This window comes from Rouxiella sp. T17, from assembly GCF_036663475.1.
GTDB lineage: Bacteria > Pseudomonadota > Gammaproteobacteria > Enterobacterales > Enterobacteriaceae > Rouxiella.
This window is the reverse complement of the sequence record NZ_JAWUEA010000042.1, coordinates 1-115343: the sequence shown is the minus strand read 5'-3', so window position 1 is coordinate 115343 and position 115343 is coordinate 1. Positions and strand designations below refer to the sequence as shown.

General features: G+C 51.9%; 100 protein-coding genes and 1 tRNA gene (1 of these 101 running past the window's edge). 36 read left to right on the top strand and 65 right to left on the bottom strand.

The genetic code is table 11. The annotated features are described in order from the left end of the window. The 15 genes from SC206_RS21145 to ltnD all read right to left on the bottom strand — a co-directional run. Nucleotides 1-751: the 5' portion of a DUF3500 domain-containing protein gene (locus tag SC206_RS21145; protein ID WP_332740546.1), read on the bottom strand. 479 nt of this gene lie to the left of the window's left edge; 751 of the gene's 1230 nt are visible here — the first part of the coding sequence; the start codon lies at nt 749-751; the stop codon falls past the left edge of the window. A 24-nt stretch (nt 752-775) separates the two neighbouring features. Then, on the bottom strand, nt 776-1636 hold the full coding sequence (locus SC206_RS21140; RefSeq protein ID WP_332740544.1) for a fumarylacetoacetate hydrolase family protein: 861 nt from the start codon (nt 1634-1636) through the stop codon (nt 776-778). A gap of 30 nt (nt 1637-1666) precedes the next feature. After that, entirely contained in the window at nt 1667-2074 is a 408-nt protein-coding gene (locus SC206_RS21135) for a nuclear transport factor 2 family protein (RefSeq protein ID WP_332740542.1), read from the bottom strand. Beyond that, on the bottom strand, nt 2058-2840 hold the full coding sequence (locus SC206_RS21130; RefSeq protein ID WP_332740540.1) for an SDR family oxidoreductase: 783 nt from the start codon (nt 2838-2840) through the stop codon (nt 2058-2060). Before SC206_RS21130 ends, SC206_RS21135 begins: the two co-directional genes overlap by 17 nt. A gap of 367 nt (nt 2841-3207) precedes the next feature. Further along, nucleotides 3208-3825 (bottom strand): TetR/AcrR family transcriptional regulator, encoded by a 618-nt coding sequence (locus tag SC206_RS21125; RefSeq protein ID WP_332740538.1) that lies wholly within the window; start codon nt 3823-3825, stop codon nt 3208-3210. A 92-nt stretch (nt 3826-3917) separates the two neighbouring features. Next, a complete protein-coding gene (locus SC206_RS21120; protein WP_332740536.1) occupies nt 3918-5075 on the bottom strand; it encodes a pyridoxal phosphate-dependent aminotransferase in 1158 nt (385 codons plus the stop codon). Between the two features lie 59 nt (nt 5076-5134). Continuing rightward, nucleotides 5135-5935, bottom strand: coding sequence for an SDR family oxidoreductase (locus SC206_RS21115; protein WP_332740534.1), 801 nt, complete (start codon nt 5933-5935; stop codon nt 5135-5137). Next, the gene (locus tag SC206_RS21110) at nt 5932-7617 is read right to left on the bottom strand and encodes a hydantoinase B/oxoprolinase family protein (protein WP_332740532.1); all 1686 of its coding nucleotides are present in this window, start codon (nt 7615-7617) and stop codon (nt 5932-5934) included. The genes SC206_RS21115 and SC206_RS21110 overlap by 4 nt, the downstream gene beginning before the upstream one ends. Next, complete coding sequence (locus tag SC206_RS21105; RefSeq protein WP_332740531.1) at nt 7617-9707, bottom strand: hydantoinase/oxoprolinase family protein; 2091 nt, start codon at nt 9705-9707, stop codon at nt 7617-7619. Before SC206_RS21105 ends, SC206_RS21110 begins: the two co-directional genes overlap by 1 nt. 45 nt (nt 9708-9752) lie before the next feature. Further along, on the bottom strand, nt 9753-11093 hold the full coding sequence (locus tag SC206_RS21100) for an MFS transporter (RefSeq protein WP_332740530.1): 1341 nt from the start codon (nt 11091-11093) through the stop codon (nt 9753-9755). A gap of 68 nt (nt 11094-11161) precedes the next feature. Then, nucleotides 11162-11794 carry an RraA family protein gene (locus SC206_RS21095; RefSeq protein WP_332740529.1) on the bottom strand — a complete coding sequence of 211 codons (633 nt, stop codon included), beginning with the start codon at nt 11792-11794 and terminating at the stop codon, nt 11162-11164. Between the two features lie 579 nt (nt 11795-12373). Next, a complete protein-coding gene (locus SC206_RS21090; RefSeq protein ID WP_332740527.1) occupies nt 12374-13729 on the bottom strand; it encodes a GntP family transporter in 1356 nt (451 codons plus the stop codon). A 145-nt stretch (nt 13730-13874) separates the two neighbouring features. Continuing rightward, a complete protein-coding gene (locus tag SC206_RS21085; RefSeq protein ID WP_332740526.1) occupies nt 13875-14651 on the bottom strand; it encodes an HPr family phosphocarrier protein in 777 nt (258 codons plus the stop codon). Nucleotides 14652-14729: 78 nt separating this feature from the next. Beyond that, entirely contained in the window at nt 14730-16022 is a 1293-nt protein-coding gene (gene otnK / locus SC206_RS21080) for a 3-oxo-tetronate kinase (RefSeq protein WP_332740524.1), read from the bottom strand. After that, nucleotides 16022-16936 (bottom strand): L-threonate dehydrogenase, encoded by a 915-nt coding sequence (ltnD, locus tag SC206_RS21075; RefSeq protein WP_332740522.1) that lies wholly within the window; start codon nt 16934-16936, stop codon nt 16022-16024. The genes otnK and ltnD overlap by 1 nt, the downstream gene beginning before the upstream one ends. Nucleotides 16937-17263: 327 nt before the next feature. On the opposite strand from ltnD, the gene SC206_RS21070 reads away from it, so the two are divergent. Then, nucleotides 17264-18040: a DeoR/GlpR family DNA-binding transcription regulator gene (locus SC206_RS21070; RefSeq protein WP_332740520.1), complete on the top strand. Its 777-nt coding sequence runs from the start codon at nt 17264-17266 to the stop codon at nt 18038-18040. Between the two features lie 349 nt (nt 18041-18389). Here the strand turns inward: SC206_RS21070 and SC206_RS21065 are convergent, their stop codons facing one another. Further along, a complete protein-coding gene (locus SC206_RS21065; RefSeq protein ID WP_332740518.1) occupies nt 18390-18596 on the bottom strand; it encodes a hypothetical protein in 207 nt (68 codons plus the stop codon). 132 nt (nt 18597-18728) lie between these two features. Here SC206_RS21065 and SC206_RS21060 point away from each other — a divergent pair, with 132 nt between their 5' ends. After that, nucleotides 18729-19529 carry an SDR family oxidoreductase gene (locus tag SC206_RS21060; RefSeq protein WP_332740516.1) on the top strand — a complete coding sequence of 267 codons (801 nt, stop codon included), beginning with the start codon at nt 18729-18731 and terminating at the stop codon, nt 19527-19529. A gap of 82 nt (nt 19530-19611) precedes the next feature. Here SC206_RS21060 and SC206_RS21055 read toward each other — a convergent pair whose 3' ends face one another. From SC206_RS21055 to SC206_RS21025, 7 genes are read right to left on the bottom strand one after another with little or no spacing between them, the layout of a single operon-like run. Beyond that, entirely contained in the window at nt 19612-20964 is a 1353-nt protein-coding gene (locus SC206_RS21055; RefSeq protein WP_332740514.1) for an MSMEG_0569 family flavin-dependent oxidoreductase, read from the bottom strand. Beyond that, complete coding sequence (locus SC206_RS21050; protein WP_332740512.1) at nt 20961-21272, bottom strand: MSMEG_0570 family nitrogen starvation response protein; 312 nt, start codon at nt 21270-21272, stop codon at nt 20961-20963. Before SC206_RS21050 ends, SC206_RS21055 begins: the two co-directional genes overlap by 4 nt. 37 nt (nt 21273-21309) lie before the next feature. Further along, nucleotides 21310-22293, bottom strand: coding sequence for a sll0787 family AIR synthase-like protein (locus SC206_RS21045; RefSeq protein WP_332740510.1), 984 nt, complete (start codon nt 22291-22293; stop codon nt 21310-21312). Continuing rightward, the gene (locus SC206_RS21040; protein WP_332740508.1) at nt 22280-22906 is read right to left on the bottom strand and encodes an MSMEG_0567/Sll0786 family nitrogen starvation N-acetyltransferase; all 627 of its coding nucleotides are present in this window, start codon (nt 22904-22906) and stop codon (nt 22280-22282) included. The genes SC206_RS21045 and SC206_RS21040 overlap by 14 nt, the downstream gene beginning before the upstream one ends. A 13-nt stretch (nt 22907-22919) precedes the next feature. Beyond that, nucleotides 22920-24023, bottom strand: coding sequence for an MSMEG_0568 family radical SAM protein (locus SC206_RS21035; RefSeq protein ID WP_332740506.1), 1104 nt, complete (start codon nt 24021-24023; stop codon nt 22920-22922). Further along, entirely contained in the window at nt 23983-25017 is a 1035-nt protein-coding gene (locus SC206_RS21030) for a Nit6803 family nitrilase (RefSeq protein ID WP_332740504.1), read from the bottom strand. Before SC206_RS21030 ends, SC206_RS21035 begins: the two co-directional genes overlap by 41 nt. 13 nt (nt 25018-25030) lie before the next feature. Continuing rightward, a complete protein-coding gene (locus SC206_RS21025; protein WP_332740502.1) occupies nt 25031-25513 on the bottom strand; it encodes an MSMEG_0572/Sll0783 family nitrogen starvation response protein in 483 nt (160 codons plus the stop codon). 404 nt (nt 25514-25917) lie between these two features. Here SC206_RS21025 and SC206_RS21020 point away from each other — a divergent pair, with 404 nt between their 5' ends. Then, complete coding sequence (locus SC206_RS21020) at nt 25918-27336, top strand: aminotransferase-like domain-containing protein (RefSeq protein ID WP_332740499.1); 1419 nt, start codon at nt 25918-25920, stop codon at nt 27334-27336. 63 nt (nt 27337-27399) lie between these two features. On the opposite strand, the gene rnd is transcribed toward SC206_RS21020, so the two are convergent. Next, entirely contained in the window at nt 27400-28521 is a 1122-nt protein-coding gene (gene rnd, locus SC206_RS21015) for a ribonuclease D (protein ID WP_332740497.1), read from the bottom strand. A gap of 320 nt (nt 28522-28841) precedes the next feature. Then, nucleotides 28842-30539, bottom strand: coding sequence for a long-chain-fatty-acid--CoA ligase FadD (gene fadD, locus SC206_RS21010; protein ID WP_332740496.1), 1698 nt, complete (start codon nt 30537-30539; stop codon nt 28842-28844). Nucleotides 30540-31246: 707 nt separating this feature from the next. Here fadD and SC206_RS21005 point away from each other — a divergent pair. Further along, nucleotides 31247-31525 carry a Hok/Gef family protein gene (locus SC206_RS21005; RefSeq protein ID WP_332740495.1) on the top strand — a complete coding sequence of 93 codons (279 nt, stop codon included), beginning with the start codon at nt 31247-31249 and terminating at the stop codon, nt 31523-31525. Nucleotides 31526-31825: 300 nt separating this feature from the next. On the opposite strand, the gene SC206_RS21000 is transcribed toward SC206_RS21005, so the two are convergent. From SC206_RS21000 to SC206_RS20985, 4 genes are all read right to left on the bottom strand, one after another. Next, the gene (locus SC206_RS21000; RefSeq protein WP_332740494.1) at nt 31826-32095 is read right to left on the bottom strand and encodes a hypothetical protein; all 270 of its coding nucleotides are present in this window, start codon (nt 32093-32095) and stop codon (nt 31826-31828) included. Between the two features lie 326 nt (nt 32096-32421). After that, complete coding sequence (locus tag SC206_RS20995; protein ID WP_332740493.1) at nt 32422-33084, bottom strand: Slp family lipoprotein; 663 nt, start codon at nt 33082-33084, stop codon at nt 32422-32424. Nucleotides 33085-33161: 77 nt separating this feature from the next. Next, nucleotides 33162-33878, bottom strand: a complete 717-nt coding sequence (gene tsaB / locus SC206_RS20990) for a tRNA (adenosine(37)-N6)-threonylcarbamoyltransferase complex dimerization subunit type 1 TsaB (protein ID WP_332740492.1) — start codon at nt 33876-33878, stop codon at nt 33162-33164. Nucleotides 33879-33929: 51 nt separating this feature from the next. Continuing rightward, complete coding sequence (locus SC206_RS20985) at nt 33930-35831, bottom strand: ATP-dependent DNA helicase (protein ID WP_332740491.1); 1902 nt, start codon at nt 35829-35831, stop codon at nt 33930-33932. Between the two features lie 143 nt (nt 35832-35974). On the opposite strand from SC206_RS20985, the gene SC206_RS20980 reads away from it, so the two are divergent. After that, nucleotides 35975-36319, top strand: a complete 345-nt coding sequence (locus tag SC206_RS20980; RefSeq protein WP_332740490.1) for a RidA family protein — start codon at nt 35975-35977, stop codon at nt 36317-36319. Nucleotides 36320-36647: 328 nt separating this feature from the next. Here the strand turns inward: SC206_RS20980 and SC206_RS20975 are convergent, their stop codons facing one another. The 4 genes from SC206_RS20975 to zwf all read right to left on the bottom strand — a co-directional run bounded on the left by SC206_RS20975 (nt 36648) and on the right by zwf (nt 40695). Then, nucleotides 36648-37451 (bottom strand): hypothetical protein, encoded by an 804-nt coding sequence (locus SC206_RS20975; RefSeq protein WP_332740489.1) that lies wholly within the window; start codon nt 37449-37451, stop codon nt 36648-36650. A gap of 366 nt (nt 37452-37817) precedes the next feature. Beyond that, entirely contained in the window at nt 37818-38459 is a 642-nt protein-coding gene (locus tag SC206_RS20970; protein ID WP_332740488.1) for a bifunctional 4-hydroxy-2-oxoglutarate aldolase/2-dehydro-3-deoxy-phosphogluconate aldolase, read from the bottom strand. A 21-nt stretch (nt 38460-38480) separates the two neighbouring features. Next, a complete protein-coding gene (gene pgl, locus SC206_RS20965) occupies nt 38481-39176 on the bottom strand; it encodes a 6-phosphogluconolactonase (RefSeq protein ID WP_332740487.1) in 696 nt (231 codons plus the stop codon). Between the two features lie 43 nt (nt 39177-39219). Then, complete coding sequence (gene zwf, locus SC206_RS20960) at nt 39220-40695, bottom strand: glucose-6-phosphate dehydrogenase (RefSeq protein WP_332740485.1); 1476 nt, start codon at nt 40693-40695, stop codon at nt 39220-39222. Between the two features lie 459 nt (nt 40696-41154). On the opposite strand from zwf, the gene SC206_RS20955 reads away from it, so the two are divergent. Next, nucleotides 41155-42024, top strand: a complete 870-nt coding sequence (locus tag SC206_RS20955; RefSeq protein ID WP_332740483.1) for a MurR/RpiR family transcriptional regulator — start codon at nt 41155-41157, stop codon at nt 42022-42024. Nucleotides 42025-42121: 97 nt separating this feature from the next. Continuing rightward, nucleotides 42122-43564 (top strand): pyruvate kinase, encoded by a 1443-nt coding sequence (gene pyk / locus SC206_RS20950; RefSeq protein ID WP_332740481.1) that lies wholly within the window; start codon nt 42122-42124, stop codon nt 43562-43564. 103 nt (nt 43565-43667) lie between these two features. Here pyk and lpxM read toward each other — a convergent pair whose 3' ends face one another. From lpxM to znuA, 3 genes are all read right to left on the bottom strand, one after another. Beyond that, nucleotides 43668-44645 carry a lauroyl-Kdo(2)-lipid IV(A) myristoyltransferase gene (gene lpxM / locus SC206_RS20945; protein ID WP_332740479.1) on the bottom strand — a complete coding sequence of 326 codons (978 nt, stop codon included), beginning with the start codon at nt 44643-44645 and terminating at the stop codon, nt 43668-43670. Nucleotides 44646-44829: 184 nt separating this feature from the next. Further along, on the bottom strand, nt 44830-46161 hold the full coding sequence (mepM, locus tag SC206_RS20940; RefSeq protein WP_332740477.1) for a murein DD-endopeptidase MepM: 1332 nt from the start codon (nt 46159-46161) through the stop codon (nt 44830-44832). Between the two features lie 19 nt (nt 46162-46180). Next, the gene (gene znuA / locus SC206_RS20935) at nt 46181-47101 is read right to left on the bottom strand and encodes a zinc ABC transporter substrate-binding protein ZnuA (protein WP_332740475.1); all 921 of its coding nucleotides are present in this window, start codon (nt 47099-47101) and stop codon (nt 46181-46183) included. Between the two features lie 152 nt (nt 47102-47253). On the opposite strand from znuA, the gene znuC reads away from it, so the two are divergent. Both znuC and znuB read left to right on the top strand, forming a co-directional pair. Further along, nucleotides 47254-48012: a zinc ABC transporter ATP-binding protein ZnuC gene (gene znuC, locus SC206_RS20930; RefSeq protein WP_332740473.1), complete on the top strand. Its 759-nt coding sequence runs from the start codon at nt 47254-47256 to the stop codon at nt 48010-48012. After that, entirely contained in the window at nt 48009-48794 is a 786-nt protein-coding gene (gene znuB, locus SC206_RS20925) for a zinc ABC transporter permease subunit ZnuB (RefSeq protein WP_332740471.1), read from the top strand. Before znuC ends, znuB begins: the two co-directional genes overlap by 4 nt. Nucleotides 48795-49661: 867 nt before the next feature. On the opposite strand, the gene ruvB is transcribed toward znuB, so the two are convergent. From ruvB to aspS, 6 genes are all read right to left on the bottom strand, one after another. Further along, nucleotides 49662-50666: a Holliday junction branch migration DNA helicase RuvB gene (gene ruvB, locus SC206_RS20920; protein ID WP_332740469.1), complete on the bottom strand. Its 1005-nt coding sequence runs from the start codon at nt 50664-50666 to the stop codon at nt 49662-49664. 8 nt (nt 50667-50674) lie between these two features. Then, nucleotides 50675-51289 carry a Holliday junction branch migration protein RuvA gene (gene ruvA, locus SC206_RS20915; protein ID WP_332740467.1) on the bottom strand — a complete coding sequence of 205 codons (615 nt, stop codon included), beginning with the start codon at nt 51287-51289 and terminating at the stop codon, nt 50675-50677. A gap of 104 nt (nt 51290-51393) precedes the next feature. Continuing rightward, the gene (ruvC, locus tag SC206_RS20910) at nt 51394-51915 is read right to left on the bottom strand and encodes a crossover junction endodeoxyribonuclease RuvC (RefSeq protein ID WP_332740465.1); all 522 of its coding nucleotides are present in this window, start codon (nt 51913-51915) and stop codon (nt 51394-51396) included. Between the two features lie 177 nt (nt 51916-52092). Further along, nucleotides 52093-52836 carry a YebC/PmpR family DNA-binding transcriptional regulator gene (locus SC206_RS20905; RefSeq protein WP_332740463.1) on the bottom strand — a complete coding sequence of 248 codons (744 nt, stop codon included), beginning with the start codon at nt 52834-52836 and terminating at the stop codon, nt 52093-52095. Between the two features lie 92 nt (nt 52837-52928). Then, entirely contained in the window at nt 52929-53366 is a 438-nt protein-coding gene (gene nudB / locus SC206_RS20900; RefSeq protein WP_332740461.1) for a dihydroneopterin triphosphate diphosphatase, read from the bottom strand. Further along, nucleotides 53366-55159 carry an aspartate--tRNA ligase gene (aspS, locus tag SC206_RS20895; RefSeq protein WP_332740458.1) on the bottom strand — a complete coding sequence of 598 codons (1794 nt, stop codon included), beginning with the start codon at nt 55157-55159 and terminating at the stop codon, nt 53366-53368. The genes nudB and aspS overlap by 1 nt, the downstream gene beginning before the upstream one ends. Nucleotides 55160-55569: 410 nt before the next feature. Here aspS and SC206_RS20890 point away from each other — a divergent pair, with 410 nt between their 5' ends. The 6 genes from SC206_RS20890 to SC206_RS20865 all read left to right on the top strand — a co-directional run bounded on the left by SC206_RS20890 (nt 55570) and on the right by SC206_RS20865 (nt 61370). Next, entirely contained in the window at nt 55570-56160 is a 591-nt protein-coding gene (locus tag SC206_RS20890) for a hydrolase (RefSeq protein ID WP_332740456.1), read from the top strand. 128 nt (nt 56161-56288) lie between these two features. After that, nucleotides 56289-57113, top strand: coding sequence for a DUF72 domain-containing protein (locus SC206_RS20885; protein WP_332740454.1), 825 nt, complete (start codon nt 56289-56291; stop codon nt 57111-57113). Nucleotides 57114-57241: 128 nt separating this feature from the next. Further along, nucleotides 57242-57985 carry a carboxy-S-adenosyl-L-methionine synthase CmoA gene (gene cmoA / locus SC206_RS20880; RefSeq protein WP_332740452.1) on the top strand — a complete coding sequence of 248 codons (744 nt, stop codon included), beginning with the start codon at nt 57242-57244 and terminating at the stop codon, nt 57983-57985. Continuing rightward, nucleotides 57982-58953, top strand: coding sequence for a tRNA 5-methoxyuridine(34)/uridine 5-oxyacetic acid(34) synthase CmoB (gene cmoB, locus SC206_RS20875; RefSeq protein WP_332740450.1), 972 nt, complete (start codon nt 57982-57984; stop codon nt 58951-58953). The genes cmoA and cmoB overlap by 4 nt, the downstream gene beginning before the upstream one ends. A 635-nt stretch (nt 58954-59588) precedes the next feature. Then, nucleotides 59589-61028 (top strand): PhoPQ-activated pathogenicity-related family protein, encoded by a 1440-nt coding sequence (locus SC206_RS20870; RefSeq protein ID WP_332740448.1) that lies wholly within the window; start codon nt 59589-59591, stop codon nt 61026-61028. A gap of 93 nt (nt 61029-61121) precedes the next feature. Continuing rightward, nucleotides 61122-61370: a CsbD family protein gene (locus SC206_RS20865; protein WP_332740446.1), complete on the top strand. Its 249-nt coding sequence runs from the start codon at nt 61122-61124 to the stop codon at nt 61368-61370. Nucleotides 61371-61537: 167 nt separating this feature from the next. Here SC206_RS20865 and SC206_RS20860 read toward each other — a convergent pair whose 3' ends face one another. Next, nucleotides 61538-62644: a LacI family DNA-binding transcriptional regulator gene (locus SC206_RS20860; RefSeq protein WP_332740444.1), complete on the bottom strand. Its 1107-nt coding sequence runs from the start codon at nt 62642-62644 to the stop codon at nt 61538-61540. Nucleotides 62645-63026: 382 nt separating this feature from the next. Here SC206_RS20860 and SC206_RS20855 point away from each other — a divergent pair, with 382 nt between their 5' ends. From SC206_RS20855 to SC206_RS20845, 3 genes are all read left to right on the top strand, one after another. Next, the gene (locus tag SC206_RS20855; protein ID WP_332740442.1) at nt 63027-63575 is read left to right on the top strand and encodes a sugar dehydrogenase complex small subunit; all 549 of its coding nucleotides are present in this window, start codon (nt 63027-63029) and stop codon (nt 63573-63575) included. Between the two features lie 188 nt (nt 63576-63763). Beyond that, nucleotides 63764-65356: a GMC family oxidoreductase gene (locus SC206_RS20850; RefSeq protein WP_332740440.1), complete on the top strand. Its 1593-nt coding sequence runs from the start codon at nt 63764-63766 to the stop codon at nt 65354-65356. Nucleotide 65357: 1 nt separating this feature from the next. Continuing rightward, nucleotides 65358-66803, top strand: a complete 1446-nt coding sequence (locus tag SC206_RS20845) for a cytochrome c (RefSeq protein WP_332740439.1) — start codon at nt 65358-65360, stop codon at nt 66801-66803. A 370-nt stretch (nt 66804-67173) separates the two neighbouring features. On the opposite strand, the gene treY is transcribed toward SC206_RS20845, so the two are convergent. The 4 genes from treY to SC206_RS20825 form a co-directional block, all read right to left on the bottom strand. Continuing rightward, the gene (treY, locus tag SC206_RS20840; protein ID WP_332740437.1) at nt 67174-69708 is read right to left on the bottom strand and encodes a malto-oligosyltrehalose synthase; all 2535 of its coding nucleotides are present in this window, start codon (nt 69706-69708) and stop codon (nt 67174-67176) included. Beyond that, nucleotides 69705-71522 (bottom strand): malto-oligosyltrehalose trehalohydrolase, encoded by a 1818-nt coding sequence (gene treZ / locus SC206_RS20835; protein WP_332740434.1) that lies wholly within the window; start codon nt 71520-71522, stop codon nt 69705-69707. The genes treY and treZ overlap by 4 nt, the downstream gene beginning before the upstream one ends. A 233-nt stretch (nt 71523-71755) precedes the next feature. After that, nucleotides 71756-72619: a glucose 1-dehydrogenase gene (locus tag SC206_RS20830; RefSeq protein WP_332740432.1), complete on the bottom strand. Its 864-nt coding sequence runs from the start codon at nt 72617-72619 to the stop codon at nt 71756-71758. Nucleotides 72620-72871: 252 nt separating this feature from the next. Then, nucleotides 72872-74095 carry an oxalate decarboxylase family bicupin gene (locus SC206_RS20825; RefSeq protein ID WP_332740430.1) on the bottom strand — a complete coding sequence of 408 codons (1224 nt, stop codon included), beginning with the start codon at nt 74093-74095 and terminating at the stop codon, nt 72872-72874. 610 nt (nt 74096-74705) lie between these two features. On the opposite strand from SC206_RS20825, the gene SC206_RS20820 reads away from it, so the two are divergent. Then, nucleotides 74706-74960, top strand: coding sequence for a hypothetical protein (locus SC206_RS20820; RefSeq protein WP_332740428.1), 255 nt, complete (start codon nt 74706-74708; stop codon nt 74958-74960). A 211-nt stretch (nt 74961-75171) separates the two neighbouring features. Here SC206_RS20820 and SC206_RS20815 read toward each other — a convergent pair whose 3' ends face one another. Together SC206_RS20815 and SC206_RS20810 are read right to left on the bottom strand one after the other, a co-directional pair. Continuing rightward, complete coding sequence (locus tag SC206_RS20815; RefSeq protein WP_332740426.1) at nt 75172-75507, bottom strand: hypothetical protein; 336 nt, start codon at nt 75505-75507, stop codon at nt 75172-75174. Between the two features lie 203 nt (nt 75508-75710). Next, the gene (locus SC206_RS20810; RefSeq protein WP_332740424.1) at nt 75711-76253 is read right to left on the bottom strand and encodes a dihydrofolate reductase; all 543 of its coding nucleotides are present in this window, start codon (nt 76251-76253) and stop codon (nt 75711-75713) included. A gap of 413 nt (nt 76254-76666) precedes the next feature. Here SC206_RS20810 and yddG point away from each other — a divergent pair, with 413 nt between their 5' ends. Next, the gene (gene yddG / locus SC206_RS20805; protein ID WP_332740422.1) at nt 76667-77560 is read left to right on the top strand and encodes an aromatic amino acid DMT transporter YddG; all 894 of its coding nucleotides are present in this window, start codon (nt 76667-76669) and stop codon (nt 77558-77560) included. A gap of 985 nt (nt 77561-78545) precedes the next feature. Here the strand turns inward: yddG and katG are convergent. Beyond that, nucleotides 78546-80726: a catalase/peroxidase HPI gene (katG, locus tag SC206_RS20800; protein ID WP_332740420.1), complete on the bottom strand. Its 2181-nt coding sequence runs from the start codon at nt 80724-80726 to the stop codon at nt 78546-78548. A 399-nt stretch (nt 80727-81125) separates the two neighbouring features. Here katG and SC206_RS20795 point away from each other — a divergent pair, with 399 nt between their 5' ends. Then, complete coding sequence (locus SC206_RS20795) at nt 81126-83564, top strand: membrane-bound PQQ-dependent dehydrogenase, glucose/quinate/shikimate family (RefSeq protein ID WP_332740418.1); 2439 nt, start codon at nt 81126-81128, stop codon at nt 83562-83564. Nucleotides 83565-83669: 105 nt separating this feature from the next. On the opposite strand, the gene SC206_RS20790 is transcribed toward SC206_RS20795, so the two are convergent. Beyond that, on the bottom strand, nt 83670-84149 hold the full coding sequence (locus SC206_RS20790; protein ID WP_332740416.1) for a MarR family winged helix-turn-helix transcriptional regulator: 480 nt from the start codon (nt 84147-84149) through the stop codon (nt 83670-83672). A gap of 71 nt (nt 84150-84220) precedes the next feature. Between SC206_RS20790 and SC206_RS20785 the strand changes: the two genes are divergently transcribed. Beyond that, the gene (locus tag SC206_RS20785) at nt 84221-85156 is read left to right on the top strand and encodes a quinone oxidoreductase family protein (RefSeq protein WP_332740414.1); all 936 of its coding nucleotides are present in this window, start codon (nt 84221-84223) and stop codon (nt 85154-85156) included. A 51-nt stretch (nt 85157-85207) separates the two neighbouring features. On the opposite strand, the gene SC206_RS20780 is transcribed toward SC206_RS20785, so the two are convergent. Next, entirely contained in the window at nt 85208-85879 is a 672-nt protein-coding gene (locus SC206_RS20780) for an aspartate/glutamate racemase family protein (RefSeq protein WP_332740412.1), read from the bottom strand. A gap of 321 nt (nt 85880-86200) precedes the next feature. Between SC206_RS20780 and SC206_RS20775 the strand changes: the two genes are divergently transcribed. Together SC206_RS20775 and SC206_RS20770 are read left to right on the top strand one after the other, a co-directional pair. After that, on the top strand, nt 86201-87493 hold the full coding sequence (locus SC206_RS20775; RefSeq protein ID WP_332740876.1) for an alpha-hydroxy acid oxidase: 1293 nt from the start codon (nt 86201-86203) through the stop codon (nt 87491-87493). Next, a complete protein-coding gene (locus tag SC206_RS20770) occupies nt 87480-88184 on the top strand; it encodes a molybdate ABC transporter substrate-binding protein (protein WP_332740410.1) in 705 nt (234 codons plus the stop codon). The genes SC206_RS20775 and SC206_RS20770 overlap by 14 nt, the downstream gene beginning before the upstream one ends. Here SC206_RS20770 and SC206_RS20765 read toward each other — a convergent pair. Beyond that, the gene (locus SC206_RS20765) at nt 88181-89215 is read right to left on the bottom strand and encodes a LacI family DNA-binding transcriptional regulator (protein ID WP_332740408.1); all 1035 of its coding nucleotides are present in this window, start codon (nt 89213-89215) and stop codon (nt 88181-88183) included. The genes SC206_RS20770 and SC206_RS20765 overlap by 4 nt on opposite strands. A gap of 331 nt (nt 89216-89546) precedes the next feature. Here SC206_RS20765 and SC206_RS20760 point away from each other — a divergent pair, with 331 nt between their 5' ends. The 6 genes from SC206_RS20760 to SC206_RS20735 are packed head-to-tail and all read left to right on the top strand — an operon-like array spanning nt 89547 to nt 96462. Continuing rightward, nucleotides 89547-90869, top strand: a complete 1323-nt coding sequence (locus tag SC206_RS20760) for an MFS transporter (RefSeq protein ID WP_332740406.1) — start codon at nt 89547-89549, stop codon at nt 90867-90869. A gap of 26 nt (nt 90870-90895) precedes the next feature. Beyond that, nucleotides 90896-92050 (top strand): lactonase family protein, encoded by a 1155-nt coding sequence (locus SC206_RS20755; RefSeq protein ID WP_332740404.1) that lies wholly within the window; start codon nt 90896-90898, stop codon nt 92048-92050. A gap of 38 nt (nt 92051-92088) precedes the next feature. Then, complete coding sequence (locus SC206_RS20750) at nt 92089-92808, top strand: hypothetical protein (protein WP_332740402.1); 720 nt, start codon at nt 92089-92091, stop codon at nt 92806-92808. 60 nt (nt 92809-92868) lie between these two features. After that, nucleotides 92869-94290: a c-type cytochrome gene (locus tag SC206_RS20745; protein ID WP_332740400.1), complete on the top strand. Its 1422-nt coding sequence runs from the start codon at nt 92869-92871 to the stop codon at nt 94288-94290. After that, a complete protein-coding gene (locus tag SC206_RS20740) occupies nt 94274-94825 on the top strand; it encodes a sugar dehydrogenase complex small subunit (protein ID WP_332740398.1) in 552 nt (183 codons plus the stop codon). Before SC206_RS20745 ends, SC206_RS20740 begins: the two co-directional genes overlap by 17 nt. Further along, nucleotides 94822-96462, top strand: coding sequence for a GMC family oxidoreductase (locus SC206_RS20735; protein ID WP_332740396.1), 1641 nt, complete (start codon nt 94822-94824; stop codon nt 96460-96462). Before SC206_RS20740 ends, SC206_RS20735 begins: the two co-directional genes overlap by 4 nt. Before the next feature lie 85 nt (nt 96463-96547). On the opposite strand, the gene SC206_RS20730 is transcribed toward SC206_RS20735, so the two are convergent. Continuing rightward, nucleotides 96548-97690, bottom strand: a complete 1143-nt coding sequence (locus tag SC206_RS20730; protein WP_332740874.1) for an acyltransferase family protein — start codon at nt 97688-97690, stop codon at nt 96548-96550. A gap of 626 nt (nt 97691-98316) precedes the next feature. Beyond that, a complete protein-coding gene (gene cutC / locus SC206_RS20725) occupies nt 98317-99075 on the bottom strand; it encodes a copper homeostasis protein CutC (protein WP_332740394.1) in 759 nt (252 codons plus the stop codon). 109 nt (nt 99076-99184) lie between these two features. Between cutC and SC206_RS20720 the strand changes: the two genes are divergently transcribed. Beyond that, nucleotides 99185-100327, top strand: coding sequence for a MalY/PatB family protein (locus SC206_RS20720; protein ID WP_332740392.1), 1143 nt, complete (start codon nt 99185-99187; stop codon nt 100325-100327). Here the strand turns inward: SC206_RS20720 and SC206_RS20715 are convergent. After that, on the bottom strand, nt 100324-100884 hold the full coding sequence (locus SC206_RS20715; protein WP_332740872.1) for a VOC family protein: 561 nt from the start codon (nt 100882-100884) through the stop codon (nt 100324-100326). The genes SC206_RS20720 and SC206_RS20715 overlap by 4 nt on opposite strands. A 308-nt stretch (nt 100885-101192) precedes the next feature. On the opposite strand from SC206_RS20715, the gene argS reads away from it, so the two are divergent. Beyond that, the gene (argS, locus tag SC206_RS20710; RefSeq protein ID WP_332740390.1) at nt 101193-102923 is read left to right on the top strand and encodes an arginine--tRNA ligase; all 1731 of its coding nucleotides are present in this window, start codon (nt 101193-101195) and stop codon (nt 102921-102923) included. A 164-nt stretch (nt 102924-103087) separates the two neighbouring features. Here the strand turns inward: argS and murJ are convergent, their stop codons facing one another. The 4 genes from murJ to rimJ all read right to left on the bottom strand — a co-directional run bounded on the left by murJ (nt 103088) and on the right by rimJ (nt 106950). Next, nucleotides 103088-104617, bottom strand: a complete 1530-nt coding sequence (gene murJ, locus SC206_RS20705; protein WP_332740388.1) for a murein biosynthesis integral membrane protein MurJ — start codon at nt 104615-104617, stop codon at nt 103088-103090. 136 nt (nt 104618-104753) lie between these two features. Further along, complete coding sequence (locus tag SC206_RS20700; RefSeq protein ID WP_332740386.1) at nt 104754-105680, bottom strand: Gfo/Idh/MocA family protein; 927 nt, start codon at nt 105678-105680, stop codon at nt 104754-104756. Between the two features lie 9 nt (nt 105681-105689). After that, on the bottom strand, nt 105690-106352 hold the full coding sequence (locus tag SC206_RS20695) for a DUF480 domain-containing protein (protein ID WP_332740384.1): 663 nt from the start codon (nt 106350-106352) through the stop codon (nt 105690-105692). Between the two features lie 13 nt (nt 106353-106365). Continuing rightward, on the bottom strand, nt 106366-106950 hold the full coding sequence (gene rimJ, locus SC206_RS20690; protein WP_332740382.1) for a ribosomal protein S5-alanine N-acetyltransferase: 585 nt from the start codon (nt 106948-106950) through the stop codon (nt 106366-106368). 368 nt (nt 106951-107318) lie between these two features. Between rimJ and mdtH the strand changes: the two genes are divergently transcribed. From mdtH to SC206_RS20675, 3 genes are all read left to right on the top strand, one after another. After that, nucleotides 107319-108524, top strand: coding sequence for a multidrug efflux MFS transporter MdtH (gene mdtH, locus SC206_RS20685; protein ID WP_332740380.1), 1206 nt, complete (start codon nt 107319-107321; stop codon nt 108522-108524). 151 nt (nt 108525-108675) lie between these two features. Then, nucleotides 108676-109323, top strand: a complete 648-nt coding sequence (gene grxB, locus SC206_RS20680) for a glutaredoxin 2 (RefSeq protein ID WP_332740378.1) — start codon at nt 108676-108678, stop codon at nt 109321-109323. Between the two features lie 119 nt (nt 109324-109442). Further along, complete coding sequence (locus SC206_RS20675; RefSeq protein ID WP_332740375.1) at nt 109443-110006, top strand: lipoprotein; 564 nt, start codon at nt 109443-109445, stop codon at nt 110004-110006. Nucleotides 110007-110211: 205 nt separating this feature from the next. On the opposite strand, the gene SC206_RS20670 is transcribed toward SC206_RS20675, so the two are convergent. From SC206_RS20670 to SC206_RS20650, 5 genes are all read right to left on the bottom strand, one after another. Then, nucleotides 110212-110805: a TorD/DmsD family molecular chaperone gene (locus tag SC206_RS20670; protein ID WP_332740373.1), complete on the bottom strand. Its 594-nt coding sequence runs from the start codon at nt 110803-110805 to the stop codon at nt 110212-110214. Between the two features lie 127 nt (nt 110806-110932). Continuing rightward, nucleotides 110933-111253: an MFS transporter gene (locus tag SC206_RS20665; protein ID WP_332740371.1), complete on the bottom strand. Its 321-nt coding sequence runs from the start codon at nt 111251-111253 to the stop codon at nt 110933-110935. A 468-nt stretch (nt 111254-111721) separates the two neighbouring features. Beyond that, the gene (locus tag SC206_RS20660; protein ID WP_332740369.1) at nt 111722-112012 is read right to left on the bottom strand and encodes a putative quinol monooxygenase; all 291 of its coding nucleotides are present in this window, start codon (nt 112010-112012) and stop codon (nt 111722-111724) included. Nucleotides 112013-112016: 4 nt separating this feature from the next. Next, nucleotides 112017-112958 carry a glyoxylate/hydroxypyruvate reductase GhrA gene (gene ghrA / locus SC206_RS20655; RefSeq protein WP_332740367.1) on the bottom strand — a complete coding sequence of 314 codons (942 nt, stop codon included), beginning with the start codon at nt 112956-112958 and terminating at the stop codon, nt 112017-112019. A gap of 143 nt (nt 112959-113101) precedes the next feature. Next, nucleotides 113102-114571: a peptide MFS transporter gene (locus SC206_RS20650; protein ID WP_332740365.1), complete on the bottom strand. Its 1470-nt coding sequence runs from the start codon at nt 114569-114571 to the stop codon at nt 113102-113104. Nucleotides 114572-114949: 378 nt separating this feature from the next. Between SC206_RS20650 and SC206_RS20645 the strand changes: the two genes are divergently transcribed. Beyond that, nucleotides 114950-115039: transfer RNA gene (locus tag SC206_RS20645), tRNA-Ser, on the top strand. Nucleotides 115040-115343 lie beyond the last annotated feature (304 nt).

Below are 115343 nucleotides of genomic sequence, written 5' to 3'. Positions count from 1 at the left end.
CCAGCGACTGCATCAACGCCAGCCCCAAACGCTCCTCTTCGGTAAACAGCGTGCAGTCCGTTTCATCGCCACGCGCAATCACGTTCGGTTCGACGCCCATAAAGGTCGGCGCTATCACCAGCTGGCGGCCCAAAATAAAGCAGCAGAACGCCACGTGATGGCCGTAAATATTCCAGCCCCACGGTTTGCCGGTGGACGGCTCGCCGAAGATCATGAAGTGAAAGCTCCAGCGATTCATGATGTTAGTCAGGTCATACAGCTCGCCGAGAAAATGGTTGGCGTCCATCAGGCGCTGCACTTTTGTAAAACCTTCGGCGCTGGTGCAGCTCTGTAATAGCCGCCAAAATGCCTGTTGCGTTGAGGCGCCAGTATCTTCGAGCCGAATGCCGTAATCGTTGAACGGAATTTCGGGGTTGTACCACGCGCGCCACTGTTTGGCGTCGATGGCGTGAGAGACGCGGTCGCGCTGCGACTCGGTGAGCGTCTCCAGCAACGCGTTGGCCGCCTCGACCGCCTCCTCCACCTCAAATCCTTCGTCGCGTAACGGATAAAGCCCCTGCTCTACCACACCGTCGGCAGTAATGCCGCGAAAAGTTTCGTCGAGCATCGCCTGCCAGTGCGCCTTGAGGTGATGCGCTTTTTCAGTGGCGAGCATCCGCGCGGCGTAGGTGCCGACATCCACGCCTTTTGCCAGAGCAATGCGGGGCGCGTCGGCGGGCATCAGGTAATCACGAAAATTATGGCTTGCCATAACAGCACTCCTGCCAGGTAGGATTCAGGCTTGATGGGCAGACTCGGCCACCACGCGATTTTCGATCTGTCCGAGACCTTCGATTTCAAGCCTCATCACGTCGCCGGGCTTGAGAAACGTGCCGCTCGGCGCGCCGATGCCCGAAGGCGTGCCGGTAGCGAGAATGTCACCGGGCTCCAGCGTCATCACGGAGGAGAGATATTCGATTTGCGCATAAATGTCGTAAATCATGTCGCCGGTTAACGAATGCTGGCGCAGCTCGCCGTTAATGCTCAGCCGCATTTCCAGCGCCAGCGGGTCGCCTATCTCATCGGCGGTGGTCAGCCAGGGCCCGATTGGGCCGTAAGTATCGAACGATTTGCCGAGAGTAAAGGTCGGTGATTTTTGCAGCCAGTCGCGGGACGAGACGTCGTTAACAATCAAATATCCACCAATCACCGACGCGGCGTCGCGGGCGCTCACGTGACGACAGCGGGTGCCAATCACCACGCCCAGCTCGATTTCGTAATCCATCTTGTCGCTGATATCGGGTTTAACCACCTCGGCAAAGGGTCCGGTAATACAGGAGACCTGCTTGTTAAACCACAGCTGGCTCGTTGGAATAGGAATGCCCGCCAGACGAGCTTCGTCGGCGTGTTTTTGGTAGTTCATGCCGATGCCCAAAAACTTCTGCGGATCGTGGATGGGCGCTTCAAGCGTGACGTCAGCCAGAGCAAAAGCAGGCCATTTCGCGCCCTGTAACGCCGAACGTAACGCGGGCAAATCGGTCATGACCTGACGCATCGACGCACTGACGCCTTTGATTGCTGACAGGTCTACTACCTGATCGCCTTCCACTTTGCCGATACGAGTCCGGCCCTGTTCTGTAAAACGTACGAGTTTCATTGCGACTCCTTTTTGTTGAATAACATCCGTTCAGGACTGATGCGGCGTGAGCTGCGACAGCAGAATTTGCCAGCCCTCAGGCCCGCGCCGCAGCACCAGCGTCGAAAATCCGCGACGGCTCATGACTTCGCCCGTCTCGAGTTTTCGCACCCGGTTATGCGTTTCTCCGGTCAACAGGGCGAAATCTCCCTGCACTAGAATGTGCGGATCGGGGCGCTCAATGGCGACAAATCCGCCCATCCGCTGCACGTGCGCCAGAAACTGCGCCTTGTTATGCACCATCCCCGTGCTGTGAATATGAATCAGGTCGTCGGCGAGCATCGGCGTGAGCGCGGCAATATCCGCGGCGATCAGCGCCTTTTGCCGATGGCGTTCAAAAGCCAGCAACTCGTTGTTAATAAGCAATAAATCTGGGTGAGGATCAGACCAGTCCGTCATAGGAGCCGCCGTCAAGTTGCAGGTTTTGACCAGAAATAAACGACGCCTGCTGGCTGCACAGGAAGGCGCAGGCGTCGCCGAACTCTTCAGGTTTGCCATAGCGCTTGGCGGCGATCGACTGCACGTTGCGCGCCCTTGCCTGTTCGCGGTCCAGCCCCTCTTTGTTCATCAGCCGTTGCAGCATGAATTCCTGACGCGGGGTATCGACTCTTTCGGGTAACAGGTTGTTAATCGTGACGTTATCGGCGGCGACGTCGCGGCTAATCGCCTTGCAGATGGCGGTTAACGCGGTGCGCGCCGAGGTCGAAAGCCCCATCATGTAGTGCGGCGATTTGACCATCGCGGAGGTGATATTGATGACCCGCCCGAACCCGCGCTGCTGCATGCCCGGCAGATACGCGCGAATGAGCTGCACGGCGGGAATAAAATTGGCCTCCATCGCGGCGCGTAACGCCTCTTCGTGCCAATCCTTGAGCTCGCCCGGCTGCGGCCCGGCATTGTTGGTGACCAAAATATCGACATCCGGCAGCGTCGCCAAAATGTGTGCGCGCCCTTCGGCGGTGGTTAAGTCGGCGGCAATCGCGCTGACTTGAATACCTGCAAACGCCTCCCGTAATGACTGGGCAACTTCCACCAGCTTGTTTTCATCGCGCCCGTTAAGCGTGATATCCACCCCTTCCGCCGCCAGCGAACGCGCACAGGCCAGCCCAAGTCCTTGAGAAGAAGCACAAATAAAGGCCTTTTTGTTGCGGATCCCCAAATCCATCTTTCACACTCCCGTCATAAACATCGTTATCGGTTACGATTACAGATATATCGTGATTTAAGATATGTCTGGATAATGAACGATTCAGACGATTAAAAATTGGAGGCGAATCACGAATCCGAAGGTTGAAAAAGCAAAAGGTGTGAGGTCGTGCAAAGGTTGGAACAGAAAAATAAAAACAGACGCAGCGCCTGAGTAAGGTCAGGCTGTTAGAAAATTGATTTAACGAGAGGGTTAAGGCTTTTTGCTGAGGTGATGTTAAGGGTGCTTGTTAAGGCTGATTGTTAATGGCTATGAAGAGGGAAAAGCAGGTCAACCGTCCGCCCCATTCCAGAAACAGCAAGATGAAAAGGAATAAGGCAGCCGATTAGATTTCGCGAAATTTTTCTACCGAGAAGGCGTTGGCGTGGGCGAAGCCTTGCAGGCCGCCGAGCAGCACTGACATCAGCTGAGTGCTGACCTGATTTTCACTCAGCCCAACGGTGTCGATGAGGTCAAAGATTTCGCGCGGATCGAAAAGGATGTTCCACAGAAAAACGGCCTTATCACCAATGTCGGGCAGCCCCATCTCCTGCATGGCGTCGCGCAGTGCAGGACGAACGGCATTGGCTTGCACCAGCAAATACTCCGCGCCTTCCCACAAACGCTCGAGATAACCACGGCGATTTCGCATCGGCACCATCGCCGCCCCGCGCTGGCGCACCAGTTTTACCCAGTAACGGCTGACCTTTTCGAGCCGCTCCAGCCCGCTTCCCGACAGCTTTTGACTGTACTCCAGCAGCAGCTGGCCCACCTCTTGCCGATAGGTATTTAACACCTCTTCGACCGAGGTGAACTGCCGATAGGCGGTCGCCACGGAAACCCCGGCTTCGTTAGCGATTTCCGTCATGCTGATCGGCCCTTCCGACACTTCAAACAGCCGCGCGCCAGCCTGAATCAGGTTTCTTCGGTTCCGTTCGGTATCACTGCGTAGGGTTTTTGCCATCTTTCTCTGCCTTGGTTGCTCTTTTGCTGTCCAGAATGGGCTTACCCAACGGCAAGCCTTTTCGTGGTTTCATTCTTCAGTCAATTAATAGGTCAATTCAGTGATGCCAGCCCGCGCTTGAGCCTGTTAACCCCTTCAATAATCGCCTCTTTGCTGGCCGCGTAGGAGAGCCGTAAATGCCCTTCTCCCGCCGCGCCAAATTCGCTGCCCGGCCGAACGGCAATGCCCTGTTCGCGCAGCAGCGCCACCATGTCGATAGCCGGGATCGGCAGCGAATAGGAAGGAAAACAGTAAAATGCGCCTTCGGGTTCGTTCAACGTCAGCCCCGGAATCGACATCAGCCCTTCCATCATAATCATCCGCCGCTCGCGATAGACATCATACATTCGTTTGACGTCATCCTTACACTCCTTCAACGCGACTACGGCGGCGCGCTGCACGGCGGTATTGACCGATCCGTTAACCGTATTATGCACCCGCGCCGCCGCCGCAATCATCGCAGCGGGTCCGGCCAGATAGCCAACGCGCCAGCCGGTCATGGCATAACTTTTGGAGAAGGTCTGGCAAAACAGCGTGCGTCCACGGAAAGCGGCGACCTGAAGCACCGAGGTAAACGGCTTGCCGGTAAACACCAAATCGCTGTAGGCCTCGTCGGCAATCACCAGCACGTCATGCTGGTTGACCAGTCGGCCCAGCATCTCGATTTCATGCTGGGTATGCACGATGCCCGTCGGGTTGCCCGGATTGCAAAATACAAACAATTTTGCGCCTTCGAGGCAGCTGGCGAGCAACTCCAAATCCCAGTGCAGATCGGCTCGGCACGGCATCGGCACGCAAATTCCGCCCGCCATGTTAACCAGATCGGCATAAAGAGAATAGGTCGGATCGGGAATGACCACGCGATCGCCCGGATTAACAATCGATAAAATCGCCGCTGCCAGCCCCGCCGTGCCGCCGTGAGTGACTAAAACTTCGCCCTGCTTCACCGCCACGCCGGACTGCGCCGACACTTCTTCGGCCAGCGCCTCGCACAGCAGCTTGTCACCGAGCAGCGGCGCATAGTGGGTAAAACCGTTTTTCAGGGCATCGACGGCCGCCTGCACAATGCGCGGCGGGGTATCAAAATCGGGTTCGCCCATCGCCAGCGAGACCATGTCGCCGCTGGAAGCCGGCTGTTGCACGCGCATCGAGGTGCGTTCAATACGCTGTACGGCTTCCGCCGCGCTAAATTTTTGTGTTAAAGAAGACATAATTCACCTTTATCCGTTTGTGGTTCAGCACAGAGTGGTTTAGCCAAAAGACGGCGCGATTATTGGTACTCGGCAGAGAGGCCATCCGGCGCGCCTTTCCAGCGGCTCAGTTCGAGGTCACCCGAAATATCACGCAACCGCGTCGGCGCCACGATCAGCTCTTCAATAACCGTGCGCTGCGGCAGGCCCGCGCAGAGCAGTACCGCCTCGGCGACATCGTCGGGCTGCACCATGTTGTCGCGGATCTCCTGCGACGGCGGATTAGCGCGGTTATCCATAATCGGCGTGTTCACCTCGCCCGGCAGAATGCACGTCGCACGGATGCCGTCATTGCGAAAAGTGTTGTGCAGATAGGTCATAAAGTTGCGCACGCCCGCCTTGGCCGCACCGTAAGCCGCGCCGCCGAGCAGGTTCGGACGCAGCGCCGCCAGCGACGAAACGGTAATAATCGTGCCCTGCTTTTTCGCCAGCATGTCGGGCAACACGGCCTGCGTCAGCAGGAATACCGCTTTGAGATTAACGTCTTGCACCTGCTGCCACTCTTCTTCTTCAATCCAGCGCGCGTTCAAGGTTTTGCTGGCGCTGCCTGCATTGTTAACCAGAATATCGACCGGCCCGACTTCGTCATGCACCCAGCGAATCAGCGCCTCGACTTCGCGCTTGTTTTCGATGTGCGTCGGGCAGCTCCAGGCTTCTCCGCCCTGCTCGCGAATGCTGTCGACCACTTCGTCAAGCACCGCCTTGCGACGGCCAATCAGCACTACTTTTGCGCCTTTCGCCGCCAGCAGCTGGGCCGAACTCTTGCCGATCCCACTGCCCGCGCCGGTCACCAGCGTGACTTTTCCCTGTAGTGAACTCATGCCTTGCTCCTTAATTGTTCGAGAGAAACACCGTAATCGCGCAGTGCGCCGGCTTCGGTGATGTAGCCTTCCTGCAAATCAAATAAAATGGCCGCCTTGCTGCGTTCGCTCACCGGACTTTTGCCGCCGCCGCCGGGCATTTGAATAGTCACTTTATCGCCGGGCAACACGTCATGACGGCCAACCGGTTTTTCCAGCGATTGGCCGTTGATGGCGATAAAGTTGGGCGCGCCCGCTTCGCCACCCAGCACGCCGAGCGCCGGATGTTTTTGTCGCGAGTAAAACATGCTATGCGAGAGCGGATAGTTGCTGGTGTTGCGAATCACCATTCTTTGCGCCACGCCGCCGCGATAACGCCCCGCGCCGCCGGAATCAGGCACGATGGCTTTTTCGAGAAATAACAAGGGGGTAGATGATTCGATAAGCTCTACCGGCGTCGAGGACATGTTGCCCGGAAAGCCGGTGACGATGCCGTCGGCGGCAGGTCGCGCGCCCGTGCCACCATTGACGCACAGGCTTTCGACAAAGCGTCGGCCATCGTCGAACTGTCCGGCGAAGACGTCGCAGGTTACCGGCGCGCTGCCGGAATGGCCCATGACGCGCTCGGGCATGATCTCTGCCAACGAGGTAAAGATTGCCGCGTGCGCCATGTGTCCTACGCGGTTACGCATTTCAACCGCGCAAGGCGGCCGCGCGTTGGCAATCGAGCCGACCGGCGCGGTCACGGTAATCGACTTGAAACAGCCTTCGTTGTTGGGTAAATGCGGCTCGAGCAGGCATTTGAGCGGGTAAACGCTATAGGCGTAGGTAAATGACATCGGACAGTTGCTGCCAAACATCGATTCGGCGGAGGAGCCTGCGTAATCGATGGTAATGTTGCTGCCCTCGACGATTACCGCCACGTTGAGATGAATGTCGCCCTCGTAATCGCCGATATCCACGGCGGCTTCGTAACGTCCGTCCGGCACGGCTTCAATCGCCTTGCGCATCGCATTTTCGGTCAGCGAATGAATTTTATCGGCCAGCGGCTCGACCGATTCCAGCTTCAGGTCATCCATTAATCCAAGCAGGCCGTTGGCGCCAATCTGGTTGGCAGCCAGCATTGCGTGCAGGTCGCCTTCGACCTGATCCGGCGATCGCACGTTGGCGAGCAGCAGGTCGACAAGCTGCTGGTTTACTTCGCCTTCGAGCATCAGCTTGCTCGGCGGGATCAAAAAACCTTCTTCAAACATGTCGCGCGAGGAGCCCATATTCAGCGAGCCACCGATGTCGGACATGTGCGCCGCCGAGCCGGTAAAGGCCACCAGCTTGCCGTCGCGAAATACCGGCGTCACAATCGTCACGTCATTCAAATGGCCGGTGCCCAGCCACGGATCGTTGGTGATCAGGCTGTCGCCGGGTTTGAGCGTCTCGGCCGGGAATTTTGCCAGCAGGTGGCGAACCGTCGCGGGCAAGGTGCCGATAAACACCGGCACGCTGGTTTTTGGCTGCGCCAGCGAGTTGCCGCGGGCATCCATCAGCAGGCAGGAATAGTCGCCGACCTCGCGAATTATGCTCGAAAACGCCATGTTAACCAGCGTGGCGGCGGCCTCTTCGGAGATGCTGACCAGCCGATCCCACGTGATGCGCAGGCTGATGGGATCGTTGAGAAAACGCAGAGTATCAGGGGTTGAGGGGGTCATTATTTCAGCTCCATCAGAATATTGCCTTGTTCGTCGAGCGCGGCAGCGGCGCCGGGTCCGACATAAATTGCGCACTCTTTTTCCTGTAGCAGCGCCGGTCCGGCTATCCATTCCCCGGTCACCATCAGGCTGCGCGGCACCACGCGGCAGTCGCTGAATCCGCTGTCTCGTCCCAAATAGACCGCGAGCGTTTTCTCACGCGCCTCAGGCTCGGGCTGGCTTTGCTTGTCGCTGGTGTTCATCAGCGGCGGCGTGGTTTGCACGCGGCCACGCCAGTTGACCACCTCGACGCCCTGTCCTTTCAGCGTGCGGCCAAAACGGGCAAGGTGCGCGGCCTCGAAGGCGCTGATTAATGCTGCGACGTCGCCTTGCTCGATAAAGGATGCTGGCAAATTGACGGTCAGCTCGGAGCCTTGCCCCACGTAGCGCACGTCGGCCAACTTTTGGGTAGTGGCGGTCGCCGGATCGACATTGGCCGCCGACAGCGTGGTAAACGCCTCGTCAAAACCTTCGGCGAAAATGCGGCTAACGGCCTTGAGGTCGAGACCGGTCTGCAAACGGCAGCGATCGCTGCGCACAAAATCGGCGCTCGGCGGCGCGGTGAGCAGGCCAAAGGCGGAGTAAACGCCCGCGCCATTAGGGAAGTAAACTTTCTTGACGTTGAGAATTTTGGCTAAAGACCAGGCGTGGCTTGGCCCCGCGCCGCCAAACGCCAGCATGGTCATCTGGTGCGGGCTGACGTTTTTTTCGACCGCGTGGGTGCGCAGCGCTTCGGCCATTTTGCTGTTGGCGACCTCGTGAATACCCCACGCGGCGTCTTCGATGCTTAAGCCCAAAGGCTCGGCGATGCGCGAAATAGCCTGGCGTGCGGCGCTGACGTCGAGGCTCATTCTTCCACCGAGGAAGGCGTCGGGGTCAAGCAGGCCGAGCACCAGATTGGCGTCGGTCACGGTCGGCAGCTCGCCGCCGCGCCCGTAGCAGGCGGGTCCCGGATAGGCGCTGGCACTTTCGGGGCCAATTTCCAGCAGGCCGAGCGAATCGACCCGCGCGATACTGCCGCCGCCCGCGCCGATTTCAATCATGTCGACCACCGGCAGCTTTACCGGCAATCCGCTGCCTTTCAGCAGGCGATCGGCGCGTCCGACTTCATAATCGGTAGTAATCGAAGGCTCGCCGTTGCGCACCACGCAGGCTTTCGCCGTGGTGCCGCCCATGTCAAATGCCAGCACCTGAGCGTGACCATTTTTGCGCGCGAAAGCGGCGGTGGCGACAATGCCGCCCGCCGGGCCTGATTCGATAATGCGCGTCGGGTAATCGGCAGCCACCTGCGGCGCCATTAATCCGCCGTTGGACCCCATCACCAACCAATCGCAAACGAATCCGCCGTCGCGCAGTTTCTGTTCCAGTCGCGCCATATAGTGCCGCGCTTTAGGCTGCACAAAGGCGTTCATGGCGGTTAACACGCCGCGATCGTATTCGCGAATCTCGCGGGAAACCTTGTGTGATACCGAAATCGACACGCCCGGCAATTCGCGGCTTAAAATCGCTTCGATACGATTTTCATGTTCCGGCCAGGCGTAGGCGTGCATACAAAGCACAGCGACCGCCTCATAGCCTTCTTCGCGCAGTTCCGCGGCCAGCGTTACGACCTCGTTTTCATCTAATGCAGTAATCACCTCGCCACGGCTGGTCAGGCGCTCGTTGATTTCATAGGCCTGAGAACGCGGGATCAAAGGTGCAGCGGGCGCGCCGTTGAGGTCATAAATGTCGTAGCGATATTCACGGCCCAGCACCAGCACATCGCGAAAACCTTTAGTCACGACCAAAGCCGTTTTCGCACCGCGCCTTTCGAGCAGTGCATTGATAGCCAATGTGGTGCCGTGGGTTATCGTATGAATCTCACTGGCTTTCAAACCTGCCATTTCCACCAGCTGCGTCAGGCCGGTATACGCCCCTTCTGACGGATCGTGCGGCGTGGTCAACGTCTTGTGGCGCAACGCCATGCCCGTTTCATCGTTTAGCAGCACCAAATCGGTAAAGGTGCCGCCGATATCAAATCCCATTCGCCATGTTGACGTGTGTTTCATCATTACCTCGACAGATGTTCAATTCTTCTTAACGCAATCGGATGTCCGTTACTCCGCGCGCAGCGGCTTACCGGCAGTTTCTTTAAGATATAAGGTACTGATAAGAGTGAGCATGGCGGTCAGCATCACCATGTAGCTCGGGATGCTGGCGATGCCGGTCAGGCCGATAAGCCAGGTCATCAGCAGCGGCGCGGAGCCACCAAAAATCACGGTAGAAAGATTAAAACCGATGCTGTAGGCGCTGTAGCGCACGTTGGTCGGGAACATTTCGGCCAGCGTGGCTTGAATCACCGCCGCGTGACCCGCGAAGGCGAAGGCCAGTAAAATGGCGGCCATGCAGGCCAGCGGCATCATGCCCAATGTCAGCAGCCAGAAGCACGGATACGCCAGCACCGCCATCGCGATAGCGGAGGCAATCAGCAGCGGTTTACGACCAAGGCGGTCAGAGAGCCACGCCATCATCGGAATGGCGCCGATAATGGTCAGCAGGCCGCAGGCAGTCACCATCAGGCTCTGTACCTGCGCAAAGTGCATGATTTTATTGAGGTAGGTCGGCATGTAGACAAACAGCACGTAATAACCCGGACCATTAACCGCAGGCAAGGTGATGGCCAAACCGATGGCTTTCAAATGACGCCTGGAGGTTAAGACTTCGCGAATCGGATTACGCACCACGGCTTTGTTCTGCTTCACCATTTGAAAATGAGGCGTGTCCTGAATGCGAGTTCGAATATAGACGCCAATCAGGGCCATCGGAATCGCCAGCAGGAACGGCACGCGCCACACCCAGGCACGCATCGCGTCGGCACCATAAATATTGATCAGGCTGCTAATCAGCAAACTGCCGAACAACAGCGCGATGAAAGAACCCATCACCAGCGGCGACATCACCACTGCGCGGCGATGGTCTTCGGCATATTCCGCCACAAAAGAACCGGCACCCGAGACTTCGCCACCGGCAGAAAATCCCTGCACGATGCGCAGCAAAATCAGCAAGGCAGGCGCGGCCCAGCCGATACTTTCATAACTTGGCAGCAGGCCGATGGCGGCGGTCGCCAGTGAAATCATCAATAGCAGGATGGCGAGTAATTTCTGGCGGCCCATTTTGTCGCCAAGGTAGCCACAAATTACGCCACCGAACGGACGGACCAAAAAGCTGACCGTGAAGCCCACGTACGTCAGCATTAACCCGGCGTCGGTGGTATTCATGCTGCTGGCGGAGAACACCAACACCAGCGTACTGACCAACAAACCGTAAATGCCATAGTCATACCACTCGACAAAAGAGCCCACGCCGCCCGCCAGAGAGGCGCGCTTGACCACGTTGTTTTTTGTCGAAGCTTTTGCCGGCAATGCGTAATCCATGGATGCAACGGGAGATTTATTCATTGTTCTGCCCTGCTAAAAGAGTGATGAAATCCGGCCCGATTATGGCTGAGCCGGTCTTGGAGTGTGATTTAGCTGTACTTGCCGGTGACTTCTGCGGTCATCTCGGCTTCACGTCGTGCGACCTCTTTTACCTTTTCCAAAACGTCTGCCGCTCGCCAGAACGGGATGATAATGATGCCGTCGCTGTCGGCGACCACGATGTCACCGGCGCTGCACACTACGCCGCCGATCGCCACCGGCTCGCCAATGACGCCGGGACCATTTTTGTATGGACCGGCCGGACTGGTGCCACGCGAAAAGGTCGGGAAGGCGGTGGATTCAATGATTTTTTTGTCTCGCACCGCGCCGTCGATTACCTGTCCACGCGCGCCAGCATGCTGAAAACGTTGGGTAAGTTGCTCACCCACCAGCGCGCGGTCAATGTGTCCCATGCCGTTTATCATCATCACGTCGCCTTCTTCGATGTGATCGAGCGCGATAATGACCGCCGCGTTATCGCCCGCGGTGACCTGCACCGGAAAGGCGAATCCAATAAATGCGCTGTCGGCGGTAAGCGGAATAATGCCCGCATCACACATGCTTAAGCGTTCCATGGCGTCGCCGATATTCGCCACGGGAAAAGGCGCAAAGGCGTCGAGCCAATCTTTTGAAGGGCGTTTCCAGCGAGGAGCGATACGAACTTCTGCAGTTTCCAGTGCCATTTTTTTCAGACCTTATAGTAGGGAATAAAATGCAAAACAATTATCGAATGAGAATGTTTTATCATTTTAAAAATTGAATATTCAACCTTTATTTTTACGGGAAATTGGCAATCCGAGGGAATTAACGGCAGGTGAAAGGTAGAGTAAACTGATCGTTATTATATTTTTAAATCATTAATTTTCAGCAGGTTAACCACATCTCACCTTTAATAAATTGTGACAAAGTTAACATTATTTGCCGGAATTTCGGTAGCCATTCAATTTACTTATGGCTTGGGTGTTTTTATATTAAAAATTAGCTTTACGATGGTGCAAAATAACCAGCAAATACCGCACTTCGCACCCGTAAAGTGCAAAAATTCACAGGGCGTATTATTAGACCTTTAATAGCAGGGATGATGGATTCTATATTTTGTGGCGCAGTGCACAAATTTGGTGCTTATGAGAAAGCGTTGAATGAGGAGAGCAAAGCTTTTATTTACGAGCTTCGGCAAGTTTTTGCCATGCGACAAACAAAAAAGCCGCCTCTCTACTCGAAGATTATTCGGCAAAGAGACGGCCAGGCGGCACAACAGATTTCTAAATCACAAAGGAGAGACCCCAGATGATAACGAAGCCCGTAACGCCCATTGCGGTGGTTAATACGGTCCAGGTTTTGAGGCCATCGGCTACTGATAATCCTAAGTAGCGAGTCACTACCCAAAAGCCGGCGTCGTTCACGTGGGATAAGCCCAAGCCGCCGAAACAGGCAGAGAGCGTAACTAGCACCAGCTGCATTTCGCTGATTCCGGCGGCGGCCTGCGTTAATAAGCCGCTGGTGGTCAAAATGGCGACCGTCGCAGAACCTTGTGAAGCGCGCAAAGCCAGCGAGAGAATAAAGGCGGCCGGAATTAACGGTAAATGAATAGTCTCCAGCGATAATGCCAGCGCTTTGCCGACGCCTGATTCCACCAATACTTTACCAAACGCGCCACCCGCTCCGGCGACCAGAATAACGCCCGCCGAGCTGGGAATCGCTCTATCTAATATCTCTCCGAGCTTGTCTTTGCTAACGCCACGGCGAATCGCTAATAGCCAGGCAGAAAGCGCCAAGGCAATCAGCAGGGCAATGGCAGGAGTACCAATCAGCGACAACAGCTGACGAATGACGTTACCTTCCGGCAAGAAAGTATGTGCCAATGTGCCCACGACAATTAATACGATCGGCACCACGATAAGCGAAGAAATTAATGACGCGCTGGGTGGTTGAACCTGCGTTTTACGCGGGCTGTTTTCCGGTTTGGCGAGCTGCAATTGTTCGAGCACGTTCAGCGATAACTGGTAGTTGTTCTTGTTCATCGCCTTCGCCACAAAATAGCCCACAATACCGACCGGCACGGAGATAATAATTCCGAGCAGCATTAGCCAGCCCATATCCGCATTCAAAATTCCGGCAGCGGCGGCCGGACCCGGATGCGTCGGTAGCGCGACGTGTACGGTTAACATCACGCCCGCCATCGGCAAACCGTATTTAATCGGCGAGACTTTTGCGACTTTGGCAAAACCATAGATCAGCGGGATAACGATAATAAAGCCGACCTCGAAAAATACCGGAATACCGAGAATAAACGCCGCCATAGTCAACGCGGCAATGGTTCTCTTAATGCCTAACGTACCGGTAAATTTATGCGCCAAGGCTTCAGCGCCACCCGAAGACTCAATAATTGCGCCAAGCATCGCGCCTAGCACAATAATGATGGTGATCGAGCCTAATAAGCCGCCCATGCCCGAGACAATCACTTTCATGATATTATCGGCCGGAATTCCGGTACAGATAGCCACTAATAAACTGACCACCAATAAGGCGACAAAAGGATGGATTTTTATTTTAATAACCAGCAGCAACAGAATAAGCACACTGGCTATTGCAATGGTTAACAGTAATGCCGTAGACATAGTTATAGCCTCTGGTGTTTAAAGCGTGTCAATGAGCAGGTGAAGAAATTGGCCATAAGGGTAATCCCTGCGCCGAAAAGCAGCACAGGTTTCCCTTTTATCATTTACGTTTCAATAATTTATATGTAACTGTTATTCGTGACAGTTACTTATACTGCTGGAACCAGCCTAAGCCATCCAGAGTCGTGGTGCGAGGCAGATATTCACAGCCAATCCAGCCGCTATAACCCCTTTTATCGAGGAGATCAAAAATCCACGGATAATTGATTTCACCTTCATCAGGCTCGTGCCTGTCGGGCGCAGAGGCAATCTGAATATGTTTATATTGACCGGAATATTCGGTAATCAGATGACTTAAATTGCCATCGACTAATTGCGCATGAAAAAGATCGAGCTGAGTAAAGATATTCTCTTTACCCACCTTTTTAACTAATTCCAGCGTTTCATACTGGCTGGAATAGAGATAGTTTGGCTTGGTTTTAGGGTTTAATGCTTCAAGCAGAACAGTAATGCCGTGCGGCGCAAAACGGTCGGCGGCATAGCGTAAATTATCGATAAAGGTCGCGTAATAGTCTTGACGATTTGCACCTTCAGGAACCACGGCCGCCATAATATGAATCTGCTTACAGCCCAGCGCCACCGCGTATTCCAACGCTAAATCAATATGCTTTCTGGCTTCCTGTTCACGTCCGGGAATAGCCGAAACGCCCCACTCGCCCGCGGCGGTATCACCGGGCGAGGTATTAAACAGCACCATTTCAAGCTGATTATCGGTTAACGCCTGCTTTAAATCTGCAATCGGATAATCATACGGGAATAAAAACTCAACCCCTTTAAAGCCGGCCTTCGCGGCAGCGGCAAAACGCTCGAGGAACGGATATTCCGTGAACATGGTCGATAAATTGGCAGCAAACTTTGGCATCGTAAATCCTTACCTTACATTTTTGGCGCTGTTAATGGCTTTATTGCTAAACGGTTAAAGCTATACAGTAAAAACAGGTCATAGCGGAAATTCAGTTTGCGCGCGGGCAAAGAAGTTTTCATCGCCAAAGTTACCTGATTTAAGGGCCAGCGAAATAGGCTGGTTTACGGCTTTGACCCACGGAACGCCCGGAGAAATAACCGGTCCGATGTGGAACACATCAATGCCCAGCGTCTGCGCCACTACGCCAGAGGTTTCTCCGCCTGCAACGATAAAACGCTGCCAGCCGCGATTTTTTAATTCGCTCACAATCAGCGAGAACAGATGCTCAATGGCCTCGCTACTTTTTTGCGCGCCGTATTGCTGTTGAATCTTTTTGAGCGCCTCATTATCGGCAGTCGCGTAGAGCAGCGGCGCGAGGGATTGAGCAGAGTTTTGCGCTATCCAGTCACATAATTGCGTGGCGTAACCCTGCACATTTTCCAGCACGGCGGCTATTTCAATCGCCTTCGACGGTGCCTGCTGGCGGTATTTAGCGACCTGCGCATTGGTCATGGTCGAGCAGGATCCCGATAATACTACGGCGCGTTCGCCGCCTGGATAACCGGCCGCCTGCGCCTGTTGCTGCTCTTCGCCTTGCTCTTGCGCTGTCTCTTTGTTTTGCCTTGCTTTTACCGCGGCTCGCGCCACACCAATCGCGAGTCCCGAGCCGCCGGTCACTAATTTCATCGCGCTTAGCGCCTCGCCCTGAATAACCAAATGCTCCTCGTTAAGGGCATCCAGCACCACGTAGCGGACATTTTCCTGCGCTAATTTGGCCAGCTTTTGCTGCACCTTTTCGACCCCGGATTCCAGCGTCTGGGCATCGATCAGCCCGGCTTTTCCCTCGGCCTGACTTTCAATAAGTCTCAACAGATTGCTGTCTGTCATCGGCGTGACGGGATGATTACGCATGCCGGAATCGGAAAGCAGCTGGTCCATGACAAACAGATGTCCCTTGTAAACGGTGCGTCCGTTCACGGGCAGCGCGGGCGACATGACAGTTTGCGTTTCGCCAAGCGCGTGGAGCAATGCATCGGTCACAGGGCCAATATTGCCTTTCGCGGTGCTGTCGAAAGTTGAACAATATTTGAAATAAAAGCGTTCCGCGCCCTGCTGTTGCAGCCATTTCAAGGCTTGCAGCGAGTCATGGACGGCCTGATCCGCCGGACAGGAGCGCGATTTCAGGCTAATGACGATCGCATCGGCGTCAGTATCAAGCTTGCCAGAAGGCACGCCATTAATTTGCACCGTAGAAAGGCCGTTTTGCACCAGAAAACTGGCGATATCCGTCGCCCCGGTAAAATCGTCCGCAATAACCCCGAGAACCATTATTTCCCCTCCTGTTTAGTCGGTAAGGTAATGCCGCTGAAGATTTTGATCACGGCGCTGTCGTCTTCCAAACCAAAGCCCGCGTTGCTGGCCGAAGTAAACATATTCAGCGCGGTTGAGGCTAATGGCAGCGGGAAATGCAGTGATTGCGCGGTGTCGGCAACTAAATTGAGATCTTTGACGAAAATATCGACCGCAGACTTTGGCGTGTAATCGCCGTCAACCACGTGGCGCATACGGTTTTCAAACATCCACGAATTCCCGGCCGCGTTGGTGACGACGTCATACATAGTGTCCAGCGGAATGCCGGCTCGCGCGGCCAGCGCCATCGCTTCGGCACCCGCCGCAATGTGCACGCCTGCCAGCAGCTGGTGAATAATTTTCACCGTCGAACCTAAGCCGATTTCGCTGCCAATGCGGTAAACCTTCGCCGCCACGGCGTTTAACACCGGATTCAGCAGCTCGAAAACTGCGTCGCTGCCGGAAGCCATGACGGTCATGTCGCCCGTTGCCGCTTTAGCTGCGCCACCGGAAACAGGCGCGTCGAGCATCAACAGTTGGTGTTCGGCCAGCAGCGCGGCAATTTCCTGCGCGTCTTGGGCTGAAATGGTCGACGAGATCATTACCGGCGTGCCAGGATTCAATTTCGCTGCCAGGCCATTTTCCCCAAACAGGATCTGTTTTACCTGTTTCGCATTTACCACTAGCAGCAGTACGGCATCAAGCTGCGAAGCAAAAGCCGAGGCGTTGTTTTCCGCCGCTTTTGCGCCACTGTCACGTAATGTCTGCAACGCGGCTGGATTCAGGTCGACACCGTAAGTTTGCAGGCCCGCTTTAATGCACGACTGCGCGGCCCCCATTCCCATAGATCCCAGACCGACGACACAAACAGACATCTGCGCTGCATTTGACATACTGACCTCGTGTTAAATTTCGTTAAATTTTGATTTCATGGGCAAACTATAGGCATTTTAACGACCACAAAGGGTGATCACTCTCACATTTGCAAACATTACATCTCATCTAATTCCCAAATTTTAACATCGCATCAATGTTTACTCTTATCAGTTAACCTTTGTAAATCAGTGAACTAACATGAAAATTAACGTTGTTTAACGATGTTATTTTTTTATCGATGATGAAAAAAGAGTTGGTGCGTCGCTCGCCGGTTGTTTTACACTTCATCCTTAAATAGGTATGTCATCGTTATTGGTTGATAGTTAACAGTGAAAGGATAATTAATGATCCCGATGGAAAGACACCAGCAAATCGTCGCCTTATTAAAGGAGCGCGGTGTAATTAGTATCGCTGAACTTTCAGATACGCTGTTAGTTTCTCAAATGACGATTCGCAGAGACCTGCAAAAATTAGAGGAACAGGGCGCGGTTTTATTAGTGACCGGTGGCGTGCAATCGACGGAACGTATTTCCAGAGAGCCTTCTCATCACGATAAAAGCACCATGTTCAGTCTTGAGAAGCAGGCTATTGGTAAAGCGGCAGCGCAGACTATTCCATTAAATAGCTGCATCTATCTTGATGCGGGGACGACTACGCTGATGCTGGCGCGGGAATTAGCCTTGCGAAATGACTTATTGGTGGTCACCAATGATTTTGCGATAGCCAACTTTTTAATTGATAACAGCGAGTGTCGGATGATTCATACGGGTGGCACGTTAACGCGTGAAAACCGCTCGTCGGTAGGTGAAGCGGCGGCGCGAACGCTGCGCGGATTATCGTTGGATATCGCTTTTATATCAGCCTCTTGCTGGGGAAGTCGCGGGATTTTTACCCCTGAAGAAGAGAAAATTGCCGTGAAACGCGCCGCCAGCGAAAGCAGCAGAAAGCGGGTATTGCTGGCTGACAGCTCAAAATATAATAAAATCGCCACCTTTCTCGCGCTGACATTATCGCAGTTTGACAGCATCATTACCGATGCTAATTTAACCGGCCTTGCCAGAAAAGAGCTGCGTAATGTTGAAGTAGAATTGATGCTCGCCGAGATAAATAAAGCAGAATAATGCCTGATTGATTTATACCCTGCTTGTGAGTCAAGACGTGATGTTTGCCGAAACGGTAAAATTAAAAACGGCGAATAAAAAAGGGACGAAAATTTCCGTCCCTTTGGATTACTTTAGCTACTCGTGAAGCTAATATTTTTATTTTAAGATATCGTTTTTCAGATATCATTTTAACAATTGCTGTGAAAGTCTTGCCTACTCTCTATGACCTTTCTAGTACTGCTTACTGCTTACTGCTTACTGCTTACTGCTTATTACTACTGTAAAGCTATCAACGTAAAAGCATTGCTGTGAAAATCGTACAAATATTAAAATAAAGCGCCCGTCCAACAACTATACACAACAGATCTTATGCATAGTTGTTGAGCATCTTGACCGCCAATTCAATCGCCCGAGCTCGCCCCGAGTCAATAATCTGCTGGTCTTCTAATAATTCATCCAAGGTGTCGATTATCGTTTCCGCCGTGATTGGCTGACTTTCGTGGAGCATGGCTCTCACGACTGCGCCAATCTCGAAGTAAATCGCCTTACCTTCTACAAAACCACTCTGTGACATTCGCGTTCCGTTTAGATGACTCATTTTTCTATCATTTACTTTATATACGGACGACACGCCGATTTGGATGCAAGAAATTTAAATCATTCCATAATTGATAGGCGTATAAAATTTCACCCTTGAGGTATTAGCATGATTTTGTCTTTAGAGAACCAGGTTGCATTAGTGACGGGCGCCAGCTCGGGTTTAGGTTATGCCTGCGCCGACGGGCTGGCCGCGGCGGGTGCCAGCGTCGTGGTCAATTACAATAGTCATGCCGAACCGGCCGAAGCGCTGGCGGAAAAAATTCGCCAACGCGGCGGAAAGGCGATCGCGCTTGGCGCTGATGTGTCGAATGAAGAAGAGGTTGAAAAACTGTTTGCGCAAACGATAGAAAAATTCGGTGCGCTGGATATTTTGGTGGCTAACTCTGGATTACAAAAAGATGCGCCGATCGGCGAAATGAGTTTAGCGGACTGGAACAAAGTGCTCGAAGTGAATCTTACGGGGCAATTTCTCTGCGCGCGGGCGGCAATCAAGCAGTTTCGCCAGCAGGGAGCACAGCGTAACGTCAGCCGCGCGGCCGGAAAAATCATTCACATGAGTTCGGTTCATCAGGTGATTCCGTGGGCCGGACACGTCAACTATGCTGCGTCGAAAGGCGGCGTCGACTTATTAATGCGCAGCCTCGCACAGGAGATTGGCGAAGAGCGAATTCGCGTCAACTCCATTGCTCCCGGCGCTATCGCCACCGCGATTAACGCCAAAAGTCGCGACGGCGAAGCGGGAAAAAATCTGCTGAAACTGATCCCCTACGGACGAATCGGCGAGCCGGAAGATGTCGCTAACGCCGTAGTGTGGCTCGCCAGCGACCTCTCTGATTACGTCCACGGCACCACGCTGTTTGTCGACGGCGGCATGACGCTGTACCCGGGTTTTCGCGATAACGGCTAATTAGCTTTCTGATTAGCTTTCTGATTAGCCTTTGAAACAATGCAATAAAACATTGCCATAACCCCCTGTAAAGTAAGGGTTGCTATGAAACCCTTACTCCTTCACGCTGTGGTTTTTGCCCATATTCTCTCACCCGCATGTTTTCGCCCACGTACTGAGCATCTTGGCCGACGCCTTCGAAGCGGCCAGATCCCCACGTCCAGAGCCATGGCAGGCCGAGGAAATAAAGTCCGTCGATTTCCGATACGCCGCGCCGATGAATCGGATAGCCGCGCGCGTTAAAGGCCGGTAGATCAATCCAGCTAAAATCGGTGTGAAATCCGACGGCCCAAATGATGACCGCAATCGACGACAAATCGAGGCGATTATCACTCTCTTCAGGCTGCCAAACCGGCACGTAGCGCGCTTCGGTCGGCGCCTCGATCCCCTGATCGGCTATCCATCCATCAATGCTATCTTTGATTTTTTCCGAGGTCGCATCGGCCGCGTTTAAATATTGCGCCAGCCGATCGTCCATTTGCAGATAGCCGTCGCCATGGTTCGATAAATGATTAGCTTCTTGAGGGTTCTGCGGATGATAAGAGTGCAAACGTCCGTGCAGCTTCATGCCGTCGCGGGCAAAGGCGCGCAGGTCGATGTCTCGGCCACCGTCACGTCCGGTCACGTAATGATTAGTTTTCTGCCGTGCCTCTTCGCCGAGCGGATGATTATCGACATTCAGCTGATAATGCCCCATGTCGTCGAGCCAGGCGACCACGTCACGGCCACGATAAAAGCGCGCCACGCGCGGCGCATTGCCCACGCAGAGGTGAACCTTGCGGCCTGATAAATGCAAATCTTCGGCGATCTGCGCGCCCGACTGCGCTGAACCGACCACCAGCACCTCGCCTTCTGGCAGGCTTTGGGCATTGCGATACTGCGCCGAGTGAAGCTGATGAATGCGCGACGGCAGCTGTTCCGACAGCGCGGGAAAGCGTTCGCGATGATAATTGCCGACGGCGATCACCACCTGCTCGGCGGTAAATTCGCCTTCGCTGGTGGTCACGCAGAAACGGCCGGGCTGATTGTCCGCGCTGCGTTTAACGCCGGTCACGTTGATGCCCTCGCGAATCGGCGGCGAAAAGTGCGCCGCGTAGCTCTCGAGGTAATTAATAATCTGATCTTTGACCATAAAACCGTCGGGGTCGGGACCTTGATTGTCACAATATGAAAAGCCCGGCAGGCGGCACTGCCAGTTCGGCGTGACTAAACAAAAGTTATCCCAGCGCTGCTCGCGCCACGCCCAGCCAAGTCGATGACGTTCAAGGATTAGATGGTCGACGCCCTGCTGTTTCAGCACGTAACTCATCGACAGCCCCGCCTGACCGCCGCCTATAATTAACGTATGTACGTGCTGATGCGGTGCGTGGGAAGTCGTAGATGAAAATGGGTTCATAGCGGCAGCCCCTGCGCACCCACTGGTGCTATCGACGCCACGCTCACTTCTGCATTCTCAACTGACTGAAACTGCGTGGCTTTTTCATTAATTCGCGTCAGCTGGTCCATCGCGCTGGAACAGGCAAATCCGTATTTACTCTCGACGCGCTGGCTGGCTTCGTTCAATGCCGTATTACAACGACCCACAAACTCGGTCAGGCTGTAAGTTTCACCGGCGGTCAGATACTGGCTAATCACCGTCGAGGGTGAATAGCAGGCTTCCGTCTTGCCGTCAGGCCAGCAGACGTGGAAATGCATGGCAGGCATGATTTTTATCCTCATTATGAGTTGACGTTTAGGCAGGCTAAATTGCCGCACCCAGTCCGGTAAGGGGAAATTGGGCGAGATCCCAGAAACAGTGCTGCTGCGCCTCGGCAGTCACATCAAGCCGTTTGCTGTCGGTAATTTCACCAATCTGCGCGGCGGCAATACCACAGGCATGAAATCGCGCCAGCAATTCGGGCAGCTTTTTAGGCTCGGCGGTAAGCAGATAACCAAAGCTCGGAAAGGCGCACAGCCACGCTTGCCAGCTCTCTGCCTCAGGTTTAGGGATCTGTTCGAGAGTGATCCGCGCCCCAACTTGCGAACTCTCAAGCAGCATGGTCAAGGTGCCAAGCAGCCCGGCCTGACTGATATCTTTCGCCGCAATCGCCAAGCCGCTTTCGGCAATTTCGGGCAGCAGCGCAATGTAACGTCGCAGACTTTCGGGATTTGTGGTGGTCGCGGCATTCCAGTTGAGATGCGGCGCGCGCCAGGCTCCCCGCAGATCGATAGCCGCAACGATGACGTGACCCGGACGCGCGGCAAAGCTGCTTAACAGCGCGCTGGCCTGCCCGAGAATCGACACCGAAAGCTGCGTTTGCTGGCTGCGCAGGTTGGTATGTCCGCCCACAATCGGCACGCCAAAAGCTGCCGATGCGGCCGCCATGCCCGCTAAAACCTGCGCCGCTTTATCTTCTCCGGCGCTCCATAATGCATTGACGACGGCCTGCGGACGACCGCCCATCGCGGCGATGTCGCTGACATTGACCATCACGCCGCACCAGCCGGCGAACCAGGGATCCTCCTCGACGAAGCGATTTATAAAGCCTTCAATTGCCAACAGGCTGTAGCCGTCGCCGTTGGCGAGCACCGCACAGTCGTCGCCATTTGGGTAAAAATCGTAGGCGCAGGCGTTTTTCAGCTGCGTCGGGATCAGCTGGATATCGCGCTTTTGGGCGATGCCGCTGTAATCCCGCACGCGGGTGAGCAGCTCGCCAAGATTAATCGCCGCCTCAAGCGAAAGCATGTTTCACCTCCCGCGCGGTCGCCTCATCAACAGGTGCGGCAGCCATAATTTCCTGAAGCCACGCAGGTGCCAGCTCTGACGCGCTGCGGGCCAGACGGCCGCGCACCACAAAGCCGCTAAAAGGATCATGACACGGCGGATAATGCTCAAGCTCGGCGCGCATAAAGACGTGCGCCCGCTCGCGCAGCACTTCTTGCTGCAACGTTTGCCAGTGCAAGCGCTGGAAAAGCCCCTCATTTTGCTGCTGCACGTGCGCATAGAAACGCTGGCAACCCAGCGCACAGGCGCTCGACACGGCAAGACGAATCAGCGTGGCGCCGAGCTGACCCTGACGCCGAAACTCGGGGTCAACCGCCAGCCGCGAACCACACCATTCGCCGGGCTGATCCTGATGAATACGCACCGTGCCGACCACCTGCTCGTGCCAGCCGCCATAGCTGCCAACCACCACCAGCAGCTGCGCGTGGTCATCGATGGCATCCAGATCGTCGCCGGTAAACAGCCCCTGCTCGTCGCAAAAAACCCGTTGGCGCAGCGCGTAAGCCTGCTCTCGCTCCCACGGCAGCGTGACCCATTTGACGGTGTAATCGGAATATTGTGGTTGCGTGGTCATGATCTGCTCCCCGTTATTCGCTCTCGTAAGTGGCTAAGGAGGAACAAGCACCGCAGCGCCCGCATCCGGCCTTGATATCGCGTGAATGCAGCGTATTTTCACGCAGCATGTCCGCCAGCGGACGCAGAATGCCTTCCATGAAATTGGCGTCGGGCGCGGGATGATCCTCAAGCGGCGTGCCGCGAATCGGCACAAATGGCACCACAAACGGATAGACGCCGATCGCTACCAGCCGCTGGCAGATGTCGAGAATCGCCTGTAGGGTATCGCCTAATCCGGCCAGAATGTAGGTGCTGACCTGCCCTTTGCCGAACACTTTTACCGCCTCGACGAAGGCCAGCATGTACTGCTCGACGGTGACCTGCGCCTTGCCCGGCATAATCTGTTCACGCACGCTTTCGGTTACCACTTCGAGATGCATGCCAAGCGCGTCGATGCCTGCATCTTTCATGCGCTGATACCAAATCGGATCGGCGGGTGGTTCGCACTGGCCCTGAATCGGAATATTGACTGCCGCCTTGATGGCGAGCGCGCTTTCGCACAACACTTTAGCGCCGCGATCGCTGCCGGACGGCGTGCCCGTGGTCATCACCATGTGTTTGACGCCATCAAGCTCCACCGCCGCTTTCGCAACTTCGGCCAACTGGGCGGGCGTTTTGTGCGCGACGGTGCGCCCCGCGGCCAATGATTGGCCTATCGAGCAAAACTTGCAGGCTTTACGGCGATTTTCGTACCGAATACAGGTCTGTAGCACGGTCGTCGCCAGCACGTCGGTGCTGTGCAGCGTAGCAATATAGGAGTAAGGCACGCCGTCGGCAGTCTGCCTTTCATAAAACCGCGGCTTGCTGGCAAAGGTGATATCGCGCAGCGGAATGCTGTCACGCATCAGCCGCGCAATGCCGTCGGGCGTGTGCTGAACGCTAAACGGCGAATACTGCGCCGAATTGCTGTAGACCGGCACCATGACCGTCGAGCCTTCGATAATCATCGCTTGATGATCCGACGGACCCGCGCCGCCCTTGCGCGAAACGTGATCGGTTTGCGGATTGAGTACGCGTATCCCCTGCGACTGTAATTCAGTAATCAGACGCTGCTTTGATAGTGTCTGGGTCGTCATATTCACCCCCTGAATTCTGGCTGTCTGCGAGTTCAAAATGTGTTGGCTCGGTTGCCTTGGCGTTCATGCGCTGGCGATAAACCGCGGGCTGGTCGTTAATCAATAAACTCAGCAATTCCGGACGTGCGTAGTGCCCGACCGAATCCATCATGCGTTTTCGTTTGATAATCAGATTCATCTCCATGTCGGCAATCAGAATGCCTTCACCTTCCGTCAACGGCGGCACCAAATGACGGCCTTCGGGTGAAACAATTGCCGTGTTACAGCCTCCGCGCAGCCCTTTTTGCAGCGCGGGATCGGAGGTGAGCTGCTCGATTTGCGCGTCGGTCAGCCAACCGGTGGAATTAATCACAAAGCAGCCAGACTCCAGCGCGTGATGACGAATGGTGACGTCCATCTGCTCGGCGAAAATCGGCCCGACCAAAGAGCCCGGGAACTGTGAGCAGTGAATCTCTTCGTGCTGGGTCATTAACGCGTAACGCGCCAACGGGTTGTAATGTTCCCAGCAGGCCAGCGCACCCACGCGGCCAACTTTCGTTTCTACCACCTGTAAACCGCTGGCATCACCCTGACCCCAAATCATCCGCTCATGATAAGTCGGGGTGATTTTTCGCCGTTTAAGCGCCAGTTTCCCGCTGGCATCAAAAACCAGCTGGGTGTTGTAGAGCGTGCCGTGATCGCGTTCGTTCACACCCAATACCACCACAATTTCGCGTAATCGCGCCCTTTCCGCCACGGCGTGAGTGATAGGTCCGGGCACCTGCACTGCCTGTTCGTAAAGTTTTAAATGCGCCGCACCGGCGGTCATTGCGGGCGTGATAAACGAAAAATAGGGGTAATAAGGCACAAAGGTTTCTGGAAAAACGATAATCTCTGCGCCTTTGCTCGCGGCTTCGTCAATGGCGTCCAGAACCTTGGCCAGCGTCTTGCTGGCCTCGAACAGGTCTGGCGCGATTTGTACGGCAGCGGCACGTACTGTGCGGGGTTGTGCCATCTCGCGCCCTCCGTTACATGGTCCAGGTATCGATGATCACCGCGCCTTCACGGGTGTGAATCAGCTTGAGATCCAGCACGTCCAGCGGATTAATGGCGCGGATGCCTTCAATCAGCGAAGGTTCGCCGTGGCCGTAAAGGGCCTGTAAGGCAAAGCGACAGGCGTAGACTTTGCCGCCCTCGGCCATAAATTTCGCTAGCTGTTTGTTGTAGTTTTGATGACCCGGAAATGCCTCGTCGCCGAGGGTTGGAAAGCCGCGTTGCACGCCAAGCGTAACGCCCGGACCATAGAGCAGAATCGAGGTTTCAAACCCTTTACGCTGTAAACGTGTGGCTTGCAGCATGTTAACGAAACCAATCGAACCTTCGAATGCAACGGTATGGAAAGTGACCAGCGCCTTTTGGCCCGGCTCCGCTTTAACATCTTCGAAAACTTTCTCTTCGTAATCGACCAGGAAATCACCGGTTTTATGGGCAGGCAGTGTGACTTTAGGCATGGTTGGCTCCAGTTTTCTCAAGTTGTCGTATTCAGGGCAATGCGGCCCCTGATAAGTTGGCTGCACCACGCAACGTGCATGGGCTAGGGTTCACAAGAGAAGGTGCAAAGCCTGTGCCAGTCAAAAAATAGCCGATGCAATCATTGCTAAATCAACTGCTGCATTTCTGCGCAAAAATAATTTTTTAACCACTAAATCGCCCCTTTATCCTTAGTTCAACCAAGGGTTTTGCACGTTAACTGCACTAAACCGATGCTTAAATGCACTAAAAATGCACACATCAATAATCAACATGCAATCATTGATGCAATCAATAGCGCCAGTGATTGCAATTTCGGCAAATGCTCGGGTATAGTGTTTTTTTTGTACAGCGAGAGAGAGTCGGCAAACGCCGTTAACTGCCTATGGTGCAACGAATTTATGAACGCTGGTTGCAGAGTTTGCGCCAGCATCCGCAGCGTCCGGCCTATTTGATGATTGCCGACCTGATTGGTGATGGGATTAATTCAGGCGAGTTTCAGGCACGAGATCGCCTGCCGCCGCTGCGTGATTTAGCGGTGGCGCTAGAGTTGAATTACACCACGGTGACGCGCGGTTATGCCGAAGCGAAAAAGCGCGGCCTGATTGATTCTCGCCCCGGTATGGGCAGCTTTATTCGCGGCAAAGTGCCAGCGATGTCGCTAAGCAGCGGCAGCAGTTACGAGATGACCATGAATTCGCCGATTGAGCCGGAGAGCACGGAAATCGCCGAGCTGATCCGTCAGGGCGCGCTGAATCTGTTCAGTCAAAACGACCTTTTCCCGCTGCTGCGTTATCAGGATTTTGGTGGGCTGGCTAACGATAAAGAAGCCGCGATGCTCTGGCTGGGTAAACGTCTGCCGCCCGTCGTTGCCGAAGAGGTGCTGGTTTGTCCGGGTATTCACAGTGCGCTGGTCGGATTATTGACGCTTTTGGGGCGAAAAGGCGGCACGGTTTGCGTAGGTAATCTGGTTTATCCGGGCTTGAAAGCGATTGCGACTCAGCTGAACGTGCCGCTGCACGCGCTGGATTGCGATAACGACGGCCCGACGCCGCGTTCGTTCGAAAATCAGTGTCAGGTTGGCACGGTCAGCGCGCTGTATTTGAATCCGACGATTCACAACCCGACGACGCTCACCATGCCGCTGCGTCGACGCGAGTCGCTGGCTGATATCGCGCTGCGTTACAGCGTGCCGATTATTGAAGATGATGCCTACGCCGCCCTTGCGCAGCCTGGATCGGCGCACCATAAAATTCCGACCTTTGCCGAGCTGGTGCCCGAATTAACCTGGTATCTGACGGGGTTGTCGAAGTGTTTTGGCGCGGGAATGCGTATTGGCTTTGTGAAAGGTCCGGGGAAGCGTTCTACTCAGCTGTTGGCTGGCGCGTTACGGGCGCTGACGGTAATGTCGAGCCCGATAACCAATGCGCTGGCAACTCAATGGATTACCGACGGCACCGCCGATCGTGTGCTGATGGCGATTCGCCACGAGGCGCAGGTGCGTCAGCAGTTGGCCGCCAAACATCTGCATAAGTTTCATTATCGAACCGATACGGATGGCTTTCATTTGTGGTTGATGCTGCCGAAACAGCAAGGTTGGAATCCCTCTGACGTGGCGGTAAAACTGCGTGAACAAGGGGTCAGTGCAGTGTCGAGCGCGGCGTTTAGCACCGATAACAATCCGCCTGACGCGTTGCGATTGTGTCTGGGAGGCGCGAATACGCGGGCGATTTGTGAAGAGAATTTAGTGGTGGTCGCCGACATGCTGGAGTATCCGGGGCATTTTGCCAGCGTGGCATTATAGAAATGACAATCATCCCCCTGCCTTGCACAGGGGGTTTTACCAAGGGAATTACTGCGGCGAAAGTTACGCCTGTTCGAGCACCACCGCCAGCCTTTCAGCCAACAGTTTGCCACGCCAGCCGCTCACCAGCTCGGGCGCATGCTCTTTGGTCTTGAGTTTCCAATGCCAGTTCAACAGCTGATTTATCTGTCGACGCGAGGCAAGCAGCTCAACGCTCAGTCCCGTTTCTTCGCTCACGGTTTGAATCAGAGCTTTAATCTCTTTAAAGATTTTCTTGTAACCCGGCTGATCGATGAGATTTGGAATTGGCGCAGGCAACGCGTCGTCTTCAACCGCTTCGCCTTCCACCACCAGCGCCAATAATGTGCGGCCATGATAGCGAATTTCAGGACCGCTCAAACCCAGCGCTTCAAGCTCGCCGAGGGAATGCGGCTGATAACGCGCCACCTGCCACAGGTTCTCTTCGCGCACCACAAAGTTGACCGCCAAATCACGCTGACGCGCCTGAATCAAACGCCACGACGCCAACTTTTGCAGCACGGCCAGCTGACGCGGGCGCAGCTGCCACGCGTTGCCAATTTCGAGATAGGCCAACTCGGGTTGCAGCACTTCCTGACGACGGCGGCACAGCGCCAAACACTCGTCGAGCGCAGCGTCCATCCAGCCAGCGGCGAGGGTTTCCTGCTCCAATTGACGGGCAAGCGGCAACAGGTAAAGCACGTCGGCAGCTGCGTAATCGCACTGTTTTTGCGTGAGCGGACGCGCCATCCAGTCGGTACGAGATTCGCTTTTATCTAATTCAATCTGAGTGGTTTCGGCGACCAATCGGGCAAAGCCGCAGGAAAGCGGACGACCACTAAAGGCGGCCAAAATTTGGCTATCGATAAACGGCGTAGGCAACACGCCAAAAGCATTCAGGAACACTTCGAGGTCTTCGCTGCCCGCATGCAGGAATTTCACCACGTTTTGATTAGTCAGCAGATCGATGAAAGGCTGCCACGCAGTAATGGGCAAAGGGTCAATCAGCGTCAGGTTTTCGCCATCGAAAAGCTGGATCAGGCCCAGCTGCGGATAGTAAGTACGGGTTCTGACAAATTCGGTATCAAGCGCAATCTGGCTGAACTGTTGTGCTTGCTGACAAACCTGCGCCAACTCTTCATTGCTAACAATTAACTGATAATTCAAAGCTTTTTCTCTTTTCGCTGTTAGAAACCGGTTCGGCTTGGATGCTGCCGCCGGGCGTGAAAATGGTCGTTAGTGATTCGCGTTACCTGCATTATAACGCGAAAACGCCGGACTTAATCCGGCGTTGAGTGAAGGCGGCCTTCAGTTGATGCTATTTACAGCGATACTATCTGTTTAAACCCGAAAAACCTTCTGTTTAAACCCGAAAAACCTTGTTGCAGCGAAGCGCAATTCTCTGTTCTAGCGAAGCGAAATACTTTGATGCAGTGAAGCGAAACAGTTATTGCAGCGAAGCGAAATATTTTATTGCAGCAAAAACGTTAGGCCGCATTTTTTTGATCAGATGACGCGCTATTTTTTACTTCGTCTCGCAGTTCACGACGCAGAATTTTGCCGACGTTAGATTTTGGTAGCTCATCGCGGAACTCGACAATTTTTGGCACTTTATAGGCAGTCAAGTTTTGGCGGCAATGTTCGAGCAGCTCTTCGGCGGTTAGCGATGGGTCGCGCCTGACGACACAAACTTTGACCTTTTCGCCCGTCGACTGACTTGGTACGCCTATGGCCGCCACTTCCAGCACTTTCGGATGCTGCGACACGACCTCTTCGATTTCGTTAGGATAAACATTGAATCCGGACACCAAAATCATATCTTTTTTGCGATCGACGATGCGTATAAAACCTTGTTCGTCCACTGTAGCGATATCTCCGGTGGAGAGCCAGCCCTCTTTTAACACTTCATCGGTCGCTTCTGCACGTTGCCAATAACCGAGCATCACCTGCGGGCCTTTCACTAGAAGCTCTCCGGCCTCGCCTGGCGCGACATCCTGCCCGTTTTCATCGACTAAACGAACGTCCGTGGAAGGCACTGGCAAGCCGATGCTGCCGCTATAACGTTTGAGATCGTAGGGATTGCCTGTCACCAACGGCGCGCATTCGGTTAATCCATAGCCTTCAAGCAGGTGTAAACCGGTAAGCTCCTGCCAACGTTCGGCGACACATTTTTGCACCGCCGCCCCGCCGCCGACAGAAAGTCTAAGGTTGGAGAAATCGAGCTTTTTAAATTCATCATTATTAAGCAGCGCATTGAATAATGTATTCACGCCGCTGATGGCAGTAAAAGGATAGCGCGACATCTCTTTCACCATGCCCGGAATGTCGCGGGGATTGGTGATAAGCAGGCTGCGCCCGCCCAGCTCCATGAAAAACATGCAGTTAATTGTAAGAGCAAATATATGATACAGCGGCAGCGCCGTGACGACCGTTTCGTGGCCGGGTTTAAGCATCGGGCCATACGCGGCCTTACACTGTTCGAGATTGGCCTGCATATTACGATGGGTCAGCATCGCCCCTTTTGCCAGTCCGGTGGTGCCGCCGGTATATTGCAGAAACGCAATATCATCATTAATCACGTTGGGCTTGCTGTAATTCAGGCGCAGGCCTTTTTTTATCGCCTGATGAAAAGAAATCGCGTCAGGCAGATGATATTTAGGCACCAACTTTTTGACATATTTCACCACGAAATTCACTAGCGCGCCTTTCGCAGGAGAGAGTTCGTCGCCCATCTGGGTGATAATAGTGTACTGAATCTGCGTGTTGGCGATGGTTTTTTGCAGCGTGTTGGCAAAGTTGGACACGATGACAATCGCGCTGGCGCCGCTATCTTTAAGCTGGTGTTCGAGTTCGCGAGGGGTGTAAAGCGGGTTTACGTTGACAACAATCATGCCTGCTCGCAGTACGCCAAACAGGGCAATCGGATATTGCAGCAAATTGGGCATCATCAGGGCCACACGATCGCCCTTCTGCAGACCTAATCCGTGTTGCAAATAGGCGGCGAAGGCGCGGCTGCGTTCATCTAGTTTCCGATAGGTCATGACTTCGCCCATATTGATGAACGCCGGACTGTCGGCATATTTCAACGCGGCGTTTTCGAACATCTCGATTAATGAGCTGTAACGGTCGGGGTCGATGTTCTCAGGAACATCCGCAGGGTAACGTTTTAGCCAGACTTTTTCCAAGGGATAGCTCCTGATCTCTTTTTTCAATGCGCTCTCAATGGCACACTTTTACCATGCAATTAACAATATTTTAACTCATCTTACCAGCGCGTTTTCAAACAATCTGCAGGTTGAGAGCCGCGTCACTAAATTTAGCTTGAACACTGAATGCATGGAGGAAAGTTACAAGGCTTAGCACGGCTTCCCTGCTTTGCCATATAACGATGTAAAGTATAGCGGTTGAGGCTAATGGATGCGAATTTTGGGAATAATGCTTATGAACTTTGTGGCTATTAACGCTTTGTCGTTATTGAAGCTTATAGTTATTAAATCGTGTCGTTATTAAATCCTTTTGGACATTAAATCTTTTGGATGTTAAATGTTTTTGTTGTTAAATATAGCTTACCGTGCAAATTTAAAATACTCACCTATAAAACGTGTAAAATAACTTACTGCTTCCAGTTAATTAATCCGATAACGTGAATATATAACGCACTTTCAATTAACTCAACCCTTTTATTACTCTCATTATTAATGCCTTGCGTTTAATTTGAATATTTTTAAACAAAACATAATTCTTAAGACTTTACTATAAAACTCCGATATAGTCTTTGCGGGTGCTCGGATCGTTCTATTCCGAGCAATTTTTATTTACTACGATAGTTAACTATTTATTAAATGATTACTGTTTATTAGATGTTTAATAATTCATAATAGATAAATGTATTATGCTAGGGATAGAGAGAGAAAAGCCCCGAATCGTTTTTATAAAACAATCCGGGGGCGCTACTCTTAATACCCGAAACATTAAGGTAGCGCCTCACTTGCTTAATTGCAAGATAAAAGGTGCAAAAATGCCATACAAATTGATATTCGCTGTTTCATTACTTATCTGTTTAACTCTGTCTCTTATTGTCTTAATAACACAAAATACGCTTTGTGAATTGCAGTTTAAGAACGAGAGCACGGAGGTGGCGGCCTATCTGGCCTGTGAAGCTGTGAGGTAACACTGAAAGCGGGCGGTGTACGCTGCCGCCCGTGTTCTTGGGTAACGATCATAAAGCACCCGTTTACATACATTGGCCAGCTTTCGGGCTGGCCTTTTTATTTCTTGATCAATATATATATTTTTATGATAGATCTTTATTTGTTATTCGCCGCACTAATAGATTTGTTCAACCCGATAAAAAGGCGGCAAGAAGCCGCCAGTTAGGTAAACGCATATAAATAGCTGCATTTTATGTAGGTGTGTATGTAAATCCTGTAAAAATGACTGTTTTATTACCAACAATATTAAGATGAATAGATTAGTGGCTCATTAGACCATAAGGTATAGATGTACCGCTTTGTATATGACTTACCCATGACTGAAGGTTCTCGATCATAATTCTCGCGGTGTTGATATCCAGGGTTACGATTATATCCTCGGCTGATGGCAATATTTCTCCTTCATCAAGTCGATATTCAAAATGAAGACCAAAGAAGAAGTCCGTTGAGTTTTGCGTATCTTCCGGAGAAATGCTTACCGTGCTCCATGAAACAGGTAGCATCATATCTTTATATGGGTTTTTATTCATTTCACGTTCCTGTGATAGTGGATATTAGCCTGCGTGGTTTGTAAAAAGTATGCAGGTTCACTCACAGTATTACAGAAAATCGCTTTGAAACGTGATGAGGTCGCCAGTAGTTAATTAAAGCTTGATAAAGGTCAACATTATTTGGCGGGATAATAGGCGGGAACGAGATCCCGCCTAGAGACTATTTACCCTATTAATGATACGCATTTCTAGGGTGTAATAGAGAAAGTATTTTAACTGCCGGTAACGTCGCTTTTCAATGGTAGCCGCTTGGAATAAAACGGCGTTGTGAAGGAGCATTCACCAGCGGTTTATGGATCGATCGGTTATTCGGTTACGAAGGTTTCAACCCTTGCCGGCGTGTTGTCATACCAACCGCCCCATGTCGGGCCAAATCCTCGCCCCCAACGTGGATCGTAAGGTCCGCCCCATCCCCACGGCCCTATCGGCTGAGGAGGTGAGACCACTTCTTTAACTTCACGCCAGCGTTTGAGGCTGTTTATATTTACCGTAACGAAACGGTAAGACGCCTGACCGATCATGCCATTTTCGGAGCCGGTAATTGGCCCCACCACTGTCACCAGCTGATTTTTATAATTCACCGGATCAAGGAAGCCGTTGTAATAGGCATACAGCCGACCCACCGAAGGATAGGCCAGCAGCGGTCGCGCGGCAGAGTCGAGCGGCTGCGTGGCGATTTCAAGACGGGTGGTGTTTTTATCATTGGTGACCGAAATAACTCGGCCACCGAATCGCGCTTCCTGATGCACATAAATTTGCGGCGCGCTTTGCACCGCAACCAAGTCCATTTGGGGCGTCGCCGTGGTACCACGAATGGCGTCAGGAACCGTAACACAGCCGGAAAGCAGTAATACGCTCAGGCCAACGGTAAGCGCGACGTATGTTTTACGGTTGAATGCCTTACTTATTGCTTGAGAGCTTATTGGTTGAGAGCTTGTTGATTGAGAACTTGTGATTTTCTTATTCATGAAGACTGCACGCATGAGAACAACCCCTAGGGACATTATCTACTTCGACAACGAATACAAACACAAGTTGCCGCTGCTTATCGGCCAGGCAGCTTTTTCCAGGTGACTTCATTACGTAAATAGGTCGGTTCAGCCTGGTCGGCACTCACTCTGACGCCGCGATGCCACGCCGCCAGCGCGAGAGGTAACATATCTTCCGCTTCTGGCAGTAAGATATTACCTTCGTTAAGTTCAACGGCAGTTGAATCGATAAGCTGCGGATAGGTCTGCCAGCCGGTACCGACGGTCGCCCAACGGCCACTGAGCGCAAAAGATTGCTCGCTCAGCTGTTCAGGTTTAATCACCACTTCGGAAGCTTCGCCATGCCACGCGCCGTCGGCGTCGCGAACATATTCACCCCAATAAACTTCACCCATTCGCGCATCGATAGCCGCCAACACGCGCTCGGCACCCGTTTTGCGATAAGCACCTTGCGCCATGGTTTGCAGCGTAGAGATAGGCAAGACGGGCAATTCTGCGCCAAACGCCAACCCTTGTGCCACGCTGATGCCAATTCGCACGCCGGTAAAACTGCCCGGACCGCGGCCAAAAGCCAATGCGTCGAGTTGGTTTAAACTCAACCCTGCTTCGGCAAGGATCTGTTGCACCATCGGCAAAATACGTTGAGTGTGTTCGCGAGCGCAAAGCTCGAAATGAGCCAGCGTTTCGCCGTTTTCAGCGGCGGTAGCCGAGTTATATAACGCAACGGAGCAGGCTTCGGTCGCCGTATCAATTGCTAAAATTCGCGTGGACATGCCAAACCTCAGGCGGGAAATATTAATAATTATGCGCCGTATAATAACATATTAGCGCTGCTGCAAAAACCTGATTGCCTCGTCGATTGAGCGCGTACGCGGCGTTGGCGGCAAACTGTTGAGAAATACTTCGCCGTACGGGCGCATGACTAATCGATTGTCGCAAATGACCATCACGCCGCGATCGTCGGTATCGCGAATGAGTCGCCCTACGCCCTGCTTCAGAGTGATCACCGCGTCCGGCAGTTGAACCTCATTGAACGGATCACCGCCGCGTAAACGGCAATCTTCGATACGCGCCTTAAGCAAGGGATCGTCGGGGGAGGTAAACGGCAGTTTATCGATGATCACCAGCGACAGCGTTTCGCCGCGCACGTCAACGCCCTCCCAAAAACTGCTGGTCGCTACTAATAACGCGTTACCGGCTTCGACAAACTGCGCTAACAGCTGTCCCTTGCTGGTTTCACCCTGCACCAGCACGGGCAAAGTCATGCTGGCGCGAAACTCTTCGGCCAACTCGCGCATCATCTGATGCGAGGTGCAGAGGAAAAAACAGCGCCCCTTATTGGCTTCGATAACGGGTCGCAGCATGCGCGCCAGCTGACGCGATCCGCCGCGTTCGTTAGGTGAAGGCAAATAGCGCGGCACGCAAAGCAGCGCCTGATTGGCGTAATCGAAAGGGCTCGCCAGCAGCAGCGTTTCGGCTGCGTCAAGACCAAGTCGCGCGGTGAAATGCTCGAGCTTTTCATTCACTGACAGCGTCGCAGAGGTAAATACCCACGCGCCCGGCTTGTCGTTCATTAATTCACGAAACTTGTCGGTAACCGAAAGCGGAGTCAGCGCCAGCACAAAGTGGCGGGAATTACACTCGTACCAATAGCTGAAGCCGGGCACGTTGACATCTTTAAGGCGTTTTAGACGATTACGATACAGCGTGGCGCGCTCAAACGCAGCGTCGAGCAACGCAGAGCGCCCGAGCGACAGTTTCATTACGTCATAACAAAGCTCGAGCGCATCGTCTAAAAGCACCAGCGCGCGTTGAATAGAATTATCGCTTAATACATCGCGCAGATTACCGCGAAAACCGGGCTCGCCGAGCGCGAGACGAAAATCCATCGCGCTTTGGCCTAGGCGATCGGCACTTTTTTGCAGCTGCGCCGAATCACGCACTTCGGTGCGATAGGCGATGGTAATATCTTTAGACAAATCAATGAGCTGACGGCTGGTCAGTTGCTGACCGAAATACTGACTGGCAATGTCCGGGATTTGGTGCGCTTCGTCGAAAATCATCACGTCGGCGGTCGGGATCAGTTCGCCAAATCCGCTCTCTTTGACCACCATGTCGGCCATAAAAAGGTGGTGATTGACTACAACGACGTCGGCGTCCATCGCCTTGCGGCGCGCCTTGACCACGAAACACTCTTTATACATCGGGCAATCGCTGCCGAGGCAATTATCATTGGTGCTGGTTACCAGCGGCCAGACGTAGCTATCTTCAGCCACCACGTTACAGGTGCTGATATCGCCCTCTTCCGTCTTGGCCGACCAACTGCGCAGGTGCGCTAAATCGCTCAACGACTGACTTGCCAGTTCGCCGCCCGTCATCGACTGTTGATCGAGACGTTCGAGGCAAAGGTAATTGGAACGCCCTTTTAACAGCGCCAATTTTCCCTTGAATTTCAGGGCGCTGGCCACTTTTGGTAAATCGCGGGAATAGAGCTGATCCTGTAGGGCCTTGGATCCGGTCGAAATAATGACTTTCTTGCCCGAACGCAGCGCGGGCGCAAGATAGGCGTAAGTTTTACCGGTTCCCGTTCCGGCTTCGACGACCAGCCCCTGCTTGTTTTGTATCGCCAAAGCAACGGCATTCGCCATCAGACGCTGTGGTTCACGGGGTTTGAAGCCCTCAATTTTCTGCGCCAATGCGCCGTCTGTTGCGAAATCGTCTATCACGCTAAACCCAGTATTATAAATTCAGCGCTGATTATGCCAATCCTTGCCCTGTCGTACCACCATCATCTGTAGGTCCATTGTCGTTGAATGATGTGCTACCCTGTCTGCCATCATTAAAACAGCGACTTTCAGGAGCACTCTTTATGTCAATTCAACGTATTAGACCCGAACACCGCATGTCAGATATCGTGGTTCACAACCAGACCGTTTATTACACCAGCGTCCCCGAAAATCTGGATGCCAACGCCAAAGATCAAACTGCCGAGACGTTAGCGATTATTGATGCCGCGCTGCGTGAAGTCGGTTCGGACAAGAGCAAAATTCTGGATGCGACTATTTTTCTGGTCGACGGCAATGATTTCGCCGCCATGAATGAAGCGTGGGACGCGTGGGTTTCACCGGGCAATGCGCCCGTACGTTGCACCGTTCAAGCCAAGCTGATGAATCCGAAATATAAAGTCGAAATTAAGGTTGTAGCTGCGCTTTAATTTATGCCGATTCAGTAAAATAGAGGCACAGGGCAATAAGCTTTGTGCCTCAAATTTACACACCAATTTAAGTGCGTTATTTAAAAAACAACAAATCAATTATTGATCTAAGCCCAGCGAGCTTTATAAATTCTACTTTCCATCTTGAAAACGTATTTCCGACCTCCAAAAACAATACAGAAAGAGTCAGTATCTGAGCTTTCACCCATTGTTTGAGTGTAAAGAATAAAGTCGCGCTTACAATTTAAGCTTTTTAGATTAGTCGCTGAAGGATGTTTTTCAAGGGTGTCACTCTTTTCTCTATCCGCTAAAATTAAAGAGTTTGATATCAGGAAAGTTTTTTTGTTAAAAAGTTATAAGCAACGACCCTGGATTCGGTTGATATCCAGAGCGTATTTATATCGCGACGAGTAATATCATGTGGACTCTCATACCAACCTTTTTGATTCATATAGGTAAGTTCTTCGGGCGAGTCAACTAAAATGATATCGTCAGTATTACGCGGGCGAGGATTAATATCTCCATCTTCCGAAGGATAATATCCCCTCAGAATACATTTACCTTGCTTAGCATTTTTCGCGTTTTGCGGAGTATCGCGTCCTACGGCCCAAAGGATACCGCCCCCGAGACCATCACCTTTATCAATCCATAATGATGCATGATTATCTTGGAAATCACATTCAATTGCCCTTTTATCTTTGATATTGATATACATCATATTGGTAAACTTCCCCTTAGCTTCTACAGTATCTTTGGAAAAAGGGATACCAACCGCGATGCTTCCATGGCCAACAGGACTATCTACATACGTGGCCGTATGTACCCCTCCTTGCAACTTTGATAAATCATTCCCTTTCTCACTCCAATATGTTGAACGAGTATGGTAATTTATTGCCATTACATGAGGCTGCTTTTTGGTGCGCGTAACCAATACTGAATCGATGCCGTTTATAGTCACTCTTTTCACATCGGTATAGCTACTCTTAAGGCTTTCGTCCCCTTCTTTAGGCTCCCAAATAATTTCTACGCTTGTTACTCCATTGTCGTCAACAGAGGGCCTGAGAATACGAGGAGCTATTTTATCGACACCGATAATAACATCAGGAAAAGTTGTTTTATGGGATGCGGTCATTTTGTTCTCACTTTAGTTATAAATATTAAGCTCAAGCTTGAATAGCAGCTTAAGCACGCCGCTAATATCAATTTTAATGATTAATAATCTAATTCTAGTCGTGAGCGAAAGCCTGCCTCTATAAACGCATGCATTCCAATATTGGAATTAATTCATTAATTTGCTTTTTATCTCAATGATGTTTAACCAAACATTACAACTTTAATAAAAATAAAATGTTCTAGCGAGAGAATCTGTCCCACATTTAGCCACTTTGAAAAGATATTCTGACTCGATGTTTTGAAAAAATAGTCATAAAAAAGCCTCCGCAATATCGCTATTGGGAGGCTTTATATCTGACTATTTACTCGCTAACGCCCTACACAATCAGCCTTTGGCACCCGCCACGGCTTCCCGAGCTAAATCGGTAATACGCGCGTAATCGCCGCTTTCGAGCGCATCACCAGGCACCAGCCACGAACCGCCGATGCACAGCACGCTTTTCAGCGCCAGATAATCGCGATAGTTACCCGCTGTAATGCCGCCCGTTGGGCAGAAACGCACCTGCGGGAACGGACCCGCAATTGCCTGAAGGGCTTTCACGCCTCCGTTGGCTTCCGCAGGGAAGAACTTGAACTCACGCAGACCCGCATCAAGCCCCAGCATCAGCTCCGAAACGGTGCTAATACCCGGAATGAGCGGGATAGATCCCCTGTTGGCGGCGTCGAGCAGCGCGTCGGTTAAACCCGGACTGATCGCAAACTGTGCGCCCGCGGCCGTAACCTCCGCTAGCTGCTCAGGATTCAGCACAGTGCCCGCGCCAATAATCGCCTCTGGCACTTCACGCGCGATAGCCTTGATAGCCTCGAGCGCACACTCGGTACGCAGCGTGACTTCCAGCACTCGCACACCGCCAGCCACCAGCGCTTTCGCCAGCGGAACCGCATGTTCCAGCTTGTTAATTACTATGACCGGAACCACCGGACCCGAGGTCAGGATCTGTTCTGCGCTTGTTTTCCAGTTCTTCATCTTTGTCTCCATTTATGCCCGCTAGGCGGTCCAGTAAACCTCTACCGGTGTCTGTTGCTGATTCAAGAGTGCCCTTACGGGCATGTCATTTTGATCGGTGCCTTTTTCCGCCCGCTCGTAAGCTTCGCGTTTGGATTCACCGGCCAACAGTAAATAGATCCGCCGACTGTCGAGAATAACCGGCAACGTCAGCGTCATGCGTTCAAGGGGCGCGGTGATAGGCGTTATAGCCACGCAGCGCCGCGTCGTTTGCAGGTCCAATGCCTGAGGCAATGTTGCACTGCCCGGAAACAGCGAGGCGATATGACCGTCATCGCCCATTCCCATCACGGTGACATCGGCAGGCAGCGGCAAAGCGGCCAGCGCCTCTTCCGTGCGTGCCTGACCTTCTGTCGCCGTTTCAGCCTCATTTTTCAGCGCAATAAAGGTGGCTTTCGCCACCTCGCCCTGCAACAGACTGTTGCGCACCATTTTTTCATTGCTTGATCCGTGGTCACGATTCACCCAGCGCTCATCGGCGAGAGTAATGGTGACGCGCTGCCAGTCCAGCTCTTGTCGTGAAAGCTGCCTGAACAGCTCGAGCGGCGTTCTGCCCCCCGAGACAATCAGCGTGGCCTGACCTCGTTCCGCAATGCCCTGGCGCAATGCGTCAGCCATTTTTCCGGCCAGATTTTGGTTTAGCGCCGCTGCACCGGGAAATTCGACGAAATTGGCCATGGTAGTGCCCCTTAGTCCTGACGAGCCTGTAAAAGACGGTGGATTAGCCGAACTCGTTCCATGAACGGCCATCACGGGTAATCATTGCCACCGAGGCAACAGGTCCCCACGTGCCCGCCTGATAAGGCTTAGGCGCTTCGTTTTCGGCAGACCAGGCATTCATTATGCCATCGACCCATTTCCACGCTTCTTCAACTTCGTCACGACGAACAAACAGCGCCTGAATCCCACGCATGGTTTCAAGCAGCAGACGCTCGTAGGCATCGGCAATGTGCTGTTCGTTGAAAGTTTCGGAGAAGCTCAGATCAAGCTTGGTCGTTTGCAGACGGTGCTTGTGCTCGAGGCCCGGCACTTTGTTCAGAACTTCGATTTCAATCCCTTCGTCTGGCTGCAAGCGAATGGTCAGTTTGTTCTGCGGCAGCTGCTGGTAAGAGTCGCTAAACAGATTCAGCGCTGGGGTTTTAAAGTAAACCACTACTTCTGAGCATTTAGTTGGCAGACGCTTGCCGGTACGCAGGTAGAAAGGCACGCCCGCCCACTGCCAGTTGTCGATATCTACGCGAATAGAGACGAAGCTTTCAGTATTACTGTTCTTGTTCGCGCCCTCTTCTTCAAGGTAGCCCGGCACTTTTTTGCCCTGCACAAAGCCAGAAGTATATTGGCCGCGCACGGTGGTTTCACGCACGTTGGACTGATCAATACGACGCAGTGACTTGAGGACTTTGACTTTTTCGTTACGAATGCTGTCGGTGGAGAGATCCGCCGGTGGCGACATCGCAATCATGGTCAGGATTTGCAGCAGGTGGTTCTGGATCATGTCGCGCATCTGACCCGCCTGATCGAAGTAACCCCAACGGCCTTCGATACCGACCTCTTCCGCCACGGTAATCTGCACGTGATCGATGGTGCGATTGTCCCAGTTGGAAACAAACAGGTTGTTGGCGAAACGCAGCGCCAGCAGGTTCAGAACGGTCTCTTTACCCAAATAGTGGTCGATACGGTAAACCTGAGTCTCGTTGAAATACTCGGCCACGCCGTCGTTGATTTCCTGAGAGGATTTCAGGTCGGTACCCAGCGGTTTTTCCATCACGACGCGCGCAGGCTCTTTATTCAGGCCAGCTTCGCCCAACCCCTTACAGATAGCGGCAAAAGTGCTTGGCGGCATCGCAAAGTAGTTGATGGTGGTACGCGTTTCGGTGTTGAGCATTTTGCCCAGACGATCGAAATGCTTGAGGTCGTTGACGTCAAGATTACAGAATTCCAGACGGCCGCTCAGCTTTTCCCACAGTGTCGGGTCCAGCTTCTCTTTCATAAAGGTGGTCAGCGCTTCTTTCACCACCTCGGTGTACGCCGCTTTGTCCCACTCGGCGCGGCCTACGCCGATAATTTTGGTATCGTCGTGTATATGTCCAGCTTTTTCCAGCTGATACAGGGAAGGTAACAGCTTACGGCGTGCGAGGTCGCCTTTAGCACCGAAAATAACCAGGTCGCACGCCTGGGCTGGTTGGTTTACCGCCATGTTCTTCTCCTTAGAGCAGGAATACCCTTTTTTATCGTGAAACTGAGCGGGAAGCTCTCGCGCCACGAAGGTGTTGGGTAAATTGTAATTTTATTTCAACAGAATTCGAATTTCAGCAACAATGTACTCTGATCGGGCAGAGGCAGTAAACCAAGATCTAAGGCATTAATAAATGAATAAAAAACCACAAGCTTTGTCATAGATAGTCACAGAGGCTTGATGATTGTGCCAAGTTCGCCAAATCGGCTAACCTATAATCAGCATCTGATGTAATTTTATGACAAATTTGAGCATTAATTACCATATTGAAACTTAGACCTGTGTCATGTTCTGGGAAAAAAAGCTTGGATTTCACCAGATTGTCTCTGCCACCGCGTTCAGCGCCGTAGTATATTTTCATCAAACTGACATGATTTCTCCTTTTCGTTGAAATCGATGAAACCTATTGAGTGATCGCCCATGAATACGCTGGAAAAAATTCTCGGCTTTTTGGATATCCTCAGCAAGTCTGAAAGAAAAGTTGCTGAAGTCATCCTTGCCGATCCCCAAACTGCCATCCACTCCAGTATCGCGACGTTGGCCAAGATGGCTAACGTGAGTGAGCCAACCGTTAATCGTTTTTGCCGCCGCCTCGAGACCAAGGGTTTTCCTGACTTTAAGCTGCAACTGGCGCAAAGTCTGGCTAACGGCACCCCTTACGTAAACCGCAACGTTGAAGAAACCGATAGCGTTGAGGCCTACAGCACAAAAATTTTTGAATCGACGATGGCCAGCCTCGAGCAGGTAAAAAACACGCTCGATATCGCCGCCGTCAATCGCGCGGTCGATCTGCTCACGCAGGCCAAAAAAATCTCTTTCTTCGGCCTTGGCGCGTCGGCCGCGGTCGCTCATGATGCGATGAACAAGTTTTTCCGCTTCAATATTCCGGTTATCTATTTTGATGATATCGTAATGCAGCGTATGAGCTGTATGAATTCGGGCGAAGGTGACGTGGTTGTGTTGATTTCTCACACGGGCCGCACAAAAAACTTAGTCGAGCTTGCACATCTTGCACGCGAAAACGATGCCACGGTAATTGCCATCACCTCGCGCAACACGCCGTTGGCTCAAGAAGCCACGCTTTCGCTGCTGCTCGACGTGCCCGAAGATACCGACGTTTATATGCCGATGATCTCGCGTCTGGCCCAGCTCACGCTGATTGACGTGCTGGCGACCGGCTTTACCCTGCGTCGCGGCGCCAAGTTTCGGGACAACCTGAAACGGGTCAAAGAGTCGCTGCGAGATTCGCGCTTTGATAAAGGTGTATCAGCTCCTAGACGATTTGAATAACGCGAACCTGTAAACGGATGTTTTATATTTTCTAATTTGTTACAATGTTGTTAAACACCTCGGCAACACTCTGCTTCACAAGTCAACGGAGAAAGGCATGTCCAGACGGCTCAGAAGAACTAAAATCGTCACCACCCTCGGCCCCGCAACGGACCGTGATAATAATCTCGAAAAAGTGATTGCTGCCGGTGCCAACGTCGTGCGCCTTAACTTCTCCCACGGCACTGCCGAAGATCACCAGCTTCGCGCCGATAAAGTGCGCGAAATCGCGGCTAAACTGGGTCGTCACGTGGCTATCCTCGGCGATCTGCAAGGTCCAAAAATCCGCGTGTCGACCTTTAAGGAAGGCAAAGTTTTCCTTAATATCGGCGATAAATTCCTGCTTGATGCCACCATGGGCAAAGGCGAAGGCGATAAGGAAAAGGTCGGCATCGACTATAAAGGCCTGCCTGACGACGTGGTGCCCGGCGATATTTTGCTGCTCGACGATGGTCGCGTACAGCTTAAAGTGCTCGAGGTGACGGGTTCCAAAGTGTTTACCGAAGTCACCGTAGGCGGCCCGCTTTCCAATAATAAAGGCATTAACAAGCTCGGCGGCGGACTTTCTGCCGAAGCGCTGACCGAAAAAGACAAAGCCGATATTATTACCGCCGCGAAAATTGGCGTTGATTTTCTGGCCGTTTCTTTCCCACGCACCGGCGAAGACCTTAATTATGCTCGTCGACTGGCACGCGATGCCGGTTGCCATGCAAAAATTGTTTCCAAGGTGGAACGCGCCGAAGCCGTCGCCTCTGACGCCGCCATGGACGACATCATTTTGGCCTCCGACGTCGTGATGGTCGCGCGTGGCGATTTGGGCGTCGAAATCGGCGATCCGGAATTAGTCGGCATTCAAAAGAAATTGATTCGTCGCGCACGTACCTTAAATCGCGCGGTGATTACGGCGACGCAAATGATGGAATCGATGATTACCAATCCGATGCCGACCCGTGCCGAAGTCATGGACGTGGCAAACGCCGTGCTCGACGGCACCGACGCCGTGATGCTTTCTGCCGAAACGGCGGCCGGACAATATCCTGCCGAAACCGTGGCCGCGATGGCGCGCGTTTGTATCGGCGCGGAAAAAATCCCGAGCATCAACGTCTCCAAGCACCGTTTAGAGGTTGAATTCGATAATATCGAAGAAACGATCGCGATGTCGTCGATGTACGCCGCCAACCACCTGAAAGGCGTGAGCGCGATTATCTCGCTGACTGAATCAGGCCGCACGCCGCTGATTATGTCGCGTATCAGCTCGGGACTGCCGATTTTTGCCATGTCGCGTCATGAACACACATTAAATCTTACCGCGTTATATCGGGGCGTGACGCCGGTGTTCTTTGACAGCAACAACGACGGCGTAGTGGCCGCCGTTGACGCCGTAAATCTGCTGCGCGACAAGGGTTATCTGCTTTCTGGCGACTTGGTTATCGTGACGCAGGGCGACGTGATGAGCACCACCGGCACCACCAATACCACGCGCGTGCTGACGGTTGAATAGTTAAAAGCGCTTTGCCGTGGAAAACAAAAAAACCGGCCTAGGCCGGTTTTTCTTTTATAGGCTCAAACCTATAGGGTCAAACTTAAGAGTCAAAAGAATCAGGTTATTTGCGTGGATAGAGCTCGTCACGCGAGTAAGGCTCTTTTTCGCCGGGCTTGCGGGTTTTGAGCAACTTAAGGATCCAGGTATATTGCTCCGGATTCGGCCCAACCAGTACCTCGACCTCTTCGTTCATGCGGCGTGCAATCGCGGCGTCATCGGCGGCGGCTAAATCGTACATTGGCGGACGAACGTAGATATCCAGACGATGCTCGCTGCCATTATAAGACGGAAAAAGCGGCACGATTTCAGCACGGCAGACTTTCATCAATCGCCCTACTGCGGGCAGCGTGGCTTTGTAAGTCGCGAAGAAATCAACAAATTCGCTATGTTCTGCGCCGTGATCCTGATCGGGCAGATAGTAACCCCAATATCCCTGACGCACGGAACTGATAAACGGTTTGATGCCATCGTTGCGCGCGTGCATGCGGCCACCAAAACGACGACGTACGGCGTTCCAGAGATAATCAGTCAGCGGGTTCTTTTGATTGTGGAACATGGCCGCCATTGGCTGGCCTTCTGCCGCCAGTAACATTGCCGGAATATCCACCGCCCAGCCGTGTGGCACCAGAAAAATAATGTTTCTGCCCTGCGCTTTTAAATCGTCAATAATCTGGCGATCGTGCCATTGCACGCGGCTCAGCAGCTTCTGCGGATTACCGCGACAGGCCAGCTCGGCCATCATCACCATTGACTGCGGCGCGGCGGCAAACATGTCGTCAATTATCTCTTCTCGACGCGCTTCAGAAAGTTCGGGCAGGCAGTAAAGCAGATTAATTTGCGCACGACGTCGAGCGCCCTTGGCGAATTTACCCGCCAGACGGCCAATTCCGCCCAAAATGGGGTCGCGAATTTTTGCAGGAACGTACGCCATGGCCGCCATTGCACCGACGCCCAACCACACGCCCCAGTAACGCGGGTGGTAAAAGGCTTTCTGGAACTGCGGAATAAACTCGACGGTCGATTTTTTTTCTGATGGCATGCGTTAACTCATAACTTTTCATAGTAAATGTTTCACCGGCATTTTTCGTAATACCTGTGAAACCAATCTGCTAATGATAAGTGCAGTGAATAATTTTGCAATGAATGATCTCGGCAACGCAAATTATCGCCTACCGTTAAGTAGGCGATAATTTTGACGTTTTAGGCGTTCAGCGACAGCAAAACTAGATTTTAAGCTGCGGCATAACCTCGCGCACCGTGGCCAAGTAATCTTTGAGATCTTTACCGCTCAGGCCTTCGGAACGCGGCAGTTTGGCGGTCAGCGGGTTGACGGCAATATTGTTGATCCACACTTCAAAATGCAGGTGTGGACCCGTCGAACGACCCGTGTTACCCGACATCGCGATGCGATCGCCGCGCTTGATTTTCTGCCCCGGCTTAACCAGCGCTTTACGCAGGTGCATATAGCGAGTCATATACTGGCGACCGTGGCGAATAGCGACATAGTTGCCTGCCGCCCCGCCATTTTTCACTACGACCACTTCACCGTCACCGACGGCCAAAACCGGCGTATTCACAGGCACGGCAAAATCAACGCCGCGGTGCGGAGCGATGCGACCAGTGACCGGATTAAGGCGACGCGGATTGAAATTGGAGGAGACGCGATACTGTTTGAGGGTCGGGAAACGCAGGAATCCGCGCGCTAATCCGCTACCGGAACGGTCATAGAATTTGCCGTCTTCCGCGCGAATCGCGTAATAATCTTTGCCGCCGCTGCGCATATGCACGCCACTCAGCTCGCTTTGCTGGCTTTTACCGTCGAGCATTTCACGCGACATGACAACCGAAAACTGGTCGCCCTTGCGCAGCTTTTTGAAGTCCATCTGCCATTGCAACGCCTTGATTACCGCACCAATTTCAGCGCTGGTCAGCCCTGCGTCTTTGGCGCTACTGACGAAACTGCCGTCGAGCGTGCCTTTCAGGATTTGGTCCTGCCACTCGCCTTTCAGCATTTCGGTCGACGCTTTGAAGCTGTTGCCGCTGCGGTCATAGGTGACCGTTTCGCGGCGGGATTTTTCCCAAGTCACGCGCTGCAGTTCGCCGTCGTCATTCACGGTCCACGAAAGTTGCTGGCCAATCTTCAAATTACGTAGATCGGTATCTTGAGTAGCCAACGCGGAGATGTCCGACATATCGATGCCGTACTGATTTAAAATACTGCTTAACGTATCGCCGGTGGAGACCACATATTCGTGGACGCCCTTCTCATTTTCGGTTTTATCATCAAGCTCATCTTGAGGTAAATCGGCCGTGGGAGGCGTGTCTTCATCGATGGGTTCACTGGCTTCCGGCAGCAGGGTTCGCGCCTGCTGGGCATCGAGAATAATCTGTTTGGCGATAGGTTTTGGCTGGTAACCGTCTTGATCAGTTTGATATACAAAGGGTTTCCAAACAGCAACGGCGAGAGTAACAACGGTTAACGACCCCAGCATGACGCGGTGAGGTCGAGGAAGATTGTTGAACGCCAGAGCTATTGATCGAGCGAGTAGCTGCACTTGTAACTGTCCTTATGGCTTACTTCAGGCAGCTCACGTACTGTGCGGTCAGATGTGACAGGAAGTTCACATAGCTGTCCCGGGACAGTGCGATGGCGCTCCCCAGCGGATCCAATGTGCCCATACGCACTGTTGTTCCCTGGGCAACGGCATTAATTACGGCCGGCCTGAACTGTGGCTCAGCAAAAACGCATTCCGCTTTTTGCTCAACCAGCTGTGTTCGAATTTGATGTAGTCGCTGTGCTCCAGGTTGGATTTCAGGATTTACAGTGAAGTGGCCCAATGGCGACAACCCGTAATGTTTTTCGAAGTAGCCGTAGGCATCATGAAAAACAAAATATCCCTTCCCCTGAACAGGTTGCAGCATCTTACCAAGCTTTGTGTCAGTTTGTGTCAATTCCTCTTCAAATTGACGCAGGTTGGCGTCTAGTTGGTCTTTCTTCTGCGGCATTAGTTCCAATAATTTTGCATGAATTGCGATCGCCGCCAGTTTCGCAATCTCAGGCGACAGCCACAGGTGCATATTGTACTGGCCGTGATGATGCTCGCTGGCGCCTTCGTGCGCGTGGTCGTCATCGTCGTTACCTGTTAACAACAGCGGCGCAACGCCCGGCAGCGCAGAAATATTGACTACTCGATTTGGCGGCAGCTGCGCCACCGACTTAGCCATGAAAGCTTCCATATCCGGCCCGACCCACACCAGCAAATCGGCGCTGCGCATCTTTTGTAAATCAGACGGACGCAGCGCGTAATCGTGCGGCGATGCGCCGTCGGGTAACAGGACGTCGGTCGGCGTGACGTTATCGGCGATGGCGGCGGCAATAAAGCCCAACGGACGCAAAGAAGCGAGCACGGCAGCCTGTGCCGAGGAGAACATGCTGGCGGTTAATAGCGTGGCGGCCGCAACATTGCGCAGCAGAATCGTTTTATTCTTTTTCATAAATGGCTTAATCATTTTTATCGTTCTCGAGCCTGGCGTTAAATTGACGAATTAAACACACACTAAAAGAAAGTTTTTAGCGCTGATTCATGGTTATTTGAACCAAAACGCAATATTATAACATTCGAATTGTTCTGCAAGACGTAACTGCCATGTCCACTCTCGCTACACTGAAAAATATTTCTGTCACTTATGGCTCGCGCCGCGTGCTGTCTGACGTTTCGCTTTCGCTGCAAGCCGGTAAAATTCTGACTTTGCTGGGGCCGAACGGCGCCGGAAAATCTACGCTGGTGCGCGTTGTTTTAGGCTTGATTGCGCCCAGCAGCGGATCGCTGTCTAAAATTCCTGACCTCAAAATCGGTTATGTTCCCCAGAAACTGCATCTGGATACCACGCTGCCGCTGACGGTTTCTCGTTTTATGCGCCTTAAACCTGGCGTTAAACGTGGTGACATCTTACCTGCGCTGAAACGCGTGCAGGCGGCGCACCTTATCGATCAGCCGATGCAAAAATTGTCTGGCGGCGAGAATCAGCGCGTGCTGCTTGCCCGCGCGTTGTTAAATTCGCCGCAACTGCTTGTACTCGATGAACCCACTCAAGGGGTTGATGTTAACGGGCAGGTCGCGCTTTATGATCTCATCGACAAACTCCGCTGCGAGCTGGGCTGCGCGGTGATGATGGTGTCGCACGATTTACATTTAGTGATGGCAAAAACTGACGAGGTGCTGTGTCTAAACCAGCATATTTGCTGTTCCGGCTCGCCAGAAGTGGTGTCGACGCATCCGGAGTTCATCGCCATGTTTGGCAATCGCGGTGCCGAACAGTTGGCGATTTATCGTCACCATCATAATCATCGTCATGATTTACAAGGAAGAATCGTTTTGCGTAATACCGGAGGTCGCGACGCATGATTGAGCTGTTATTACCCGGCTGGCTAGCTGGAATTCTACTGGCTGGCGCGGCGGGTCCGCTTGGCTCGTTTGTCGTTTGGCGACGGATGTCCTATTTTGGCGACACGCTCGCCCACGCCTCTTTACTCGGCGTGGCCTTTGGTTTACTGCTAAACGTTAACCCGTTTTATGCCGTCATCGCCGTAACCTTGCTACTCGCGCTGCTTTTAGTGGTTCTGGAGCGCAAACCGCATCTTGCCGTGGATACTTTGCTTGGCATTATGGCGCACAGCGCGCTGTCGCTGGGTCTTGTCGTCGTGAGTTTGATGTCTGGCGTACGGGTCGATTTAATGGCCTATCTGTTCGGCGATTTGCTGTCGGTGACCTTGAGCGACATCTGGATGATTGGTTCTGGTGTAGCGATTGTGATTGGCGTGTTGTGTTGGCAGTGGCGTAATTTGCTGTCGATGACAGTAAGCCCCGAGCTGGCGCACGTTGACGGCGTCAACCTCGAGCGCTCACGGATTGTTTTGATGCTGGTTACGGCTTTGACCATTGGCTTGGCGATGAAATTTGTTGGCGCGCTGATCATCACCTCTTTACTGATCATTCCCGCCGCTACCGCCCGTCGATTCGCCAAAACCCCCGAGCAGATGGCAGCAATCGCCGTGTTGATCGGCATGATAGCGGTGAGTGGCGGCCTGTGCTTGTCAGCGTTTTACGACACGCCAGCAGGTCCATCAGTTGTGCTGTGTGCGGCGGCGCTTTTTGTTTTAAGTACTTTTAAAAAACAAATTTCTTAACTTTAACTTTAAAGTTCAACAGCATGCGCTTCGCTTACTGGGCTCGCTGAGGCTAAACCGAGCCTTAGCGGTTTTTTAAATTCAAGTTCATTCGCTTCGCTCAATGGGCGGCGGCCCATACCGCTCAAAGGGCCGCAGTCGCTCGGCCCTTTGAAATCCCAAGCTTTTTTTCCACAGCTGCAACTTGAGAACTGAAAAAGGGAGATCTTTCCAGTGACTCCAATGTATGGCGTAGGTCGTGCCGCTCTGCGGTTCCTTCACTCCGGTCGGGAGCCAAAAACGTCTCCCTCCACTCCGCTCAGCACTGCCCTGATCCCGCCAATCACAGCTTAAAAAGAAAAACCGATAACTCTTAGGCGGTCAAAATCCGATCACTCAACCATTTAAATTATTTTGTAAAAAAGATCGGTTCTTGACCGCAGAAAAGTATCCGCCTTTTTCAACTTCTTGATTTTTATGTCTGAGTGATCGGCCCTTGACCGCCCAAGAGTATCCGCCCTTTCTTTAAGGGCTGTAATTGGCGGGATCGGGGCGGCGCTGAATGGAGTGATTTGAGACGTGTTTGGCTCAAATCCGTAATGAGGGAACGGCGAAGCTGCGCGACCTACGCCACGCGCGGAGGCTTCTGGAAAGATCTACGAATTTAGTCCTCAAGTTGCAACTTTGGAAAAAAAGCGCGGGATTCTCAAGGGTGTTCGCTTAGGAACATCCTTGAGGCGGTCTGCGCCGCCGCGCAGTAAGCGGAGCGCATGCAGTCGAACTTGAACTTGAACTTAAAGGCTAGATCCTAATCCCTTAGAAAATTGCCCTTAGATTCCAAATCTAATTAAAACGCTTTTGACCTAAGCCGAACGCCAGTTCAGAAACCTATTCAGGTTTGACTAGGCCAAAGTGCTTATACGCATGGTTTGTCGCCATACGACCCCTCGGCGTTCGCTGAATGAACCCCTGCTGGATCAGGAAAGGCTCTATCACATCTTCGATAGTTTCGCGCTCTTCACCAATCGCGGCAGCGAGGTTATCAAGACCTACTGGCCCGCCGGTGAATTTATCGATGATCGCCAGCAGCAGCTTGCGGTCCATGTAGTCAAAACCTTCGGCGTCGACGTCAAGCATGTCCAGCGCGCCGTTAGCCACGTCGCCGTTGATCGTGCCGTCACCTTTAACTTCGGCGAAGTCACGCACGCGGCGAAGAAGACGGTTGGCGATTCGCGGCGTACCGCGCGAACGACGGGCGATTTGGTGCGCGCCCTCCTCCGACAACTCAAGGCCAAGGCAGTTGGCGCTGCGACCCACGATGTGCTGCAAATCGGCAACCTGATAAAATTCCAGACGCTGCACAATGCCAAAACGGTCACGTAGCGGCGACGTTAACGAGCCTGCACGCGTGGTCGCGCCTACCAGCGTAAAAGGAGGCAGATCGATTTTAATTGAACGCGCGGCAGGACCTTCGCCAATCATGATATCCAGCTGATAATCTTCCATCGCGGGATACAATACCTCTTCCACTACGGGCGAAAGACGGTGGATTTCATCGATAAACAGCACGTCGTGAGGTTCGAGGTTAGTCAGCATCGCCGCCAAATCACCGGCTTTTTCAAGCACGGGGCCGGACGTAGTGCGCAGATTCACGCCCATCTCGTTGGCGACAATGTTCGCCAGCGTGGTTTTACCGAGGCCGGGCGGGCCGAAAATCAGCAGGTGATCCAGCGCGTCGCCACGCTGCTTGGCCGCCTGAATAAAGATTTCCATCTGCGAGCGCACGTGCGGCTGACCGACATACTCGGACAGCATTTTCGGGCGGATCGCTCTGTCGATAATCTCTTCTTCGTTCACCACGCCAGCGGAAATAAGACGGTCAGCTTCTATCATCTATAACCTCACAGAGCCGCGCGCAGCGCTTCTCTAATCAATGTTTCGCACTCTGCGCCCGGTTTGGCAATCTTGCTTATCATGCGGCTCGCCTCAGGCGGTTTGTAGCCGAGAGAGATAAGCGCCGCCACAGCTTCGGCTTCAGCGTCGGACTCTTTAGCTTTCGACGCGGAAGCAGGCAGTGAAATATCGGTAGGATTATTAAACAGATCGCCGTTCAGCCCTTTAAAGCGGTCTTTCATTTCGACCACCAACCGCTCGGCCGTTTTCTTGCCGACACCCGGCAGCTTGATAAGCGTAGTGACTTCTTCTTTTTCGACTGCGCTGACAAACTGCTGCGCCGACATGCCCGAAAGGATCGCCAGCGCCAGCTTTGGACCGACGCCGTTAACTTTAATCAGCTCGCGAAACAGCGCGCGCTCCTGCTTGTCGTTGAAGCCGTACAGCAGCTGCGCATCTTCACGAACAATAAACTGTGTGAAAACAACCGCTTCCTGACCAAGCTCAGGCAGTTCATAGAAACAGGTCATCGGCATATGTACTTCATAGCCTACGCCGTTGGTTTCAAGCAGCACTAACGGGGGCTGTTTTTCGAGAATAACGCCTCTGAGACGACCTATCACATTTACCTTCCTTTGCGGATTGACCCCGTAAGCCGCGCTGACGAGGTCGCTAAAATTTTATCGTTTATATCATAAAAAAGAGCTGGATAGATATCCAGCCTTAATTATCGCATGCGCCCACGCGTTAACTGCAACTTATCGGTGCTTAAACGGATCGCATTTTGGCTGACGTGGCAGTGCGTAATCGCGATAGCCAGGGCGTCGGCGGCGTCGGCCTGCGGATTGGCAGGCAGTTTGAGTAACGTGCGCACCATGTGCTGCACCTGACTTTTCTCGGCCGCGCCGGTGCCGACCACCGTTTGTTTAACCTGTCGCGCCGCGTATTCAAATACCGGCAAATCCTGATTCACCGCCGCCACAATCGCCGCGCCGCGTGCCTGTCCGAGCTTCAGCGCGGAGTCAGGGTTTTTCGCCATGAACACGGATTCGATAGCAAAAAAATCGGGCTGAAATTGGGTGATGATTTCGGTAACGCCCGCATAAATTAGCTTAAGACGGCCAGGCATGTCTGTGACTACCGTGCGAATACAGCCGCTGCCGAGATACGTGAGTTGTCTACCCTGCTGACGAATAATGCCATAGCCGGTAATGCGTGAACCGGGGTCGATCCCCAGAATGATAGCCATAGCGTGTTGCACCTTTTCTTTGTCAGGCTGACTTGATAAAAAACCGTTTCATAAAATGAAGTGCCGAACATGCTGGCAAGTTTGTCCTGATTAGCGCGAAAAGACAAACCGGACTGAGGGAGTCCGTAAAGCCAGCCGGAAAACGCGAGCGCGTCGCGCCTCCGGCTGAGAGGAGAATTACAGCGTTTCTGCAATCTCATCGGAGATTTCACCGTTGTGGTAAACCTCCTGCACGTCATCACAGTCTTCCAGCATGTCGATCAAACGCAGCAGCTTAGGCGCGGTGTCGGCATCCATGTCGGCCTTGGTTGACGGGATCATGGTGACTTCAGCCTGATCGGCCTTGAAACCGGCCGCTTCGAGCGCGTCTTTAACATCGCCCAGACTTTCCCACGCGGTGTAAACGTCAATTGCGCCGTCGTCGTAGGTTTGTACGTCGTCGGCACCGGCTTCAAGCGCGGCTTCCATGATGACGTCTTCGTCCTGACCCGGTGCAAAGGTGATCACGCCGGTTTTGGTAAACAGGTAGGCAACGGAGCCGTCAGTCCCCAGATTACCGCCTGTTTTGGTGAAGGCGTGACGCACTTCTGCAACGGTACGGTTACGGTTGTCGCTCAGACATTCAACCATGACCGCCGTGCCGCCCGGGCCGTAACCTTCATAGATGATGGTTTCCATGTTGGTATCATCATCGCCGCCCACGCCGCGCGCGATCGCACGGTTCAGCGTGTCGCGGGTCATGTTGTTGCTCAGAGCCTTGTCGATAGCCGCACGCAGACGCGGGTTGGCACCCGGATCGCCGCCGCCCAGCTTCGCCGCCGTTACCAGCTCGCGAATAATTTTGGTGAAAATTTTACCGCGTTTAGAGTCTTGTGCTGCTTTGCGGTGTTTGGTATTGGCCCACTTACTGTGACCTGCCATAAAAAATCTCCATAAGCCTTAATCAGGCTGAATGCATTTTTAGATAATCAACGGTCTGGCCCTGACCTTACTGCAAAGGCGCCGATGCCGACCTAATAAATAACAAACTCTTCTATCGCCTGCTGATTGCTCGGGGACTTGGTAAACGCGGCGGCTGCCGGTTTGTCGAGCCACTGATACGCCAGATGTTCAGTCAGGATAATCTCTCGCTCCTCCGGCAGCGCCAGGCAGAACCAGTGCTCTTTATTCCACGAGACACCGGGGGCATAGCGATAGCGCAGGTGCGCAAACAGTTCAAACTCGACGCAGCGCTGGCAGTCCTGTAAATGCAGGTTTTCGCCGGCAATATCAATGCCGACCTCTTCCATGACTTCGCGCTGCGCGGTTTGCGCGGGTGACTCACCGTCTTCCAGACTGCCGGTTACGGACTGCCAGAATTCCGTGTCGTCACGCCGCTGGAGCATCAGCACCCTGCCGCTGTTTCTGGCGTAGATGACAACCAGTATCGACTCGGGACGCTTATAGCTCATTAGTTATTCTCTGCGTCTGCATCAGGCGTCGCTTTTTTGGCGATCACGCTGATACCCAGCTCCACCAGCGAGGCCGGATTGGCGAAGTTTGGCGCTTCGGTCATCAGACAGGCGGCAGCGGTGGTTTTCGGGAACGCGATAACGTCACGGATGTTATCGGTGCCGGTCAACAGCATCACCAGACGATCGAGACCAAACGCCAGACCCGCGTGCGGTGGCGCACCGTATTTCAGCGCGTCGAGCAGGAAGCCGAATTTCTCGCGCTGCTCGTGCTCGGTAATGCCCAGAATGCTGAATACCGCCTGCTGCATTTCGCCACGGTGAATACGCACGGAACCGCCGCCCACTTCGTAACCGTTGATCACCATGTCATAGGCATTGGCGATAGCGGAAGTCGGATTCGACGCCAGCTCTTGCGCAGTCATCTCTTTCGGCGCAGTAAACGGGTGGTGCATCGCGGTCAGGCCGCCTTCGTCGGTGTCTTCAAACATTGGGAAGTCGATAACCCACAGCGGCGCCCACGCTTTTTCGTCGGTGATTTTCAGGTCGCGACCCAGCTTCAGACGCAGCGCGCCAATCGCATCGGTCACAATCTTGGCACTCGCCGCGCCGAAGAAAATCATGTCGCCGTCTTGCGCCTGTACGCGTTCAATCAGCGCGCTCAGCAGCTCGGCATTCAGGAATTTAGCGACCGGGCTCTGGATGCCTTCCAGACCTTTAGCCACTTCATTGACCTTGATGTAAGCCAGACCTTTAGCGCCATAAATTTCGATGAACTTGGCGTATTCGTCAATCTGCTTGCGGCTCAGCTGAGCTCCGCCCGGCACGCGCAGGGCAGCAACGCGACCTTTAGGGTCATTGGCCGGATCGGCGAAGACTTTGAATTCGATATTTTTGAACAGGTCAGCCACGTCGACCAGCTCCATCGGGTTACGCAAGTCAGGCTTGTCGGAACCAAAACGGCGCATCGCGTCGGCATAGGTCATGCTCGGGAACGTGCCGAGATCGACACCTTTAATGTCGAGCCACAGGTCGCGCGCCAGCTTCTCCATGATTTCACGCACTTGCTCGGCGGTCATGAAAGAAGTTTCAACGTCGATCTGGGTAAATTCAGGCTGACGGTCGGCACGCAAATCTTCATCACGGAAGCATTTAACAATCTGATAGTAACGATCGAAGCCAGACATCATCAGCAGCTGCTTGAAGAGCTGTGGAGACTGCGGCAGCGCGTAGAACTTGCCTTTGTGCACGCGGCTTGGCACCAGATAGTCACGCGCGCCTTCCGGCGTGGCCTTGGTGAGCATCGGCGTTTCGATGTCCAGGAATTCGTTGCTGTCCATGAAACGACGCACGAAGCTGGTGATGCGTGCGCGGGTTTTCAGGCGATTCGCCATGTCCGGACGACGCAGGTCAAGATAGCGGTATTTCAGACGCGCTTCTTCAGAGTTGACCTGATTGGAGTCCAGCGGCAACGGCTCTGAACGGTTGATAATGTTCAACGAGCTGGCAAACACTTCCACTTCGCCGGTGGCCATCTCTTTGTTGAACTGGCTTTCAGGACGTGCGCGAACGGTACCGGTCAACTGCACGCAAAACTCATTACGCAGTTCTGATGCCAATTCGTACGCCGCGCTTTGATCCGGATCGAAAAACACCTGCACGATACCTTCGCGGTCACGCAGATCGATGAAAATCAAACCACCCAGATCGCGACGGCGGTTAATCCAACCACACAGAGTCACTTCCTGGCCAACGTTGGACGAATTTAGCTTGCCACAATATTCAGTACGCATAACGGTATCCCTTTGATCTCACTGCCTGTGAGCATCGGATTAATATGGGTCGAAAAAAGGCGGTCATTATAAAGGAATTTCTCGCACAGGATAAGTGCGAACGCACAGTTGATACGCCTGAAATTCGTCTTGCGCGCTTCTCACACATAATTTAACAAATTTCTCCCCGCCTGCGACGGCGGCTTGGCATAAACTGCATCGATGCTTTTTAGTTAGTCTCCATGCAATTAGCAAAACATTAATTAGCAACGTATTCATTAGCCCTAAGTTAGTAGCCATAAGTTAGTAGCCATAAGTTAGTAGCCATAATTCAGTAGCAATAAAGTAAGTAGCGACCTAAGTAATTGCCATTGAAGGGACGCAGCGCAAGTACGAGGTTAAATTCTCTTCTATTTGATAGGTCTATCACCATGTCTCAGAACAATACATCTCTGCAAATTGATCCTGCAACGACCGCGCTGGTGTTAATCGATCTGCAAAAAGGCATTTTGCCGTTTGCCGGTGGCCCACACACGGCGCAGCAGGTGCTGGATAAAGCCACCGAGCTGAAAACCCGTTTTAGCGCGCTGAATGCGCCCGTATTTATGGTGCGCGTGGGCTGGTCTGCCACCTTCGACGACGCGCTGAAACAGCCTACCGATATTTCCATGGGTGGGGCTAGCCTGCCTGAAGATTGGTGGGAATTCCCGGAGCAGCTTAACGTTACCGACAAAGATTTGCTGGTCATCAAACGCCAGTGGGGCGCGTTCTACGGCACCGACCTCGAGCTGCAGCTGCGTCGTCGCGGCATTAAAACCATCGTGCTGGCCGGTATTTCGACCAACATCGGTGTAGAATCCACGGCCCGTAACGCCTGGGAACTGGGCTTCGAGCTGGTTGTGGCCGAGGATGCATGCAGCGCGCACAACGCCGAGCATCATGGTTCAAGCATCAACTTTATCTTCCCGCGCATTGGCCGCGTTCGTTCAACGGAAGAAGTGCTGGCCGCTCTGCCGCAATAATAAGTTGAAGAAAAGAATTCATTACACTGTCACGCCGCCTTCGGGCGGCGTTTTTATTGGAAAATGCTATACTTTTTAATAGGCTATTAGGCGTAACCGTTTTAAACAGATTGAGAAAAAGAGGCGTCATGTATATCGGACTTCCCCAGTGGCATCACAGCGCGTGGAACAGCATAGGTCTGCACGATCTGGCTGATTACGCACGTTATTTTAACTGCGTCGAGGGAAATACCACCTTTTACGCCTTGCCGAAAGCCGAGGTCGTGCAGCGCTGGCGCGACATGACCCACGACGATTTCCGTTTCTGCTTTAAATTCCCCTCTGCCATCAGCCACAAGGCCGCGCTCCAAAATTGCCAGCACGAGATTGACGCCTTTTATCAATGCCTCGCGCCGCTGGAAAATAGACTCGGACAGCTGTGGTTGCAGCTTCCGGCGACGTTTTCTCCCAATCATCTCGACCGGCTGTGGCATTTTTTAGATGGCCTGCCGAAAGGCTTCGATTACGGCGTAGAAGTCAGACATCAGCTGTTCTTCGAGAAAGGCGAAGAGGAGCGCGCGTTGAATCGTGGCTTGCACGAACGCCAAATTAATAGGGTTCTGCTCGACAGTAGACCCGTGCATCACGCCACCAGCGATACCGTCGCCGTGCTCGACGCCAAACGCAAGAAACCGCAGCTGCCGGTTCACGCGATTACCACCGCCGAACGGCCCATCGTGCGCTTTATCGGCGGCGACGACATAACAGCCAATCAGAAATGGTTTGCGCAGTGGATTAACAAGCTGACCGCCTGGCAGCAGCAGGAAATTTCGCCCTATCTCTTTATTCATTCGCCCGACTGTAGCGACGCGCCGCAGCAGGCGCAGGCGCAGGTGCTGTGGCATATGCTGCGCGATCATCTCACCGACCTGCCGCCGGAACCGGACTGGCCGCAGCAAAATTCACTGTTTTAAATCCCCTCGCCTCGCTGCGCATTTTTTTCGGGTCAGGGGTGGGCGTAATCTGCTAAACTCCGGCCCCATAATGGCAAATCCGCTTTATTTTGCTCCCCTATTTACTCTTTTTGGTCTCATTCAGCACTATGACTAACCAGGATAAACTCTTTTCCGCGCCGATCGACAAGCTTGGCGACTGGACGTTTGATGAACGCGTCGCCGAAGTCTTTCCAGACATGATCCAGCGCTCGATCCCCGGCTATTCCAATATTATTTCAATGATTGGCATGCTGGCGGAACGCTTCGTTAAACCCGACAGCACCGTCTACGACCTTGGCTGTTCGCTGGGTGCCGCCACCCTTTCCATGCGCCGCAACATTAACGTTGCGGGCTGTGAAATCATTGCCGTAGACAACTCGCCCGCCATGGTCGAACGCTGCCGTCGCCACATTGACGCCTTCCGCGCCGATACGCCGGTGACGGTCATCGAAGCCGATATTCTGGACGTCGAGCTGAAAAACGCCTCGATGGTGGTACTGAATTTCACCCTGCAATTTTTAGCGCCTGCCGATCGCCAGCGTTTGTTGAATCAGGTTTATCAGGGCATGCGTCCGGGCGCGGCGCTGGTGTTATCCGAAAAATTCAGCTTCAACGATGCCGACGTAGGCGAATTGCTGTTCAGCATGCATCACGATTTTAAACGCGCCAACGGCTATTCCGAGCTCGAAATCAGCCAGAAACGTTCAATGCTGGAAAACGTCATGCTGACCGATTCGGTCGAAACCCATAAAGCGCGCCTACATGCAGCCGGTTTCGAACATGCAGAAGTCTGGTTCCAATGCTTTAACTTTGGCTCGCTGATTGCCATTAAATCCGGAGATGCGGTGTGATTGAGTTTAGTGATTTTTACCGCGCGATTGCCAAAGGCCCGCTGAGCCTGTGGCTGAATACCCTGCCCTCACAGCTTACGGCGTGGCAGAAAGAGTCGCTGCACGGCAAGTTCAAGATGTGGTTTAACGCCGTCGATCGTCTGCCGTTGCTGCAACCCGAAAAGCTTGATTTGCTGCACGGCGTGACGGCCAATACGCTGTCGCCGCTGCCGAAAGGCCAGCGCGAAGGAATGGAAAATCTGCTGCGCAACCTGATGCCGTGGCGTAAAGGTCCTTTCTCTTTATATGACATCGAGATTGAAACCGAATGGCGTTCGGATTGGAAATGGGACCGAGTCCTGCCGCACATCTCTTCGCTGGCGGGCCGCACCATTCTCGACGTCGGCTGCGGCAGTGGTTATCACATGTGGCGAATGATTGGCGCAGGCGCGCATTTTGCGGTCGGCATCGACCCCATGCAGCTGTTCCTGTGTCAGTTTGAAGCCGTGCGTAAACTGCTCGGTGGCGATCAACGCGCGCACCTGCTGCCTTTAGGCATCGAGCAACTGCCTGAATTAAACGCGTTCGATACTGTATTCTCGATGGGCGTGCTTTATCACCGTCGTTCACCTCTCGACCACCTGTTGCAGCTGAAAAACCAGCTGGTCAGCGGCGGTGAGCTGGTGCTTGAAACCATCGTAATTGAAGGCGATAGCCAGCAGGTACTGGTTCCAGGCGATCGTTATGCGCAGATGAATAATATCTATTTCATCCCGTCCGCCGAGGCGTTAAAAGGTTGGCTGATTAAATGCGGTTTTGTGAATGTGCGTATTGCCGACGTGAGTTTAACCACCACCGATGAACAGCATCGCACTTCATGGATGACCAGCGAATCATTGGCCGAGTTTTTGGACCCTAATGACAGCAGCAAAACGGTGGAAGGTTATCCCGCCCCGCGACGCGCCCTGTTAATTGCCAATAAGCCATAACATTAACCTGTCGCTATTTAAAGCCATTATTTTCCACTATTAGTGTAAATATAACCGATGGCTTTAATAGCTGAAACTAATTAAACCTTGGCAATAAACATTCCTGTCACAACTCTGTAATATTAATTTGCTCCCTAATAGTGATATAGGGAGCAATTAAAATATTGCTAGCCATTATTCTGCTCATTCCTGCTATACCTCAGTTTACAATTTCATCATTGCCTGTTGTAACCTTAGCGTATATCTTACGCCCGATTAAAAACCGCCTGGAAACGTGCGTTTTATCCACGCAATGTTTCATATACCGGCCATATACTTGGCAACGCAAAGGAAGAAAGCAAAAAAGTAGAACAAAATAATTATTCGAAACGTCATTTCATTATCAGCGAATGGCGTTTGATTGTTTGCGAACAAAGAAAAAAGATTTTTTCCCAATGAAATCAAGATTTATCTAATTCGCATAATTCTTATTTTGCACTATCGTAATAATCTGATTCTCCAGAGGCCGACGTAGATCGACCCAAAGATCAGTTAATATAACCACACCAGAGAGAAGATTGACGTCATGCAGGTCAGTAATGCGAGCATCAAGCGTTAACTCTAAAAATAAAAACCCATTCATTAAACAAGGGTGAATGATGAAAAAGCTTAACTTAGTGATCTTGTCACTAATTTTTATTTCCAGCGATTTATTTGCACAGACAGCACCAATTGATAACGTATGTAAAGATGAGAGCGCTATCAAATCCTCAGACGTTATTTCCTGCTATCGCCAACAGTTGGCCGCTCAGCCATTAAAATACTGGTTTATGAGCAATGAAATGTATGGCGATGTCGAAGTTAACCGCTATCAGATGATCTCTCAGAACTGGTCTCCAGCAGGCTTGGTAACGCCTTCCCAGTGGACAGAGAATGTCGCGATCGCTATTCCGCCGCATCCAAAATCGACCCGCGCGCTGATTGCCGTCGACACCAGCGACGCCATTTTGCTTGAAGTTGCCAAAGCCACAAATACCATCGTTATTTCACTGCAAACTATTCCTAGCCGTGATTTGATTTATCAGGACGACGGAAAACCGCGCGTTGAAGATGACAGTATTGCTCGTACCTGGAGATTATTTATGGACGAGCCGGTACAGCGTCAGCAATTACCGTTGCACGTGCCAATGGCGGCGACTATTTCCCAAAGCATTCGTCTTGCTAAGAAAGAGCTTAAGAAATATGACATCAATAAATTTATTGTAACAGGTGCCTCTAAACGTGGCTGGGCAACCTGGCTTGCAGGAATATCCGACCCTAGCGTAGAAGCGATTGTGCCTTTCGTTATTGACGTGCTCGATACGCGTCAGGTCATGCAGAATATGTATCGCTCTTACGGCGGTAATTGGCCGGTGGCTTTTGCGCCGTATTACAATCAGGATATCGATCAGCAGACCAAAAAAGCTGACTTTACCAAATTAATGCAAATCGAAGATCCGTTGTCATATATGGGCACCTCGAGAGAATCTCGATTGGCCATCCCGAAATACATTATTAATGCCAGTGGTGATGATTTCTTCGTACCTGATAACACCCGTTATTATTATGACAAACTGCCGGGTATTAAATCGCTGCGTATTGCGCCAAATACGGGTCACATAGGCATCATCGATTTTACCCAACAGTCGCTGATTAGCTTTATCAATCGCATTCAGGATAATAAGCCTTTACCTCAGGTTACGGCGGCGCCTTATCCTCAGCTTGATAATGGCAAACTCGACGTTAAATTCTCCGAGAAACCGGCGAAAGTGGTGCGTTGGACGGCGACGAATCCGGCGGCACGTGATTTCCGTTTTGCCTGCGGCATTAAATATGAGCCTACCGAATTGACCGTGTCGGCCAACAATGATGTCGATGTGCCATTGGATTACACCGGCCCGGGCTGGCAGGCGAGCTTCGTTGAAGCAACCTTCAGCGACGGCTATGTCGCGACCTCGCAGGTTTACATCACGCCTGATGCTAAATACCCGACCACTGCCCCTGCGGCGATGGCTGACAACGCGGCGTGCACGACTTTACCAGGACGCGGTTTATAGGATCTGTCTGATAAGCCGTATGTTTTCGCGGCTGGGCAAGCAAAGCTTTTTTTCTCTGCTAGGCTTATAAAACTATCAACAAGGAGAGCGCATATGTTTAACCAAGCACAAGACAAAGTAAAAGAAGCCGCCGGTGCCGCACAAGAAGCATTTGGCGATGCAACTAACTCGCCAGATCATTCTGCCAAGGGTGCTGCGAAAAAATATGCTTCTCAGGCTAGCTATGCAGCTAAAGATGCCGTAGCGACCGTGGGCGACCAGGTAAAAGACAATCCGTATGCAGGCGTTGCCGTAGCCGGTGCCGTAGGTATCTTGATTGGCTACCTTATCGGTAGAAAGTAAGCGTTTAAAATTCTCGATTAATGAGAATTGTCGATGAGTGAAAATCGTCGACCCTAGCAAGCCCAAATAAGCCATCGATGAGAATCGGTGGCTTTTTTTTGCTCTCATTCATCTTAAATCGACCGTCTTGAACCGATTGTCTTAAATCGATGGTCTTTAAGGTCGCGCTAAATATTTTCTCTAAATTTTATCTGAAACGAGATAGGTAAAAAACGCACCTCATTACGCACAATATCGAGTTCACGCAAACGCCGATCTTCCAGCGGGTGATCGCTTAACAATGCCACTACCGCCTCACTCAACTCCTTCATATCCTGATAGATAATCACGTCTACCGACTCGTCAATCAGCGCCTGTTCCCAGCCCGGGAAAGGCCCGTGGCAGATAATAGCAATCTGCTCTTTACGTTTACTGTCCGTGACGGCCTGAATAATCCCTTTCACCCCTCCGCACGGCGCATAAATGAGTCCTATATCGCTATTCTCGGCCAGCATGGTGTGAGTCTGATGCTCGGCATGTTGCGCATCTTCTTTAGTATTAAGCGGGCCAATATAGTCGACTGCAACGTTGCGCTCCCTAAAATAGGAACGGAAACTTATCTCGCAACTCTCCTGACACAGAAAACGACTGTTGCCCTGAAAAATAGCCAGTTTTGAGGTTGCGGGCATCAGCCTTTGTGCCACCCACGCGGCACTGCGCCCCGCTTTTCGGTCATCAAGCCCGATATGCGCCCTCTGTCCATTGTTAGATAACGGCGAGAAAAGGGTAAAGATTTTTACCCCTCGTTGCGCAGCGGCCTGTATCGCGAGCCCGATAGTCGGGTCATCGAGAGCCACAATACCCAGAAATTCTACTTCCGAGCTCAAGGTTTCAATCGCAGCGCTCACTTCAGCGAAATCCTGAATATCACATTCAATGATGCGCGGCGCGAAAACCGTTGAAAACTGCCCGGCAAGCAGCTCGGCCAACGGATCGATCAATAGCTGATAAATACTGTTATTGACCGGAGGGAAAATAAAACCGAGGCGCGGCATAGGCGTTAATTCAGCCGCAGGCGGTTTTGTCGCGGTAGACATAGAAGACGAGAGTTTATCAATTTGCGCCGCGCGATAGCCTAATTTGTCTACCGCCGCACGAATCTTCTCTGCCGTTTTTGCTTTTACCGTAGTACGGCCATTCAAAAAACGATCGACGGTTGCCTGCCCCACACCCGCCTCTTTTGCCACATCAATCAGGGTAACGCGGCCTTTCTCATTTTGATGTTTTTTTATCATTTAATATTTATCAGCTCTATTTTTGATGATCTAAAGACATCAAACACTCACTTTAAATGTAAATAAATGTTTATTATTAAAATAACATGTTGATAAATAACACTTTGATTAATTGTTAATGCACTGATTTTATGTGGATATTTTTGATGTGCATCAATAAAATCCAATCATAGTTATTTAACTAATTATTAACTAATCATCAAAAGTGTTAACCAAGCTTTCAATTTTAATGATGTTTTAACATTGACCGTATGCGTCCTCGCAAGCCGTGTACAAAACATTGTTAAGGATTAAAGGCACACACGTGTTTAGCTTTCTCCATTTGAGTTAAGTGAGCATAGCGGTAATCAAATGGAGTAACCACTTGTAAAGGTAAGAAAAAATGAAATTCCCTATTGATCGGGACGCTGAATTCGGGACGCTTTCAACCTCTCGTCGCAGTTTTATTTTACACTCCGTGGCCCTGATCGGCACTTTCTCGGTGATGCCGATCTCCTCCGTCTTCGCTGAAGAAAGTCCAGTAAAAGCCTTAAGCGGCATGCAGCAGCTGGCGCAGTTTCTTACGGCTAAACCTATCGACGCCGCGCTGGCGCAGCGTGCAGGTTCGGCACTGACCATTACGGATGCCAATTTCCCTGCCAACCTTTTAAAGCTGTCTGATTTTATCGCAAAAAACAGCCTCGCCAGCGTAGAGAATTTAAAAACTGCGCCCGGTTTTGAGGGCGACCTCAAAACGACGGCACAGCAAATTATTTCTGCGCTTTATCTGGGCTATGCCGGCGACCCCGTTCAGCTTTCTGCCAAAGATAACGTTCAATTCGTTTCATATACTCAGGCCCTCACCTACCAGCTGACAAAAGCCTACACCCCTATTCCAAGCTATTCGCGATGGGGCACGGGATATTGGGAAAAACTCCCCGCCACGACCTAAGGCTTACGCGTTAACAGATCGCGTTTTTTTACCGCGTTATTTGAGCTCTTTATTTGAGCGGTTCATTTGACCAAATAAGGAGATCTCGTAAAGAGATAAAGCGTCTGCGCCCATAGTTAGGCCAATAACTAAGCCAATAATTAGGCTAATAAGCAAATAATAACTCACTTAAATGTAAGGGATAAACTTTGTCCAAAGAATATGATGCAGATGTCATTGTCGTCGGTTCAGGTGCGTGCGGTTCGAATATGGCCAACGAATTGGCGCTTAAAGGCAAGTCGGTGATTATGCTGGAAGCGGGGCCGAATGTTCCCCGCTCGAAGATTGTCGAGAATTACCGTAATTCAGGCCGTCATTACGATCGTAATAACGCTTATCCTAATAATCCGTGGGCACCCACCAGCAATGAACCCGGTTATATTCAGAACACCGGCGAATTCCGCGAACAACCCGGCATGCTGAAATTGGTTGGCGGCACCACGTGGCACTGGGGCGGCGCAACCTGGCGTTATATTCCCAATGACTTCAAAATGAAATCGTTATACGGCGTTGGTCGCGACTGGCCGATGAGTTATAACGAGCTGGAGCCTTACTATGTCAGAGCGGAATATGCGATAGGCGTATCGGGTTCCGATACCGAAGACCAGTCTGGGCAGAATCCGGGCATGGCCTTTCCGCCGCGCTCCAAACACTATCCGATTGACCCGGAAGCCCCGCTTTATACCACCACTAAATTAAAAGAAGCGCTCATTCCTCATGGGCACAGCGTCGTTCACGAACCTACCGTGCGTATTCATCGCCCTTATGACGGTCGTCCGGGTTGTCAGGGTAATAACAACTGCGATCAGGTTTGCCCTATCGGTACGTTATATAACGGTTCTATTACCGCCGACCGCGCCGTGCGCAACGGGGCCAAGCTGATTAGCGAAGCCGTGGTGCATAAAATAACCAAGGGCGAAGGCGGGAAAATAGAATCGATTAGCTACCTGACACCCGAAGGCAAAGAACATACGTTAACGGCGAAATATTTTGTTCTCGCGGCACACAGTTTTGAAACCGCCAAACTGATGATCATGAACGACATCGGTAATTCCTCAGACATGGTAGGCCGTAATTTAATGGACCATATCGGGCTCAGCGTCGCCTTTTTAGCCGACCAGCCGATGTGGGCCGGTCGCGGTCCGGTTCAGCAAGCCACAATAATGACTTATCGCGACGGCGACTTCCGCTCGAAATATTCCGCCAACAAACACTCGCTCGCCAATAATAACCAGCAGATTGATATTGCCAATCGTGCCATTAAAGAAGGTCTGATGGGCAAAGAGCTCGACGATCGTATTCTTGATTGGTCGTCGCGCTGGATGTTTATCTACAGTTTTCTCGAGCCTTTACCCGATCCGGTCAACCGTATTCAGCCTAATCCCGCGTGGAAAGATAGCCTTGGGCTGCCGGGTATCAAGGTGCATTTTAAAGTCGATGATTATGTCAAAGTCGGCGCTGAACATATGCGCGAGCAGTATCGCGATATCGCGCGCCTGATGAACGGCAAGATTGTCGATATGAGCACCGATTACGAGAATCACGATCACCTGATGGGCACCATGATCATGGGCGAAAACGCCGCTGATTCCGTCGTTAATCACGAGTGCCGCAGTTTTGATCATCCTAATTTATTTATTTCCTCCGTCGGCGTGATCCCGGCCGCAGGCGTTATCAACCCAACGCTGACGGGCATTGCTCTCGCCATCCGCAGCGCCGATATCATTGCGAAGGAGGTGTAAGATGAAAAAGATTACGACGCTTCTTTCACTGTTTATCACCTGCGCCCTGAGTCAGTCCGCACTGGCCGACACCTCGCCAAATGACCTGATCAAAAAGGGTGAATATCTGGCGCAGGCTGGCGACTGCACCGCCTGTCACACGGCGGAAGGAGGCAACGCTTTTGCGGGCGGCTACGTCTTTAAAATGCCGATGGGGTCGATTGTGTCGAGCAATATTACCTCGTCGAAAAAGTACGGGATTGGCAATTGGACGGAGGCGGAATTCGCCAAAGCGGTGCGCCAAGGCGTGCGCCCGGACGGTTCTCAACTCTATCCGGCGATGCCTTACACCTCCTACTCGACAGTCACCGATGAGGATATGCACGCGCTTTACGCCTATTTCCAATCGGTTCCGGCCGTTGAAGATACGCCGCCCGACGAGGGTAAACCGGCGGCCAAAACGCGGCTGCTGTTCCCGTTTAATCTGCCGGGGCTAATGCGGGTGTGGAACTTTATGTTCGTCAGCGACAAGCCTTTTACCCCTTCTCCCGACCTCACGCCCGAGCAGAATCGTGGCAAATATCTGGCCGAAGGTTTGGGACACTGCTCAACCTGCCATACGCCGCGTAACCAGCTGATGGCCGAAGAGAGCAGCCAATTTTTGGCGGGTGCGCCCGTTGATGGCTGGTTGGCGCCAAACATTACCTCTGACAAGATCAGTGGCATTGGTGGCTGGAGTAACGCCGAGCTGGTTTCGTATTTGAAAAATGGCCATGCCGAGGGCAAAGGTCAGGCGGGTGGACCGATGGCCGATGCCGTCGAGCACAGCTTCAGTCATCTTACCGACAGTGATCTCGCCGACATCGCAGCGTATCTGAAAACCGTGCCAGCAAAACAGACGACGGGTGTCACGCAGACGTCATGGTCGGCCAGCCGTGCAGAACCGATCAACTGGACCACCTATGAGCCCGGCACCGGTGCCAATAACGCGGCGGGTTATCGCGAATCGAGCCAGACCGACGGCGCGCTGCTTTATGATTCCAGCTGTGCCGCCTGTCACGGGGCGAACGGTCAGGGTACGGACGACCATACCTTCCCGTCGTTAACCCATAATAGTGCCGTCGGCTCTCACGACCCGGCGAATTTGGTGATGGCGATTGTGGCCGGAATTCATCGCAAAGGCGCGGACGGTGAAGTGTTGATGCCAGCGTTTGGTGAGCAGCAGCAGGACATTCACTCGTGGCTGACTCCAGCGCAAATCGCCGTGGTGGCAAATTACGTGACGCAGGAGTTTGGCCACGGCAACGCCCATCTCACCGAGGCGCAGGTGAATAAAATCACCTCCGGCGAACCCGATTCGCCGTTCCTGATTCGTTACGCCAAGGCATTGGCAATCGTCGGCTTTAGCGTTGCCGCGCTGGTGATTGTGTTGCTGATGGCCTTTTGGATAAGAAAACGACGCCACTAAAAGCCTAAATTTATTCTGAAAAACGCTTTACTTTTGGAGATGTTATTTCGGCTGTGGAATTGGGTGGGATGAAGTAAATCCGCTTCTTTTTTGTAGCCGGTTTTTTATGATTAAAATGCCTGATTGGCTATTTATTGTTCAATCTTGCTTAAGCACCGCGCAGCACCTCTTGGGAGGGTGACCACCCAAGTTATCCCCTGATTTGTCCACAGATAACTTGGATAAGCCTGAAAATCCTTTGTCGAATCTGCCTTGAAGTGAGAAAAGTTTTTTAATAGAGTCAACAGTTAAAACGAAAAAATCCACGGAGCCTGTGCTGCTCTCCGTGGATTTCAGGGCTTTTGTTCCGATGGAAAAATGCAAGAAATAATCAGTCGGTAATCAAAATGAGCGGCTGATGGGCGGCAAGTTCCTCAAGAGTAATACTTTCAGAAAATTTAAGTTTCTCACCCGTTAAAATGTTGCGATAACCTCGGTTGGCAAGCGAATCGGGTAGCGCGATCTCTGTCTGTTGCCAGCCTGCGTGGCGAGTTTCCGCGTCGTTTCCTTCAAACGCTTCAAAGGAAAGACGAGGTAAAATAACCACCAGCGCCTCTGACTTATCCACACGGGAAAACGCCACCGTCTGCTGTTCAAGACTTCCCGTGGCGGCCAACGGCAGATAATCGCCTCTACGGAACAGCGCCGGTTTTAGCTTGCGCAGATGCAGCAGTTTGGCGACCACACTTTGCTTCAGCCTGCCACTCAGCCAACTTTCGGAATCAAATGACACCGCGTCATCATCTTTATTCAGCCACTGTTGCAGCACGTCAAAATCAGGTTCACGGCGATTATCGGGGTCTACAAGACTGAAGTTCAGCCCTTCGCTTCCCTGATAAATATCCGGCACGCCCGGCGCGGTGAGCTTGATAACCGTTTGGGTCAAACTGTTGACTAATCCCGCATGAATAAAGGGTTGCAACGCCTGCGAGAAATCTTCGAGAAACGCCTGATTATCCGGCGACAGTAAGTGACGGGTGTAATCGAACACCGCCTCTTCAAAAGTATCGTTGGTGTCGGCCCAGTCGGTGCGCAGCTTGGCCTCACGCAACGCTTTTTCCACAAAGGCCAAAAACCTTTCTTCAAGTTCCTTAAGCCCGTGAGCATCTTTAATGTCCAGCGTAGTCGGCCACGCGCCCGCCAAGGCCTGATAAATCATCCATTCACCCGCCGGTTTTGGCGCGGGTCCATCCTCGAGCAGGGCGACTTTCTCGTGATTCATCTTGCGCCAGCGGGCGATACATTCCGCCCACCGCTCTGGTGCTTCGGTGAGCGTATAAAGTCTGGCGCGCGCGTCTTCCCCACGTTTGGTGTCGTGGGTCGAGGTGCTTGAAATGCCGTCGGGCTGACGTTCGAGCCGCGTTTGCATCTCCTCATGAAAACGTTGCAGCGAGAAGGCGCGCGGCAGTGGCTCGGCTCCCACTTCGTTCAACGCCAGCTCCATGTTTTGACGGAAAAACAGCGTATCTTCCACCGATTTCGCCATCAGCGGGCCGGTTAGCTGTTGGAAACGAGTGCGGAATGTCGCCGTGTCCGCTTCCACCTGTTTAGAAACATCCCCCGTGAGAATATCAACGATGAACGCCAGCGCGGCAGGATCGGGCGCGTACTGCCCCGCTTTCACCTGTTCAGCCACGTTTTGCAGCAGCTCGACGCCCTCCGGCGGCAGAGCGTTTTCCGTGCCGTAGGTTCGATAAACCGGAAACGCAATCAGCAGCTCGCGTAAGGCCGAGTGGAGTTGCTGCGGGTCCAGCGTTTTATTTTCTTTAGCGGCAATTTCTACGGCGATGCTTAACAAGCGGCTAAATTCGCCTTCAAAATTGCGATCGACCATCAATTTTTTGGCGGCGCGCAGCTCGGCCTGCATATCGACCTTTTTGCCGATCACCTCGTGATACGCCCTGCGCAGGCTGCTGATTTTTGTGCCATCCACCAGCGCATCGGAAAGCGCGGCGATGAATTCATAACCCGTGGTGCCGGAAATAGGCCAATCTTCTGGAATTTGCTCATCTTCGCCCAGAATTTTTTCTACGGTGAGGTAACACGCCTCGCCCGCTTCCTGACGTAGCCGCTCAAGGTAACCTTTCGGATCGGCGAGACCATCGACGTGATCGACCCGCAGCCCTTGCACCGCGCCGGAACGTACCAGCTCGAGGATTAAACGATGGGTATCGTCGAACACCTCTTTATCTTCTACTCTCACGCCCGCAAGGCCGGTGATTTCAAAAAAGCGTCGATAAGACAAGTCACGCGGCGCATCGCGCCATGACATCAATCGCCAAGGTTGACAGGCATGCAGCGCCAAAATGGCGGTTTTATCCGTAAGTTTCAGCACCTCTTCTTCACGGCCTTGCCAGCTTTCGGCAGCCAGCGGATAAAAATTATCGAAATAGGCGAACGCGGGCTTTCCGGTTTCCGGGTCGCGCTTAATGCTAATTTCGTTATTATCTAACGCCGCCTCGAAGGTATCGCCCAAAAAAGGCAGAGTCAGCGGACGAGACCAGTCGATGTCAAAATGACGGGCGTACGGACTCTTTTCACCCTTTTCAATCACATCGCGCCACCAGTCGTTTTCAAGCGAAGCGGCCATATGATTGGGAACGATATCAAGGATTAACCCCAGCCCCGCCTGTTTCAATGCCGCGACCAACCGATCAAATCCTTCGCGTCCGCCCAGCGAAGGCTCAATTTCGTTGGCGTTAGTGACGTCATAACCGTGGGTGGATTCCGCCGTGGCGGTGAAAATAGGTGACGCATAAAGATGACTAATGCCGAGGCGCTGAAGGTAAGGCACCAGCCCGGCGGCGCGGTCAAAAGTCATGCCGTTTCGGAACTGAATTCGGTACGTTGCGGTTGGAATGCTCATTCTGCGTCTCTCGGATCAAGGCGAACAATTATTGAATTCTGCGGCAGCGTATTGCCCGCATTTGGCCAGGCAAAAATCGTTGCACCGGGCTGCTCGGGCAGTGGCTGAGGTTTTTCGGCAATATTAAACGCCATCGACAGCACGCCTTTCGGAAAATGCCAGTTTACGGCAACGTAGCCTTCGGCAGTTTCCAAAACCTTGCCACTGTTGCCACCCGCGTCTTTAAGCAGCGGAACAATATATTGCTGTCTCAAAGCCAGCAGTTGGCGACTCAAGGTCAGCCAGTTTTCGCCCTCTTTACGAGTAATTTTGGACCAATCCAGCTTCGACATCTCGAACGTTTTTTCGGCATTCGGGTCGGGAACTTCTTCCCCGTCATAACCTGAATGGCCTTCAAACTCCTTGGCACGCCCTTCTCTCACGGCTTTCGCAAGGTCACCGTGGAAATCTGTAAAGAATAGGAAAGGATGAGTTTCACCATACTCTTCGCCCATAAACAGCAGCGGAATATGCGGAGAAAGCAGTAAGGAGGCGAGCAGCACCTTTGTGCGATCGGCACCGGCCAGCTCGAGTAAACGTTCACCGTGCGCGCGATTACCGACCTGATCGTGGTTCTGAATAAAATCGACAAAGGCGACCGGCGGTTGGCCGCGACTGTCTACCCCGCGCGTCTCTCCTGTCTGTGATGAGACCTCGCCCTGATAGGCAAACCCCTCGGCCAACACGCGGGCGACGAGTTTTTCGGGCTGCTTGGCGAAGTCCTGATAGTAGGCGTGCGTTTCCCCCGTAGCGAAAACGTGAACGGCGTTATGGAAATCGTCGTTCCATTCACCGGTAAACAATGGCGCGCTGCCGTCGGCTTCCCGCGGATGCAAGAAGATTACGTTGCGGGAGTCTTCGGTGGTCAAATGAATCGGACGGGAAGTTATTTCTTGGCGAATTCGCTCGGCGATTTCTATTAATACGTGTTTTTTGGAACCGTCTTCAATTTGGTCGATAGCGTCAAATCGCAGGCCATCGAGATTAAACTCTTTTAACCAGTAAAGCGGCGCGTCGATAATATAACGACGGGCCGCGTCGACATCATAGGCAATGCCTGCGCCCCAAGGCGTGAGTCGCTCCTTGTGGAAAAAGTCTGGCGACAGCAGCGGCAAATAGTTACCTTCCGGACCAAAATGGTTGAGCACAATATCGAGCACTACAGAAAGACCGTGGCCGTGCGCGGCGTCGATAAAGGCTTTGAAATCGTCGGGCGTGCCGTAGGCGGAATGCGGCGCGTAGAGCAGCACGCCGTCGTAACCCCAGCCGCGATTGCCACCAAATTGCGAAACGGGCAGCACTTCGAGCATGGTTATTCCGAGCTCGGCAAGATAAGGGAGTTTCTCAATCGCGGCGGCAAAGGTGCCTTCAGGCGTAAAAGTGCCGATGTGCAGCTCGTAAACCACGGTTTCGTCCCACGGACGGCCCTGCCAGTCACCGTTTTGCCAACGATAACTTTCTGGATCGATCACTAATGAAGGGCCGTTTACCTCGCCTTTTTGCGCGCGCGAGGCGGGGTCAGGCACGACGGTGCCATCGGCCAGCACATAATTGTATTCAGCACCGGGCGAGACGTTATTTTGCGTCAGTTCAAACCAGCCGTCGCCGCTTGGGCGCATCTCAGTCTCTTCGCCGTCGAGCCTTAAGCTGACTTTTTGCTGACCGGTTGCCCACAAACGAAAGCGCACCGCGCCGTTATCTTGGCCTCCGCCGCTGCTCTGGCATTCACCAAGGTAGTTCGCACCCCAACTTTTAAGAAATGATTTGGATTCCATTCAATTCCCTCGTTTACGTCAAAGTAAGCAAAAGTCGACCTTACGCGGTTCTTTTTTCGACCACAGGCAGTCTCTGAAAATCAAGCATAGCCCAGGATTTCAGCAATGATCTCAAACAGGTTATTTTGTGAACGGTTAACCAATAATTCAGCGTAGAAGATGAGTAGAGCAGAAGAAAAGAAGAGCAGAAAATTGCCTGCGCCAGCAGGGGCGCAGGCGTGAAGCAGCGACAATTAAATAATGGCCTTGCCGCCGGTGACGGCAATGGTTGCGCCAGAAATATAGCTCGCCTCGTCGCTAGCCAGCATCACGTAAGGCGCGGCTAATTCGGCTGGCTGGCCGGGGCGTTGCAGGGGAACATCGCTGCCGAAATCTTTCACCTTATCGGCTGACATGGTGGCGACAATCAGCGGCGTCCAGATAGGTCCCGGCGCGACGGCGTTGCAACGAATGCCTTTCTCGGCCAGCAAAGCGGCCGTGCTGCCGGTAAAGTTGACGATCCCCGATTTAGTGATTGAATAGGCCACCAAAATCGGCTTGGGTTGGTCGGCATTTATCGACGCGGTATTGATTATCGAACCGCCCGGCGGCATGTGCGGTACTGCCGTTTTTGTGATACGAAACATGCCATAAAGATTGGTTTTCATCGTTCGATCAAACTCGTCGTCACTGATTTCATCCAGCGACGTGCGGGTCTGTTGAAACGCCGCGTTGTTGACCAGGATGTTGATTTCCCCAAAAGCCTCGACCGCTTTATCTACGATCGCATGACAGTGCTCGAGCTCCGTAATATCACCCGGCACCAATACCGCTTTTTGACCCGCTTGTTCAATCAGTCGCGCGGTTTCTTGGGCATCTTCGTGTTCATCAAGATAAGAGATCAGCACATCGGCACCTTCGCGGGCATAGGCGATTGCCACAGCGCGGCCAATACCCGAGTCGCCACCCGTAATAATGGCTTTTTTACCTTTTAGACGGCCAGAACCTTGATAACTGTTTTCGCCGTGATCGGGCTGAGGATCCATCTTGGCCGAACTGCCGGGCCAAGTCTGTTGCTGCTCTTCGAACGGGGGCTGTGGACGTTGAGAATCAGACATATCTTCTCCTTTTAAACAGAGGTTAATTGACGCTTCGCTCTTTGCTGAACGGCGTAGCAACTCATAAAAAGGGTAGAAGCCAGAGAGGAGATGTGCAATTCCCAACGTTTTTTTATGACGCCTAATAGAACAGTTGATGGCTAAGGTTGCTAGGTAATGGGTAATGCGTAATGGATACTGCGGAATAAATTGGCCGGAAACCGGCCAAGAATAATGAATATCTAAAAAATCGTCTCATTAACGATAAGTTGATTATTTAACCACCGGATTCTTTTGCAAAGAGAGCGCGTTCATGAATTCGTCGTCTAATTGCAGATGCTGTTTCACCAACTCTGGCGGCGTGCTGGCAAGCCACTGATTCAAGGAAATATCGGCGTAATAATCACTTTTGAATAGCTCAAGGAAACGCAGCGGACCCGTTCCGGTATTCTCGATGTAATGGCCCATGGCAAAAGGCACGTAACCGACATCACCCGCGCGATAATCAAAGGTGCGCGCCTGACCTGATGACGCAAATACCCCCATCCGGCCTTCGCCCTCGAGATAATATTGCCATTCGTCGTTATTTGGATGCCAATGCAGCTCGCGCAGGCCGCCCGGTTCAATTTCCACCAGCGCTGCTGCGATGGTTTTTGAAATAGGGAAATTAGAGGAGTCGGTAATTCTCACCGTGCCGCCCGGCGCTTTTATAGGGTCCTGAGCCAACATTTTATGGGTAAATTGCAGCTTGGATTTTGGCGCGTTTTTCGTCGCGTCATCAGCCAGACTGCCCGGCACCGTGCCGGCAAATATATATTCGTCATTCGGCGAAGGAAGTTTGGAAAACGTTGAAACCGGAACGCTGAAATTCTTGGCGAGGATTTCTGGCGGAATATGTTTAAACCAGTCGGAAAGCAAAAAGGTGCTGTCTTCATCAAAATTGCCGTCATCAAAGGCCAGTAAAAACTCGCAGCCATCGGCACCAATGCCCTGAATAGAGTGCGGCATGCCCGGCGGGAAATACCATAGGTCACCGACGCCAATATCATCGACAAACCAGCCGCCATGGGTGTCGAAAGCCGTTACCCGCGCCTTGCCGTAGGTCATGTAGGCCCATTCGCCCTCTTTATGCCAGTGTAATTCGCGAATGCCACCGGCGTTAAGGCGCATATCCACGCCCGCGATGGTGGTCGAAATGCCGAGTTCACGTTGGGTAACCTGACGCGTCCAGCCGCCACTGCCTTTACGAACGTGTGAATCACTGAACGAGTAACGCAGATTGGCGACGGTTCCGCTGTCAGTCGCAGGCGGATTTACGATATCCGGGTTTTCAGCCTCACGAATGGGGTCGTGAGGACCCGGATCACGACCGCCAGTAGGGGTGCCAGCCGGATAAGCTTTGACATTGTTATCATGGGCATAGGCTTGTCCTGCCGCGAGCGCCACCGTTCCACCCGCCGCAAACGCCATAAATTTTCTTCTTGAGATTTTTTCCATTAATCAAATCCTTCATTATTTTAGACAGAAGTTAATGCTCCTCAGCAGTAGGGTTATAGACGGATTTGAGATCGGGCGTGTAACAATTTTGCAACGTTATCACTACGACAAAGCTCAAGAGAAATGAAAAGCATTATTACTAAGTAACTAATTAATTTAACTTGTTTAAAGTCTATTTAGGATGAAACCCTCTGTAACATTAGAAACGGCACAAAGTGGTAAACCGCATACGCCTGTTTATTTTTTGTTTAGATTAAAAAGCGCGCTTAAAAAGAAATAAAATATTACGCTTAGTCGAATAATTTAACCTTTTATCTTCAAAAATCTCTCTTGTCCGATTGTAAACGCGGGCTGCTTTCCCTGTTTATCATTCTGTTTTAACAACAAATATAAGCTTTAGGCTTTAACGTTGATTATTTGTTATCGGTAAATTTCAGTTAAGTTAATTGAGCGTTTTTTATAATTTCAGAAGTATTAAATTAGAGTCGCAAGTGATAGTATTTTGCGGTCTAGTTTTTATATAAAATAATATAGCGAGTTGATAACTATGGCTGATAATGAACTTTTAAAATTTGCAGGCATTGCCTTTACACACAAAAGCAAAAACCTCATGGGTAATGGCTGGGATCCGTTAAATAATCAATCTGAGGCGATGAAACTGAAAGAATCGCTGAATATTGGTTTGCGAGAATACGAAGAAGAGTTGACCGCGCCGCGCTTTGCCAGCGCCTGTTATGAAGATGAAGACGGTTATTTACACTGGTTCCATGAGCAGAATCCTAATATCGACGGGCAAATAGAAGGCGTTGTGCGTCGCGTTATTGTTAAAGCCGCCGCAGATATGGGTAAGAAACTCACTGCCTGAGGTTATTAGTGAAGAGTTATTAGCGAAGAGTTATTAGTAAATAGCTTATTCTCCAATCAAAATGTGCAATAAATAGGCGCAGATAATGCGCCTTTATTTTTTACTCTACAATTTATAAACAATCGATTCATAAATAATCGATTCACAGACAAGCGATTAATACTTAACAGGTTAATAAGCAGACTCTTTATGTGTAAAAACTAACCTCACATTATTTAAGCTGAGCACCCATCACCTTTCGGCACGCTTCGTTATTGCTAAAAACAGACTGTTGTTGATCCGCAGGTAGCTGTTGCCACGCCTTAAACACTTTCTCACCCAGCGCAGGCTGATAATTAATTTTCTGCAAGGCGTAATCAGAGTTGCCGCCATCAATCACGGTTTGCATATCCTTCAGGAACTGGCTGCTGTCATCATGATGAATCGCGCAGAAAACCGAGACATAATAGGCTTTATCTTCTTGAGAAAAGTGAGGCTCCATCCACCAGCCGAGCACGCCGGCACAAATAGCCAGAGGAATAATGATGCGGGGTTTAAAAATAGACATGGTTTTTCCAGCTTGAGGGGATTGATTTGATTAAAATAACAACCGCCGTATGGCGTGTTTCATGACGGGCAGGATAAAGTAAGCCGTCGAAGGGTTCAAGCAACGAAAGATTAACAACTTTTGCTTAATGCTAAAAGGCACAGCGTCCAGCGCCATTAAAACAATAAAACTCAGAACAAATAAAGAGCAGCGCATTCAAATTGCTATTTTGAGCCTACTTTAGCCAGTAATAAGCCAAAATCAGCGCTCAGCTTTTTCCCTTCCCACTCTTTTACCAGAAATGTTTGATAAGAATAAGCCGTATTTCCTTTAATATTTTTAACCCAAACCAGCTTGAAACGCTCCGCTGGAATGATGGGCGCATAAACATTGCCTTTAACATCAATAAGAAGCGTAGATTTATATATTACGTGACACACCAGCATCGCTTCTTGAAACAGTCTGGCTCCGCCTATGATAATAGCCTCTTTCTTGTTATTTTTTGTCGCTATTGCCAAGGCGGCATTAAGTGAACTGACCACGGGCACTTTACTGTCCGGCAGTGGCGTCGAACTTATTACAATAATATCGCGTGGTTCTAATTGAACCGGCAGCGACAACCAGGTATTACGCCCCATGATCAACAGCTTATTTTTAGTTGCCCCCTCATAGCGGGCTAACTCAAGATTGGCTTTCCAGGGAATAGAATTATTATGACCAATGACGCCATCCTGTGATGAGGTATATATCATTGATATGACAAGCATATAGCACCACGGCGGGGTTGAAATATTTAGTTACCACTCTAGTCCATTTGGCCAATTTGTAAAAGTATTGTTAAGTAAAGTTAGAAATTCGCTTTAAGCGGGCCTTTAATTGGACTTAAGCTATAGAATCGAACCTATTTTACTTAAATAGCAGACTAATGTTTTGCTAAACGAAAATATAGCCGAGGCTTCAACTCTATAAAGCTCTTTATCTTTTACAAACTCTATGAATGGCGACATGCTTCGTCATCCAGCACCTTGAATAAAGGATATCCCCCCTAGCTCTTTTTTTGACGCAGAAGTATAGATAAACTCCAGCATCTATCTGAGGTTAGTATCGGCACTTTTGAATAATTCTTAACTCCTTTACCAGCGGATCGCTGCCTCCTTCTTGTCTGAAAAAGAGAAATTTAATGCCGCACCAGAAAGCTACACTCATCGGACTCACGGCCATTGTGCTCTGGAGCGCTATTGTTGGATTAATAAGAGTCGTGAGTGAAGGATTAGGCGCCGTGGGTGGAGCCGCCATGATTTACACCTTTGGTTCTTTGCTATTGGTATTTACAGTAGGTTTTCCTGATATCAGAAAATTTCCACGCCCATATCTGATCATCGGTAGCATCCTGTTTGTTTGCTATGAATTGTGCCTGTCATTATCGTTGGGTTATGCCCAAACCGGCACGCAGGCCATTGAAGTTGGCATGGTTAACTATCTCTGGCCGAGTATGACCATCGTGTTATCGGTCATTATCTACCGGCAAAAAACTAAAATCGTCTTTATTCCCGGGATCCTGCTTGCCATTGCCGGAATTTGTCGCGTGCTTGGCGGCAGCAATGGATTTTCATTTTCGGAAATCGGCAACAATCTTTTGTCGAATCCGCTGAGTTATGGTCTGGCGCTCAGTGGTGCGATTATTTGGTCAATCTATTGTGTCGTAACAAAAAAAATAGCCCAAGGATGTAATGGGATTACATTATTTTTTGCCCTCACGGCGCTTACGTTGTGGGTTTACTATTTATCTGGCCCTCGGATTAACTTTACGTTTACTGCGCCTGTTATGGTGAATCTCGCTCTCGCAGCGGCGGCGATGGGGTTGGGTTATGCGGCCTGGAATATAGGCATTCTTTACGGAAATGTGACCGTATTAGCTACGGCGTCTTATTTTATCCCCGTGTTATCTGCCGTATTGGCCGCCTTTATTCTTGACTCTACCCTCTCAATTTATTTCTGGCAGGGAGCGGCCATGGTGAGCATTGGATCACTGCTTTGCTGGTGGTCAACGCGAACAAAAAACGTAGATCTTTAGATTAAAAGTTTTTTAAATCAACTACATGCGCTTTGCTGACTTAAATGACAATTTTTTTAAGGTCAATGTCTTTAGGTCAATTTCTTAGGTCAATTCCTTAGGTCAATTCCTTAGGTCAATTCCTTAGGTCAATTCCTTAGGTCAATAGCCTCCGAGGAATTTTCCGGTTTCAAAACTTCAATGGGCATTTGTCCTACAGCGCCGGAACCGGGCAAGAGGTGGAAGGCGCCACCTCTTGCATCTCTGCGCCTTTTGTCCAAATTTAAAAGTGTCGCCGCTCAAGTTTGTAGATCTTTCCAGTAACCTCCGCGCGTGGCGTAGGTCGCGCCGCTCTGCGGTTCCTTCATTTCGTTCGAAAGCCAGAAACGTCTTTCTCAACGCCATTCAGCGCAGCCCTGATTCCGCCAAATAACCTATGTAAAACAGCCCACATTTCTCTCTTTTTTTGTCGTCTTTAATTTTAGTCACTATGTTGTTAGAGCGATCGGCCCTTGACCGTTTAAAATTTACTGCCCTAGCTTTAAGCGATCGGCCCTTGACCGTTTAAAATTTACTGCCCTAGCTTTTAGCGATCGGCCCTTGACCGCCTAAAAGTCACCGCCCTTGCTTTAGAGGCTGTAATTGGCGGTATCAGGACAGCGCTGAATGAAGTGATTTGAGACGTGTTTGGCTCAAATCCGTAATGAAGGGACGGCGAAGCCGCGCGACCCACGCCACTCACCAATGTGCCTGGAAAGATCTCACTTTTAAGCTTTCAAGTTCCAGCTGTGGAAAAAAAGCTTGGGATTCCAAAGGGGCGAGCGACTGCGCCTCTTTGGGCGGTCTGCGCCGCCGCGCAGTAAGCGAAGCGCATGCTTTTGATCTAGAACTTGAACTTGAACTTGAACTTGAACTTAAAAAAAACTTTTGAAATAAAATACAAAAAAACGAGGAAGATATTCATCTCCCCCGCTTTTGCATAAAAATAAGTGTTTAAAAAACTCTTTTAGATATCAAATCTATCCAGATTCATCACCTTCGTCCACGCTGCAACGAAGTCTTTAACAAACTTCTCTTTCGCATCGGCGCTGGCATAAACCTCGGCCACGGCGCGTAAAATGGAGTTTGAACCAAACACCAAATCCGCGCGGGTTGCCGTGAATCTCACCTCACCACTCTGGCGGTCGCGGCCTTCAAAAGATTCGCCCGTCGCGTCAGTCGCTTTCCATTCGTTACGCATGTCCAGCAGATTGGTGAAGAAGTCGGTGTTCAGCTCGCCTTCTTTATCACTGAAAATGCCGTGCTTGCTGCCATCGTAGTTGGTCCCAAGGGAGCGTAACCCACCCAACAGAACGGTCAATTCAGGCACGGAAAGCGTCAGTTGCTGAGCCTTGTCGATCAACAGATTTTCCGTAGAGGCTCTCACGTCATTGCCACGATAGTTACGGAAACCGTCGGCCTTCGGTTTTAGAAACTCGAAGGATTCAACATCGGTTTGCGCCTGCGTGGCGTCCACGCGACCCGGCACAAACGGCACCTCAACATCAACGTCAGCAGCTTTGGCAGCCTGCTCGACGCCAACCACGCCCGCCAGCACGATGATATCGGCTAAGGACGCCTTGCCGTGCGTTTTCTGAATCAGTTCCAAAGCGGGCAGCACGCGGGCTGCGACGGCGTTAACCTGCCACTCGCGCTGTGGCTGCAAGGCGAGACGCGCGCCGTTGGCACCGCCACGTTTATCGCCACCACGGAAGGTCGATGCCGAAGCCCACGCCACTGAAATCAATTCACTGACTGTCAGGCCAGCCGCCGCAATTTGCTCTTTCAGAAACGCAATATCTTCTTCTGATGGAGAATAGGACGCCGCAGGTAATGGATCTTGCCAGATGAACTCTTCCTTCGGCACTTCTGGACCAATGTAACGCGCTTTTGGCCCCATATCGCGGTGAGTCAGCTTGTACCATGCACGAGCAAAGGCTTCGTTAAAGGTCTGCGGATCGTTAAGGAAGCGACGAGAAATCTTTTCGAATTCCGGATCAAAACGCAGCGTCAGGTCGGTAACCAGCATGGTGGGCTTGCGCTTTTTATTTGCATCAAACGGATCGGGAATGATTTCGCCTGCATTGCTGGCTTCGAACTGGATCGCGCCGGTTGGGCTGCGCGTCTGTACCCATTCGTATTTAAACAGGTTCTCGAAGAAATAGTTGCTCCACTGGGTCGGCGTTTGTGACCAGGCAACTTCGATACCTGAAGTGATCGTATCCGGCCCGGCTCCCGTGCCGTAACTGTTTTCCCAGCCTAGACCCTGCGCCTCGATTGGCGCGGCTTCCGGCTCGGGTCCCACCTGATCCGCCGGACCTGCGCCGTGAGTTTTACCCAGCGTGTGGCCGCCCGCAATCAGGGCAACGGTCTCTTCATCATTCATGCCCATATTGCCGAAGGTTGCACGAATCGCTGGCGCCGCCGACGCAGGATCGCCACTGTGCTCCGGCCCTTCCGGGTTGACGTAAATAAGTCCCATTTCAGTGGCGCCGAGCGGCGAATTAGCCAACGATTCTGGATGGCGATGATCGAGCCAGTTAAGCTCGTTACCCCAGTTGACGTCGAGATCGGGTTCCCACACGTCGGCGCGTCCGGCACCAAAACCAAAGGTACGGAAGCCAGAATTTTCGAGCGCGACGTTACCGGCGAGGATATAAAGGTCTGCCCACGAGATAGCCTGACCATATTTTTGCTTCACGGGCCACAGCAGGCGGCGCGCTTTATCGAGGCTGACGTTATCTGGCCACGAGTTCAAAGGCGCAAAACGTTGCTGACCTCGGCCCGAGCCGCCACGACCGTCGAGGGAACGATAGGTCCCGGCGCTGTGCCATGCCATACGAATGAACAGCCCAATGTAGCTGCCCCAGTCGGCGGGCCACCAGCTTTGTGAATCCGTTAACAGGGCTTTGATATCACCTTTCAGCGCATAATAATCTAACTTGCTGAATTCACTGCGGTATTGGAAGTCTTTATTTAGGGGATTAGAACGATCGGAGTGTTGATTCAGTAATTCGACCTGTAATTGTCCAGGCCACCAGTCTCGATTACGGGTTCCACCGCCTGCGGCTTTGTTGTCATTCCCTTTATGGAAAGGACATTCTCCGCCCGACTCGTGGTTTTCTGTTTCAATGATGTTGTTATCCATTTTATATCCCTCATTGGTTATCCAGAGATAAGGTATACACATTTAATGACAGGTTATAGCTTGTTAAACCGATGGATTTGATAGTTGTGCAGTGATTAATGCTTTCTGTCTTAATGCCTCCCTGCTCCTTCTTTTTACCTCCCTTATATCTCTCCATTTTAAGAAATATGGCGTAACGCACTTTCAAGAAAACTTAAATTATTATCAATTTCTAAACAAATACGCCGTTTTTGCAACAAAGTTTTTACATCAATCTGTCAAGGTATGTAAATAAGCGGTTTGAGGTATTGCATAAGCCCTTATTTATGGTAGGGAAATCTTGAAATCACCCTACTGACCTCTCCCAGCCCTCTACGGTGATTTTTTGCCAGGCAGGGATTTTTTCATTTAGGGAACGTTATGAATCATTCAGAAAGCGCCTTTGCGAAAGGGGGTAGATGGCTACTCGCGATCGTACTGAGCCTGTTTGGCCTCGCCATTGCGGCCGGAGGCGTGTATCTCATCGCGCTTGGCGGTAACTGGTATTACACCATCGCAGGTATTCTCAGCATTATCAGTGCCATTTTCCTGGCACGGCGCTCACCTAAAGCCACGCTGTGGTTCGCCCTACTCTTCGTTTTCACCCTGATCTGGACCATCGTCGAGTCCGGCGCGGATTATTGGGGCTGGGTGCCGCGATTCGCCTTGATGCTTATCTTCGCTATCGCCTTCTCCTTCTTACTGCCGACCCTGCACCGCGACCTGTCGCGCGCGATTTCACGCACGGCTTCCGGCCTGCTGATTCTGGCGTTTGTGGTAGCGGGCGGTTTGGCCTTCGTGCCGTATCATGTGACAGAAGCGAAAGACGTGCCTGCTGGCGCGGATAATCCGTTTCAGGCCAACACCGGCACGGGCGTGAATCACGATATTCCGTCCACCGACTGGACCTCGTATGGCGGCAATCAGGCCACCGATCGTTACTCATCGGCGACGCAAATTAGCCCGGATAATGTGAAAAACCTTCAGGTTGCCTGGCAGGCCGAAGTGGGCGATGTGCCGAAAGATACCCGCTGGGGCGTGCAAAATACGCCGATTAAAATCGGTAATTCGCTGTTCGTTTGCGGCTATTTAAACCGAGTGGTGGCACTTGACGCCACGACGGGCAAAAAGCAGTGGGAATTTGATCCGGGTATTACTGCCGAATCAGTGCCTTATACGCCATCTTGCCGTTCTATGGCCTATTATCAGGATCCCGGCCTGCCTGCCAACTCTTCGACAGCGGCATCTTCTCCGGCGGTGGCCTGTGAACGCCGCGTTATTGTGGGTACGCTTGATGCCCGCGTAATTGAACTCGACGCGCAGACCGGCAAACGTTGTCAGGACTTTGGCAAAAACGGCGAAGTCAGCATTACCGATGACATGGGCGAGGTTTATCACGGCTACGTCGCGATTACTTCTCCGCCGGTGGTGGTGCGTGACACGTTGGTGGTTGGTCACACGACGGTCGACGGCCAGCGCGCATTTGGTCCATCGGGCGTGACTAAAGCTTACAACGTGAAAACGGGTCAATTGAAATGGGCGTGGGATGCCGCCGACCCAGAAAACACCGCGCCGCGTCAGGGCAAGGATTTGTACAAACGCGGATCGCCGGACGTTTGGGGTCCATTTACCGGTGACGACAAGCTCGGTCTGGTCTATCTGCCCGTGGCTAACGCCTCTGGCGACTACTATTCCAGCACCCGTACGCCTAATGAAAACAAGTACTCACCTTCTCTGACGGCGTTGGATATCGACACCGGCAAGCCGCGTTGGTCATTCCAGAATACGCACGACGACGTGTGGGATTACGATCCGGGTGCTTCACCGACGCTGGTCGATTATCCACAGGCAGATGGCAGCAAAGTGCCGGCCATTATCTTCCCGACCAAGAATGGCGAGACTTACGTGCTTAATCGCCAGACGGGTAAATCGCTGTTTGGCGTGGAAGAACGTCCGGTTCCACAAGGCGGCCTCGAGCCTCAGGCACGCAGCAAAACGCAGCCTTTCTCGCTGTTCAACTCGCTGGCGAAGCCTGATCTCAAACCTGAAAACATGTGGGGCCTGACGCCGCTTGACCAGTTAGTCTGTCGTATTCAGTTTGCACGAGCGGATTATCGCGGCAAGTTTACGCCGCCGAGCACCGAAAGGCCGATGATCGATTACCCGGGTTACAACGGTGGAGTCGATTGGGGCGGCGTGGCGTTCGACCCTGCACGCGGCCTGATCATTGCCAACTACAATGACATGCCAAACTACACCATTCTGGTTCCTCGCAAGAAGGCCGATGAGTTAGGCTGGAAGGCGCGCGATATCCTCAACGATCCGCAAACCGAAGGTAAAGCCGAAGGGGCAGGCGATCCGCAGGAAGGTGTCCCTGTTGCAGTAAACGTTAATGCGGGCTGGCAGTTGCCGTTCACCGGCATGCTGTGTAAAGAGCCGCCTTACGGCGGGATTCGCGCGATTGACGTGCGCGATGGCCGCACCGTGTGGGATCGCCCATTGGGCACCGCGCGTGAAAACGGTCCGTTTGGACTGCCGACGGGTTTACCTATCGAAATCGGAACGCCAAACAATGGCGGTTCAGTGGTGACCAAATCGGGGCTAATCTTTATTGCCGCCGCCACGGATAACCTGCTGCGGGCGATTGATATCACGACCGGTAAAACGGTCTGGTCAGTCGCATTGCCAGCCGGTGCGCAGGCTACGCCAATGGTTTACGAGCAGGATGGCCGCGAATATGTTGCCATTACCGCCACCGGACACCATTTCATGCACACGCCACGCGGCAACTTTGTTATTGCTTACGCGCTGCCTAAGTAACGGCTAAAGATTGTCTTAGTTCGGAAGTTTGTTTTAGTGCGCCCTGAAGATAGGGCGCACTTTTATTTTCTGCGTCTCTTTTAACTTGTCTGTTATTACTATTGCCTACTTCTTTGCCGTCTCCAGCGACGTAAAATCCGTGACGAAGCGGGTTAATAAACGTTCCAGTTCTTCTCGCTCATCCGTCGGCCATTGCAAAAAAAGTTGCTGATAGATTTTTTCTCGCGCGGCATCAATTTTGTCGGTCATCACCCTACCCGTCGCAGTAATAATCGCTTCGTTAATCCTTTTATCTTTTGCACTCTTCTGCCGGTGCGCCAGACCATTCTCCTCAAGCTTCGCGACCTGTCGGCTCACCGTGGTGTAATCACGCCCTACTCGATCGGCGAGTTCAACCACGCCAATCGGCCCAAAACGGCCAATCTGCACTAAAAGAGGAAACAGCGCGCGATCGAGCTGAATCTCGGAGGCGGCAATCATTAATTCATCGCGCTGTGGACGATTAAAGGTGCCGACCAACGTGAGCAATGCGTCATGAAGATGGGTGAAGTTTTCGATTTTATGTGTATTTTGCACGCTTTTCATTGACGCCATTTCAGCTTGGGAATAATGTGTGCATTATACATATATTAAACTCTCGACAGAAGGTTATCACCATGAAAGCAGCAATCATTAATAAGATGGGCGACGCGCCGGTTTACGGTGAATTTGCAGAGCCAGAGGCTAATGAGCAGCAGAAAATTGTCACGGTAAAAGCGGCGGCCATGAGCCAGCTGGCGAAGGCGCGCGCGGCGGGCAAACATTACAGTTCGGCGACCAGTGGGCCTTTTGTTCCCGGTATTGACGGCACGGGTTATCTGAGCAGCGGCGAGCCGGTTTATTTTCTGACTTTCGACGCGCCGTGGGGAAGCATGGCCGAGAAAACGTCGGTTTTGGCCACCAAGATTGTGCCGCTACCCGCCTCGCTTGATCCGGTTTTCGCCGCGGCGCTGGCTAATCCGGGCATGTCTTCATGGGCAGCATTAACCCGCCGCGCGCAATTGCGCAAAGGTGAAACGGTGTTAATTAATGGCGCGACCGGCACCTCGGGCAACCTGGCGATTCGTATTGCACGGCATCTTGGCGCGGGGAAAATTATCGCGACGGGTCGTAATCTGGAAACGTTGGAGAAACTTCGTCACCAAGGCGCAGATGTGGTTATCACGCTGGATGCGTTATCCGCGCAACTACCCGCGCTGATGGCTGAAGGCGTTGACGTGGTGCTGGATTATCTGTGGGGCCAAAGCGCGCTCGATATCATGATGGCGGCAGTTGCGGGCGGCGAAAAAGTGGTGCGATTTGTGCAAATTGGCTCGCTCAGCGGGCAGGAAATTCCGTTGCATAGCAAATTGCTTCGCTCCTCCGGACTCACCTTAATGGGCAGCGGGCTTGGCAGCGTATCCGATGCAGAGCTGATAGCCGCGATAGGCGAACTGCTGCAAGCCGCGACGCAGAGTGATTTTTCGGTTGCGTTCCAGCAGCGCCCATTGAGTGACATAGCCACCGCCTGGCTCGAAGATGACAGCCGCTGCCGGACGGTGTTTACGCTTTAACGGCGTATTTAACGGCGTTACGACGGCCACCCGCTGGTGGCCTGATCAAAGCTAGAGCTTCTCACCGTTTCCCAGTATTGAGGCTTTCAGCCGTTTTACCGCAGCGTGAGGGGCCGTTAGTACAGGAATGGAAACCTGCTGGCGAACACTTTCGGCTGCACGGGAGGTTGAAAAATGGGCCAGCATAATCACGTCACAATGTGCCAACTCTTTAGCGCGAGCGGCAACCAGACGATTGTGGCTCTCGGCATCGCCCTTGCGCAGCAGATCAATAGCATCTTCAACCAAAATCGTGGTTAGCGTGGCGGATGAAGCGTGCTCTGCCACATAGTCATCAAACTCTTGCGTCATAGTCTCAATCGAGGGGCCAAAGGTGGCCAACATCCCGATATTTTTACCCTGCGCAACCGCCTCGTGAAACATGGCTTCATTAGGTTTTAAAACGGGAATGGGCAGGCTTTCAGCAAGCTGGTCAATCGCCGGACCAAACGCCGAGCAGGTCACTAAAATCCCTTCTGCTGCCATATCATAACCATAGCGACCAAAACGAACAAAACGGTCGATCATCGACTTTGAGAGTTCGGGCTCTCTGGCTCGGTCAATGGAAAGCCCGTCATCGAGCAAATTAATGATTTCAGCCTCGGGCCAGACTTCACTGAATGCGCTATGAATCGGCGCCATAGCGACCGGCGTCGCGTGGAGAAGAACAATTCGATATGCCATACAAGTTTCCTTTAAGTTAAGCAATGCAGGCCCCGATGCAGGGTCCTCATGTCATAAGATAAGCATGAGTTATAATGTAAGGGCTTACAATTAACTCTGTAAAGTGATCTGAATCACATAAAAAAGTTATAAATTTGTTAGGGTGATATTGAAATCAATAGCGCACACCATCAATATTGTAAGCGCTTTCAAACCGCGGCTCATAAGAAACGTGATTTCATATGAAAGGCGGTTTCGCAAGAAAAGCGGTGTCGTAAGAAAGGCAGGTACGCGCTGTTATCTCAGACACTTTTTAATGAATAATGATTGTGAGAATGCATGATGACATCTTCTGCCAATGAATCCTCAATGAGCTCCGGGGTAAACGGCACCGTGGCTCCGCAAGAAAACCTCGCTGCTGCAACGCCAATCACGAAAAAATTGCCTCGCCATTTACGTGATTTACTGGCATTGCAAGACTTTGAGCGACACGCCCGCCGTCGCTTGCCCAACATGATTTATCAATATGTTGCCGGCGGCGTTGAAACTGGCCGTGGGATCCAGGGAAATTACGAAGCCTATCAACAATACGCTTTCGTGCCCCGCATGTTCCGCGACGTTTCTGGACGCAGTCAACGCGTCGAGCTGTTTGGTCACACTTATAATCATCCTTTTGGCATTGCGCCCTTGGGCGGTGCCTCTTTTGTGGCTTATCGCGCCGATATCTCTTTAGCCAAGGCGGCGCGTGCCATGAATACGCCCATGATATTGAGCGCGTCGTCGCTGATTCGGCTGGAAGATGTTTATGACGCCAACCCCAATGCGTGGTTTCAGGCCTATCTGGCAGGCGATCAGCCGCGCATCGACCGACTGGTAGAACGCGTCGCCAACGCAGGTTTTAAAACGCTGGTTGTCACGGGTGATACGCCGATGCTCGGCAACCGCGAGCACAATACGCGCAGCGGTTTTAGCATGCCCATCAAGCTTACCCCCAAAGTCTGTTTACAAAGCGCGATGAATCCACGCTGGCTGCTGGGTACCGTTGCCCAGACCTTCCTGCGTCACGGCGCGCCTCATTTCGAAAATACCGATGCCGAACGCGGGCCGCCGATGATGTCGAGTAAGGTGCGAAATACCCAGGCGCGCGACCAGCTGAGCTGGAAACACGTTGAAGCGATCCGCAAGAAGTGGAAAGGTAATCTGGTGGTGAAAGGATTAATGTCGCCGGAGGATACGTTTATCGCCCGCGATTTGGGCGTCGATGCCGTTATCCTGTCGAATCACGGCGGTCGTCAACTTGATTACACGGTGCCGCCTTTGCATACGTTACCCGAGATTGCCGCCAAGAAAGGCAATATGAAAGTTATCATCGACAGCGGTATTCGTCGTGGTACCGACGTGATGAAAGCGATGGCGCTTGGCGCTGACTTTACCTTTCTTGGCCGCCCTTTCCTGTACGGCGCGGTGATTGGCGGTCAGGCGGGAGTTGAACACGCCATGCACATTTTAAGAGATGAGATTGACCGCGATTTAGCCCTGATTGGTGTGCGATCGCCGGCAGAACTGCATGCCGGTTTTCTTCGTCGCGCGCCCTACTATTCCCAAGAATTACAAGGTGATAATGATGGTAAATAAGACTCGACTCCGCGTATTCAGTGCGCTCGCCGTTCGTGCTCCCTTTGTTTTATTGGAGCAGGAGTGGGGAAAAACCCACTCCGATATTTCACTGGAAATCGAGTGGAATCCAACCTCGGTCATTGAAAAGAAAATTGCTCAGGGCGAAACGGCTGACGCGGCAATTCTGACAAAGCCCGCGATGGATACACTGATCGAAGCCGGATTGATTAGCCCGACCAGCATCGTTGAACTGGTCGATTCACATATCGGCCTGGCCATGCTTCCTGATGCGACTGCACCGGATATTTCTACCACAGCGTTGTTGATCAAGGCCCTGCTTGCGGCCCGTTCGGTGGCCTATTCTCAGGGTGGCGCGAGCGGCATTTATCTCATTAAGTTGCTAGAATCTTTGGGGATTAAGGAGGAGTTTCTTTCACGAGCCACGGCGATCCCGGAAGGATTTAGCGCCACCAAACTGATTGACGGCTCCGCAGATATTGCTATCCAACAGATAAGCGAGCTGCTTTCGGTCGAGGGGGTAAAGGTGATTGGTCCACTGCCGAAAGAAGTGCAGAAAGTGACATCATTTCAGGCGGGTATTTTCAATCAGGCTGAACAACCGGCGGCAGCTTCAACGTTTCTTAATTATCTGCGATCGCAGCAGGCGCAAACAGAATATGAAAAGTTTGGCCTGCAAGTGAGAACCTAGCGCGCGTCGCGCGGTGCCGAGCCTGTGCTGCTACGAACAATCAGCTCGGGCTCCAGCAGCCACTGCTGTTTAACTGGCTGATTATTCAGCGTCGCCAGCAGGTATTCGGCGGCGCCGAGCCCTATTTGGTCAAGCTCGACACGCATCGTCGTTAACGGACGCTCAAGATGCTCAGCATATTCATAATCGTTAAATCCGGTAATGGAGATATCGTTTGGAATCCGCAGATAGCGCTCGCTGGCGGCCCGCATAGCGCCAAACGCCAGCATATCGTTACCGCAAATCACCGCCGTTGGCGGCTCAGGCCCATCAAGCAGGCCAAACAGCCCTTTACGCGCATCGTTAATACTAAACGCACATTCGACCAGATTGCTGTCAGGGAGCGTTAATCCCGCCGTCGCCAACACCTCACGTATGCCACGCAGGCGATCGTAAACACGATCGTTTGTCGGAGGCGTGCCTGCAATCACGCCAAATCTTTTATGCCCGAGTGAGAGCAGATGCTCGGTCACTCGCTTCGCAGCTTTAACACTGTCATAGCCGATACTCGGATAGTGCGTGTCGATTGAAAATGTCTGAATGCAGGGAATATTGTGCTTGGCAATTCGTTCCCACAAGCCGGGCTGATGGGTGTGCCCGACCAGCATTAACGCATCAATTCCGTACTCTATCAGCTTGTTAACTTCACGAAATTCGATATCAGGATCAAACTCCGAGTTTGCCAAGAGCAAGGTATACCCAGACTTGTGAATGTGATGCTGAAAAGCCGCGAGCGTGCGTGAAAATGTCTCTGTCGCCAACGTTGGAACCACCGCGCCGATGGTCATGCTGCGGCGCGAAGCCAGCGTGCGCGCGGCTCGGTTAATCACATAGCCTAACTCTTCACACGCGCGTTCTACAGCTTCGCGGCGCGATTGGCGCACGGTTGCGCTGCCGTTTAACACCCGCGAAACCGTTGCGGTCGAGACGCCAGAAAGCTTCGCGACATCCTCCAGTGAGGCCCTTCCCTGAGGGGAGATCTTATCTTGCATTGCCATGATCCCTATAAATTAGTGATGCCGTCCACAAAAATGAAAGACATCTGCCCCGCCATTTTGAAAGCGCTTACTTTTAGCTTGACTCATCTTTGTAATCGCTTACTTTTAACATCATGTTATCAGGAATAGCTTTCTAAGTTTACCTAATAATAACAGAACCGTTCCAGAGAAGGCCACTCTGCGGGCTGTTTGGCTGAAACACCCAGAGCAGAGTTTCTGACTAACAATGAACGAATCATTGCCCTACACCCTCTCTCGCTCATCTGTGAAACGGGTCAGAAAATCTTAAACCATTAATTGCACTAGGATAATAAAGGAATTCACCATGCGTAGATACCCTCGAATCCGCTGGATGATGATCGTATTTTGCTTCTTTGCCATCGCCATAAATTATATCGATCGCGTCAATCTTGCTATCGCCGCGCCGCATATCAAAAAAGACTTAGGGCTGGACGATGCCACCATGGGATTGATTCTCGGTGCCTTTTTCTGGACCTACGCCTTGATGCAAATTCCTGCCGGACGCCTGCTCGATCGCCTGGGCGCTCGAAAAGGATTGGCTATTGCCGTGGGTTGGTGGTCGCTGTTCACCGTCTTTACCGCGTTTGGCAAAGGTTTCTCCTCTCTGTTTATCTCGCGTCTACTTTTGGGCGTCGGCGAAGCGGGCGGGAATCCGGGTTCTGCCAAAGTCATTTCCAACTGGTTTCCCAAGAAGCAACGCGGTACGGCATCCGGAATATTTGATGCGGGTCCGCGCGCAGGTACGGCGATCGCCCTGCCGCTGGTGGCGTGGTTAATCAGCACCTGGGACTGGGAAACTTCGTTCGTGGTCACGGGAGGGATCGGTCTGGTCTGGGTCGTACTGTGGTTAGTGTTTTATCGCGAACCTGAAGATATGAAAGGCATTGACGAGCAGGAGCGGCAAAACCTGCTGGAAGATCGCGGTCAGGGTCACGTTGCGGGCGCAGAGAAGATAAAACTACGCACCCTTTTTGGCTACCGCAACATCTGGGGCATGATGATTGGCTTCTTCTGCATGAATTTTGCGACCTATTTCTTTGTCACCTGGTTCCCGACCTACCTCACGATGTCGCAGGGTTTTTCATTAAAAGAGCTCGGCACGTTGGGCGCTATTCCGGCATTAATGGGCATTCCGGGCAGCCTGATTGGCGGGTACTCGTCTGACTGGTTGTACCGTAAAGGTTTTAGCCTCACCGCGGCGCGCAAAACCTGCCTGATTGCGGGAATGGTGCTCTCCTCAGTAATCGCTCTGGCCGCTTTCACCAACGATATCGCCATCATTCTGACCCTCTTCTCTCTGACTTACGCCGGTTTGGCGTTTACCGCGGCGAATATCTGGACCCTGCCCGCTGACGTCGCGACAAGCTCCAACTATGTCGCCACGATCGGCGGAATTCAAAGTTTTGCCGGTAACCTTGCGGGCATTGTGACGGCCTCATTCACCGGGATTATGGTGGGCTTGAATAATGGCTCTTTCGTGGTGCCACTGTGCGTCGCCGGAGGAATTTGCCTGATTGGCGCACTCAACTTTATGTTTGTGTTAGGAAAAATCGAGCCATTAAACACGCCGAAAGATAAACCTGAATCTGGCGACTCGACGTCTCAACAACGGGCTTCCCAATCTTGAACCAGCAATATCAACAGGAGCGAGCAATGAAGAAGAGTTTATGCGCAATGACACTGATGTCGATGATGGCGGTAACGGGCGCCGCCAACGCCCAAAGTTTTGTTTATGTGTCCAACGCGACCAGTGGCACGGTGACCGCGTACACCCTCGATAAAAGTGCCAAGAAGCTTGCTGTCAATGGCACTTATCCTGCGGGCGAAGGGGCGATGTCCTCCGTGGTTTCTGCCGATAAAAAAACGCTGTACGTCTCTATTCGCAGCAAACCTTACCACGTGGCTGCGTTTAAAATTCTTGAAGACGGTAAGTTAGAAAAGGCGGGCGACACGCCGCTACCCGAAAGCATGGCGTATTTATCAACGGATAAGAGCGGGAAATTCCTGCTGAGCGCCTCTTACGGTGGCGACCTGTTCGCGATAAACCGAATCGCCGCCGACGGCAAAGTGGAAACGCCTCCGGTGCAGGTGGTGCACACGGGTAAACGCGCGCACGCCATTCAGGTTGATCCTTCAAATCACTATTTATACGTCACGCTGCTGGGTGCCGACCAGCTGCTTCAATTTCATTTTGATCCACAGACCGGCAAGGTCACGCCCAACGACCCTGCTTTCGTGAATATTGAAAAAGAGGCGGCAACCGGCCCGCGTCACTTTGTTTTGGCCCCGAAGCTGGATAACCAAGGCAAGCAGAATATGTACATCCTGACGGAGATGGCAGGCAACATTAAGCGCCTCAGCATGAACACAGACGGCACTTTTACCCCTCAGGAAGATATCGCGTCAATTTCTCCAGAAGATCAGCAATCGATGCAGCGAGGAGAAGCGCGTCCGCTGACCGGCGATGACAACCTTCCGCCAACTTATAAGCCGCGAATTTGGCAGGCCGATATTCACATCACGCCGGATGGCAAATTCCTTTATTCGACCGAACGCACCAACAGCACGCTTTCTTCATTCTCCATCGACCCAACGGATGGTCATTTAACCTATTTGCAAAGTATTAACACTGAGAAGCAGCCGCGCGGTTTCGCTATCGACCATACGGGCAGTTTCCTTATCGAATCCGGCCAAAAATCGACCGAGCTTTCTCTCTACTCCATTGATAAATCGAATGGAAAACTCACTCAGTTAGGGCAATCGCCTACTGGCCAAGGTGCAAACTGGGTCACGTTTGTCGAGCAATAAAACCACTGTTTAAAGTAGAAATTTTTAAAGGTAATGTTATGAAATATCTAAAATTAAGCTCCCTTTCTTTGCTTGCCAGCCTGAACGTCTTCCCCCTCGTGATACCGTCGGCGAGTTTTGCGGCAGAGAAAGAGCCGGTTGTGGCAACCAACCTTGAACCCGATCACCACGTTATTCTCGAGAATCAATACGTCACGGTGATGCGCGTGATGATCCCGCCTGGACAATCCACGCTGTTCCACGAGCAGCACCTTGACTATGTGAATACCCACATCGACGGCAGTCCGGTACGCGCAAGTTATCCAGACAAACCGGTAAAAGATTTCGAGATGAAGTCGGGTAATGTGAAATTTGGCAACCATCAGGGTCACTCCGAGGTGGATAAGATTACCAATACCGGCACTACCCTCAATATGCAAATCGCCTTTGAAATCAAGCAGGCAGGCCCGCTCGGCTTTGGCGGCTCATCTCGCCCCGCCCTTCCTGCCTTCCAGCAGGTATTGGATGCCAAATCGGTAAAAGGCTGGAAAGTCACCCTGCAGCCGGGTGAAAGCAGTCACCTTTACACCCAGAAAGGTCCGGGCGTGAGAATTTTCTTCACCGAAGGGCGCGTGCTTGAGGCGATCCCTGACCGCCCGAATCGCAATAAAGAAACCTGGGTGCATAAAGGTGATGCAATGTTAACCGCCGCGGGTCCTGTAGAAATTATCAACGGCGGCGATACCCCCCTCATCTTTAATGACTACGAATTGCAGTAAATCCTGTCACACCATAATAAAAAAAATTTACCTGATTGATATTTTTATAGGAGCAATATCGTGAGAAGACGCTATCTGTCTCTTGCGATGAGCATGCTTTTTGCAACCGCCTTCGGCGCGGTTGCCGCGGACAATTCGAGTCCACAGGCACTCATTGCAAAGGGAGAGTATCTGGCCATTGCGGCCGACTGCGGCGCATGTCATACGCCACCCAAAGAGGGGGCGGCGATGTCAGGAGGCTATGCCATTCAGTCGCCGTTGGGGACGGTTTTCGCCAGTAATATTACGCCATCAAAAGTGGCGGGAATTGGAAATTACACGGAGCAGGATTTTGCGCGCGCCGTGAGAGACGGGATTAACAAGCAGGGACAATATCTTTATCCGGCAATGCCATACACCTCGTATTCGCGCATTACCGACGCGGATATTCACGCGCTTTACGCCTATTTCATGCACGGCGTTGCGGCGGTTGATCGCCCCGCGCCTCAGACTCATCTCCCGTTCCCGTTCAATATTCGCAGCTCGATGGCACTGTGGAACACGCTGTTTTCCAACAATAAACCGTTTATTGCTGAAAAAAGCGCCTCGCAGGAGATTAACCGCGGAAACTATTTGGTCAACGCGTTGGCACACTGTGATACCTGCCATACGCCACGCATTGCCCTGATGGGGCAAGAGGACAGCAAGGCGCTTTCCGGCGGCAGTCTCGGCAGCTGGTATGCGCCTAATATCACACCCGATAAAACGTCAGGAATTGGCGGTTGGTCGAGTGACAATCTCGCGCATTATTTGAAAACGGGCCACGTTGCAGGTAAAGCACAGGCCGCCGGACCGATGGCCGAAGCCGTAGAACACAGTTTGCAGCATCTTTCCGACGCGGACATCAACGCCATCGTCGCTTATTTGCAGCAACTTCCCGCCATTAAAAATACGGCAATGAATAGTGGCGAGAGCAAGTCCCGTGACAGCTATGGCGCAGCCTCGAACACCGAACAGCAAATGCGCGGCGATGTCGCTACGGCCGATCCCGGCTGGAAAATTTACAGCGGCAGCTGCGCCAACTGTCATCAGGCCAACGGCGAAGGCACCTCTTACTACCCTTCTCTGTTCCACAATAGCGCCACGGGCGCAGACGATCCGAGCAATCTGGTTTCCGCTATCGTTAACGGCGTACACCGGAATGTGAACGGTCAGCAAATTGATATGCCGGCTTTTGGTCCAGACGCTAACTTCACCGTACGACTGACCGATCGACAGATTGCCGACGTCAGCAACTATGTTCTTAAGACCTACGGCAATCCAAAGGTCAGCGTTACCGCCGCGCAGGTCAAAGAGATCCGTGAGGGAGGGCCAAAACCGCTGTTGGCAAAACTGACCGCGCCGTCGGTGATGATAGGCGCTGTGGTTGTCGTGGTGCTGATTCTGGCGCTGCTCCTGCTGTGGGCAAGTAAAAGAAGGAAAAAACATGTCGCAAGAAAATAGCCAGCCAGGCGCGATGAGCCGCCGTAACGTCCTTCAGGGGATCGGCATTCTCTCGCTGAGTGCCTTGACGGCCTCTTTCTTTCCCGCCATCAAAGCGCAGGCACAGGAGATGAACCGCAGCGGTTTCGTCGAGACGTCTGCTTTTCTGGTCAGCCGCGCGGTCAATCCCGTGTTGGCCCAGCGTTATTACCCGTCACTGATAAAGAACGCATCAATAAAGAATGGCGCAGATTTCGCCAGCCAACTCGCGGCGCTAACCCAATATATCAACAGCAATCACTTTGCGCATATGGATGACTTTATCGCCAGCACAAAACCTGACGATGCCCACTTTATAACCGCTACCCGCATCGTCTCGGCCTGGTATACCGGCGTGGTCGGTGACGATGAAAACATGGAATTAATTGCCTACGCCGACGCCATGATGTACCTGCCAACAAAGGGCGTTCTTGTGATCCCGACTTACGGATTGGGACCTGATACCTGGGGCAGCAAGCCTGTTTCCCCCCCGTCAAATAAAGGGAGCAATGTATGAGTAATAAACCAGTTGATGCCGATGTCATCGTCATTGGTTCGGGCGTGATGGGCGGTCTGGTTGCCCACCAGCTGGCGAAAGCGGGAAAATCGGTGATCATTATTGAAGCGGGTCCTCGCGTAAAACGTGAAGAGATTGTGGAACGTTTCAGGGACGCGCCGATGAAAATGTCGCTGACCAACATGAAGCTTCAGGGTGTCGGCTCGCCCTACCCTAATCCGCCCCACATTCCCTCAACCTATGGCCCTTATTTACAGCAAATGGGGCCGATTAAATATCCGACCAAATATCTGCGCGTGGTTGGCGGCACCACCTGGCACTTTGGCTCGGCGCTGTGGCGAATGATCCCTAATGATTTCAAGCTGCAAAGTCTCTACGGACACGGCCGCGACTGGCCTTTTGGCTACGACGAGCTGGAGCCGTGGTACGGACGTGCCGAACATGAATTGGGCGTGTCGGGTATGGACGGTCAGGATGAAAGCGGTCAGGGAGGCAAGCCGTGGCCACCTCGCTCGACGCCTTTTCCGATGAAAGGACTAACGCCGAGCTACATGTTTACCCGTCTGGCGGAACTGCTGCAAAAAGGTGATTTTTACCCGGTTTATGAACCCAACGGCCGCGCTACCCGCCCCTACGGCGAACGCCCTATCTGTGCCGGAAATAATAACTGCAATCCGGTCTGCCCGATCGGGGCAAAATATGATGGCACGGTTCACATTGATTTGGCCGAGCGAAGTGGCGCAAAACTGCTCGACAACTCGGTGGTCTACAAAATTGATGCGGATGACAGCGGAAAAATCGTCGGGGTTTGGTACAAAAAACCCGACAGTTCCGAGCATTACCTGACCGCCAACTATTTTGTGTTGGCGGCCTACGGCATTGAGTCGCCAAAACTCTTGTTAATGTCGACCTCTTCTCGCTATCCAAACGGTATTGCCAACGGTTCCGATCAGGTGGGTCGCAATCTGATGGGCCATACCGGTATCAGCATGAATATTATGATGAATGAGGACGTGTGGCCGGGTCAGGGGCCCACCGAGCTGCTGGTTTACCTTAATAATCGCGATGGCGCGCAGCGCAAGGATATTCCGAGCTATAAAACCAAGGTGCGTAACACGGTGCCAACGGCTGATTTCGCGGCAACGCTGATAGCAAAAGGCGTATTAGGTTCCAAACTGGATGAGGAGTTGCAGCGTACTTCCGCGCGTTCGCTTAACTTTGCCGTCGATATTGAGACCTTGCCCTTGCCAGAGAATCGCATCGTGCCGAGTAAAACCAAAACTGACGGCATCGGGCTGCCGGTTCCGGAAATTCACTATAATGTCACCGATTATTGGCAAGCCGGCAAAGAGGCCGCATTGAAAGATTTTACGAAAATCGCCACGCTTTTAAATGCAGAAGTCTTGAAAATCGACACGGGTTATCAGGACAGACAGCACATCATGGGCACGACAATCATGGGTGAGGATTCTAAAAACTCGGTGGTCGATAGCAACTGCAAAACTCACGATCATCCCAATCTTTTTATTGCAGGAACATCGGTCATGCCTTCTGCATCCTGCATGAATCCAACATTAACAGGTGCCGCTTTAAGCCTGCGACTCGCGGATCATCTCTTGAATGTGGTGAAGGTTTAGCTTTCTGGTGAATAAAAAAGCCCCGACAAAATTTCGAGAGAAATTAACGTCGGGGCCTAAATTTTTCTGATAAATTCAACTCATGCTACACAATCTTTTTCCCGATGCTTATACACTTTTTCTCAATCGTTATGAATAGGGTATAAGAAAGGATTAAAACTATAGCAAAGGCAATTATCACTGAGATAGGATAATTTACATTATGACCGGTCAGAAAACGTATTATGCAATACCCAATAATTGAATGAAGCGCATAAAATGAATAGCTTACGTTTGACAAAAACGAAATCATTCTTGTTTTTATAAAGTGTTCACGCAACAAATAAGCACCAATAAAGAACAGATAGCCATAGAAATAGTTGGCTCCGCTGGCAATAAACTGATTCTGCTGAGGACCAATACGCCATGACATTGCAAAGCAGATTGCCACGATGACTGAAGATGACAGAAACTCCGGAATAGTAATTTTCTTTGAGTGCATTAAGTTAATAAGAATACCCAAAAACATGAAAGAAGCATAAGTCAATTCAATCTTTAGAGCATCAAATGAGAACCCTCCCACCTCATTACTTCCTATATTCATATTTCGGGTAAAACTCACGACTAAATATATAAAAAATGGAATTGATACAATTCGCATCACATGGCCATTTCGTATCGATGAATAAACCAGTAAGCAGATCAGATAGAATTTGACCTCAATCGAGAGAGTCCAATTGACATAATCTATGCTTTCATAATTTAGAAGAGAGGACGTCAGTGTGATATTAGAGATAAACCGAACCAATGAAATTGATAACTCAGATCCCCAATAAGCATGACTGACTATAGTAAACAGCAGCATCAAAAAAGAGCAAGCAATATATGTTGGGTAAATCCTAACCAATCGAGAGGCGATATAACCCGTTTTAGACTTATTTTTCAATGAGTAAGGAATTACAAAACCACTTATTAAGAAAAAAATTGAAACACCAAACGGGCCGAAATTAAAATAGGGTAAAGGCGGTAACAGAGATTTATAAATATCAGGATCACCTAAAAGTATTTTAGGCGCGCCTGTAACGACACTTATAAAGGCGGAATTAAGCGAATAAATACCTAGCCAATGGACAACAACTACGCAAAGGAATGCGAATGCCCTTAATTGATCGGCGAAAATGACTTTGCCTACTGAAGCCGTACTTGTTGATAATACAGACTTTTCAATATGCAATTTTGAAATATTCATTTCAGACACGGTATACCCCATAGAGTGCCATTTATGCTTTTCCAAGATATCAACATCTATACACAGCCAAGGAGGCATAAGATCGTTTTGTGTTGTTTTGGTAGGAACTTTCCGATAATTAAATTATTGTAAATATTGAATCTGGAAAACACCAGTAAATCTTAATGATTATGTGTGCTTGATTAAACTTTTTTAAGGCCAATAAAGCTGATACGAAATAAATCAATTAGTTATGCAAAAGCATGCGAAAATAGCAGCCCCATGTATATATAGCGTTGTTACACAGTTAAACCTTTATGTATGAAGTCTTAACCTGACACTTTTCTTCTTTTTAAAATCAATACCGTCTGCTGCACATCAAACTTCAACTTTCGCGCATTTCAATAAATATCTATTTTGCTGTTATAACGTTGCACTATTTTGCGGTCGTGTTTAATGGACCTACGAACGGCTCAAGCAGTAACAAAGTGTTCAAGAAGTACCCCCTACAGCCCCCCATCACTGTAACCATATGATATGTATAAAAAAAGCCCCGACAAAGTGACGGGGCCTGGTACTTGCGCAGGGCGGCGCAAAAGGGTCCGGAGACCCAAAAACTGGGGTTTGAGGGAGTCAGTCAGGCGGGTTTACGCCGACTGACTCACAGGATCGTCAAAATTAAGCGCGTTTTTCATAGCGGCGACAATGTCACCATCAACGCAATAACGGCTGAACTCGTCGAAATCGGTGTCAGAACTCATGGTGACACCAGCTTTTCGATAGCGCATCGCGGATAACACCTGCCGACCCGCCGAGCTGTGCAGCTCCGTTAAGCCAATATCGACAAACTTCTGAAGATTGGTTAAACGAACGCCTGCACCCGCCATAATGATTGGACCGCGGGTCAGATTGTTAAGTTCCTTCAACATTGAAATTCCGACCTCGGCATTTTGTTGCTGTCCCGAGGTCAAAATGCGCGCCACGCCAAGCTGAGTCAGTTGCTCAAGCGCGACCTTTGGATTCACGCACATGTCGAAAGCGCGGTGGAAAGTGACCTGCATTTCGCCGCACAGCGCCATGACTTCCCACATGCGCGGCACGTCGATATGTCCCTCGGCGTCAAGCATGCCGACCACCACGCCCGGGAAGCCCAAATCGCGGATGCAGGCGACGTCACTTTTCAGCACCTCGAATTCACTCTGGCTATAGCAAAAATCGCCACCGCGCGGCCTGACGATAGGATGTACCGGAATGCCCACCTTCTCTTTTGCCAGCTTTAACGTGCCGTAGCTTGGAGTAATGCCGCCGTCGGCCTGACTCGCACAAAGTTCGACGCGATCTGCTCCGGCAAGCTCCGCCGTTAACGCGCAGTCCACGCTATAACAACACACCTCTAACTTTGTCATGCTTTCTCCTGTTTATCGCCTCATGCTACAACACTTGTTTGTAAGGGGCTATGTCGCGTAGGCTCATGCTTGAGCACTCTGTCCATTCGCCTGCATGGAAAAGCTAACTATGACATTCAATTTTGATCATTGGGTCGACCGCAGTCACACCGATAGCGTTAAATGGCATAAATATCGCGATAAAGACGTCATTCCGTTATGGGTGGCCGACACCGACTTTACTTCACCGCCGTGTGTTATCAGCGCGTTGCAAGCACGTGTCGCAGAAGGCGTGTTTGGTTACGGCTTTGCGCCGCCCGCGTTAATCTCTTTAGTGGTGGCACGTCTTCGCGAACGTTACGATTGGACGATAAAACCTGAATGGATTGTCTGGTTGCCCGGATTAGTCTGCGGGCTGAACCTTGCGGTGCGCACCTGCACCACGCCGGAGGAGCGCAGCATTCTGCCCTCTCCGCTTTATCCGCCGTTTATGCAGGCCGCGCTTTCTGAAGGTCGGCGCTATCTCGCCGTGCCAGCGCAAAATGTGGATAACCGTTGGGTCACCGATTTTAAAACGTGTGAATCTTCACTCGAGGGCAATGAAAAGCTGCTGATGCTGTGTAACCCGTATAATCCGGGCGGGACGGTTTATCGCCGCGAGGAGCTTCAAGCGCAGCTCGATTTTGCCCAGCGTCACGATTTATTCGTGTGCAGCGATGAAATTCACTGCGACCTGATTCTCGAGCCGGGCTGCGAGCACATTCCTTTTGCATCTCTAAATGAAGACGCGGCCCAGCGCAGCATTACGCTGATGTCACCTTCAAAAACCTTTAATCTTGCGGGACTCGGCGCGTCGATGGCGATAATTCCCAACGATCGGCTGCGCCACAAATTCGCCCACACGGCGCGCGGAATTGTGCCGCACGTCAATGTGTTAGCCTACGTTGCCGCGACGGCGGCCTATGCCGAAGGTGACAGCTGGTTACAGGCGCAACTGGAGTATCTGCGCGGCAATCGCGATTTGGCTTTCGCGCGCATTAATGCCATGCCGGGCTTAACCTTGCTGCCGATGGAAGGCACTTATCTTGGCTGGATTGACGCCAGCGCCGCCGAGCTTGACTCGCCTTATCGCTTCTTTTTAGCGGCGGGCGTGGGGCTGTCGGATGGACGAGATTTTGGCAACCCGCAGTTCGTCAGAATAAATTTAGGTTGCCAAAGGGCGTTGCTGGAAAAGGCGCTGGATCGCATGGCAGCCGCGCTCGCCGCCCGTTAGCGTTCGCTAGCGACCACGTCACGCAGGCTGTGTGGATGAAACTTGATGGTAATTGAACCATCGGTGATAGCCAGCGTCGGGTTAGGCACTCTTTCATTTTCGCCTTTTGGCGAACTTTGCTTGAGCTTAATGCCCGGTGCGACCAGCGCTTCATCCGCCAGCTGGGCCAGCGCGCGGGCATAAAATCCTTCCGCCCCGCCGCTCAGCACTAATTCGACGTGTTCCCAGCCTTCGTGCGGATAACGTTTGTCACCCGGATACGGCAGCTCGACGAGATCGATAGACCAAGGTCCGACAGGCAGAGATTCCGGCAGATCGAACAGGCAAATCGGGCGGCCGTTGATTTGTGTTTCATTAAGCAATGACCCGCACTGCATAAAGCCCTGTCGCCAGCGATCGGCGGTGGTATTTTGATGACAGCGTACCGAAATGTGATCGGCCTCGAAATCGGCAAGGTTTAATTGCAATTTCTGCGCGAAAGCCTTCAGCAACTGATTAAAACGCGGCAGGTCTGCCACCAGGTCTTGTAATTCCGCAACGGCGGTAAAGTTTGTCATCATTTATTCTCTCTGCGTGGCCGGGCGCTTAATTTACACAACTCACCGTCGCGTTGCCAGTTTGCAACGGCTTATTTCTGCTGCTCTTTTTGACTCTCTTTAGCAACAAACGCGCGCGGTATCGCGGGGATATTACCGGACGCGATACTGACTCAAGTGCCCTATTATGATATAAAAGCCCATCAATTTAGTCAGGCGTCGACAATGGGACAATAAATGCTCAATGTCCGGCCGTGGCAGTTTATCTGTAGGCACCTTTGCGGTGCTCCAAATTTAGTCATTTAAGTTTAGTCATTTAAGGTAATCCGGTGAATATACAGGCCCTTCTCACAGAAAAAGTACGCCAGGCACTCGTTGCCGCAGGTGCCCCGTCGGACTGCGAGCCACAGGTTCGTCAGTCTGCAAAAGCGCAGTTTGGTGACTATCAGGCCAATGGCGTGATGTCCGTCGCGAAATCGTTGGGAATGCCGCCACGACAACTGGCAGAAAAGGTGTTGGCGCTGTTGGATCTCTCCGGTATTGCGTCTAAAACCGAGATTGCCGGTCCGGGCTTTATCAATATTTTCCTCGATGCCGGTTTTGTGGCTGCCAATGCCGACGCCGCGCTGGCCGACCCTAAACTGGGTATTTCGCCTGTCGAGCAGCAAACTATCGTTATTGACTACTCTGCGCCAAATGTCGCGAAAGAGATGCACGTCGGCCACGTTCGCTCCACCATTATTGGTGATGCGGCGGCGCGTACCAACGAGTTGCTGGGCCATAAAGTCATTCGCGCCAACCACGTGGGTGACTGGGGTACGCAGTTCGGCATGCTGATTGCCTATCTCGAAAAAGTGCAGAATGAAAATGCCGCCGAGATGAACCTCTCCGACCTCGAAGAGTTCTATCGCGCCGCCAAGAAAAATTACGACGAAGACGAAGAGTTTGCTCTGCGCGCGCGTAGCTACGTGGTGAAACTGCAAGGCGGCGACGAATACTGCCTGCAAATGTGGCGCAAGCTGGTCGACGTGACCATGAAGCAGAACCAAATCACCTACGATCGCCTGAATGTGACGCTGACGCGCGACGACGTAATGGGTGAAAGCCTGTACAACAGCATGCTGCCGGGCATCGTTTCAGACTTGCAGGATAAAGGTCTGGCGGTGGACAGCGAAGGTGCGGTCGTGGTTTACCTTGACGAGTACAAGAATAAAGATGGCGACCCGATGGGCGTGATCATCCGTAAAAAAGATGGCGGCTATCTTTACACCACTACCGACATCGCCTGCGCCAAGTATCGTTACGAAACGCTCGGCGCCGATCGCGTGCTTTATTACATCGACTCCCGTCAGCATCAGCACCTCATGCAGGCGTGGACCATCGTGCGTAAAGCGGGTTATGTGCCTGATTCCGTTGCGCTTGAGCACCACGCGTTTGGCATGATGCTCGGCAAGGACGGTCGTCCGTTCAAAACTCGCTCCGGCGGCACTATCAAGCTTTCCGACCTGCTGGACGAAGCGATTGTGCGTGCGCGTGAACTGATCCTGTCGAAAAACCCGGATCTGCCACAGGACGAGCTTGAGAAGCTGGTTAACGCCGTCGGTATCGGCGCGATTAAATACGCCGACCTGTCGAAAAGCCGCACCACCGATTACATCTTCGACTGGGACAACATGCTGGCTTTCGAAGGCAACACCGCGCCTTACATGCAGTATGCCTACACTCGCGTGGCGTCAATCTTTAAGCGTGCCGACATTAATGTCGACAGCCTGACGCAGCCGATGGTGCTGACCGAATCGCGTGAAACCACCCTCGCAACGCGCCTGTTGCAGTTCGAAGAAGTGCTGACCACTGTCGCTCGCGAAGGCACGCCGCACACCATGTGCGCTTACCTTTACGACGTGGCCGGCCTGTTCTCCGGCTTCTACGAAGACTGCCCGATCCTGAACGCTGAAGACGAAACCGTGCGTAATAGCCGCCTGAAACTGGCGCTGCTGACTCAAAGAACGTTGAAAACGGGTCTGGATACACTGGGCATCGAAACCGTCGAACGTATGTAACGGTTTAATAGTTAATGTTTAAAAACAAAAGGCCGCATTGCGCGGCCTTTTTTATTCATTTAGAGATAATCCTAAAGTTCAAGAGCGCGGCTTTTGGCCTTAAACTTTTGCCTTAAACTTTTGCCTTAAACTTTTGCCTTAAACTTTTGCCTTAACTTCTAGCCTTAACTTCTTGCATAGTCACGCACCTTGAAGCCAAGCAGGCCGAGCGCGGCGAAATAAACGATAATCCCGACGGCAACCACACCCGCAAGGCGCAGTAGGCGCATCGTCATTCCCCCTACTGACCAGTCCGGCATCACGTACATCATGCCGATTAACGCGGCAGACATCGCCAGTACGGCAATAATCAGGCGAATCAAGAAGCTGGCCCATCCCGGCTGCGGCTGGAAGATATCCTGCTTGCGCAGCTGCCAATAGAGCAGCGAGGCGTTTAAACAGGCTGCCAAGCCAATCGACAGCGAAAGTCCGGCGTGCTTTAACGGACCGATAAATGCCAGGTTCATTACCTGTGTCATGATCAGCGTTACGATGGCGATTTTCACCGGCGTTTTGATGTCCTGACGGGAATAGAAGCCCGGCGCCAACACTTTCACCACAATCAGCCCCATCAAACCTACCGAATAGGCCACCAGCGCGCGCTGGGTCATCGACGCATCAAAGGCGCTAAATTTGCCGTATTGGAACAGCGCAACGGTCAGCGGTTTTGCCAGAATACCCAATGCCACCGAACTTGGCAGCGCGAGCAGGAAACAGAGGCGCAGGCCCCAGTCCATCAGGCGGTTGTACTCTTTATGGTTGCCGCTCGAGAAGCTGCGCGCCAGCGAAGGCAGCAAAATTGTGCCTAGCGCCACGCCCAGCACGCCCGACGGAAATTCCATCAGACGGTCGGCGTAATACATCCACGAGACCGATCCCGACACCAAAAACGAGGCGAAGATAGTGTTGATAATCAAGGAAATCTGACTAACCGACACGCCAAGAATGGCCGGCCCCATTTGGCGCATAACTCGCCACACGCCCGCATCTTTCAAGTTAAGGCGCGGTAAAACCAGCATGCCAATCTTCTTGAGGTGCGGCAGCTGATAGCCAAGCTGCAACACACCGCCGACCACCACCGCCCACGCCAACGCCATTACCGGCGGATGGAAATACGGCGCGGCAAACAGCGCGAACAGGATCATGCTGACATTCAGCAAGGTCGGCGCGAAGGCCGGAATTGAAAAACGGTTCCAGGTATTAAGAATCGCGCCTGCCAAAGAAGCCAACGAAATCAGTAGGATATAAGGGAATGTTACCCTAAGCAGCGCGGAGGTTAAGGCGAACTTGTCCGGGGTATCGGCAAAGCCCGGCGCGGTGACGTAAATCACCCACGGCGCGGCAAACATGCCGGCAATGGTAACCAGCGCCAGCACCAGCGTCAGCAGGCCTGAAACAAAGGCAATAAAGGTGCGTGTCGCCTCTTCGCCCTGCTGGCTTTTATACTCGGCAAGAATCGGCACGAAAGCCTGTGAAAAGGCGCCTTCGGCAAAGATACGGCGTAAAAGATTGGGAAGTTTAAAGGCAACGAAAAACGCATCGGTGACCATTCCTGCCCCAAAAACGCGGGCAACAATGGCATCGCGGGCAAAGCCGAGTACCCGTGAGAACATCGTCATTGAACTGACGGCGGCTAAAGACTTCAATAGATTCATGAGACTTTTTCTTGTGGCCGGGAAACCGTCGGGCGGCTCCGGCAAGGTTCGAAAGTGCGTATAGTCTACGTATCAAAAATACAATAGCTACAGGCAGTTGTTATATATTGTGTTCCTTGCGGATTTATCGGATTTTTCAGCGCTGCGCTAACAGCTTTTCAATCATTCGCTGTGCAGACAACGCCTGCTCGCCGCCTGTTTCAGGAGCGGTGTGATTGGCGATACAGTCGATGAAATGCCTGACCGCGCCTTCAAATCCGCGCTGCGCCAAGGTGGTTTGCCACCCAGCGACAGGCTGCTCGCTAATTCCTGAAAGCTGTTCCTGCTGCCACTGGCGCATCTCATTGATCTGATACAACGCCCCGTCGCACACCGCCTGCACCGATTCGCGCTGCGTGCCGGCGCGACGATGCATCGAGGTGGTAATGCGCGTATTTCCCGCCATAAACTGATGCTCGGCGTAAATTAGCTGATTGTTTTGGTTACAGTTTATGTGACCCGCCACCAGCTCGCCCTCGCCTTCGGCTAGCCACAGCGCGGTATCGACCACGTGCAGATAGTCGTCGAGCAGCGTAAACGCGACCTCATTTGGCCCGATGCTGTCAGCGCGATGCTTGTCGAAACGAATCGACACGGGCGACTCTGCGCTTAACGCAAGCCGTTGCTTTAACTGCAAATAAAGTGGAGAAAAACGACGATTAAATCCGACCATCAAGGTTTTGCCGCGCCGCTCGGCTAATTCCACCAGCCGTTCCGCCTGAGAAAGTTCGGCCGCCAGCGGTTTGTCCACGTAGACGTGAACGCCTGCATTGAGCAACGCGCTGACCACGGCAAAATGCGAGTCGGTGCTGCTGTGCACAAACACGGCATCTGACGCTTGCGCCAATGCCTCGAGTGAGGTGTAACAGCGAAAACGGTAGCTGTCACACACCGCCTGCGCCTTGGCCTGATTGGGCGAAAAGCCGCCTTGCAGCGTCCAGTCTGTGGCCTTTGACAAAATCGGCAGATAGGCTTTTTGCGCGATGCCGCCAAGGCCGACCACGCCGATGCGAAGTTTACTCATCTGCTGCCCCTAGTCGGCTAACCTACCCATTATGTGTTCCAGCCTTTCTCTCAGCTCGGCGACTTCGCCTTCCAGCACGGCTACGCGTTCAAGCAGCGTTTTTTGCTCGGCAAGCGCGGCGGCGAGCGCGGCATCATCTTCTTCATCATCGTTGGCTGCGGCAATCATTTCGCCACAGAACAGGTGAATATAACGGCTTTCACGCTTGCCCGCTTCACGCGACAAACGCATGCAGAAAGGCCCGTCTTCGCGGTTCGCCAGCGTTTCAAGCGTTTGTTCAACTTCGTTAACATCGACAAAATCGTACAGTCGATTGGCGCGCGTTCGCAGTTCGCCCGCCGTTTGCGCACCGCGCAGCAGCAGCGTGGTAATAAGCGCAACTTCGGCAGGAGTGAATTTCAAATTACCAAATTCGGAATTACAAAAACGGTGCTCATATTTCATGGTGCGGCTGCCGCTAATGGAACGAATATGGTGTTTGCGCAGCAGAATATCGAGGGTTTGCTGCACCTCTGAATCGGAAAGATCCATCACCGGCTCGCGGTTGGTTTTCTGATTGCAGGCGGTTGTCAAACTGTTGAGAGTTAAGGGGTATTGCTCAGGCGTGGTGAGCTCTTTTTCCAGCATGCAGCCAATAACGCGGGCTTCTTTATCGCTAAATTCGATTTTCATTGCGTCAGTTTCCTTATCGCGGCGGTAGCCACTGGGGATCGGTGAGCGCCATCAGCACGTGGTCCTGCCATTTGCCGTCGATTAACAAATAATCCTTGGCATACCCTTCGCGTTCAAAGCCAAGTCGGGTCAGGAGATCGCCACTGCGGTGATTGTGCGGCATATAGTTGGCCATAATGCGATGAATTCGCTGCTGGCGCTGCATATAACGAATCAGCGATTGAAGCGCCTCCTGCATCAGGCCTTGTCCCTGCCACTGTTCACCCAGCGAATAGCCGAGGAAACAGGCGTGAAACGAGCCACGCAGCACGTTGCTGAAATTCGCTACGCCGCGCACGTGATTTTCGTCAGGATCGAGCAAAATAAAGTAGTACGCCGAGCCTTGCTTTTGCATGTCGTTGATTAAACTCAGGCGCGCCTGCCAGCCTGATGGGTAACAGTGGCTCTCATCCCTGATAGGCTCCCAAGGTTTTAGAAAGGCACGGTTCTCCGTGTAGTAATCCGCCAAACGATGCGCGTCGCGTTCGTAAACCAGTCGCAACACCATCCTGTCTGTTGTGAGCCGCACCTTAGGTGCTGCCGATCGATAGCCAAACATCCCTTTCCTCCCCATTATGTACGGCCTGATAAGAACAATTTTTAGAAACAACAACCTTTTATTGCTGAACTTATCGACTCCGCACTGCCTCTCTTTTCATCATAACCGAGGCCAAGGTGCCAGACTGAATTCATAGCAAAATAATTTACTATATTCAGCGCATCCGCACCGATTTTGCCAGTCCTATTGTCTTTTGACGACAAATAACTTTGTGACGATAAATAACGCTTTAATAATGAAAACGGCCTGCCTCTAAAAAATGTTCATAGCGCACTATCTAATTAAATATTTCAGGTTCAGAATTATGATGATCTTTTAACCCCCTCAGCATCTTTCGCAATGGATGCCCTAAACGCTCTGGGTGACGCATGTCTCTGGTATCGCAAGCGCGCAGCTTGGGAAAGTTTTTTCTATTGTTCGATAACGCCGTCGTAATTTTAGGCTTCTTTGTGGTCTTTCCGCTGATTTCGATTCGATTTGTCGATCAGCTCGGATGGGCCGCCATGGCGGTAGGATTAGCGCTGGGCGTGCGGCAATTAGCCCAGCAGGGGCTCGGCATCTTTGGCGGTGCCATCGCCGATCGTTTCGGGGCAAAACCGATGATCATCACTGGCTTGCTGCTGCGTGCCGCCGGATTCGCCACCATGGCGCTGGCCGAAACGCCGTGGATGCTGCTGTGCTCGTGCTTTTTATCGGGGCTTGGCGGCACGTTATTTGATCCTCCCCGCACGGCGTTGGTGATCAAACTCATTCGCCCGCACGAGCGCAGCCGGTTCTTCTCGTTGTTGATGATGCAAGATAGCGCCGGAGCGGTGCTGGGCGCGCTGATAGGCAGCTGGCTGCTTCAATATGATTTCCATTACGTCTGCTGGGCCGGTTCCGGCCTGTTTGTTATTGCCGCCGCCTTCAACGCGCTGTTTTTGCCTGCCTACCGAATTTCCGCCGGCCGCGCGCCAATGCGCGAAGGCATGCTGCGCGTGCTGCGTGATAAACGTTTTCTGAGCTATGTGTTGACCCTGACCGGCTACTATATGCTGACCGTTCAGGTCATGCTGATGCTGCCCATTGCGGTTAACGATATGGCGGGCACGCCAACCGCCGTTAAATGGATGTATGCCATTGAAGCACTGCTCTCGCTGACCCTGCTTTATCCTATTGCCCGCTGGAGTGAACGCCATTTCACGCTCGAGAAACGGCTGATTTTTGGTCTGCTTATCATGACCTTGAGTTTGATTCCCGTCGGCATGGTCAGCGGACTTAATCCTCTCCTGTTGCTCATTGGCCTGTTTTATATTGGCAATATCATCGCCGAACCTGCGCGTGAAACGCTCAGCGCCTCACTCGCCGATGCGCGGGCGCGTGGCAGTTACATGGGATTCAGCCGTCTGGGTTTGGCCTTGGGCGGCGCGATTGGTTACACCGGTGGCGGCTGGATGTACGATACCGGTCGCGCGCTACAGATGCCGCAACTGCCGTGGCTGCTGCTCGGCTTGGTCGGTTTTATCACCCTCGCGGGGCTTTATTGGCAGTTTCAGCTGCGACGCATCGAACCCGCGATGCTGGGCGGGCGCTAATACTCAGACCAATCCTGATTAACGGGTTAGCGTTTGATCTCACGGAAAACTTCACCATACTTAATGATTGAGACATCTCTGGTGAGTAAAGAGACCACGGCCAAGCGACCTTCCCTACACCCCTTGGCCGGGATAAAAGGAGCGACGTATCATGAAGTTATTTGTTTACGAACATTGTCCCTACTGCGTGAAAGCCCGCATGATCTTTGGCTTGAAGAATATCCCCGTTCAGGTCAATACCGTACTTAACGATGACGAAGCCACGCCTATCAAGATGATTGGCAAAAAGGCGCTGCCTATTCTGGTCAAAGAGGATGGGAGCTTCATGCCCGAGAGCATGGATATCGTAGCGTACATCGATAAGTCAAACGGCCAGCCGCTGCTCACCGGCCCGCTGAGTGCTCAAGTTGCCGCCTGGCTGCGTCACGTTTCTGAATACACGCAGAAATTGCTACTGCCGCGCTTTGCCGCCGCGCCTTTTGAAGAATTTGCTACCCCCGAAGCGCGTCAATATTTCACCGACAAAAAGCAGGCTGCGATTGGTGATTTCAAAGAGCATTTGCAGCATTCGCCGGGTCTGGTCAAGAAACTCAATCAAGACCTGCGTGACCTCGACAAGCTGATTAAAGAGCCGAATGCGGTAAACGGCGAACTGTCGGAAGACGATATTCACCTGTTCCCCGTGCTGCGTTCGCTGTCGATTGTCAAGGGCGTTGAGCTGCCAACCCGCGTGCTGGCCTATCGCGATAACATGGCAAAACAGACACAAATCAACCTGTTAACCGGCATCGCCAGTTAAATTTGTTTGAAGGGGCTGCACGTTGCGTGCGGCCCTTACCTTTCTATACCTTGAACTCCTTTCCTCCTCTTTTATAAACAGGGCATACTAGTCGCCTTGAAATTGTCATTGAGGAAATCATGAGAAAGTTAATTTTAGGGGCCTTTGCCCTGATCTTTGCCGGCCTGCTTGCCGGATGCAATCATCTTACCCAGTACACGCTGAGTGAGCAGGAAGTGAACAACTATCTGCAAAAACATAATAACTTCCAGAAACAGCTGGGCGTGCCGGGTGTGGTTGACGCACGTATTACGCTGACCAACCTCGTTAGCCAGATTGGCCGCGCGGAGCCCGGAAAAGTGACGCTGTCGGGCAATGCCGACCTCGATATCTCTTCGCTGTTTGGCTCGCAGAAGGCTGATATGACGCTGACCTTAAAAGCCACGCCGGTGTTTAACAAAGAGGAAGGGGCTATCTATCTGAAAGATATGGAAGTCACCGATTACACCGTTAAACCTGAGAAAATGGCTTCGGTGATGCAAAGCCTGATGCCCTATTTGAATCAGTCGCTGAAATCGTATTTCGATCAGCGCCCTGCCTACGTGTTGAATGGCGAGCATAGCGAATCTGAAGCGATGGCGAAGAAATTGGCCAAAGGGTTGGAAGTGAAACCGGGCGAGCTGGTGATTCCGTTTACTCAATAATGCCGATTAAAAGCCTTATCTAACAGGCTATTAAACAGATTCTTGAACAGATTTTGATAGAGATATAAAGAAAAACGCCAGTGTGATGACAGCCCGTTAAGGCATCGACACTGGCGTTTTTTTTGCTAATTTTTATAAACGATTGCGTTAACTGATTCGCGCTAATACATTTTCTTTAATTAACAGTTCGTTAATTATCAGATTGTTACTGCTCGTCTTCTTCGCTGTCTTCGATATCTTTCGGCAAGGCTTCTTCCAGCTCGTCACGCATGGCGGTAATCGCTTCACGGCTGATTTCAGACAGCGTGCGATAGAAACCGCTGGTGGCGTGCGCTTCGACTTTGCCAAGGAATTTGCCACACCACGGCAGCATAAATTCATCGAACAAAGCAATCTGCGCGGCGGCTTCGTCTTCCTGTGACTGGTCTTCCAGCCACGACGCGGCCAGCAGCATTGAGCCAAAGTGGTCGGCTGGCGCATCGCCAAGCGGCATGCCGCGCTGTTTCAGGAAAGTACGCACTTCAAGCTCGGAATCAACCTCACCTTCTTCAATATAATGGCCGCGATAAGGCGAAACCGCGCACTCGGTGCCCACGAACAGATGGTTGAATTCCGCAGATAATGCCTGCGGATCGGCGCTTTGCTGTAAACGCAGCAGCAGCGCGTCTTGCTCAAGCGGCCAATGCTCACGCAACTTGCCCTGTTGAATTAAACCAAACAGTGGCACTAACAGGGGATCCTGTGGCTGACGATAAAACAGCGTGCCCAATACGCGGCAAACGATAGAAAACTCATTCATAATAAGAACCTGACTCAGGTTGGCGGTGCAATAATTTGCGTGACAATGTCACAGTTCGGTGAATTCTGCAATTGGCCGTGGCGATCGTCAAAGCAGAAATCGCCCGTGGAGAATTTCATTCTCTTTATTATACGCAAACTTTGTTAAAAACCGCCTGCTTTGCCTGCAATCGCTTTAGCGTAGCCAGAGAAAGTCCGGCCAACGCCACTAGCGTGACGTGTTTTCGGTCAAAGCGGTCGATAAATTTGGCGGCAACCAGTGATGAAATAGCAGCCGCCAAGGTATAACCGCCGCCGAGATATCCGACCCAAGTGGGTGAAATCGCCAATTCGCGGGCTAAATCTGGCCCAAGCGGCATGATCATCATAAAGTCGAGCGCATTAACCAGCTGTATTAATGCCGCCAATAACACCACTTTGGTGGTCATCGAAAATAGAGTTCCCTTCATTGTCATCCCTTATTTAATCGTCGAGTATCCTAAATCTTAAATAGAAATTTAAACGTCATTTTCTGTTTGTAAAACTAAGTAAAATCTGTGACATTACGCACATTAAATCATATGCAAGATTTCAGCTCTTGCATTGTACAGTCCAATTGATAACGCCAGGAAACACCATGCAAACGCGCAGAAGCAGATCAAGAGTTAAACACTCCGGTTATTTTATGGATAACCTGCTGATATTTATTACCGTTTCTATTATTACGGTTCTCTCTGCAAGCATCATCTATCTGCTCACGGTTGATAGTTTCTAAGCGGAATTAAATTAAAAAACTGACCAAAGCGCGAGCAATAAATTAGTACTGCACGGTACAGTTAAGAGAATGACGAGATATATAACGCTATCTCGCCATTAATTTATATAACAAAACGCTTAACTATAATTAAACGCTTAGCTTTAATAAAATGCTTAGCCCGTTATTCAAGCTCGGTGATTTGGTATTCCCTGACAATGCTTCGCGTCTGGATCCCCCATTCCGAGCTTTTGGTTCTAAGCTGATGTGCGTTGAACGCCTCTTTACTGCTAAATAGCTCCTCTACTTTCCAAATAAGCGGATCGGCCGTCGCGCTGACATCAAAAGAGAGGCATCCCGACTCTTCGCGCGTTAATCGGCGATGTTCATCGAGATAGCGCTCCACCAACGCCACCTCCTGCTGATTGCTGCACATTAATTTCCCGCTTAATTTGATCATTTTCGCATTGCTCATCCCTTTAATATCCTCGCGCTCTATCGACCAGCCCGGCGGGTGTCTTTCCGTCTTCTATCGCCTGAATATTAGCGACGATGCTCTCTATCGCCTCTTCGGGCAACGTATCGGCGCCAATGTGCGGCGTAACCGTGACGCGCGGATGAGACCAAAACGGGTGCATGCGCTGTAACGGTTCATCGTTGAATACGTCGAGCGTGGCGGCGGCAATTTGGCCGCTATCGAGCGCGCGCAGTAAATCGCCGTCAACCAGATGCATGCCGCGCCCGAGGTTAATCAGGTAAGCGTGTTGGCTTAACTGGGCAAAGAGTTTTTTATTGAGAATACCGGCGGTCTGCGGCGTATTAGGCAGCAGATTAATCAACAGCTTGCACTCTTTGGCAAAGTCATGCAGCTGATCGTTGCCGTGGAAACTCTCGACGCCCGGCTGCGATTTCGGGCTGCGACTCCAGCTGCGAACCTTGAATTTCAAATCGATTAGCTTCTCTGCCACCGCGCTGCCCAGCACGCCTGCTCCAAGAATGCCGACAGTAAACTGACTGTGCTGATGCGCCGCCAACGGCCGCCACTGCTTCTGCTGCTGGAAAAGCTGATACTCATCCAGACGGCGGAAATAGCGCAGCACGCTTGCCAGCGCGTACTCCTGCATTTGCAGCGCCATGCCGGTATCTTCAAGACGGATTAACGGCACGCCCGCGGGCAAGGTGCCCGGATTACGCTGTTCCTGCGTCAGAATGGCGTCGACGCCTGCGCCGAGCACAAAGATTCCTTTGAGCGTGTCGCGTGAAGCCAGCATCTCGTGGGGCGGATGCCAGACTAACGCGTAGTCGGCAGGTTGATTGTCGCCGCGATGCCAGGCGCGAACGTTGGCGTGAGGAAGTCGGCGTTGAATGCCATCAATCCATTGTTTTGAGTCAAATGTAGGATGAAAGAATAAGATGTTCATAATGTTGCCTCCTTTGCTTTAGTAGATTCCCTCTAAAATCCTCTTCGATGCAACCTTTGTCTGCAACTTTTTTCTGCAATTATCGATTAAAAAAGGCCCTGTTCAACAGAGCCTTATCAAGTGTAGGGCTTTAAATTTGCGAATTAAGCAGGCACGCGTTGAATAAGCCGACGTAATATTGGAATCAGTATGACCAGCACGATGCCGGTGGCGACCGATCCCCAGCCTAGCGCGTTAAACACTTCGCTATAACCCGGGTTGGTAAGCGTAGGCGTGCTGCCGCTGTTGGCGGGCATCAGGCCCGAAACATAGCTCGCCAGCACCGATGCCACGCCCGTTACCATCATCCAGCAGCCCATCATCACGCCCTGATAGCGCGCCGGTGCCAGCTTGCCAATCATCGCGTAGCCGATCGGGGAAATCATCAGCTCGCCGAGACTTTGCAACACGTAGCTGATAACAATCCATTTAAACGCCATCAAGCCGTCGCCGCCCGCCAAGCCAATGCCGACAGGCAGCACCAGCATTCCCGCGCCGATGCAGAACAGCGCACCCACAAACTGTAGCGGCACGTCGATACGCCAACCGCGCTGGCGCAGACGTTTAAACCACAGCGCCATCAGCGGCCCACCCACCACAATCACTAAGGTATTAATGTTCTGGATCCACTGAGGCGCGACGCGCAGGCCATAAACGTCGAGATTGATATTGTGCTCGGCAAACAGCATCAGGCCCATCGGCGCGAGCTGGTAAAGGGTCCAGAATACAAGCGAACCCGCCGCCAGCAGCAAATACGCCACCATGCGCCCTTTTTCATCCTGCGGACGATGACGCGCCGTCACTACGCCCATGATCAGGAAGATAATCACCCCCAAACTCACCACAAAATAGCTGCTGAATGCGGCGTGAGTCAGCAGAATGCGAATAATCGGCACTAACAGCAGCAGAATCGCGATGCCTATCAGCATGCGCTGACTGAACTGCTTTTTACTCATCTGCCTGAGCGGTGTGTTGATATCCCTGAGGATTTTCCAGCGCGACAGCGTTACGGCAATCGCCAGCGCATTGCCCAGCGTGGCGAACAAAAACAGCGCGCGATAGTTTTCGCTTAGCTGGAAATATCCCGCGACGGTAAAACCGATGAAAAAGCCGAGGTTCATGCCGGCATAATTCCACAGAAACGCGGATTCGCGGCGGTCGTCGTCGGGTGCAAAACGTTGGGTCAGCATCATGTTTAAACAGGTGACGTTAAGCCCGCTTCCGGTGAGGAACATCGCCAGCCCCCAATACAAACCGGTAATGCCCGCGACGGCAATCAGCGCACAGCCCACCACTTGCAGCACCATGCCGAGCACAAACAGATTGCGATTGCTGAGATAGCGTCCGCCCAAATAGCCGCCAAACATGTGCAGCCCATAGTTGAACGCGCCGAAGACGCCCATAATGGCGTTGGCCGAATTCTCGCTAAAGCCTAAACGTTTGGTGGCGTAAAGCACGAGCGTCGAGTAAAGAACGGCGAAGCCTAAGGTTGAAAAGATTTGTATAAAGAACAGCGCGCCGGACCCTGCCGGAATTGCCGCGCGTGCAGGTGAAGATTTATCTAAAGATGTCACGTCGAACCCCTGAACTGCTTGTTGTAAAATCCTGTTATAAGCTACCTGTTATAGGCTGATAGTGATGCTCTTAATTTTTTCCGCCTCATGTTATACCGTTGCGCTGACCAAAATTTGCAGCATTAATTGCGGTAAAACAGCAAACGGGACGATAAGATGCTTATATATCCAAAACGGGCATCCGTGATTTAATAATAATTAATGACGACAATCGCGCGCTGCAAAGTTGGTTTTAAATGCCGAGATTTGCGCTATAAATCAACAAATTGCTGTAATTTTCGCTAAACGCACTGATTATTGAAAAAGAAGGTTGACGCTGGGCCGCTATTTCCTTACATTAGCGCCGATTCCGCAGCACAGCGTGTTAACGGAATCTACGGTGAGGTGTCTGAGTGGCTGAAGGAGCACGCCTGGAAAGTGTGTATACGAGAAATCGTATCGAGGGTTCGAACCCCTCTCTCACCGCCATATTATGCGAAAGGGTCCAGATGAAAATCTGGGCCCTTTTTCGTTTTGGCCATAACGCCCCTTCACACGATTCGCCTAAAATCACGCAATTCACCGCTAAACGCGCAATTAAACAGCACATTGCTGAAGTCCTAAGCATCCGAATCAAATCAGTTAAATAATCCTTGACCCAACCGGCTCGCCTCCCTATAGTAGCGCCCCGTTGCACTGCTAAACAGTGTGACGCCACGGTGAGGTGTCTGAGTGGCTGAAGGAGCACGCCTGGAAAGTGTGTATACGAGAAATCGTATCGAGGGTTCGAACC

Excerpts from the sequence above, each read along its gene's own strand:
- SC206_RS21140 (WP_332740544.1), bottom strand. The coding sequence starts at position 1,636 with ATGAAACTCGTACGTTTTACAGAACAGGGCCGGACTCGTATCGGCAAA.
- SC206_RS21135 (WP_332740542.1), bottom strand. The coding sequence starts at position 2,074 with ATGACGGACTGGTCTGATCCTCACCCAGATTTATTGCTTATTAACAAC.
- SC206_RS21130 (WP_332740540.1), bottom strand. The coding sequence starts at position 2,840 with ATGGATTTGGGGATCCGCAACAAAAAGGCCTTTATTTGTGCTTCTTCT.
- SC206_RS21125 (WP_332740538.1), bottom strand. The coding sequence starts at position 3,825 with ATGGCAAAAACCCTACGCAGTGATACCGAACGGAACCGAAGAAACCTG.
- SC206_RS21120 (WP_332740536.1), bottom strand. The coding sequence starts at position 5,075 with ATGTCTTCTTTAACACAAAAATTTAGCGCGGCGGAAGCCGTACAGCGT.
- SC206_RS21115 (WP_332740534.1), bottom strand. The coding sequence starts at position 5,935 with ATGAGTTCACTACAGGGAAAAGTCACGCTGGTGACCGGCGCGGGCAGT.
- SC206_RS21110 (WP_332740532.1), bottom strand. The coding sequence starts at position 7,617 with ATGACCCCCTCAACCCCTGATACTCTGCGTTTTCTCAACGATCCCATC.
- SC206_RS21105 (WP_332740531.1), bottom strand. The coding sequence starts at position 9,707 with ATGATGAAACACACGTCAACATGGCGAATGGGATTTGATATCGGCGGC.
- SC206_RS21100 (WP_332740530.1), bottom strand. The coding sequence starts at position 11,093 with ATGAATAAATCTCCCGTTGCATCCATGGATTACGCATTGCCGGCAAAA.
- SC206_RS21095 (WP_332740529.1), bottom strand. The coding sequence starts at position 11,794 with ATGGCACTGGAAACTGCAGAAGTTCGTATCGCTCCTCGCTGGAAACGC.
- SC206_RS21090 (WP_332740527.1), bottom strand. The coding sequence starts at position 13,729 with ATGTCTACGGCATTACTGTTAACCATTGCAATAGCCAGTGTGCTTATT.
- SC206_RS21085 (WP_332740526.1), bottom strand. The coding sequence starts at position 14,651 with ATGCCAAAGTTTGCTGCCAATTTATCGACCATGTTCACGGAATATCCG.
- otnK (WP_332740524.1), bottom strand. The coding sequence starts at position 16,022 with ATGGTTCTCGGGGTTATTGCGGACGATTTTACCGGGGCGACGGATATC.
- ltnD (WP_332740522.1), bottom strand. The coding sequence starts at position 16,936 with ATGTCAAATGCAGCGCAGATGTCTGTTTGTGTCGTCGGTCTGGGATCT.
- SC206_RS21070 (WP_332740520.1), top strand. The coding sequence starts at position 17,264 with ATGATCCCGATGGAAAGACACCAGCAAATCGTCGCCTTATTAAAGGAG.
- SC206_RS21065 (WP_332740518.1), bottom strand. The coding sequence starts at position 18,596 with ATGTCACAGAGTGGTTTTGTAGAAGGTAAGGCGATTTACTTCGAGATT.
- SC206_RS21060 (WP_332740516.1), top strand. The coding sequence starts at position 18,729 with ATGATTTTGTCTTTAGAGAACCAGGTTGCATTAGTGACGGGCGCCAGC.
- SC206_RS21055 (WP_332740514.1), bottom strand. The coding sequence starts at position 20,964 with ATGAACCCATTTTCATCTACGACTTCCCACGCACCGCATCAGCACGTA.
- SC206_RS21050 (WP_332740512.1), bottom strand. The coding sequence starts at position 21,272 with ATGCCTGCCATGCATTTCCACGTCTGCTGGCCTGACGGCAAGACGGAA.
- SC206_RS21045 (WP_332740510.1), bottom strand. The coding sequence starts at position 22,293 with ATGCTTTCGCTTGAGGCGGCGATTAATCTTGGCGAGCTGCTCACCCGC.
- SC206_RS21040 (WP_332740508.1), bottom strand. The coding sequence starts at position 22,906 with ATGACCACGCAACCACAATATTCCGATTACACCGTCAAATGGGTCACG.
- SC206_RS21035 (WP_332740506.1), bottom strand. The coding sequence starts at position 24,023 with ATGACGACCCAGACACTATCAAAGCAGCGTCTGATTACTGAATTACAG.
- SC206_RS21030 (WP_332740504.1), bottom strand. The coding sequence starts at position 25,017 with ATGGCACAACCCCGCACAGTACGTGCCGCTGCCGTACAAATCGCGCCA.
- SC206_RS21025 (WP_332740502.1), bottom strand. The coding sequence starts at position 25,513 with ATGCCTAAAGTCACACTGCCTGCCCATAAAACCGGTGATTTCCTGGTC.
- SC206_RS21020 (WP_332740499.1), top strand. The coding sequence starts at position 25,918 with ATGGTGCAACGAATTTATGAACGCTGGTTGCAGAGTTTGCGCCAGCAT.
- SC206_RS21005 (WP_332740495.1), top strand. The coding sequence starts at position 31,247 with ATGCTAGGGATAGAGAGAGAAAAGCCCCGAATCGTTTTTATAAAACAA.
- SC206_RS21000 (WP_332740494.1), bottom strand. The coding sequence starts at position 32,095 with ATGAATAAAAACCCATATAAAGATATGATGCTACCTGTTTCATGGAGC.
- SC206_RS20995 (WP_332740493.1), bottom strand. The coding sequence starts at position 33,084 with ATGAATAAGAAAATCACAAGTTCTCAATCAACAAGCTCTCAACCAATA.
- tsaB (WP_332740492.1), bottom strand. The coding sequence starts at position 33,878 with ATGTCCACGCGAATTTTAGCAATTGATACGGCGACCGAAGCCTGCTCC.
- SC206_RS20980 (WP_332740490.1), top strand. The coding sequence starts at position 35,975 with ATGTCAATTCAACGTATTAGACCCGAACACCGCATGTCAGATATCGTG.
- SC206_RS20975 (WP_332740489.1), bottom strand. The coding sequence starts at position 37,451 with ATGACCGCATCCCATAAAACAACTTTTCCTGATGTTATTATCGGTGTC.
- SC206_RS20970 (WP_332740488.1), bottom strand. The coding sequence starts at position 38,459 with ATGAAGAACTGGAAAACAAGCGCAGAACAGATCCTGACCTCGGGTCCG.
- pgl (WP_332740487.1), bottom strand. The coding sequence starts at position 39,176 with ATGGCCAATTTCGTCGAATTTCCCGGTGCAGCGGCGCTAAACCAAAAT.
- zwf (WP_332740485.1), bottom strand. The coding sequence starts at position 40,695 with ATGGCGGTAAACCAACCAGCCCAGGCGTGCGACCTGGTTATTTTCGGT.
- SC206_RS20955 (WP_332740483.1), top strand. The coding sequence starts at position 41,155 with ATGAATACGCTGGAAAAAATTCTCGGCTTTTTGGATATCCTCAGCAAG.
- pyk (WP_332740481.1), top strand. The coding sequence starts at position 42,122 with ATGTCCAGACGGCTCAGAAGAACTAAAATCGTCACCACCCTCGGCCCC.
- lpxM (WP_332740479.1), bottom strand. The coding sequence starts at position 44,645 with ATGCCATCAGAAAAAAAATCGACCGTCGAGTTTATTCCGCAGTTCCAG.
- znuA (WP_332740475.1), bottom strand. The coding sequence starts at position 47,101 with ATGAAAAAGAATAAAACGATTCTGCTGCGCAATGTTGCGGCCGCCACG.
- znuC (WP_332740473.1), top strand. The coding sequence starts at position 47,254 with ATGTCCACTCTCGCTACACTGAAAAATATTTCTGTCACTTATGGCTCG.
- znuB (WP_332740471.1), top strand. The coding sequence starts at position 48,009 with ATGATTGAGCTGTTATTACCCGGCTGGCTAGCTGGAATTCTACTGGCT.
- ruvB (WP_332740469.1), bottom strand. The coding sequence starts at position 50,666 with ATGATAGAAGCTGACCGTCTTATTTCCGCTGGCGTGGTGAACGAAGAA.
- ruvC (WP_332740465.1), bottom strand. The coding sequence starts at position 51,915 with ATGGCTATCATTCTGGGGATCGACCCCGGTTCACGCATTACCGGCTAT.
- SC206_RS20905 (WP_332740463.1), bottom strand. The coding sequence starts at position 52,836 with ATGGCAGGTCACAGTAAGTGGGCCAATACCAAACACCGCAAAGCAGCA.
- nudB (WP_332740461.1), bottom strand. The coding sequence starts at position 53,366 with ATGAGCTATAAGCGTCCCGAGTCGATACTGGTTGTCATCTACGCCAGA.
- aspS (WP_332740458.1), bottom strand. The coding sequence starts at position 55,159 with ATGCGTACTGAATATTGTGGCAAGCTAAATTCGTCCAACGTTGGCCAG.
- SC206_RS20890 (WP_332740456.1), top strand. The coding sequence starts at position 55,570 with ATGTCTCAGAACAATACATCTCTGCAAATTGATCCTGCAACGACCGCG.
- SC206_RS20885 (WP_332740454.1), top strand. The coding sequence starts at position 56,289 with ATGTATATCGGACTTCCCCAGTGGCATCACAGCGCGTGGAACAGCATA.
- cmoA (WP_332740452.1), top strand. The coding sequence starts at position 57,242 with ATGACTAACCAGGATAAACTCTTTTCCGCGCCGATCGACAAGCTTGGC.
- SC206_RS20870 (WP_332740448.1), top strand. The coding sequence starts at position 59,589 with ATGATGAAAAAGCTTAACTTAGTGATCTTGTCACTAATTTTTATTTCC.
- SC206_RS20865 (WP_332740446.1), top strand. The coding sequence starts at position 61,122 with ATGTTTAACCAAGCACAAGACAAAGTAAAAGAAGCCGCCGGTGCCGCA.
- SC206_RS20860 (WP_332740444.1), bottom strand. The coding sequence starts at position 62,644 with ATGATAAAAAAACATCAAAATGAGAAAGGCCGCGTTACCCTGATTGAT.
- SC206_RS20855 (WP_332740442.1), top strand. The coding sequence starts at position 63,027 with ATGAAATTCCCTATTGATCGGGACGCTGAATTCGGGACGCTTTCAACC.
- SC206_RS20845 (WP_332740439.1), top strand. The coding sequence starts at position 65,358 with ATGAAAAAGATTACGACGCTTCTTTCACTGTTTATCACCTGCGCCCTG.
- treY (WP_332740437.1), bottom strand. The coding sequence starts at position 69,708 with ATGAGCATTCCAACCGCAACGTACCGAATTCAGTTCCGAAACGGCATG.
- treZ (WP_332740434.1), bottom strand. The coding sequence starts at position 71,522 with ATGGAATCCAAATCATTTCTTAAAAGTTGGGGTGCGAACTACCTTGGT.
- SC206_RS20830 (WP_332740432.1), bottom strand. The coding sequence starts at position 72,619 with ATGTCTGATTCTCAACGTCCACAGCCCCCGTTCGAAGAGCAGCAACAG.
- SC206_RS20825 (WP_332740430.1), bottom strand. The coding sequence starts at position 74,095 with ATGGAAAAAATCTCAAGAAGAAAATTTATGGCGTTTGCGGCGGGTGGA.
- SC206_RS20820 (WP_332740428.1), top strand. The coding sequence starts at position 74,706 with ATGGGTAATGGCTGGGATCCGTTAAATAATCAATCTGAGGCGATGAAA.
- SC206_RS20815 (WP_332740426.1), bottom strand. The coding sequence starts at position 75,507 with ATGTCTATTTTTAAACCCCGCATCATTATTCCTCTGGCTATTTGTGCC.
- SC206_RS20810 (WP_332740424.1), bottom strand. The coding sequence starts at position 76,253 with ATGCTTGTCATATCAATGATATATACCTCATCACAGGATGGCGTCATT.
- yddG (WP_332740422.1), top strand. The coding sequence starts at position 76,667 with ATGCCGCACCAGAAAGCTACACTCATCGGACTCACGGCCATTGTGCTC.
- katG (WP_332740420.1), bottom strand. The coding sequence starts at position 80,726 with ATGGATAACAACATCATTGAAACAGAAAACCACGAGTCGGGCGGAGAA.
- SC206_RS20795 (WP_332740418.1), top strand. The coding sequence starts at position 81,126 with ATGAATCATTCAGAAAGCGCCTTTGCGAAAGGGGGTAGATGGCTACTC.
- SC206_RS20790 (WP_332740416.1), bottom strand. The coding sequence starts at position 84,149 with ATGAAAAGCGTGCAAAATACACATAAAATCGAAAACTTCACCCATCTT.
- SC206_RS20785 (WP_332740414.1), top strand. The coding sequence starts at position 84,221 with ATGAAAGCAGCAATCATTAATAAGATGGGCGACGCGCCGGTTTACGGT.
- SC206_RS20780 (WP_332740412.1), bottom strand. The coding sequence starts at position 85,879 with ATGGCATATCGAATTGTTCTTCTCCACGCGACGCCGGTCGCTATGGCG.
- SC206_RS20775 (WP_332740876.1), top strand. The coding sequence starts at position 86,201 with ATGACATCTTCTGCCAATGAATCCTCAATGAGCTCCGGGGTAAACGGC.
- SC206_RS20770 (WP_332740410.1), top strand. The coding sequence starts at position 87,480 with ATGATGGTAAATAAGACTCGACTCCGCGTATTCAGTGCGCTCGCCGTT.
- SC206_RS20765 (WP_332740408.1), bottom strand. The coding sequence starts at position 89,215 with ATGCAAGATAAGATCTCCCCTCAGGGAAGGGCCTCACTGGAGGATGTC.
- SC206_RS20760 (WP_332740406.1), top strand. The coding sequence starts at position 89,547 with ATGCGTAGATACCCTCGAATCCGCTGGATGATGATCGTATTTTGCTTC.
- SC206_RS20755 (WP_332740404.1), top strand. The coding sequence starts at position 90,896 with ATGAAGAAGAGTTTATGCGCAATGACACTGATGTCGATGATGGCGGTA.
- SC206_RS20750 (WP_332740402.1), top strand. The coding sequence starts at position 92,089 with ATGAAATATCTAAAATTAAGCTCCCTTTCTTTGCTTGCCAGCCTGAAC.
- SC206_RS20740 (WP_332740398.1), top strand. The coding sequence starts at position 94,274 with ATGTCGCAAGAAAATAGCCAGCCAGGCGCGATGAGCCGCCGTAACGTC.
- SC206_RS20735 (WP_332740396.1), top strand. The coding sequence starts at position 94,822 with ATGAGTAATAAACCAGTTGATGCCGATGTCATCGTCATTGGTTCGGGC.
- SC206_RS20730 (WP_332740874.1), bottom strand. The coding sequence starts at position 97,690 with ATGAATATTTCAAAATTGCATATTGAAAAGTCTGTATTATCAACAAGT.
- cutC (WP_332740394.1), bottom strand. The coding sequence starts at position 99,075 with ATGACAAAGTTAGAGGTGTGTTGTTATAGCGTGGACTGCGCGTTAACG.
- SC206_RS20720 (WP_332740392.1), top strand. The coding sequence starts at position 99,185 with ATGACATTCAATTTTGATCATTGGGTCGACCGCAGTCACACCGATAGC.
- SC206_RS20715 (WP_332740872.1), bottom strand. The coding sequence starts at position 100,884 with ATGACAAACTTTACCGCCGTTGCGGAATTACAAGACCTGGTGGCAGAC.
- murJ (WP_332740388.1), bottom strand. The coding sequence starts at position 104,617 with ATGAATCTATTGAAGTCTTTAGCCGCCGTCAGTTCAATGACGATGTTC.
- SC206_RS20700 (WP_332740386.1), bottom strand. The coding sequence starts at position 105,680 with ATGAGTAAACTTCGCATCGGCGTGGTCGGCCTTGGCGGCATCGCGCAA.
- SC206_RS20695 (WP_332740384.1), bottom strand. The coding sequence starts at position 106,352 with ATGAAAATCGAATTTAGCGATAAAGAAGCCCGCGTTATTGGCTGCATG.
- rimJ (WP_332740382.1), bottom strand. The coding sequence starts at position 106,950 with ATGTTTGGCTATCGATCGGCAGCACCTAAGGTGCGGCTCACAACAGAC.
- mdtH (WP_332740380.1), top strand. The coding sequence starts at position 107,319 with ATGTCTCTGGTATCGCAAGCGCGCAGCTTGGGAAAGTTTTTTCTATTG.
- grxB (WP_332740378.1), top strand. The coding sequence starts at position 108,676 with ATGAAGTTATTTGTTTACGAACATTGTCCCTACTGCGTGAAAGCCCGC.
- SC206_RS20675 (WP_332740375.1), top strand. The coding sequence starts at position 109,443 with ATGAGAAAGTTAATTTTAGGGGCCTTTGCCCTGATCTTTGCCGGCCTG.
- SC206_RS20670 (WP_332740373.1), bottom strand. The coding sequence starts at position 110,805 with ATGAATGAGTTTTCTATCGTTTGCCGCGTATTGGGCACGCTGTTTTAT.
- SC206_RS20665 (WP_332740371.1), bottom strand. The coding sequence starts at position 111,253 with ATGAAGGGAACTCTATTTTCGATGACCACCAAAGTGGTGTTATTGGCG.
- SC206_RS20660 (WP_332740369.1), bottom strand. The coding sequence starts at position 112,012 with ATGAGCAATGCGAAAATGATCAAATTAAGCGGGAAATTAATGTGCAGC.
- ghrA (WP_332740367.1), bottom strand. The coding sequence starts at position 112,958 with ATGAACATCTTATTCTTTCATCCTACATTTGACTCAAAACAATGGATT.